Consider the following 115,343-nt stretch of genomic DNA (forward strand, 5'->3'; position numbering starts at 1 on the left):
CAATGATCACTATTAATCCGAGACAAACGCCTATGATTTCACCTGGATAGAAGTAGCTATCGTAACTGTTATAACCCATAAGAAATGGTATTAAGGCTAGTCCAGCCAGAACCGCTAAATATAGTACGATAAAGCCAATCCCTTTCAGTCTGTAGCTCCGCTCGATTAGAATCACTGTGAACAAGACGATCAAGCCAATAATGCCCAGTCCATAGTATAGTACAAACTCAGAAAAGTAGGGCGGAACCAGAACTTTAAGCACAGTAGGATACTTCAAAAAATCAAATACCGAGATGTTCCGATATATTTCAGCAGGAAGAATCGACTGTGCTATCAAACGCTCCAGTGGAACAAGGATAATTTGCAGGGCAACAAGTCCAAATGCGAATAACAAGATCGTAACCAGCTTGGCAAAATACAAATTCGCCCGATTGGATGGCAACGTGAGCAGGCGATATACTACCGTATTTTTACCTCTCCAGTCACGGTACCAGATGAAGCAGCTATATATTAGCAACACTGTGATGCTCAAAAATATGGGTCCGAAATATAGAAGTCCATTATAGCGAGCATACATCATACTGTTTAGCTGAATATATCCAGTCACATTGTGATATTGCTCCAGGGTCCATTGATTCACTCTCATTGCCTCATTCGCAGAATCCAGCCAATGATTAGCACCGAGGGTGACTGCTACAAGTTGCAAGGCGACTGTCAGCACCAGGAGTCCAAAATATATTTTGGCAAATCGGTTCAATTCAAAATTCAATAGCTTCACAAAGGCTCTCATTTCTTGTACACCTCTCTCATTACGTCCGTAATGGACTTACCTTCCTGCTCACGTACTTCTTCACAGTAGAATTCACGTTCTACCTTCCCATGCTGTAACAAGACCGCTTTATCAATTAAATGCTCAATATCGTTAATTTCATGAGTTGTAATAATTACACCACGATCCTCGATCAATTCACTCGTGAACACATCAGTAATTTGCTCGCGGCTGAACATATCAATCCCCGAGAACGGTTCGTCCATTAGGATGTAATCACAATCCAAGGCAAGTCCGAGCAACAAATTTAACTTTGCAGCCATCCCCTTCGACAATGAAGACACGCGATCTTTAGAGCTCAACTGGAAGAACTTAAGCAATTCCTCTGCACGTTCAGCGTTCCAATTCCGATAAAAGTCAGCCATAAAGCTGAAGCAATCAGCAATTCGCATATTGGAGGGCATCGTTAACGAATCTGGAATAAAAGTCATTTTCTCATACATCGCAGGTGTTAGTGATGCATTATCGATTAAGACTTCACCTTTGTATGGTGTCAGTCCCATGATGGACTTCAGCACCGTTGACTTTCCGGCACCATTGATTCCGATCAGGCAGGTGATCTCTCCCTTGGCAGCAGTGAAGCTAACGCCATTTAGTACCTTCTTGAATCCGTAATTCTTCACCATCTGATTCACTTGGATCATCTTGTGTCACCACCCTCTGGAGATCGCTCCGATGTATATTTTGTCTTTATGATGTCTACCAGTTCTTCAACTGGAATTTGAATATTCCGAATGGAACCGATGAATATATCCACTGCACTTTCGATTAATTCAGCACGAATCGAGCTTAGTATTTGCTGATCCTGTGTAATTCGACTTGGGGAATTTCCTTCTGTTACGATCAAACCCTGTTCCTCCATTTCCTTATATGCCTTCTGTGCCGTGTTCGCATTAATCTTCATTACTGATGCCAGCTCACGCCGTGAAGGAATCTTGTCTCCTGCTCCGATTTGCCCTGTAGCAATCTGTTCTTTAAAGTAACGGACAACTTGAATATATACCGGTTCTCGAATATTAAAGCTGACACCTGATTTTTGTTCTTCTGTCATACAACCAACTCCATATACTAAGTGTGTGTACTAAGTGGTTCATACATCTTATTTATGTACTATACGTGTAATACACTTTTGTGTCAATAGTTCGGATTTGAGCTTAGACTTGGCATACACATACAAGGGTTATGGGTTTATTTGCAGTAAATCTCATAAATATATTGACGTTATTAAGTAAAAAGCACGAGGATATACATAAAATAAAGGCGAATTCTTACTCGAAATGGAGTGAGAATTCGCCTTTATCTAATTGTTATTCAGCAACCTTTTTATCGAGCTCATGCTTCTAATTTTAAAAAACGATAGTTATTTCTTATGTAGTTAAATCCTGAATAGATAGTTATGACTAGTGAAATATAGATTAGGATTTGATCGATAGGTATATTCGTAAAAAGGGTGAATGGATGGTTTGTAAACATAACTGCAGTAATAGCTACAACTTGCGATACCATTTTAATTTTTCCGTATCGATCAGCTTGCAACACTATTTTTTGAGTGACAGCAACAAGTCTAATCCTTGTAATGATCACTTCCCTCGCTACAATAACTAAAGCAACCCATGCGTATAACATCTGCTGACTTACCAGTAGAATCAACGCAGCAGAAATGAGCAACTTATCCGCTAATGGATCAAGTAACTTTCCAAGGTTCGTAACCTGATTATACTTCCTAGCAATATAACCATCTAGTTTGTCAGTGGCTGAAGCGAGTAAAAAAACAATAGCTGCATAATAAATCCCCTCTGGCCAATCAGGATATTTTGAGAAAAGTACTATAAAGATGGGGATTAATAATATTCTGGCGATTGTTACTTTATTTGCAAGATTCATAATTTCCTCCTGAATTCATTTTCAAGAATATAACCTTCATTGGAATTTTTTATAATAATATCAAAGTTTCGATGAAAAGGATGCATAAATAACTCATATTGAATTCTACGGTCTTCATGAGATTTCCTTAAATATTTGATGTCCGTTCCTCTTTCAGAGACATCACGTATACTCCTTCTCATCAATTCAGTGTCTCCATCCGTATATAAGTACACCTTCAGATCAAACAAATTCGGGTCTGCAAAAGCAACGCTCATGCCCTCTACAATATTCACTCTGTTTTGTGAAGCTATCAATGTACTCTTTAAATAATTGGTGTCTATTGTATAAAATTCTAAACCATCTCGCATCATTCGGATGTCTCTCTCTAGAGCAGATATATTATGAGCAGAAGGATGACAAGCTGTCATTTTATTACGATGACGTTCATTGTTATAATCATAATCGATTACAGTGTACTTTCTAAGATGAGAGCCGATAATATAGGGATCAGTATTCATATAATTCACTTTCTCATGACCCAGAAGCTTTAAAAGATTATGGGCAAATGTTGTCTTTCCAGATGCACCATGACCCGAAATCCCAATAGTAACTCTTTTTTCCTTACTGCTTATCAAATTGGCTATTTCATTTAATATTTTATCCATAGTTTCGTCCATCTTGTCGTTATATGTATGCCCCTCCATTCTAGAGACTTGTTATACCAAAAATAATCTTAAACGCGTTATAACTTTTCTTACTTTTTTTAAAACCTTGCTTTAAGTCTAGGATTACTACAGTTTTACTAATCCAAATCCTGATATATAGAGAATGGAACCTTACCGGTTTCACAATTCCTTTTTCTTCAAATTCACTTCCATCCTCTAACTCCGTTTCGGTTCTAATAAACCATGTATTGCCTAGACCAAATTCAATATATTTCATATATCTAGCACACTTTCCTCCCAAGAGATTAGATAAGCCCATTCATATTATCATACTAATTAGGATTAATCTGGTAAACAACAAATATGTTAAACTACCTTAACTGATAAAAGAACAGGCTACCGAATATTTGCGGCAGCCTGTTGTGATTATGTTATGATTTTATTTCCCTTAGATAAAACTCATATAATTGATCAATCGATGAACTTGAAAAGATAGGCGTAGCTTGTTCAATTTTCTCACGTTTCCAATCAAACCAACGCATTTCCTTTAACTTTTCGATTTCACGATCTGTAAATCGTTTTCTAATCTCTTTAGCAGGATTGCCACCTACTATTGTATATGGTGGAACGTCTTTTACAACAACCGAGCCTGCCGCAACAATAGCACCTTCACCTATTTTCACACCTGGCATAATCATTGCATTCATCCCAATCCAAGCATCACTTTCTATGATCGTATCACCTTTAGGTTCGTAAGAGGTTTCAATCTGGTCCACAAAAGGATACACGGTAATCCATTCAGGATGATGATTGTGATTTCCACCCATTAAAATAATTACACCACTTGCAATACAAACATAATTTCCTATAATCAATTTATCTAAATGCCACCCAAAATCTTCGATCGGGTTAAATAACTTTCTTGACGGTTCGTCTCCCCAAAGATATCTGACGCACCCGTCTTCAAAATGATGACTATCGTAATAACCAGAGTAGTACGAGTAATCCCCTACCTCAATCATTGGGTTGGTGACAATATCCTTTAAATACTTCGTTTCTGACCAGTGGTTAAACAACTGTTGTTTCATTCTTTTCCCTCGCTTCTAAGTAATTTATAGCATTTATACTTAGAAGCTTGATACAGTAGCGACATTCTTAAACCGTTTCAAACGACGAACCATCGTCCTCATCCTTTTCCTAATTGATGGGGTCATTGTAACAAATGAATGATTTGTTCGTCAAATCAACCTTACGGTTTCCTTCTACCATACTGATAATCTTGTTCTGAAGTCATTCTCATTCGTAATGTACTGAACATCATCATATCCATTTGAAATTGCGTTATGACACAGTGCTTCAAGCATCCCCTGGTCTTTACAATAAACCGTAGCATATTCACAATCGACGACTAAAAGTACAAGCTGGCAATCACTATTTAAGAACTCCTCATAGGTCTGAACATCTATTACGTCCTTCTCTTGTGGAAAAGCCTTGAAGTTCGCAAAGATGATATAGTATTCGTTATTCTCCAACAGTTCTTTCAGGACTCAACAAAAAACCTATGAATGAAATCCATAGGCTTTCTTGAAGAAAATCTCTGTCAATTATCATACTTTCGAGCGATTGATCATTGCTTAACTATGCACTCGCTCTTTTCCACCTAGACCCAATGTAGTTGCCGTTAATGTGTGCACTTCATGCAAAAGCTCTGGATTTTCCAGTAGTGACAGGCCATAAGAAGGAATCATTTCTTTAATTTTCGGTTCCCACTCTTTTATATGCTGAGGGAAACATTTATTAAGTACTTCAAGCATCACGTGAACAGCTGTAGAAGCACCTGGGGAAGCCCCAAGCAATGCTGCAATCGAACCATCTGCGGCGCTAATTACCTCTGTACCGAATTGAAGGATACCTTTGCCATCCTCTGTATCTTTGATTACCTGTACGCGTTGGCCTGCTACAACTAGATCCCAATCCTCTATTTTGGCATTCGGGATAAACTCTCGTAATTCCTCCATGCGTTTTTCTTTCGATAACAACACTTGCTCGATCAGGTATTTGGTCAAAGACATGTTCTTTGCACCTGCCGACAGCATCGTTAGGAGATTATCCGGTTTTACGGAAGTGATCAAATCAAACATTGATCCAGTTTTTAAAAATTTTGGTGAGAAGCCAGCAAACGGTCCAAATAACAACGATTTTTTGTTGTCAATAAATCTAGTATCCAGATGCGGAACAGACATTGGAGGCGCTCCAACCTTAGCTTTACCGTATACTTTTGCATGATGCTGGGCTATAACTTCTGGTTTATTACACACCATAAATATTCCACTTACCGGGAATCCGCCAATATGTTTCCCTTCAGGAATACCGGATTTTTGCAGGATATGCAAGCTTCCTCCCCCGCCACCAACAAAGACAAATTTTGCAGTATGGTGTTCAATAATACCGCTGTCGTTCTTCACTCTCAAGTCCCACGACCCATCGCTAGTACGTTTGATTCCATCTACACTATGTTTATAATGGAGATCTACATTCTTACTCTTTAAGTGATCAAATAACATACGCGTTAAAGCGCCAAAGTTAACATCTGTGCCTGAATCGATTTTTGTTGCTGCTATAGGTTCATTCGATGGACGATTTTGTATAATAAGCGGTATCCATTCCATTAATTTGCTAGAGTCATCGGAAAATTCCATTCCTCGGAACAAAGGATTTTTTGACAGCGCTTCAAATCTTCTCTTCAAAAAAGCTACATTCTTCTCCCCTAGTACCAAACTCATATGGGGCAAGGGCATGATAAAATCCTGAGGATTATGTATCAACTTACGATTTACCAAATAAGACCAAAATTGCATTGAAAGTTGAAACTGTTCATTAATTTGGATGGCTTTACTTATATCTACAGTTCCGTCGGATTTTTCGACAGTGTAGTTAAGCTCACAGAGCGCCGCATGTCCAGTTCCTGCATTATTCCATTCATTAGAGCTTTCCTCACCTGCATTTTCGAGCTTTTCAAACACTTTAATCTTCCAATCCGGCACTAATTCTTTTAAAAGTGTTCCTAAAGTCGCACTCATGATTCCAGCACCAATTAAAATGACGTCTGTTTCAGTTGCACTTTTGCCCATTATTACCATCCTTATCCCCTGAATTTTGCAGAAAGGATGTGGGCGCTCCTTCTTAGGCGTCACACCTTTTCTGTCTCAATTATACCCTTATCCGAGTGTATTACAATTATTTATAAATTTAATATCTACTATTATATGAAAAAAATAAATTATTTAAAAGCTTGCAAAAAAGAGAGAAATAAGTCCTCCAGGTTAAGGAACTTATGCTACAGCCATAAACCCGCTTCTTGCAAGGATTAATAACAGTTAAGCATTATAAATAAAATAAATGAACATACTGCCCGCAGCAGCAAGATCAACAATTGCCCATAAGAAGCTTTTTCGAATTAGCATGAGTAAAGCAGCAATTACACTAACAAAACAAGCAATGAGCATAATAAAAAAGGTGGTGAATAATCCACCAGAAAGAAACATCAGTACGTATAATATGACAAAGATAAAAACAATGGTCTGCACAATGGAAATTAGCTTGGTGTTCGTTCTAATGTTCAGTAGTATTTTCTCCATATTGTATGCACCCTCCAGATATCTTGCTGTTAATAACCTATACTTACTTTAGATTATTCCACTAAGGAGAATTAATCAAATCCATCTTCCTCTGCAAGTCGTAGTCTTCTTAGTGTTTAACCAAATGCGGGAAGTCCCTAAACACGAAAAAGCTGCCTCATTCGTAGATAAATCTACATATGGAACAGCCTTCGCTATATTTATGACTTATTTGTTCCTCTGCGATGAGCTATAAATACGCTTCACCAGTTCCAGCGCCTTTATCCCCTCAGGACCATCCAGCCAAAACTTTGATCCACTGAAAATATGGTCATAGAAGTCCTCAATTAGTCTCTTATGCCCAGTCCCCCAATACGATTTGCCTTCCGCAGGACTGAAAATAGGCTCACAAACTAAGGTTTCCTTCCCATCTTTCCAAAGATATAAGTGCTCTCGACGGAGGTTAAGCGTCCCCTCTTCAAAAACTAGCTCCAACTCCACCGGAGAGTTCTCAAGATAGGTATTCGTGCCATAAAACAGCCCGCGAACATTATTGGCAAAGTCGATACAAGCATGGGCAGTATCTTCTACTTCAATGACGCCATCAAGCACATCCGTGGTAATACTGCCTTTCACGGATTTAATCTCACCCCCATACCACTGTAGTAAATCCAAGGTATGAATGGTCTGATTAATTAGAACACCTCCGCCTTCCGTGGACCACCTTCCTCTCCAATTGCTATCTTTGTAGTAACTTTCGTTTCGATGCCAGGTTACGACACCTTTCATACAAAGCAGTTTCCCTAAATCACCAGAATCTATAGTCTTCTTAATATAAACGGAAGCATCATTATAACGATTCTGGAACACCACACCAAGCTGGCCGGAGCTCTCTTGCGCTGCTTCCAGCATGCGCATGGCTGAAGGAAGGTCAACGGCGATTGGCTTTTCAGTTAACACATGCTTCCCCGCACGTAATAGCTCTTCAGCCATTTCTGCATGAAGATGATGAGGTGTACAGAGATGAACAACATCAATACGATTATCATTTAATATTTCTCTATAATCATCAGTGGCATCGCAGGCATATTCTATTCCCTCTCGTGTAGCTTTATCAGCATCAATATCTGCAACTAGAAGTAGATTCACATCTTTTATTGCTGATATTGCTTTAGCATGGAGAGGAAATATCGCCCCGCAGCCAATAATCGCTACTCCAAGTTTGTTCATCTTTACCACCTCCATTCATTATTCCATTCGCTATTTTAGTTGATTAGGAGTTAGATTCATCGCTTGGGCTTGAGCCTTCAAACATAGTTCAGCAGCTTTGAAGACATGTGCTTGAGTCATGGACAGCTCCGTCCGGTTCAGACAATCGAGGATAAGTTCACCAAAGAACGGAAATCCAACCTTTCCAGCTACATGTTCGTAATGCTCCCCTTCCCCGTTCACCCAGTACACATGATCCGGTGTATTTGAACGCCCGATATCGCTGTATTTGCGCAGTTCAATGTACCCTTCAGTTCCCATGATCATTGTACGTCCATCTCCCCAGGTTCCGAGTCCGTCTGGCGTAAACCAATCTACACGAAAGTATTGGGTTGCCCCATTGTCCCCAACAAGCGTCGCATCACCGAAGTCCTCTAATTCAGGGTAAGACGAATGATTATAATTAGCTACCTTACTGTGAACAACTGAAGCATCCTGACAATCTGTATAATACAAAAATTGTTCAATTTGGTGGCTGCCAATATCGCATAGAATTCCGCCATATTTCTCCCGCTCAAAAAACCATTCTGGACGGCTAGATGCATTTAAACGATGCGGCCCTAATCCAATGACTTGAAGAACACGACCAATAGCCCCCTGACGGATCAACTGTCCCGCATAGATTGCGCTTTCAACATGAAGACGCTCACTATAGTAAACCATATACTTCTGATTGGTTGCTGCGACCATAGCTCTAGCATCATCCAGTTGTTCAAGTGTTGTAAAAGGGGTTTTATCTGTAAAATAATCCTTCCCGTGAGCCATAACCTTATTTCCTAAGGGGCCTCGTTCTGAAGGAATAGCTGCCGCTGCAACTAAGCGAACTTCTGGATCTTCCAATATTTCATCCATAGACTCAGCAGCCCTAACTCCAGGATATTTGGCTATGAATGCTCTAACTTTCTCTTCATCCGGATCATATACCCATTTCAGTTCTGCACCAGCCTCAACCAGCCCATTACACATCCCGTAAATATGACCGTGATCGAGTGCAATAGCTGCGATGATGAATTCACCTGGCTTCACTACAGGTTTAGCTTCATATGTGGGTGCATAGGTCATCCCATCTATTCTATTCATCAGAATCCTCCTAATGGTTTCTTATCGATTCTATAATAAGCTAATGAGATAGCGCAGGCTCATCTCTAAGCTCTCAAAAGGATCACGTCTACAAACATCCTGCTCCACTACGTACCATTCAACACCCGTCTCACGACAAGTAGCAATGATCTCCGCATAGTTCATGTTTCCTTCGCCTATTTCAGCAAAAACCTGTTTTCTATCAACTATCGCCATATCCTTTAAATGCACAACCTGCATTCTGCCTTCAACTTTACATATCCATTCTTCCGGACTCGCGCCACCTGCCTGCACCCAATATAAATCAAGTATGAAACCAACTGATGGATCAGTCTCATTGAGCAGTACTTCCATTCCAGTAGTACCTTCAAAGCGTTCAAATTCAAAATCATGATTATGATAAACAAATTGCAGACCGTGTTGTTCTTTTAATATTATTGCAATTTCAGATATCAATTTCGCAAAGTTCCGGTAGCTTTCAAGTCCCGTACGAAATTCTTCTGGTAAACTTCCAAGTCCAATATATTTGCAATTCCACAGCTTATGCTCTGCGGCAAGCGCATCCAGATCATTCACTAACCGATCCCAGGACACATGGGTCGCACATATAGCCAGCCCCGCTTCATCCGCATATTCTTTAACGAGAATCGGATTAATCGGTCCAATGGATGAAATCTGAATGCTCTCATAACCCATTGCCGATACCTTTTGAAAAGTTGATCTTAAATCCTCCGCAGTTTGAGTATAATCACGTAACGTGTACATTTGAGCCGCAATCATCGAACATTTCATAGGATTCAACCTCTCTCTTTCGATTTAATGAGTTCCTTTAACATTCAATGTTTTAGATTCTGAGGTTTCCTTTTGGAAAGTCGAGTTTTTTACTTTTTCCATCAGCTTATCGTAGAATAAATCCGAATCTATCGGAAGCTCCACCCAATTGTCCGTCCAAGCCGATAAATACATGGCATTTGAAAGGGTTAGCCCCTTAATCCCTTCCTCCCCGGGAGCAAGTAATGCCTCATCATGCAAAATGGCATTCGTAAAGTTCCGTAGAATTCCTTTATGCTGCTCCCCTCCGCCATCTTGTACAGGTATCTCACATTTCCAACATTCCGGACTACCGAAACCTCCCGTAAACTCTGCGTTGAACTGCGGCTCTGGTGTACGTAAACGCCAAAAGGTTAGCTTCCCGTCTTCCACTACGATTTTTCCATTATCGCCATTGATTTCAAAACGATTAGTTCCCGGTGCCTCTCCAGTTGTAGTAATAAACAGACCTGTAGCGCCATTCTCGTATTCCACATAAGCGGTTACATCATCTTCAACCTCAATGTTACGATATTTTCCAAAGTGGCAAAATGCTCTTATCCGCTTCGGCATCATGCCTGTCGTCCATTGCCATAAATCTAGCTGATGAGGATCTTGATTAAGCAATACCCCGCCACCTTCACCCGCCCATGTCGCCCGCCAGCCACCAGAATTATAGTAGTTCTGCGATCTATACCAGTCGGTAATAATCCAATTCGTCCGGCGGATCTCACCTAACTCACCAGACTGAATAAGATCTCTCAGCTTCTGATACAAAGGATTTGTACGCTGATTGTACATGATTCCAAATTTGCGGTCAGACTGTGCTGCAGCATCGTTCATCTGTTGAACAGCTTTCGTATAAACACCTGCCGGCTTCTCCACTAGTACATGATAACCATGCTGAAAAGCTTCGATTGCAAGTGTAGGGTGATCATAATGCGGAGTACAGATTAATACCGCATCCATGATACGTGACTCGAATAATTCCTTCGGCGTAGAATATTTCCTAACATTCTCAGGTAACTGCTCTTCAGCCCATTTCAAACGCTCTTCTCTTATATCACATACGGCTGTAAGCTCAGCCCCCTTAATCTCACTCAGCAGACTTTGCGCATGTGCGGTTCCCATATTTCCAATACCAATAATCCCATAACGAACTGTACCCATCTCTGATCACTTCCTTATTAATGGTTATGGTTAGAGGATATACTTTATTTAAGGACATGAACATGATCGAAATTAAGAACTATTTGTATTTGAGTAAGATGTTTTAGTTAAATGAAACCGTTATAATGAGGATACAAAAGCTTTAAAGGAGTTAAATGATGAACAATTCAGGGAACTTATCAGGACGTCTCCTGCAGAATCTCAAGGTTACTGTGACCCATGCCCAACTTAGTAATAGATATCCCGGATGGAACCGCACGCTGGAAACCCCCGCTTTTAATCGGCTTTATTTTATTGATGGGGGTGAGGGGAAAGTAATTATAAACGGGATTACCTACTACCCGAAGCCAGGTCAGCTAATGATCATGCCTGCGGGGAGCACACAAACTACCGTAACTTCTATCGATGATCCCTATATCCGTTATTACTGCCACTTTGATGCTGACATTGGAGAATGGCCCTTATTCCATGCGGAGAAAAAATTATACATCTGTGATTCGCCTAATCCAGATTCAATAAGGGCAATTTTCGTGGAGATGATCGAACAATTTCAAAAAGACGATGTCTTATCTATCCTTCGCACACAGGCTTGTTTGCTTAATCTCATTGCCACTTGTCTTGAATCGAGCGACAGTAGTCATACAGATTTTATGACGCAATTCATACACACCGGAGACCATGGTAAGCTGGCTCATGTGCTCCATTACATCGATAATTGTCTAAATAAGCCCATAGAGATTGATGAACTAGCAGAGCTTGTCCACCTGCACCCGAACTATTTTATACCTTATTTCAAAAGATTCATGGGGGTGACTCCAATGGCCTATGTTCAATTGAAACGTATGGAGCACGCTAAAAGACAGCTTTCTTACACAGATTACAGCATTTCAGATATTGCGGAACAAGTCGGCATGGAATTGGCTCATTTCTCTAAATATTTCAAAAAGACGATGGGTCTATCCCCATCCACTTATCGAAATAGTACGAAGTAATTCACATAGAGATGTTCCTCTGAATGAAATGAAATATAAAAAACAGCATGAAACAACATTTTTTTAAGGTGGCGGATGATCATACATATTAGGATAGCTACATTTAGCGACACACAAGATATTGCAAAACTATCCAGTGAGCTCGGATATCCTTTAAATATCGAACAGCTAGCAGATAGACTTCAAGATATCAGAAATCGTAAAGATCATGCTATTTATGTAGCAGAGTCGGATAGCCAATTCATCGGATGGATTCACGCCAATGTGCGAATGTTAATTGAATCTCCGCCCTTTGTTGAAATTTGTGGTCTGGTGGTCGATGGGCAGTATCGCGGAGAAGGGATCGGCAGACAACTTGTTGAAACCTGTGAACGCTGGGCAGCACAAATTGGAGTGAACAAATTAAGAGTGCGCACCAACCAAACTAGAGAAGATGCGGTACGTTTCTATACACGTATTGGATTTTCGCAGAAGAAAGCTCAGTTCGTGCTTGATAAGGAACTTTAAATACATTCGAGACTTTTAGTGAGGGAATTCTATGATTGTGGATACATTACGGGTTTTCGTTACAGTTGCTGAGCAAAGTCATTTCTCTAAAGCAGGAGAATTACTGAATCTATCTCAACCCGGTGTCAGTCTACATATCCGGAATCTTGAGAATGAACTAGGCGCAAAGCTTCTACACCGATCTCCGAAACAAGTAAAATTAACCGAAGCAGGTACAATACTTTATAATCACGCCAAACAAATATTGGCCCACTTCGAAGAAGCTCATCAGGAAATACAAATGCTACAGGATGAGGTTACTGGCAGTATACATATTGGTGCGAGCTTTACGATTGGAGAGTATATATTACCTTCAAGACTTGCGGAATTTGCAAATCAATACCCACAAGTCAAGCTTCAGGTGACGATCGGTAATACTGAAGAAATTATTGCTGGGGTAAGAGCCAATGAAATGGATATTGGGTTTATCGAAGGAGAAGCCCATGAGAATGATCTGATCGTTACACCTTACATGAAGGACGAGATGATTATGGTCTCCCCGGCCAACCACCCTTTGTCAACAATAGTCTCTGTGGAGCAAGGGATGCTACAAAATCAGGTTTGGGTTCTGCGAGAGCTTGGCTCTGGAACGCGTGCTTTCAGTGATCATTTCATTCAAGAAGAAGAGATTTCTGTCAAAAGATCCTATGTCTTCAACAGTAGTCAAGGAGTTAAGGAAGCCGTTGCCTCCGGTTTGGGAATCGCGATGCTCTCCAGATGGATTGTGCGCAAAGAATTAGCAAGTGGTGAAATCTGTGAGCTTCCCATCCGACATCATCATCTTGAAAGACAATTCTCCATCATTCGCCATAAAGAAAGCTCCTCCTCCATGGCTACCCATGTCTTTATTCAAAAACTACTTGTCTCTAGAAAAGATAAGTAGTCAGGTAAATCCAATAACTATGCCGGTCAATCTCCTAAAGATTGTCCGGCATTTTGTTATTTATTCATCTCTATTATCATGTAATAAAATATAACATTAATATTATATTTCACTTTAATAATAATATAATAAAATTCATAGTATACACTAGAAATCAATAGATATCCTTTATTAATAGTGTATTTAAGCGTTTTATTAATATGTTAGCAAACTTGTCATTATAATATATTCATAGATATAATCCAATCACGAATCACGTTTATGTAACATAAAATAACATAAACGTGAGAATACATAATCAAATGGGAGGTTACATCTATGAATGGATTACAATCAATGCTCGCCAAAACTACTGTTGCCGCAGGACTCTCTTTCACTCTACTCTTCTCTGCTACAACAATGCTTCCCGTTTCTACCACTTACGCCGCTGAGGTTACCCAAACGATTGAAGGAACGGTTAAGCTTCCAAAGGTCCAAGTCATAGCAACCGGTGGTACTATTGCCGGTAAATCTGTGGATGAGACCAGCTTCCAGAACTATAAAGCCGGGACTTTGTTAATGGAAGATATGGTTAAAGCACTGCCTAACCTTAAAAAGTTCGCCGATGTAACTAGCTATCAATTTGGGAATGCAGGCTCTGGCTCGTACACCATGCAACAACTATATGATCTCTCCTTAAAAGTAGATAAAGCACTAGAAACCCAAGATGGCATCGTTGTTACTACAGGTACCGATACGATGGAGGAAATTGCATATTTCCTTGATCTTACAGTGCGTAGCTCCAAACCTGTCGTAGTAACTGGCTCTATGCGTCCATGGACAGTTATCGGAAGTGACGCTCAGGCCAATCTATTTAACGCTATTAAACTAGCAGCTAGCGGAAAGACGAAGTATTACGGTACTGTGCTCATGCTAAATGACGAGATTCATACGGCTAGAGAGGTTACCAAGACGAATGCCTATCGTACAGACACTTTTGAATCTCCACAACTAGGAATCCTCGGATATATCGATGAGAATAATATCAGAATTTATCGGGCGAATTCCAGAGCACTATTGACCGCTGACAAATGGGCAACTCCGTTCGACCTAACGAAGATTAAGAGCAGTGATATGCCTAAGGTAGAAATTGCTTATGCTTATCAAGATGCCGGTTCTGGGGCAATTACAGGTTTTGTTCAAGATGGAGCAAAAGGTATTGTAACTTCAGGAACAGGGGCTGGCGGCGTATCTAAAGCTATGGGAGAAGCCCGTACGAAAGCTATTAAGGAAAACGGAGTTATCTTCGTGTCTACCACGCGTACGGGTTCCGGTTCCAACTATGCTTCAAGTGACGGCATAATTGCCGGAGATAATCTGAACGCAGCCCATGCCCGAATTCTATTAGAGCTGGCACTGTCATTCAGCAGTGATTTCAACACGATTAAAGGCTGGTTTGACACATATGGCTCAGGCCAAGTCACCATAGCTGACAAATAAGAACAAACTATTGTTCACACACAAAAAAACGATTCATGCCATAAATAGCATGAATCGTTTTTTTACTAAATTTTGCTTAACTCATGTTCAACCAAATGACCATCTTCCAGATGCAGCACTCGATCACACCATTCGAGCATCCGTTCATCATGAGTGACCATTACGGCAGCTTTACCCTCATTCTTTACTTCGTCAGCAATCATTTGCACAACTTCTCTACCTCGTTTGAAATCTAAGCTTGCTGTTGGTTCATCTGCAAACAAGATTGCAGGTTTATTCATCCAAGCTCTTGCGATAGCTACACGTTGCTTCTCCCCACCTGATAGTTGCTCAGGGTAATGGTTTCGACGTTTCCAGATATCCAGACGCTTCATCAAATCAGCTGCCCGTTCCTTAGCTTCTTTAGAACTCATCTTCCCCTGTTTAGCTACAAAGAGAAGCTGCTCTTCTACCTTCAAGTAGGGCAATAGCTGTGCGCTTTGGAACATAAAGCCTATCTTCTCTAATCGTAGCTCAGTCAGCTCACTTTTACTTTTATCTGTAAGAGATTCTCCGTCTATAAAAATTTCACCACTGGTTGGCGTAAGAAGCGCCCCCGCTGCTGATAGGAATGTACTCTTCCCTGTTCCAGATGGTCCAAGGACAGCAACGAATTCCCCTTCATTGACTATAAGATTCAAATTGTTCAGAACAGATACCGTTGTATCGCCGTCTCCGTAAGTCTTGGTTACTTGCTTCATCAATAATTTAGCACTCATGCTCCAGCCCTCCCAATTGCTTCTAATGCATCTACTTTTGCCACTTTAGCGACAGAAATAAGTGATCCTAAAAGAGACATCCCCACGAACAAGCCGCTGGTTAATAGAATCGTAGAAGGTTCCAGTTGGAACGGCATAGTGTCTGGTAGTACCTGATTCATTCCAAAGGTTAGCAGCAAGCTAATGCTTAGACTTGCAATAGCCAATATCATGACCTGCCCTACAACGCTCCAAGCCAAGTAAGACATTTTTGTACCCATGGCTTTCAGAATGCCAAACTGGCTTGTTTTCTGAATTGTAATGACATAGAAGAATACAGCCAGAACAAAACCAGCGATTACGAACAGGAAGGCAATCATCATAAGCAGTGAACCTTGTTCTGATGAATAACCCGGAATATTAGAGATCGCTTCTTTTTGCGTAATAACTTCCACATTTTTCGTACTAGCAGAGATCTTATCCACTTGCCCTGCGTTTGCATTAAGCGCAATTACATTAAAAGGCGCTCCAGATGTAGCCTCACTACCTTGATTAACACCTTGTCTCATTTCCTGCCAATCTTTATTGTTAATATAGACTACTGGGGTATGGCTGTATGAGCTATTCTCAACATATCCTGTAACTTTAAATTCCTTTCCAGTTGCCTGATCTTGGATCGTGCTACCAATCTTAATGCCCGACTGTTCCAAGTCACGATCAACGATGACACTTCCCTGCGTATCATTCGTAATCTTATCACCTTCAATCACTTTTGGAGCCAGTAAACCGTTCATATCCACTGCGAAAAAAGTTACGTCTGCTTTAGTATCCGTATCGTTCGTAGTCACTGTACTCATCTGTAGAGCGAGTGAAGAGGCATTATTATCTCCTACTACTGCTCGAACACTATTAAGCTCCGTATCCGTTAACTGAGAACGTCTAAACGTCTGATCCGCATCCTTCTGCACCACGTAATAGTTTGCCGGCATATTCTCTATTGCTGAGATATTAGCATACGCTAATCCTCTGGCCAGCCCCGTTACGAAAAGTACAAGAAAGGAAACCAATAACATGATTACCATTATTAACAGGTATCTGGCTTTAGAATGTCGCATTTCTCTTAAGGCTAGAAACATATTACCACTCCTTCTAATCTGTATAGTCACAGTTTAGAAGATGAAAATGAACGGAGTATGAATAACGAGTTACAAAAGCGGAAGAGTTACAGTAAAGGTCGTGCCTTTGCCAACTGTACTGGATACTTCTATGGTTCCGTTATGTGTCTCTACAATTTTTTGCGTAATCGCCAGCCCAAGACCGCTACTATGCGTTTCTCGTGTACGTGCCCGGTCGACTTTATAAAAACGGTCAAAGATGAGTGGTAATTCCTCAGCAGGAATACCATCCCCAGTATCCGAAAAGGTTACTACACAGTTCCCTTCGTCAAGCTTTGCGGAAATCATAATAGATCCCTCAGCGGGTGTATATTTGATAGCATTAGTAATGAGGTTCATCCACACCTGATACAATAGATTGGAATCGCCATGTACGCTAATGTCCGCAAGACTTAAACGAACCGCTAATTGCTTCTCTGTTAATCTCCACTCCATGATTTGTACAACCTGCCGAAGCTGTGCACGCAAATCTATAGGTTTCTTCTGCAAGGAATTCGGATCATAATCGAGGGAAGATAACGTTAGCAGCTGTTTACTAAGCATCGATAGACGATGGCTTTCTTGATCAATAATATTGAGGTACTCTATACGTTCATCCTCTGGTAATGTAGGATCTTTAAGGGTTTGGGCAAATCCTTGAATAGAAGTTAATGGCGATTCGATTTCATGAGACACATTCGCAACAAACTCTTGACGCGCACGATTGGTCCGTTCCAGCTCACGACTCATAATCATAAAGTGTGAGGCTAACTGGCCAATCTCATCCCGGCGCCAAGTATTTAATTTAATATCATATCTACCTTTTGAAATCCGTTTAGTTGCCGTTGTCAAACGTGTAATGGGTCTGACCACATGCAGTACGCTGATCATGACGAATCCTAGACTGAATAACACGGTAAAACCGATGATGACAGCAAAAAACACGCGCAGTTCACCGAACTGAACCTCTGCATCCGGCCGCATGAATAACGCAAAAGTCTCATTATTGACTTCAATAGGTACGCCTATCGTATTGCGTAATTGATTGTCAAAAAAACCTGTAATAAATGCGCTGTCAGGAAACTCAGCAACACCGTGATACACTTGTCCATTCAGGACCTTCTCTAATTGTTGCGGATCTAAGTCCTCTTTCCGAAATGGCTTGCCGTAAAATCGGGATTGACCCTCTACATTGGTTAAATAGATCTTATATCCCAGTACAGCTACACTTCGCAGGTAATCCTCCATAGATTCCGGGTGAGATTCTGCAAACTGCTGGATATCAATGGCCATCCCCGTAAGCTTCGCATCGTTCTGCGATTTAATCTGAGCTTGATAATAAATATTAGATACCAAGAAGCCGAGAAGGCTGCTCACCACAATGGCCGAGCAAAAGAGAATGCACATTCTCACATACAAAGACTTCACGAGCTCACCATCTCCAATTTATATCCAATTCCCCGTACCGTCCGAATCACAAAGTCATTCTGATAATCCAAAAATCGTTGACGCAATCGCTTGATATGTACATCCACCGTACGTTCATCACCTTCATAATCCATTCCCCATACTAGTTCAATCAGCTCACTGCGTGAATACAGTCTTCCTGGATATTGTGCCAGTTGCGCGAGCAGTTCAAATTCCTTTACCGGTAACAGTAGTACTTCATCACCATCAGTGATCTCATAATTTTTACGATCAATAACTAGTGAATTTAAACGAATCCGATCATCCGAAGCGATGGAATAACGCCGAAATAAAGCTTTGATCCGAAACAACAATTCTTCCGGCTCAAAAGGTTTCGTTACATAATCATCTGTCCCCCGCAGATAGCCTTGTTCTTTATCACTTAGCTGTTGCCGGGCTGTTAACAAAATGATCGGTATATCATACGTTTCTCTTATATGCTGGCATAGCTCCAACCCATCCACATGCGGCATCATCACATCCACAACGGCTAAGTCCGCAATGCTTTCTTTCAGTTTATGTATCGCGTCCCGGCCATCGCTTGCCTCCATTACTTGGTAACCTTCTCTGGTCAATACATGCTTTAATAATGTACGAATATTACTATCGTCATCTGCTACTAAAATCTTTTTCATCGTTTACACTCCCTGAATAACGGATGAACCCATAGTATCAACTTTAAAGGGTTAGAACAACTAAAGAACCGAAAGAGACCATTTTGGGCATTCGTACATATACTACTCTAATAATAACGAACGAATCAGGAGGTAATAAGAACTATGAATTGGACTCCTTTATCTCAGAATAGATCTGATTTCAAACCTATCTGGGCAACCTCTCTTCCTCAAGCATTAAATTTAATCAAAGAAGCTGTGCAAGGTGAACGAAATGATGAGCTTTTCTATGATGAACTTATCAAACTGGCCCCAAATTCCGAGCAAGCCTCCATCATCACCTCAATACGAGATGACGAACGGGGTCACAACTCCATGTTCCGCGGGATGTTCAAAGAAATTACGGGTCAAGATATCACTGGAAGTAGTAGTGAACAATATCAACGGATCAGTTCCTATGAAGAAGGTTTAGAAAAAGCACTCCAAGGTGAACTGGCTGCAGTCGAAAAGTATCGCAAAATATGGTTTGGTCTGCCTGTTGGAGTATACCGCGATACTGTTTATGGGATTATATTAGATGAATTAAAACATGCCAGTAAATATAATTATTTACTTACTTTAGATCGAACCACTATATAGTTGAATTAGTCAGAGTCATTATTTAAACCTGAAGGAAAGTGATTATACTTTCCTTCAAAGAGGTAACAGGCCGTCCCATTAGTCTCTCCATATCTTTTGAAGTAGAAGCTGTATCTATCTTCCCGAGGAATGAATAAATCCAGTGCTGAATGCTTGAATCCTGCCGATGAACGATTCTTTTTCCTGTCAGCTCGGATAATACCTCCGTTAGTTCGCTGAAGTCCCAAGAGCGCGGTGCGGTTAATTCATAAATCTGATTAATATGACCAGTAGTTGTAAGCACGACCGCCGTAGCTAAAGCGAGATCCTTTCGTGTCACCGAATTAAATAGCCAGTTCCCAGGATAGGTGATTAACTCACCGCTTTGGATCGCCTCTTTCAGCCCTAGTACATCTACAAAATCCATATACAAAGCGTTGCGTAGAAATGTATAGTCAATACCTGATTTAAGAATCATCTGCTCTGTAAGTAAGTGAACATGATTAGCTGGAATTTGTCCTTTAGGTGGAAATGCGAAGCTTGTATACAGCAAATGCTTCACCCCTGCCTTTGATGCTGCATGAATAACCTCAGAATGTTGAGTTAATCTGACGGTATCATCGGGATGTGAACTAGAGATGAATAATAGCTCTGCTACACCTGTAAAAGCTTGAATTAGAGTATCAGGCTGATCATAATCGCCACAGCGAATCTCAACCCCTTTTTCCAAAAGATCATTTGCTTTCTCCGGATCACGAACACATGTGATAATCTCACCTGCCGGCACAAACTGAAGAAGATTGTCTATAATTAAACTTCCTAATTGACCAGTAGCCCCAGTAACCATAATTGACATAACACCCCAGCCTTTCTGTTCCATGTTTTCAAGACCACAACATTATTTTATATTTAGCCATAGCTAAGCTTTTCTAATAAAACGATGAGTTGCCGAAGCTCTTGTTCATCCAGACCCTGCATACGTTCAGCGACCGCTTGACGATTTCCGGGAAGATGCTCCAAAAGTAATCGTTGTCCTTCACCCGTAATTGTAATAACGCTTTTTCTACCATCCTGAGTATGGTTCGAGCGGGTAATCCAACCATCTTTCTCTAGGGGTATCAGCAACAGACTAATATTAGCTTTGGTAACCCCAATATTGTGAGCCAATGTAGAAGGTAAAATCGTTCCGCCCTGTTTAGATATTTCTACTAGGATACGAATTCTTGCGCCATTTAATCCTTTCGACTGCCAATATTTATCAGAGACAGAAACTAAGCTTGCAGTAGTATCAACTAAAGTGAAAAATGCCTGAGTATGTAGCGGCTGATTCAATACCAACGGTTGTAAATGATCCATCTTAGATTTTTCAACTCCAATTTAGTTAAGTGCTTAACTATTTTAAACCATACTACAAGCTCTACTAATTGTCAAAAAAAAGAAGCTGCCTCAGCTCGCAGAAAAATTCTACGGATTCGGGCAGCCTCATATCATTAAAGATTTCTTTTAGATTAACACCGTCTTTGTAGACACGGCTTCTTCACTGTATTGTTTAGTCCCTTCTAACACCACTTCAAGCTTAATGATCTCCGAACGGCTGGCTAAACGGATTGGAGGTCCCCAGGTCCCATATCCAGAGGAAACAACGACATGCAATTTATCCTTGCGGAGGTAGCCCCAGTCTAGTTCGAACAACCGCTTGGTGATCCAGTGATTAGGAGCAATCTGTCCACGGTGCGTATGACCTGAGAGTAGAATATCTACGCCTTCTTGGGCAGCGACATCAAATCCGGTAGGCTGATGATCCATCATGATCACAGGACGCGTCAGATCGAGGCCATTCAATAAGGAGTTTACGCTTAATCTACCTCCGGCTTCCATCGTCTCGGCAGTCTTATCTTTTCGACCTACAATATAAGTTCCCGCCACTTCTTCAACCTCATCCTGTAGGACTTTAATGCCTATGCTACTCATTAAATCGGTATATTCCTTAATCGAACCACCGTAATATTCGTGATTGCCCAGTACCGCGTAGACCCCATGGCGTGCTTTTAGCTGCTTTAGCTGTTCACTCATACTATTGCGAATAAAAGGCTCAATACTATCGTCAAGTACATCCCCAGCCAGCAAAATCACATCAGGCTTCATAGCATTCATTTGAGCAACCATTTTTTTGAGATGCCGATTGCCGACGATATTTCCTAAATGCAGATCGGATGCAACCGCGATGGTAAGTGGCGTACTAGTTCCGATAGATTTATCAATGGGAATAGGATGGGTACGAACTACTGTACTCCAAGCGTTGATCGAACCCCAGACTAGAAAAACAACCAGTAATATTAGCAATGTACCACCCGCTTCTGAGACGTAGTGCGTTCGATCGACACCCATCCAGCCCAGTAGCACATATAACAGATCAGCTAATGGCAACATGATAATAGCGAATTCCATGCAAGCTAGATAATACGACCCAATCACCTTAAAGAATCTGGCTAACGGCTTCACTATTGTAGGCCACGGTATCATTCCAACGACATACGCAAAGGCAACAAGCAGGAATAATGTCCAGAACAGAACAGAGGAAGCACCTGAGAACCATTCATGGACAAGCAGCCAACCGTGATACCCAATGTAAAAATTAACAAGGCCCAGAATAAGCAGCATTGCAAACCCTGAAGCTAACATTCGTAATGTTTTCATCGTTCCACTCCCCTTTACCATACTAACTCTATACGTCTTATCTCAAATCATAACACAAACCGTTAACCCAGTATAAATTACGATGCTGTCTTCGGAAAATGGATCAAATAACGTACTATAATTCTTTATCACATTCCCCGTCAAAAAAAAGAAAATGCCCGTCGGCATCTTCGTTGGAGGTCTTCAATTATACTGCTCTATCCCGCGTGGCCATACATTCGCCAATTAGCTTATCGCATTTATTAATGTGATTCAGAAGCCAATCGGTTAACGTACGGTTAAGCTTAATCGTCGAGAGAACGGAGACTCCCTTGGTTTTAATCGTTTCTTCTAATTCAAGAACGGCTTTCACAAAATTAGCGTGCGTCTTGCGATGTTCCGCCAATTCAGGAAAATCGATCTCTTCCATCAATTGCTCTTCATTGCTAAAATGCTCGATGGTATATTCCTTCAAGAATTTGAGCGTTTCTTCGATCTTCTCTTTCCCCTGCTGCTTACTGCAAGCATCAAAAAATTCATTCAATTTCGCCAGCAACTGTCTGTGCTGACAGTCTATTTTCTCAACACCGATATCATAAGAATCCTTCCATTCAATCACGAAATCACCATTCCATTTCCTGAAATTAACATATCGATAAATACAACTAATTCTCCACCTTTCCGCACAAAAGATCTATTAACAACATCACAGGAAAAATCCCATATCCATCCAAGGGAAAGTCACAATTCATTGTCCGTTTCTACTTCATTACAGGTTCTATGTGGACAAGCACATTTGAAACTTGGTGCCGATCTTTCAATTGTTCTTCGATTTCTTCCGTAATATCATGGCTCTGCACCACACTAAGCTCGGAATCTACTAATACAGTTGTATCTACTAGTACGTTATTTCCGTGGATGCGAGCTTTAATATCTTTAATGGATTGCACACCGTCAATTTCAGCAACGGTTTCTTTCATGAGTTCAAGCTCTTCCGCATCAAAACCATCCGTTAAATCATGTGTAGCTTTACTAAAGATATCCCATGCCGTCTTGCAGATAATCAGGCCGACAATAATCGCTGTAAGCGGATCAAGCCATGGAATTCCAAATCCAGAAGCCACAATTCCGACAAAAGCACCTATGCTAACTAAAGCATCTGATCGATTATCTAGTGCTACTGCTCGCATAGCGTTACTATTAATAGAGCGGGCCAGTCTAATGTTATACATATATACGCCCATCATTATCACAGCACAAAAAACTGCCGTCCAGGCTGCTATAAGATCTGGACTTTCCAGTTCGGGTTGAATAAATTTGTTCACGCCCTGGTACAGCACTTGAAGCCCTACAACGATCATAATAAATGAAGCAATTAAGGATGCCACGGTCTCTGCTCTGAAATGCCCGTAGCTATGATTGGAATCCGGCGGTCTCCTGGAGATCTTAAGACCGATTAGTATGGCGATAGAAGCGATAATATCAGTACTGTTGTTCAGGCCATCTGCAAGCAGCGCTTGAGATCCCGCGACCGTACCAATAAACAGTTTGATGGCGGACAGGAATATGTAGGCAACTATGCTTAGCCATGCTCCTTTTTCACCTTGTTTGATGTCGTTGTAATTTTCCAAAAAAAAGAACCCCCAAAGAATAGTATTGTTCTATACTACACTCCGAGATTCGGGTGGGTCTAGAGAAACAGTGTTGCTAAGAGGCGTAATAGTTCCCTCCGTCAAATAGAGTTGCTAGGTCATAACTGTTTTGCGGAGCGTAACATAGTTTGCCTTAGTTCAACTTTAAGTATTATATTTCTCGCTTAAACGCTTACCGTCCTTAAAAAAAGCCGTAGGCGTTTATGCTTGTTCTACAGAAGTAGTAACTTTTTGCCATTTATAATGTCTAATTATAGTAATAACTATTTTTGAGGAGCGTGAAACGATGATTCAGTCTTTGTACAAGACAATGATTAAAGTTTTAGCTGTTACATGCATTGCATCCCCAATAGCTTACAACGGATCGTTATCCGACATTTCCGCGGAACAAGCAGTTATAAGTACAAGCAATCCCTATTACAATGAAGTCAAAGCACCTATTCTTGTACCTGTATGGTCATCACCGCTTGCCATCTTAAAAGAAGATAGAATCACTGGGCAGAACGTTACAGCCCTTGCCGAGAATGGGAAAGTCTTTGCCTTGCAGCGGAATGAAAAACTAGTCGCATTGAATGCTACAACAGGTAAAAAAATGTGGGAATTCGGAAGTGCATTAGCCCCGTTGTTCACGTACAGTAATGGATTTATCTATGGTTTGACTAAGAGTGGCTCTCTGTATGCCGTTAATGAAGCAGGTAAAAAAGCGTGGTCAGCTTCATTATCACTACCTAAAGCCACCAGTATACAACGGTTAGGCTCCACCATCTATGTAACACAAGATAGTCAACTGGCCGCTGTCGATGCGGTCAGCGGGAACATCAAATGGAAGGCTGCGGAGGAGAGCAATAACTTTACAGGCTTATCGGAACTTATGGAAACGGATGGGGTTGTTATTCGAAGTTATCTCTCACAGGGAGCATTAACAACTGGCGCACTTGCTGCTTATGACAGCCTGACAGGAAAAAAACTATGGGACCATACCCGTCAATGGTGGCCACTAGCAGTAAAGGACGGCCTCCTCTACTCCATTACCAATACGTTAATGATGGATGATGACGCTGTGAATCGTAATGTTAAAATTTCTGTATTCAACGTTAAAACGGGTGAACTTAAAGGAGAACGTTTATATAAATGGACAGATACCGAGAATAAAGATGGAGCATTCACATTTGGTGGTGTAAATGGGACCGCATTCTTGGATGGAAATGACTTCTATATTTTTCAGGGCAAAAAGCTTGTGAAATATGATTTTTGGAATTACTCAGCGGAAGGTAAGCCAGTTCAAACCTGGACTTCTATGGCAAAAGAGAAAGATTATCCTCTAAACCAAGTCCATCAGCAAAGAATGTTATATTCCAATTATGATACAGGTACGTTATCCGCACTCAAACTTGGAAATGGTCAGGCGGTAGTCCTCAATAATGGTGAGAATCCTGTAGTTCAGACGGATCTTTTTGGAAATGTGGTTTATAGCGGACAATCAGATGGCCTATTTCACGCTTATGACATGTTGACGTTGAAGCCTATTTTTACCGTGAAGACAGGATCTCGTAACTTTGCCCCTTCTCTTAAAACTGGAGGCATGCTGATCATCCGAACGGATAATAAGCTGCTGGCTATTAAACTGCCTTCATCAATTAAATAAAAAAAGCCTGATTTCTCAGGCTTCTGATCTTAAGTAACTTTACTTACTCAGCAGGAGCTGTAAAAGTACGTGTAGCAAATTCAGCATCCAGCATGTAGAAGGCGTTGCTATCTTTATCAATTCGTTTCAGTTTACTAATGATGTTGCTAAAGAGCGCTTCCTCTTCTACTTGCTCGTCAATAAACCATTTCAAGAAATAGATCGTTGCATGTTCACGCTCATCCAGCGCCAAGTCAGCTAAATGATAGAAGCGTTTCGTGTTTTGTTGCTCATGCGCGAATGCATGTTCAAAAGCATCCAGCATCGAAGAGTATTCGTTCTTTGGCTCTGGTAGAGCTTCAAGTGTCGCCCGATTATCGCGATCATTAAGGAACTTATAGATTTTCATGGCATGGAATCGTTCTTCTTCTGCTTGAATTAAGAAAAAGTTTGCGAATCCATCGAGACTTTCACCGGAACAATAGGCTGCCATAGCTAGATAAACATGAGCGGAATAAAACTCGAAATTCATCTGTTCATTAAGTGCGTTTACTAATCCATCTTTCATTTGACCGTCACCTCATAATTCAATTTTAATATGTAAAGATTTAAGTTCATCTTATCACCGTGTATCTAAGTCAGCAAGGATTCATCCTTCTGACATCTAAATAAGCAACGAAGGGACGACTATTCTAATGACCAGATTTACACGCAACATCCTTAAACCTACATCCTCTGCTAGCTTTTTAATGGCTTCTGCTATGGTATCTATGCTTCTGTTAACTAGCTGTTCCAATAGCAGTAACAGTTCCCAAGCTGCCGCTACAAATCCGCCGACTGCAGAATCCACATCTTCACCTGTTACGAGTTCCACAGCAGCTCCCTCCTCAGAGAGTGATCCAATTGCTGTTCAGGTTTCAAGTATGAGCCTTGAAGAGAAAATTGGACAAATGCTCCTTGTTGGCATCGACGGAACCGTTCTGGATGATCAAGCAAAAAGGATGATTGCCGAAGACAAAGTCGGTGGAATCATCCTTTATAAGAACAATATTCAAGATCTGAAGAGTATGGTCAGCCTTGTTAATTCCATGAAAGAGAGCAACAGCGGCAACCCTGCCCCTTTATTTATGAGTATCGATCAGGAGGGCGGAAAAGTCAGCCGGATGCCTAAGGAGTATGCTTCCTTCCCTTCTAATGGAAAGGTCGGTACCCGTAAGGATGCCAACGCTACCGAAATGATGGGCAAGCTGCTCGCTAGAGAAGTATTGTCAGCAGGATTTAATATGAACTTCGCTCCCGTCCTTGATATCAATAGCAATCCAGATAATCCTGTAATTGGAGATCGTTCCTTCGGTAGCTCCGCTGAACTAGTCAGTACGCTAGGGATTGCCGAAATGAAAGGTATAGAGAGCGAAGGTGTTGTTCCTGTTGTCAAACATTTCCCTGGTCACGGAGATACTTCCGTCGACTCTCACCTTGAGCTGCCGATTGTGAATAAGAGCACTGAAGAACTGGCTAAATTAGAATGGCTCCCTTTTCAAGCTGCAATAAAAGAAGGAACCGATGCCGTAATGGTCGCTCATATTTTGTTCCCGAAACTTGATCCTGATAAACCCGCATCTTTATCAAGTAAAATCATTGGTGAGCTACTTCGCGGTGACATGAAATATCAAGGACTCGTAATCACAGACGACCTAACTATGGGTGCTATCATGAAGAATTACGACCTTACCAATGCAGCGGTAGATACTATAAATGCAGGCAGTGATATCTTACTTATCGCTCACGGTTATGATAATGAGAAACGGGTATTAGAATCGCTTCTGGACCATGTAAAAAAAGGTAAGATACAGGAATCACGGATTGATGAGAGCGTCTATCGGATTTTAGCATTGAAAGCTAAATATAATCTATCCGACGAGCCAATTCCGGTTCCTGACCTTACCGAGCTAAATAAAGATATTAAATCTTGGCGACTCACGATTGAGAAATAAGCTTAGGTCTATTTCAATCTATTGAAGCACAACAACATCTCCAACCTTTAACCCTGAGACGGCCTCTGTTTTGTCTGCCGTCTCCATGCCCACTTTGATATCTCTTCGTTCATATTCCCCATTGCCTTTATCCACCATCACGTAGGAGAGATCTCCTTCATGCATTACTGCGATGCTGGATACAACGATGGCATTTTCCTTGCGAACCGTCTCGATTTCTCCGCTCAAGCTTAGTCCACCAATTAAGCGCTCGTTAGGTTGCAGTGAGATTACCACTTCAAATTGTGGAACCGAAGTAGCAGTAGTATTTTGACCCGAAGCAGTCTTAGCAAATTTAGATACCTTAGTCACTTCTCCAGACAGCTTTAAATCTTTTAAAGCTGTCATTTTAACATCGACCTTCATTCCCGTCTTAATACGGAAGACATCTTGTTCACCTACAAGAGCTATGAATTCAAGCTTATTCATATCTACAATTTTGCCGATGTATTGATTATCTGTTACCGTTTGCGGAATTTCACTCGCACTGTCAAATAGAAAAACACCTGTTGCAGGAGCATGGTAGAGGGCTGTATTTAGCTTAGCCTTCTTTTCTTTTAATTCACGAGCCTGTATTTCAGCATTTACTTGGTTAAGCTCATCCCCTATTCTTGCTGATTCTTGGGCTGTAAGTGCTTTTATACGTTCGGCTTCTGTTGCACCAAGGGCTGCGTTCTCCTGGTCCTGCTGACTAACAAATTCATTTAATTCCGCTTCTAGCTGTGCCTTTCGAATGGTTGCCTCTTGTGTAGCAATTTCATTCTTTAAGGCTTCCTGATCGAGGGTAAACAGCAAATCCCCCTTCTTAACTTGCCCACCATTCTCAACCTTCCACTTGGTTACCTTTGAAGCATATGGTGCATATACAAGCGTTTCCTGCTCATAATGTGAATTCCCTTTGACCTGAACAGAGTTGGTGATGGTTTCCTGTGTCACTTCAAAAGTTATCGCCTGTGGTGGTTCAACAGGTTCTAGCTGTGCCTCAGGTTTATACATCTTGTTGTATACAAAATAACCCGCTGTAATAATAATCAATACCAATACAATCCACTTGATTCTCCTCTTCATCACTTCTGCTTCCTTTCAACTTAAAAATAGCTAATCCCGTTTTATCGCCGTGAGCGCATTCGTTCTGGACGCGCTTATCGCAGGATAAATTCCCGATAGTACGCCTGTCATTACCGCAAATGCGATCCCTATTGGAAGGGTCATCAGAGGAATAGTGATTACTAAGGGCTCACCCATCCCCATTCCTCCTGTGGAACCAATCAGCTTATTTATGCCAAACACAATCAAGTATGAAAAGCCTATACCGAGCAACCCACCAAGCATCCCGAGCAATGCCGCCTCTGTAATGAACATATTTCGGATTTGCCCCATATTGGCGCCTAGCACCTTCATAATACCGATCTGGCGACGACGCTGATGGGTGGACATGGTCATCGCAACGATGATCGAAATCGAAGCAATAATTAGAATAAATATACCAATACCAAGCGCTGCTTTCTTGAACATACTGAATGTAGAAGCCATCGCCTCTTTTTGATACAAATTCGTACTAGTATTTAGTGTAAGTTTCTGGATAAGCTTCTCCACTTGTACGATGTTGTCCGTACTGTCAACTTTTACAATGGCTGAGTTGTAGACATCCTTTTGCCCAGCAGTTCCATTCATTAGTTTCAGTTGTTCAACCAGACGCTCCCCAGTCTCTAGCGAAACATAAATCTTCTTGTCGTACATCGCCATATCAGGGTTCCCAGTACTATCCAATATCCCAACAATTTGAATGGGTGAGCTGATTAGAGACTGTCCAGTTTGAGAAGCAGGGTCATATGATTGTAATTGAACCTGTTGTTTGAACATATCCGACGGAAGCATGCTTAAACTGTTGTACTGTTCCATTATTTTATTATTATAAGGATCAGTACTCAGTTGTTCAAAAAGACGTTGCCGAGTCTCGACATCAATCAATCCTATAGTTGCTCCATAGTTTAGTACTGCCATACCAACCGAATCAGAAGGACCACCCTGCTTAAATTTATTGTCATATTTCGTTAGTAGTCGAAGATCCGTTCCGATTAACTGTACGTCCGTAATTTTATTATCGATAGTAGTCATTTGTATGTAGCCAAGCTCTTGAAAAGGTGCTGCTGCGGTAACATGCCGCAGGCCTTGAACAATTTTCAGCTTCTGGCCCGTTAGCCTGCCGGGGTCGAGCTTTGCATCAGAGGCAGAGGCTTCTTTTCCTTCTCCGCCCCCTTGTGAAGGGATGCCGCTGTTCGGTGTCACCGTAATTTCATCCATTTTGAAATTCCGGTTAATTTCCCGCTCCGTATAGCTTTGCGCGGAATCTCCTATACTTAAAGCAACAATAATAGCAGCACAGCCAATCGATATACCTGCCATACAAAGACCTGTGACAACTTTCCGTCGTTTGACTTGCTCCCAAGCCAAACGTGAAATATCACTAATCCTCAATGAGTTTACCCCCTTCGAGTTCTGTATCCGAAGAAGTTTGTTTCTCAGTAATCATATATCCGTCCTGAAGCGTGAAAATCCGTTGCATTTGTTCTGCTACTTTGAGCTCGTGTGTTACAACGATGAAGGTGGTCTTCATCTTCTTGTTCAGGTTAAGCAGGATATTGATAATTTCCTCTTCTGTCTTCGAGTCCAGATTTCCGGTCGGTTCATCTGCGAAAATAACGGACGGTTCTGTGATCAAGGAACGTGCAATACTGACCCGCTGCTGCTGTCCGCCAGACAACTGTGAAGGGAACAGGTCGGCTTTATCCGGAATGCCGACCCCTTCCAGCAAGGCCAGAGCTTTTTGCTTACGTATTGATGGTGAAACGGATTGGAACACAAGCGGCAACTCAACATTTTCACGGACAGTCAAGCTAGTAATCAGTTCATAAGCTTGAAAGATAAACCCGATATGCTTCCTACGAAATTCAGATAGCTTGTTTTCGCTCATCTTCACAATATCTTGGTCAGCAATGTAAATGTGGCCTTCCGTAGGCTTCATCAGACCTGCCATCAGGTTGAGCATGGTTGACTTACCGGAACCCGAGCTCCCCAGTAATGCAACCATCTCCCCCTTTTTCACAGAAAAATCTATTTGATGAAGGACTGCCGTCGTTTCATTACCATTCTTAAAAGAATGCGTTACATTTTCCACTCGCAACATTGGAGCTGCTCCTTCTCGTACATTAATAGATATGAATTCCTACTTCTCAGTTACTGTTCTATCAATCTTTATGCTATATGCCTGGCTGGCCAGCTCGATCCGTTCTCCTTGGAACTCATCATACAGTGTGATTCTGTAGGCGCCACCTGACAAGTTTTTATACATATTATTGGTAAATGTTGCAGTATAGGAGTTGTAATTCCCTTCAAGAAGTTCAGTACCGATGTTCAAGCTTCGTTCCTGTGATAGACCATATGGATCTGTCATTTTGAGCACCAGCTTATGAGTGAAGGTTCCCATGTCATAGGTACTGTCACGAAGTAAGTTGTAATTCATTACGATATCTATAGTGGTACTACCTTGCATCGATCGCCCTTCCGAACTCAGAACAGACATCGTGTACGGATATAGCGCAACCTTCGTCAAGTTATTCTCCGGTGGAGTAGAAACTGGATTTAGACTCAATGAAGCAATGTTAATGAATCCTGTTGGTTCCTGACCAGGCTCAGACAGCTTATTCCCAGTAATTCCTGGACCTAGATACATACTTACGTCTGATGGAATAACGGATTTAGGCAATTTTGCCCAGTACGTTATTAATTGCTTACCACCAGGTGTAGCTGAAGTATCTGGCTGATTCACTGTAGCTTCGAATAGCTGGCCATCTCCTGTTTTAAAGTAACCCTGAAGGCGAGCCATTTTGCTTTGTCTTTTTTCCTCACTGCTAAGCAGTAGCTCTGTGTATACGATATTAGAATTGAGACCTTCATAAATAATTGTTTTGTTCTCTTGGACACTAGCGTTCTTGCCTTTACCGGTGATTGCATAACTTCCCCCACGTTCAATAGTCGCTACAGCATTCATCGTACTGTTCGTGCTAAGCGACAGGAACGAGCTCTTCTCTTCTTTTACCGTTGTAAAGAGGTTCACTTTTAATTTATCGAACTCTTGTGTGTAAGGGATTTTGGAAAATACATAGATTTCCGCATTTTTTCCTGGTGCAATCGTCGAGGTTTCCTTGTCCATAAACAGTTCTGTAGAGGAAGACACATCATCATTGTCTACTTGCACAGATCCTTTTAATTCTGGAAGTGTTAATGCCACCGATTGCGAATTCTTAATATTTATTCTAGCAACAACGATGTCATCATCTTTCCAAGGAAAGCGCTGTAAAGACAGCAAGTTATAAGTGAAAGAACCATATTCATTGGATGCACTATACTCCACACCTTTTTGAATCTCAGGACGTAATGTATAGGAAATTGTGTAGTAAGCAACAGGTACTGTCAGCTTGGCTGTATTGCCCGTACTTACATTATTCCCTTCAGATCCTGTTCCCTCGCCTGTACTGCTCGTATCTGGATTAGCTGGAGCTGAAACAGCCTCTATCATTTGCAATTGCAGCGAACTCTGCTCAACCTCAAGCGGAATTTGTGCGGTAAGTGGAATGATTTTTTCTTCCAAAGGTTTTATGGTTAAGCCGCTCAATCCCTTCGCATTGATCGGAAAGGTTGTCCCTGTTGAAGATTTGACGGCAAGCTCATACGTTGGCAACGTAACGGCCGTCTTCCCAACATTTTTCACTCGAAGCTGGAAGGTCCAAATCCCTTTATTATTCTCAGCGTATACGTTTGCGTTGTTTAACTGAGTTTCTATCGGATTATTATTAATGGTGATTTTCTTGGTCACACCTTTACCTACCACCAAATTAGGTGTTGTAGCTGCCGGTAGCTTGTACGAGGATTTAGCGATCTCAAGCTTCAGTGCTTCATCTTTTTGCGTAAATTGCAGCTTCATATTATCCGTCTTCATATAAGGAGGAATCTCGGTAAGATAATAGATAGTCTTCTTCTCCTGCGGCTGAATCTTGTAACTGATCTGAGAACGATCAAGTGCTAATTCATACGAACTGCCACCTGCAGAAAGTAAATAAGCCGCATAACCAGGATCACTGAGTACCTTACTGCCCTTATTGGTCAGGCTTATACCCACCTTGGCATAAACTTTCCCATTATATTTATAGAGCTCTAAGGACTCACTTTGGGCGATGATAGGAATGTCATTCATTGTGGTGCTAACATTTTTTCCATTTACAGCAGTTGGGGAATAATTAGCTGGCACAGTAAAACTTCCTGCATGCTTTAAATAACCTTTGGTTTTGGAATCCCATACATACATGGGAATCTTAATCCCTTTTAACGAATTGGTCTTGCCTATGTTGACGTAATATGTAACCCGCAAGCTTTCTTTAGCACCAATCTTCTTCTTAGTCGCGTCAGCGCTCAGTGGGTTACCCGGAATAACAGAACCCCCTGGCGTCGTCACTCTCGAAAAATAATACATTAGGTTTGCGTTTTTACTGCTCCCATTTGAATAATTCAGGGTATAGGTTAAAATATTCCCACCAGGTTGTGACCAAATATTGACATCTTCTAATGTAGCTTTGATATTTGCTCCTAAAGAAACGGAACCCAGATTGCTGGGGGGTGTTACTGTCGCCGCAGCTACAGCTGGATTGGTACGAACAGCATTAGCGGATGCCGCTGAAGCGGTATGGCCAGTCAGTTGACTGATGACAAAGGTACTTAATAGTAAAACAACATATGTACTGCTATGCTTTCTCATTTACTTCCCTCCACGAGTATTTTGCTAGAATTATTATAGTGGTAAGTACAAAACCAATTGTATCCATGTTGTAACACTTTTGAAGTGTTTGTAACCTATTTGTTCCTATTTGCATGAATTTGAAGAATATTCTATTCTATAATTTCAATTCATCTTTCAATGCAGCCACATCATTAGCAGAAGGATTTTCTTCTCCATATCTAACTTTTTCATATAATTCAATCAATGAATTCGACGTATTAACCGTATGTTCTTCGCCCTTATGTTTAACCTTGTTAAGAGCAGTCCATTTAATAATATCGTCTTCTGTTTCCTTCGGCGTAAGATAACTCTTAACTTCATAACCATGATCGTGCTTCAAATGAAGCCAACGCCGATATAACCAGCGAACACGCTCCGTTTCACTATTCATCTGCTCCCAGCGGTCTTTTCGATGTCTTGGCGTTAGGCGAGTACTCCAGAAATCCTTTAGACCTTGAAGCGTTTGCTCCCATGTAAATACACTTTTTTCCTCATCAAGATAAGTTCTATTGTCCTTTGGCGTATGTTCCCTGCGCAGCATGGATAGCAAGGCATCCATGGCTCTCTTTAATTTCCCACCGGCATTTCTATACAACCACCGAAGTCCATAATAAGCTGCAACGCCCAATAACACAGCTCCAGCAACATATAAAGCAACATCTAATATAGCAGCTAGTAGACCAGGCTCTTCATCTCCAACAAAAGGTAGTTCAGGACTCGCTTGAGGCTGTTCTACTGGCGGGGGTAGCGGCTCACTTGACCCAGAGAATAAATTACTAATCCATCCAAAGAACGAGCGTACCATATTCCATAGCAGTGTCCCTATAGCTTTTCCGACTCCTGCCGCTAATACGGCCGCAACAATTCCTATTCCAATGACATAAATACGGTTATTCCTTTGTAATCCTTTTGGCAAAGCTTTGCCCTCTTGAGAAAGCGAACTATACTGTAAATAGCTACTATTAGAAATAAATAGTGTGAGCAATAGACACAAACTACCGCACCAGGTCAGTAGTGTAACACTTCCCTCCAAATCGGGAATTCTACCAAATGCAATGGTCGCAACAAAATAGATTACAATACCTATCCAATACTTCTTACTGGACTGATCTCGAGAGTCAGCAGTCATTCCGAGAAAAGCGCATATAAAACCTGCGACACCTAAAGGCAGACTCTCGATAGACAGACTTCCTGCTGACAAAGCCCCAACCACCATCCCAAGGATTAGAGCAGCCAGCAGTTGCTTCCATCTAACACTACACTGTTTTCGTAACAGAATACCTACTAATGATATTAGTGGTATGGCAGTCAGCCACATAGGTTCAACTTGCTTGGGCAGTACATAAACCTGAAACAGAATCCATACAGGTAAAACTAATAATAGTTCTAAGATAGAGTATATCCAGAGTTTGACCGTATTCCATACGTAACCAGATAACGGAAGTTTCATGCGCTCTCTCCTCCCTGTTCCGGAATATCCAGCCATTCTATACCATTGCCCAACACCAATAGGAGGTCAGCAGCCTCTTGTAATTCTGCTCCTCTATGACAGCTAATGATCAGAAAGTCTGTATCACTTATTCCGCTCTCGGCCTGCAGGGCTAGCAATCGACTCATAGGAAGCGTTCTGTCTAGCTCCAGCTTTGCTAACAGCTCTAGCAAGTCTTCCAGCTCAGCCATAGGTTTTGCTTCAACAGGATCTCTTTCGCCCCCGTTATCCAATCTGCCGTTACAGATAAATCCCGTCTCAATTCCATGGCGCATGGCGTATTCGGCGATAGTGGCTGCATACCTTATCCCTTGCTCGATACGTTCCACATCCGTTACCGCTCTCCACATGGAATCACTGTCCTCTATATTCAAGCAAATGACGAGTCTAGAATCCGCAGTGTAGTCTTTCTTATGTACCTGCATAGTCCCTGTGCGCGCTGTAGCCTTCCAGTTTATAAGTCCCATAGAATCTCCTGAGCTATACTCGCGAATACCTGCAGTCAGGAAAGGATCTTCTACGATCCATCTTTTCACTGGAAGTTCACCCAGCCAGCTATGTATCGGTAGCGGAAGATCGTCTAGATTCAGCAAATTAGGATAGACTAATAACTCTAATTGGAGAGGATACGTTTTATTTTTCCGGATCAATCCAAAGGGATCTCCAGTGGTCACGGTGACTGACTCCAAACGGTATATCCCACGCCGTTCGCAAGTTACTTGATGACGCCGTTTAATATGACGGTAAGATTTAAGAAAGAACAAGCTGATATGATTCTGGTAGATTTCACCCGTGCTAATACCGAGATTATCTTGACTTCCAAATTCCAAGCCTCTTGCAATACTAGATTCCAGTCGAAGCCATGGTAATGGCAGAAGTTTCGTGTTAACGATCTCCTCGATCATCTCAAGGTTATCCCCTTCATAAGCGACCTTCGTTGAAAAATACCGAGTATAACTAAGCGCTTTCAGACCATTCCGTTCATAGATAACGGCAAGAAGGAACAGGAGAGCTATTGTAATGAAAATGAACCAAGGCAAAGCCATAGCTCATTCCACCTTTCCGCCTCTTAAGGATGCAACGAGTTCTGTCGGCACCTCTACCTCACGAAGCACTTGTAACACAATTTCCGCGGCCTGTCCCTCTTTTGAACCCAATCCACGATGAAGAAGTAGACGATGGGCAAGCACCGGAATAGCTACGGCTTTAATATCATCTGGTGTAACGAAAGATCTGCCTTGGATTAGAGCATATCCTTGAGATGATCTGAGCAATGCTCCACTCGCACGTGGACTCGCCCCTAGTTTTACTGCCGCAGATTTGCGAGTAGCTTCCGTAATCCGAACGATATAGGCTAGCAAATCATCACTTATACTCACGGAAGCAGCCAAACGCTGCGCAGCTTGTATATCTTGAGCGGCAGCCACAGCAAAAGTCTCTTCAAGTGGATTATTCTCACGGAAACGCTGCAAAATATGAATCCCCTCGTCAAATGAAGGATACCCCGTAGTAATCCGCATTAGAAATCTATCTAATTGAGCTTCAGGCAACGGAAAAGTGCCTTGGTTATCAATCGGATTCTGAGTAGCAATAACGAGAAAAGGTGCTTCTAGGCCATGAGTCACACCATCGATCGTGATTTGCCGCTCCTCCATACATTCCAGCAGACTGGATTGAGTTCTTGGTGTTGCACGGTTAATTTCATCAGCCAACAAAATATTCGCAAATACTGGACCTGGTCTAAACTGAAATTCACCTGACTTTTGATTATAAAAATTAATGCCGCTTAAATCAGAAGGCAGCAAGTCTGGTGTAAATTGAATACGTTTAAATGTACAATCTAAAGACTTTGCAAGGACTTTGGCTAACAAGGTTTTACCTGTACCCGGAACATCCTCCAGTAGAACATGACCATTGGCAAGTAATGCGGTTAATAGCAGGTCTACTCCATCTTCTTTACCTACAATGACTTTAGCTAGATTGGTTCTAATAGATTTGATGAGTTCAGTAACTTCTTGAAGATTCATGTAAATACACCATCCAATCTGAGGAAATTATTGTAATAAGTCCTTTAATCATAACAGAAAGTGTACCCAATATATAATTCACAAGAAAAGGCCCTGCCTATTAAAAAGGCAGAACCTAAATTTCCCCTCCTGTTTTCATTTACTTCGCAGTTTTATACCGATATCGAAAGAAAGCCGTGATGGCATAATAGATCGGTATGCTTTCAACGATTAGCCAAATGACAACAATAGCATAACTATTATAGTGTTTATAATAACTGCCTATGTGTCGTGAATATAAAAAAGCTATCGTTATTGAAGCTATTGTTAAAAAGGGAATGTACATTTTTCTAGCTTTTGTATTAAACAAGCCGGATACACATCTAGAGGCTACATAGATAAGAAAAGAGCTGTGAATGAACATAGAAGACGACCATATTCCAATTAAGAGCGGATCCGAATTACCTAGCAGATTATCTTGTTTGGCGCTGCGCACCAATTCAAGGAAAGGATATTGCAGTTCCTGACCCAAATGTGGACCAAAACTCATCATCGTCAGTGACCAACCAATTAAGACAGTTACTAAGACAAATATCCCCGTAAGAACTAATCTTTTCAGCATCTTCGCTTCAAGCTTCAGATCGGGCACAACAAACAAGAGGACAATCCATTCCCCAAACCATGACATGACTACAATAGAGTCCTTCAGGGCAATCCCGGGATCATGATAATGAATGAAGGCTGGCAGCATATTGAAGTCCGCATTTGGGAGAAATAAATTAAATAAAATGATCATCGTGATGAAAAAAATAAGAAAAAGTCCATCCGCCATATACGCAATCGTTGTAAAGCCTAAACTTGCAGTATACATAATCACTAGCCCAATCACACATTGAATAAACAGAGGTGGAGTTCCCCTCAAATAATTAGAACCAAAGAATAGCACAAAGTTCTCAATATCAAAGGATGCATAATAAACACACCAGCATAAAAGCATAAGAAGCATGAACTTGTGTGGCCATTTACCTATGATATCTTTTCCAAAGCTAACCCACGCTTGATTTGGCCGCAGCATACCGACGTGAAAAGTAAACCACAATAATATTAACCCTAATAAAGATCCCACTATTAAACCAATCCAGCCTTGATAGGATGAAGTAGCAATTAGAGTCGGAATCAAAAAAATAGTGGTTTGGGAGCTGAAGAAAATAATAAAAAAACGGAACAGCTGCCATTTCGATGTTTGCATAACTTCTCCCTCTAAACGTCTTATTTTGCTGTTCCAAAATCCACAATGCTAAAATCTGTCTTCACTTTAATATCAGCCTCTTGAGCATAATAATTATCCCACCGCTCTCTAAGCTGCTTCCATTGCTTTGGATCGTTCCATTCCAGTAACAATCCGAGTTGCAGAACATCGGCACCTGCTTTTTGGGTATTACGAATAGCTTCGTTAAGATTATCAGAGACTTTCTCTTTAAGCTTCGCAATGATAATTTGGCCGAGTTCCTCTGCATCCCTATTCTTAGGATCCCTTAAATAAATTACACTAGCTTTCCCCTTTAAATTCACTGTGAACACAGGACCCTTATCCGTTTTATTTAACTTCTTTGATGATTTTGTGCTTACAAATACAACACTTGCGGCGCTTTTTCCCTCATCCCAATCGACGGAGTAAACTGCCAGCTTAAGACTGCCTGCCGCCCAAGCTAATGCCCTTCCCTCTTTAAGCTTAAGAACTCCTTTCATCTTATCTTTTTGAAACAGCATTGCCCCTTGGATTCCTGCCCAGAATTCCGGTTTTCCATCTTTAGATGTTTCTTCTTTTTTACCAAATGAAAGATTGTTTATAGCAAATCCAACACCGGATGCCTCTGCATACAGGCAATCCTTAATCGTAGTAGAAAACAAATATCTCTCTGATCCAAAGTTCCTTAGTACATCCGAGGGTATTTGCTCGTAAATAGGTGTTAAAGTATTCATCTCTTTTGCACTTCCCGGACTAGCCATAACAAAAGCACCCAGAGGAAGACTGGGTTCTCTTTCAATCCATAATAGTAGTTCGCTGATTCCTTGTTCAGCAAAGGTCTTCCCTAAGACAATTACTTTTAATTGAGCAAGACTAAGCTGACGTGTTAAGTCTTTTTGAATTAACAGCATGGCATCTGCAATCGTTTCTGCGGTCTTAGAGACGGTAGAATAAGTATTACCGTCTCCTCCACCGCCATTTGAAGGTTGTCCAGCTGCGTTAAGACGATTGGGCAAGGGTGAGTTAATCGTAATTTCAACAGTATTTGGTTCTTTGCCTTCATCGATAAACATTCCATATACAAATGTTAGTTCATCCAACTCAACCTTCGACGACCAACAACCTGTTATAATTAGGAGCAGGATTACAATAACTCCTATCTTCAGGATTCTCATTTCTCTTTCTGTCTCCTTTTATTCCTATCAGTATAGAGATTGCTGCGTTTCGTCATAAAGTTCGAGGGAAAACGAGTTAATGTATCCTTCCAGTCCCGTAACACAAGTGGGGCAACGGGTTGCAAATATGGAGCACCTAACGGTCTTAAATTAGCTAAATGACCGTAAATCAAAAAAGCTGTAATATATACCCCGAGCAGCCCCATTGTTCCACCCATAACGAGTAACGGGAAACGAAGTAGTCGGAAAGTCAGACCTAGCTCATAATGAGGAATGATGTAGGTGGCAATTCCAGTAATAGAAACAACAATAACCATTGGAGCAGATACAATTCCTGCTTGGACCGCAGCCTGACCAATAACGATACCCCCAATAATTGAAACCGTCTGTCCTACAGGTTTCGGAATTCTAGTCCCGGCTTCTCTAAGCGCTTCAAAGGTAAGCTCCATAATTAAAGCCTCGGTAAGCGCTGAGAAAGGAATGTTCTCTCTCGCAGAAGCAATTGTAATTAACAGGTTTGGTGGAATGATTTGAGGATGAAAGGTTGTAATCGCTACATAAAGTGATGGAAGAATCATGGATATGATTGAGAACAGAAATCTAACAACACGAATCCAGCTTGCTGCATAAAAGCTTTGGTAATAATCCTCAGAGGATTGCAGCATGGTGAAAAAAGATGTTGGAGCGAGCATTGCAGTAGGTGTGCCATCTTGTAAGATTCCGATTCGGCCTTCCATTAAAGAAGCAGCCACCGAATCAGGACGTTCTGTATATTGAAATAACGGAAATGGCGTGAGGTTACCATCCCTTAAATATTCTGATATATAACTAATCCCTAGTATCCCGTCGATATCTATTTCATTTAGTTTCTGTTTTATCTCTTCAAGAACTTCTTTTTTGTAAAGTCCTTCAATGTAGACCACATACACATCAGTTTTTGTATATTTACCAATCGAATAATGAATGGTTTTTAGATCCGGATGTTTAATTTTATGTCGAATCAAAGAGAGATTCGTTTCAATATCTTCAATGAAAGCCTCTTGGGGACCAATCACAACAAGTTCGTTTTGTGATTCGGTCACTGATCTTTTTTGATATTGGGTAATTTCAAAATAATAAACATAAGGAAGATCCTCTATATAAAGCACTACTTTTCCAGCAACGATCATATCTACGATCTTCTGTAAGTCAAATGCCTTGAGATATTGGATAGGAAAAACAATTCCTTGATCTAACCGTTCTAAAAAATTCGCCCATTCGAGCTTTGCTTCTGCTTCTGTTTTTAGCGGTAAAGCAATACTTTCATGAAGTGTCTTAGAATCGATGATGGAAGGGATATAGATCAAAAGACATGTGTGCCCATGAACAGAAATGGACTGATACACCGCATCACTGCATCCCTCTAGTTGATCTTTAATGGTTTCTAGAATTCCTGACATAGGCTGTATACCTCCTTGGTTGTGACTTGCGAATCTGGCTTAGTTTGCCAATTGTTTACGAGGTTTATACTTCGTACTCCATTCAGCTGTATACGAAAAAAAGAACCGATGGAAAAATCGGTTCTTTCTTGCTTTTGGGTATGAGCTTTGTAGAACATCAACTTTGGATTAAAGGCTTTAGTACTTTCAAAGATGCTTGCAATTGCTCTGAGCATTGTTCGTACATTTTTTTAGCTTTTTCATTTTCTGTCGACAGACTGAACATTTCCAGATCCGCTTCACATTTTTTTAGCAAAGCATATAATTGTGGTTTATCTTGTGGCTGTGGAACTTTAAAGTTGTCGGCATACAAATCGACTGTCAGCTCTCCATAAGAATCAACTTGAGCGAGAAATACATTCTCGACGGTTAGCCCCATTTTCTCTAGCGCTCCATCAAGCCAGCTGCGAGTCAGATTTAAGGTATCTAACGGTTTATCTAATACTTTCCCATCCATAATGACGGCTTGTGACTCTTTCTGTGGGGCAACCTTCACACCCAGGTCTTTTGCCGATAGAGGGAGATACTCCTTCTTAAGCAGAACATTAATCGCTCCATCAGACTCCATAATCGCAAATTCCACTTCAGATATATTGAATACATCCTTTTTACGTAGCTCTTCCAATAATTCATCTGTTGTTAAACGTTCCTTTTTCATATGATCTTCAAGTATTTTCCCGTCTTTTATAAGAACGGTGGACTTAAAGTCAATGAAGTCTCTTGCTTTTTTACTCTTCATCTGAAGCCATTCAATTCCTAAAGAACAAGCGACCCATACAATCAGTGCAATGAGTCCTAAATGCCAATACTTATCCGTATCCAAAGAAATATAGGCGGCTAAGCTGCCGACGGTTATCCCCGTAATATACTCGAAGAACGAAAGCTGCGATACTTGTCTCTTCCCCAGTAATTTAGTTAAAAAGAAAAGCACAACCACAGCAAAGAGTGTTCGTACTACAACCTCCAACCACTCCGGCATCACAATTTTCCTCCTTTTTAAATCAACACTTGTTTATTAACACTCATTATTTGTCAAAAAAGGTCCATTCAATCCTGAATTAGACTACTTATTTATGGAAATCGGTTAACGTGTAAAACTTCTATTTTTTTCCTGCATAACTAAAGTAACGGTTGAGGACAATAGGAAACGTCATGCTAGAAACTTAAAACAGAGGAGAGAAACCTAATGACAGTAGCCTCACAAGTTAAAACATGTTTATCTTCTTTAAAAGGTGCTCAAGCGAGCTTGGAGCAATTTGCACTTGAAACACAAAACGAAAGTGCAAAAACTTTATTTACAAATGCAGCTGAGCAAACGCAACAAATCGTTACACAGGTTGAAAATCGGGTAACCGAATTAGAGTCAGAAGAACCTCAATACAAAGGTTTCTAACGATCACTTGAACAATCAAAGGGGTCATTAAGCTAGCGATAACTAGCTTAATGACCCCTTCTCTACATCATCACTGCAATACCGCTTACTTTCTTTTTTTGGCAGGAATCAGGATCTGAACTGATGTTCCAATTCCCACACGACTAAAAATACTTACGCCATACTCAGGTCCATATTGCAGCTTAATCCGTTGATCCACATTACGGACGCCATAACCTGTATTTGTGTGTCCCTTCGAATCGAAAATTTGATCAATACGCTCTTGTCTGATGCCAATACCATCGTCAATAATACGGAAGAGAATATTATCGCCTTCCTTACGTCCTACAATCCGTAAATGAATGTGATCGCCGCACCAAGCATGCTTCAGGACGTTCTCGATAAAGGGTTGTAGAATCAGTTTAATGGTCTCATAAGGCCAGATCTCAGTATCAAAATCAAACAGAACCTCTAAGCGGTCACCGTATTTAATTTTCTGGATTTCTAAATAGGCGTTTGCTTGCTCAATTTCAGTTGGAACCGGGATCATCGTACGGCCCTCATTAAGCGTTAAGCGGTAAAACTTCGCTAATTCCATCACCATCTTCTGCAGCTTCTCATTTTGACCAAATTTGGCTAATTGAATAATAGACGACAAAGTATTGTACAGAAAATGTGGGTTGATTTGCGATTGTAGGATTTCAAGCTCCGCTTCCTTCTTCTGGAGCTGCGTCAGATATACCTCTTTAATCAACATATCAATATTCTCACCCATATCATTCAGTGCGGTTGCTATCTGAGAGAATTCATCCTTCCCTCGATATTTAATACGCTTGTGAAGATCACCTTCCCGATAGGCATTAAGCACATATACGAACTTATTAATACGAATCGAAAAATAACGGGATATAAATATACCTACAAAGCTAAAAACCACACAGCATATGAGACACATTAAAATAATAAACAAACGTACCTTCATTGCATCCTTTTCAAGGATTGTAATCGGAACAAGCGCGATTAATTGCCATGCTTGGTTAGCAACCATAATCGTTTCTTTAATCGTCAGGTAATCCTTATTTAGCTCGGCTTCATTAGTATAGTTCTCCGGTAGTTCACCCGATTGATACATCGTTCTTCCAAACTCATTCTTTATAATTAAATTACTTCCTTTTCCTATCTTCGTATAATTGACACTGTCAAATAGATCTGGAATCCTTACATTAATCCGCAGGAATCCTATCTCTTTAGGCTTAAGAGGCTCGTATGTATCAATTAGTCTACGGAGCAACGAGATGCGATTATTCTCTACATCACTCTCGATCTGCCACCATTTCATAGTTTCAGCGTATTTTTCAGTTGGAAAATCATAATACCAGGACTTACCTTCAATCCGTTTCATGTGGTAGAGATGATAAAAGCTACTATTATCCAAATAGCCCTCAAGTGAATTCGAATAGATCTCAGGGATCGATTCATTCTTTAAGAATAGCGACATCCCTATCTTCACACCAGTAGATTGAATAGCTACGTCAAGTTTTGGCAGCACCTTCTTAGACATCCGATCGTAATTTTCCCAGCCTTCCTCATAGCTCCGAAGATTCCGATAAAAATCAAAATCACTGTATAATTGCGTTGATATTCGAGTAACTTCGTCCATTTTATAATCAATATTGTCACGTATCTGCAATAACGTTCCTTTAATATTCGTATTGATATGTTCGCGTAATGAATCATTATACATGGAATGAGAGACGAACCCTATCAAGGATATAGGAATAATTATAAAAAACATATACGTCAGCATTAACTTATACCCAATCGGCACATACTTATGTCTTCTTCGTAATTTCATAGAACATCATCCCCCATCACTTGTCGCGCTTACGATACTCCATAGGTGTCATACCATAAGCCTCTTTGAACTGTCTGCTGAAATAAGGGAGATACCGATAGCCTACCTTGCTAGCGATTTCATAGATTTTGCAGGTCGGATCTTTTAAAAGCTTGCCTGCTTGATCCATTCGAAGCTGTGTAAGTACTTCACTGAACGTTTTCCCAGTTTCCTCTTTGAATAGATAGCCCAAATAGTTAGGGGAGAAAGAGAACTGCTGCGCAATATCTTTAAGCGTAAAGTTATCGCTCATTCTGTCCTGCATCGTTTGGATGATTTCTCTAATCAATTTATGGTTCACTGAATCTGATTTACTACGCAGGTACTCAGAGATCTCAAACGTTTTGAGTACGAGCCACGAGCGAATATCACTGATCGTATCGAATTGGTGTAAAACATCTAAACTATGTATCTCCATACCTAAAATTTCAAATAAATCCTCACTAACATCCTTTAACTGCTGATCCAGCTTCCAAATGATATACATTGCCAGATTATGAATAGTGAATTTGGATCTCAAACTACTTACAGAGCGGAATAACTTGTCGATCTCATCATAAATAAGAACTAGCTCATACTCTTTCACCGCTTTAAACAGCGTATCCATACGGGTATCTAACATACGAGCATCGATCATCCCTGGTTCACTGCTAACGGTCTCATACATTATAAGATTGCCTTTGCCAATAAACATTTTTCCGTCCACAGCTTCCATAGCTTGTCGATAGGAGATATGAATCTGTTCCATAGAAAATGTTGGTTTGCCTACACCTACAGTCATTGTGACTGGAAACTTCGCACGAATCGAGGCGTAAATATCCTCAGTGAACTTTTCCATTTCCTGCTCGTTAATCAATAATGCAATCCGATAGGACGATACCTTGTAGCAATGTGGCATTCCGTGCTTCTGACCTATTCTATTCACTTCATAAAGGAAGTCCTTAGCCATTTGATGTTTAGATAGATTATCCTGTCCTTGAAGCCAGTTGAAGTAGTCAAGCTCCAAGACAGCTACACGAACAGGCCAATTCAGCTTATCCAGACCGTATGACTTCACAAGCGACAACATTCCGGCCTGGCTACCCTCTTCCCCTTCCCATTCCCCTTCGAATAAGCGTATCAACAAATCATTTTTGGCCATTGGAATCATATGCTGATAGGCTTCTTCAACATCACGTCGTTTACGTTCATCGTCTAAATCCTGCCTTACTTTCTGAAGTGCAGCAATGAGTTCGCTATCATCCATTGGCTTAAGGACGTAGCTATACGCCTTTAGTGACAGTGCTTGCTTAACATAGCTAAAATCTTGGTAACCGCTTACAAATATCACGCGTATATCCTTTTTTTTCTCTATAGCAATTCGAGCCAGCTCAAGGCCCGACATATTCGGCATATTCACATCGCTTACGATAATATCAATAACATGCTGATCTAAAATATCGCACGCGGTAAACGCGTTATTTGCTGCCTCTACAACTTCCATACCAAGCTCATTCCAAGGAATAAATTGTCTCATACCTTCTAGATCCAGCATCTCATCGTCTACTAATAATACGTTGTACATCAACAAGTCCCCCTTTGAAATGCATAAATCTGTCCCTGTAAATTCTACCATTACTCTTTCCCAGTATACCATTCATAAATTTGTCTACCAGCCTATAAACAATGAGTCATCGGAATACAACGTAAAAACGAAGGCTTGCCTAGTAGCAAACCTTCGTATTACTAATTATTATTTTCCTAAAGCTTTCTTGTTTTCTGTCCATACTTTTGTAACATAATCAAGGAATTTCTCATAACCAACCTTCATGGAATCATCATGTGCTTTGTCAAGAATGGCTAATGCTTCTGCATCGGTCTTCGCATACATTGATTTCGCTCTAGCAGTTAGCCAGATATCTCTAACGCTTTGTCTGATAATACCTTCTTCACTGTCTGGAGCCGGATCCCAGTTTAGGAACTCCGTAAAGTCGCCTTGTGAAGCCCACGTTACTTCCATCTGCCAACGGTTACTAAAGTCGATCTTATCAGCTGGAAGGGTTTGCAACATCATTTTCTTCGTATTATCCAAGAAAACCGTGTTTCCTACCCAAACCAAGTCACCAGCCTTACCGCTGATTTCAGACAATGCTTCTGGCTCATTTAGATATTTATCTTTATTAAATTTAGGAGTAAGTCCATCTGCTTCAAAGCCATCCCAGTAAGCGTCTGGTCCTGGAGGGCCCCAGTTCAGAACCATAGAACCTTCTGCACCTGTCATCCAATCAAGCATTGCGAATACAGCTTCTGGATTTTTAGCGTTTTTAGTGATTGTAGCCACGTTCCAGCCTAACTGATTGTACGTTCCCGGAGTGATTTTACTTTGATCTAAGCCCGGTTTGTAGATTGGTTTAATAAACATATAACCATCTTCCGGATTTTTCTTCTTCATCTCTTCATCAGCAGTAGCGAGCAACTTCATCGGATCGAATGTCGCAATCACAGCGAACTTGCCGTTCATCGCTTTCTCTCTGATTTGGTCTTCTGTTTGGGTATTCGCATCCTGTGTCATAAGCTTCTCACGCATTAATTTAGCACCAAAGACAACGGACTCACGGAACCCTTCATCTTTGTAAATGGAAGCCATTTTGTCGCCATCAGGTACAGCATATATTCTAGTATACGAAAGGTTATTCTCTTTAAAAGAGGAGAACAACTGGTCAATACCGTTACCATCTTTCGCTAAGCCAGTCTCAAACGGAATAACATCTGGGAACTTCGCTTTAACAGCATTTAAGTAAGCATACAAATCATCCGTAGTCTCTAGCTTAGGAGAACCGAGTTCTTTGTAAATTTTCTTATTGATCGCATATCCGGCATTACCGTTTGGCTGTGTTGTATAATAATTCGGCAGCTGATAGATTTTACCATCAGGAGAACGAAGCAATTCCAAATGTCCAGCTGTTAAGTACTTTTTAAAGTTTGGATATTTATCAATGTATTCATCCAAAGGAACTAGCATATCTGCTTGACGAAGACGCTCTACGTCAGCACCTTTCTCAGTCCATACAATATCCGGTAGCTCATTACCAACGATCATCGTTTGCAGCTTCTGAGCATTATTACCACCAGAGCTAATTCCAGTGACATTGATTTTCAAATTATCTAAAATCCATTTAGAAGCAGCATCTTTGCCCCATTTCGGCATTTGATACCAGCCGTAGTTTCCGTAGAATGATACTTCAAGCGGTTCTTTCCCTAACTCATACAAATCAGCCGCTGGAGCTTCAGTTGCTGTGTTAACCGCTGTTCCTCCTTCTTTCACTGGTTCAGCAGTTGCAGCTGGAGCGCTTGAATTGTTGCCACCACAACCCGCCACCACAGTCGACAATAGCAAGGTAGACAACGTTCCGAGAAGCATCTTTCTCTTAGTCTTCAATGTATTTTCCCCTTTCAATTTGTAATCTATGTTCAAAGCAATATGCTCTAAACCCCATCTCATTCTATCATCCTACTCTTTCAATGATCCGACCAAGACACCTTTAACGAAAAATCTTTGTAGGAATGGGTATACACATACAATCGGAATGGTTGCAACCATGATCGTAGCCATCGTTAATGACTTCGACGTTATTTTCTTGGCTGAGTTAATATGAGCAATGGAACTTGCATCTACATTAGACAGCTGTTCTGAAGCAATATTAGAGAACAATATCTGTCTCAAGATGGTCTGAATCGGCATTAACTCCTCTTTCGTAATGTAAATACTCGCTACGAACCACTCATTCCAGTGATTGACTGCTGTGAACAATGATAATGTTGCGATGACAGGCCCTGACAAGGGAAGTACGATTCGGAGAAAAGTTCCCCAGTATCCGCAGCCATCAATTTTTGCTGACTCCTCTAAACCTTGCGGAAGACCTTGGAAGAAGGTCCGGAATATGATCATATTCCATACGCTGACAAGTGCAGGAATAATAAACACCCAAAATGAGTTGAAGAGGCCTAAACTTCTGATAAGCATGTATGACGGAATGAGTCCCCCACCGAAATACATTGTAATGATACACATAATCATGTAGTATTTGCGACCCATTAGTTCGCGCTTCGACATCCCATAAGCAAATATCGAAGTGGCCAATATCGCTGTTACTGTACCAATTACCGTCCGCAATGTTGCAATGACGAATCCACCCATTAAACGAGAATCTTCAAATACGATCTTATAATTCTCAAGCGTGAACTCACGGACCCAGAAAGTAATTCCGCCTTTGGAAGTATCCATCCCCTCATTAAAAGAAATCACAAGTGAATTCCAAAATGGATAAAACGCGGAGAATGCCAGTAAGGTCAAGAATACATATATGAATCCAATAAACAATCGGTCTCCTATGTTAGTACGTTTCATAATTCAGTCCCCCTATATTGAGTAATTCATTACCACAAGCTGTTTCCCGCTCTTCTGGCAATGAAATTTGCAAAGGTAAGTAATGTCACACTGATAACGGCCTTGAACAATCCGATAGCAGTCGCATAGGAGTACCTGAAGTTATCTATACCGACACGTACAACATATACATCAACTGAATCTGATACCTCTCGTAGAGCCGGATTGGAAGCAAGGATCAAAATATCTTCAAATCCTGCATTCACCAGATTACCGATCGCCAAAATCATAAAGATGATCACAACTGGCATAATGGAAGGCAACGTAATCAAATATATCTGTTTAAAGCGACTCGCACCATCCATCGAAGCAGCTTCGTATAAGTGCGGATCAATACCAGCAATGGCAGCTAAGTAAACGATTGAGGCAAATCCAATTTCCTTCCACACATTGGTTGTAACTAAAATGCCCCAGAAATATTCGGTCATAGACAGGAAGTTAATCGGTTCATCGATAAATCTCAATTTCTCAAGCAGCATATTTATACTGCCATTATCTACGGATAGCATCGAGGTAACCATCGAGCCGATAACCACCCAAGATAAGAAGTGAGGCAAGTATGTAACGGTCTGAATAACCCGTTTAAAGAACATCTTACGAACTTCGTTCAGCATTAACGCCAAAATAATCGGTGCAGGAAATCCAAAACAGAACTTCAGTAAGCTGATTATGATTGTATTTTTCATAACCACTTCAAATTCAGGAGCATTAAAGAAGTAAATAAAGTGCTTTAATCCAACCCAATCACTGCTAATAAAACTATTACCTAACTTGTAATCTTGAAAAGCGATTAGAATACCGTACATGGGGATATAGGCAAAAATAAAAACTAAAACAAGTGCTGGCAATACCATAAGCTGCAGATCTATTTGCTTAAAAAAGCGTCTTATCCCGCTGGTCCGATGCTTGCCGAGATTCGGTCTTGATGTCTTGTCTGGTGCGACGCTTGCGTTCGCCATATGTAAGTCCTCCTAAACCTAGATTCTTATAAATAAAGCATCTTTCATGGCTTTCTCTCTTTTTGCAGCCTTGGTTCTCCTCTACTCTCCCTCCGTTGATTTGCTATCTTATGAATTAATCTTAATATCTAAGCGCTTTCAAAGGTATATGACAAAACAACTATTATTGATACTTTGACACTTTCTTGAAATAGCTCGTCCAATTAATAAAAGCATAATTAAAAAAAGCCCTATTCAGAGATATCTGCATAGGGCTTTTCCATCAATTCGTTAGAGCATTCAATATGTTATCACTTATCTTATCTGTAATTACCCTTTGGATCTTTCCATCATTTAGATAAACTATGGAAGGTACTGAATCTATTCCCAGCTTGGCAGCAAGTCCGGGTGACTTATATACATCTACCTTTGTGACCCTGATCTCAGTATGGGATTGTTCAAACGCCTCAATGAGTGGTAATAGCTCCCGACAAGAAGGATCAGTTGCATTCCATAAATAAACAACGGATGGTTTTCCTTGATTTAGAATTTGATGCTCATAGGTCTCACATTCAGAGATATACTTCTCTGCACCATACCCTGCAATGGCACCATCGCCAACAGCTGTAGCCACTTGCTTAAGGAACTTATCACATACATCGCCTGCTGCGAACACACCAGGTATATTTGTTTCCATTTTTTCATTGACTAGGACATATCCATTTCGATTCAACTCAACTACACCTGATAAAATTTCTGTGTTCGGGGTATATCCAATAAATAAGAAACATGAATCAACCTTTATGTTTTGCAGTTCATTAGATTTTAAATTTTTCAGGACGACAGAATTTAAGCGTTCTTCACCTTCGAAAGAACTTACCACCGTATTCCACATGAATTCCATCTTAGGGTTTTCCAGTGCTTGCGTTTTAGCAATTTCATTACAATCCATTTTCCCATGATCATGCATAACAGAAACGATTACTTTATCTGCAAACTTGGTCAGAAACATTCCTTCTTCAATAGCTGCATCACCACTGCCAACAACCATAACCGTCTTTCCCGTATTTGCTGCAGCGTCACAGGTTGCACAGAAGGAAATTCCTTTATCATATAAGAACATATCTTCATTTGCTGCCCCGGTAATTCTTGGTTTTCCCCCACTGGCTATAATAATGACCTTGCACTTATAACGAACCCGAAAGGTCTCCACTACCTTAATATCTTCCGCTACCGAAACAGATTTTACATCTGTCATTTTAAAATCCACACCAAATTTCTTAGCTTGTTTATGAAATAGTCCCATAAGGTCTGTACCGGTCGATCCTTCAGGAAAACCAGGATAATTTTCTATTTCATTAGTATAAGTGGCAAGACCACCTACCAGTGATTTTTCCAAGAGGAGAGTCTTTAATTTTGCACGTCCACAATAGATTCCCGCTGTTAAACCAGCAGCCCCGCCACCGATAATGACGACATCATACTGTTCTGTCTTCTTTTCCATTCCTTTTGTCCCTCCTGTGAGTCTGTGCCTTAATAAAATAGGCTGACTCTCGTCAGCGCTACAAGCTCAGACTATTTCACTTTTACATAAAGAATTTGGCTAATAATTTACTGCCTATAAATGCGCCAACCAGCAGGAACAATCCAAATATCCATCCTGAAAGCGATAAGGAAGCTATAGCCGTAAACAATGCACCAATATTACATCCATTAGCCAGTCTAGCTCCGTACCCCATGAGCAATCCGCCAAGTACCGCTGCTACAACCTGCTTTTTGGACTTAATTTTCTTCAGCTTGAATTCGGAAGCAAACAAAGTCGCTGCTAAAGCACCTAATATAATCCCTAGATTTCGAATCGAACCACCATCATTCAAAAATCCGGAAGATAATGTTTTTTGTGCTTTTTCCGAACTAAAATATGCCCATTGATCTACATTTCCGCCTGCTAATCGATACAACCAAGCTCCCCAATCTGCAAAAGCGCTGGTTACTCCCCATCCTTTAGAGAAAACAGCCAGATGTGCTGTAGCGAATACAGCGAGAAGTACAGCTCCAGTTACATAAGTAAACGGTTCTTTGAGCAAGCGCTTGTAAAAGCGGTTAGACGATATCTTCAACCAGAATTCGTTCACCGTTTCCTTCACCGTCCTTTCCTAGTAACCGATCTTATTTTACCTTCTCAATAACAACTTCCCATTCGCCATCATCAACCTCTTCGATTTCCACATTATGTCCCTGTTTTCTCGCCCATTCTGGAACGTTCTTCATTGCGCAGCTATGATCAATAGCTACTACTAGTACATCACCTACATTGAGTTCAGTCATTTTCTTTTCTGTTCTCATTAACGGAACCGGACAAGCTTCTCCCATGCAATCAAGTGTAAATTCAGCCATTTTAAAAACCACCTTTATATTTTTTTGGAATAACAATAGTGAAAATATTCACGTAATAATCTAAACTAATCTGCGCTTCCCATCTTTTTCTCTTGCCATTTAACAGCTGCAATGTATAACAGAAGAATAATCAGGAACTGAACAACCAGTGCTCCAAGCCAACCGAATACATCTGGTAAAAATACAGTTGGTGCATCCTTTATAACGTTAGCTCTCCACCAACCCATATCATGTGATCCCCAAAGTGAACCAATGACAAAAAACACAAGTGAAAGCATCTGCATCGTGAATCCTTCACCTACACGCATCAATGTACCCGAAGCGCATCCACCCGCGATAACCATGCCAATTCCGAATAATACAGCACCAATGATCAAAGCTAAGCTGATCTGACCCACATTGTCCATCCCAGGAATCGGTTTACCTTCCAGGAACGCTGGATACTTAATCGCTGTAAATCCGATAGTTGCAAGGGAAAAAGCAATCAGAACCGCTCTTGTAACTGATGTGCTGCCTGTAATACAGGGATCTCTAAGTGATGCAGTAAAGCAGAAACGTGATCTTTGTAAAATAACGCCAAACGAAATACCGAAAAGCAGGTAGACAACCATTTTATCGTGGGAATGGTCTAGGAAAAAACCAAACCCAATAATGAGAGCTGTGACCAGCAACGCGATGGGCAACTGACTCTTTTTAGGTTTTCTAGGAGCTCTGGTTCGGGTTGATCTCGTTTCGGGACTTACGGTTTGCCCCATAGTCTAACACCTCCATCGTTTTTATGTAATTGACTATGTGAAAATAGTAACATACTTATTTGAGCTGTGGTTATCTGCTTTCTTTATGCTGTATAAGTGTTACTAATGGCACAGATGGAGCGTAATCATATATGCTATAGTGTGCACTAACAGCGGGCAACAGGAGGAATAAGTATGAATATGGAAACGCTTAAATTGTTTTTAGATATAGCTTCGTTAAAAAGTATATCTAAAGCCGCTCAGAAATCTCATATCACCCAATCCGCACTTAGTCAGCAGTTGAAATCATGGGAGAATACCCTAGGTTCTGAACTTTTTGTAAGAAGTAATAAAGGCGCTAGCCTAACCGAAGCAGGGATTATTGCGGAGAAGTACGTGGAGCAAATCTGTAAATTGTATGATGATATGATCACAGAAATCAATCATTTACAGCCAACACAACAAGAGCTGTCTATTTATGCGATTCCGGAGGTCTGTAATTATGCTCTCCCTTGTACCTTGTATGAGGTAAAAAAACATTTTCCCAAATGCCATATCACTTTAAATGAAGGGGCATCGTCCTTAGTAGAAGAACGTTTACTTCTTGAAGAAGGTGATATCGGGTTTATTTCCGGTCCCTCTCCAAAATCCGAATTAAGCTCACATATGGTATTTTCAGATCAAGTTATGTTGGTGGCAAGCAATACGACCGTTTGCCCTGATAAAATCACATTGACTGAGCTCCCCAATTATCCTTTAATCTGGTCCTCACAGCTTCATTGTGTGCAAAGAGCTTTGAATGCCGTGTCAGTGGGCGAGCTTAAATTAAATATACTCTTTAATCTAGACTCTCTTGAGGCGGTAAAGCTTGCTGCCATTAGAGGACATGGTCTCGCCTTTCTCCCTTATATGTCCATAAAAAAAGAGTTGTATAGTAAACAACTCAAGATCATTCCTATTGATCAGTTCCAGGTCAATAACGATGTCTACATGATAAAGAAACAAAATCAGCGCTGTGACAACGATACGAAACAATTAGTTCGATATATTGAAAAGACTTTAATAGATACTTTGTGTTGAGCCTAAACCTCAATCGTAATTTCCCATACTCCATTAATCACTTCTTGAATGGAACATTTTAGATTTGAACCACGACAGTAATCCGTGATAGAAACTTTTGCGCAGCTATGATCAGTAACTAGCATTACCTTTTCACCCTTCTGAATGGCTTTTTGATGTTTTTTTAACATCATTACTGGTACTGGGCAGATTTCACCCAAACAATCAATTTCAATCATGAAGCTGCCTCCATTCCTTAGATCATTAAAGTTCTAATAATGACCCAGCATTATTTTCTTCACAAAAGGGGTTAAAGCAAGGTTGTTTAGTTGTTTGATTTCTATCCACTGTGCCCCGTCAGAGTCTTGTCCGTCTCCATCGGTCTTAAGCTCAAAGTTCACATCTAACAATGAAACATTATATATGATCCCTATATGGTGTAATTCTTCTAACTGGGTATCACTGTATGGATAAATTAACGTATAGGAAATGGAATCATGAAGCAATCCTTTTAAACTTGTAATTCCGGTCTCTTCCCAAAACTCCCTCTTAAGGGCCTCATACGGCTCCTCTCCAAACTCAACAGAACCCCCTGGAAAGTCCCACTTCCCCGTATGAGGGCCTCTTGCTTTCTTAATTAGTAATACTTTATCGTTCTTCACTAAGACTCCATACACTCCAAGCTGAGTATATTTTATCATCTCCATAAATCTACCTCCCCCACAAACACCGCAGTTCCAGAAATAAACACATCCATATCACCGGATTCATTTCGATATACTTCTACGTTCACCTTGCCGTCCCTACCCATTTCCAATCCCTGTTCCACATCAAATTTTATCGAGTCCAAATGCGGATTAATATATTTTAAATAATAAGCCCCCATGACTCCCGATGCTGTACCTGTTACTGGATCTTCAACGGTTCCCGAAAAAGGCGATGAGAAATGTCTGGCATGCATTAAAGCGTGCGGATCAAGCGTTTGGAGTGAAAATGGGTGTACAGATGCTTTTGGAACCTGCGTTAAAATCTCCGGAAACAACGAGTTTGTCGGTTTCATTTTATTAAAGCTATCTATTCTCTTAATCGGGACTAATAGAGTCCATGCGCCAGTACAGCCATAAACAATAGGCAGATCCTCTTCTATCTCGTCAAGGGTTAAACCTATGGCGTGTGCAAGCTTCGCTCTATCGCCGTTAAATTCAATAAACTTCGGTTGATCTTGCTTCATTTTTATTAGTAAGTGATTATTGTTGTCCATACTGAATTGGATGGGTAGCACACCCACGTTTGTTTCGATCTTTACCGAGCTAAACTCTCCAAGGATACCCTTTGTTTTTAAAGCAAATAAAGATGCCATTGTAGCATGTCCACAAAGATTGATCTCATGGCCTGGCGTAAAATACTTAAGCCTTAAATCAGCTACATCTGATGAGATTATAAAAACTGTTTCGTTAAAACCGACTTTATGAGCTATTGATTGCATTTCACTTTCGCTTAAATGATCAGCTTCTAACACTACTCCCGCAGGATTCCCTTTGTTCGGATAAGAAGAAAAAGCATCATAATGAAGCACTTTGATGTTGTTCACTGATAAGTCTCCTTTAAATTTATTTCAGTAACGCCTGATAACTTCACGAAGTGAGAAACTCAGCTGTAAAGATTTCTATTTCTCTTAAAACTTCTTGGCGCTTTGATATCGAATTACATATATAAAAACGTTCTTTATTGTGCTCATGAAACTGTTTAATTACATTAGGCTGCTGATTGAAGAATTCTTTATAAAGAGCTTCACAATCAATTTCAGGATGAGTATCATGAAGTTCCTTGAGTTCAAATACAAGGACATCTTTTTTGCGCTGGATTATTTCACAGACCACATCTTTTGCGTATATACCGTGAGTTAATAAGATTCTTAATGCCGAAAGATCATTGGCTTTTTCCTGTGAAATCTTAATTAATTCTGCTTGTATCTGTAGGATTTGTACCGTATTCCAATGATCAATTAAATCATTAAAAATCCTGTACACCCATTCTTCATCATCACTGTGTTGATTTAGTACATCTTTTACATATGGAATCATCGGATCCCCTATTTCAAGTAAAAAAACAGCTATTTCCCCCGCACCTGGCCAATTTATATCTTGTATCCATTCAAGTAAACCCGACAATATGCTTTTCACACGTGGATATCCTAAACGTATGACTGTTTCAGCCGCTCCATCCCAATAGTCTTTTGATATAGGTTGTACTAATAAATGCAAATCTTCATCCTTTATGTATTGTAGCTTATTAATTGCATCTTTCTTTTCTTCTTCGGATAGATTCCATGATAACTTTTCGATTAAACTCGATATGTTTTCTATTACATCCACCTTCTCATCATCATTTCGTCATCATTGCAAGCTTCATGGATAACCTAATCGGTAGCGTAGCATTTCCCATCTGCTTCAAATCCTCCACCATAAATAAATCTTTAACCGGGTAATAAAAGGCAAGGGACCCTGTCACCCAAAGGCATAACGGATAACTCTATCGCACAGATTTCTTTCGTTTCATTATCCATATTATTAATAACACAATAATTAAAGGCCCTAGTATAGAAATCCAGATCGTTTTACTTTCCAATTGACCATTGGCATATTGACCTTTATTAATAGCTTTGACAAATTCAGCTTCGTGGGTCTTAATGGCAATGATTTCTTTTGGATCGATATTCTTTATTGAATAATATGGCGTGCCCTTAGGGTAAATATTTGAAAAGTTCCCGCTATACGTTCCTTCGTGGTCTGAATATCGTGTTACTTGCCCTATCTTCTTGTCAATGTCATTCGATGGGATGAGCTCGTCGTCGGATATTTCATAAATATCACCTGAGTAAACAACAAAAGAATAAGCCCAGTCCGCATTCATTGAGCGCATTGGCATTAAAGCAACAATGGCTAGAATTACAATAATGAACTTCTTCATTACAACCTCCTCTATCTACGAGATTCTATTGCTTTATACAGTTCATTAAATGCTCCACCTTTATTTAATCCTTCAATAAGTTCTGCTAAGCCAGATTTTCCTACGATCCCAAACCATCTAGTAACTTCTGAATGGGCGATCTCATAATTTTCTTTTACTTGTGAGGGTTCATAAAAAGCATCTCTACTACTTAAGTCATTAATATGATCTAAGCTTAAATTTTCATTTCTTATATATCTATGATCAACTAAGGTTGCTAACCCTTCATCAAACCATACAGGTACCTTGTCCTTATTCTTTAATCTCGTTCTTAATTCACTATGCAGCAGTTCATGAGCTATTACATCTTCATTAAATCCATCAGGACCAATAACGATGTAATGCCCCCAATATGTATAATAAGTCTGTCCCGTTCGATTCTTTTGAGCATACTTCTTCAGGGCTTGAGGAGATTGAACAAATAGCATGGTTGGAGTAGAATGTAATCCGTCAAAGATCTCTGAAATTCTTTCTTTCGATTGTTCGAGATCGTTTATAATCAAATACTCAATATTCTCAGAGATGTCAGGTTCTAGATAAACTTGTTCATCCTGTTCCTCCATACTAGAAAAGTCTACCATCATCGCATGAACGGGTTGAGGATTTAACATATAGCTAGCTATTAGTAACATTATAAAGATGGATAGGAATGCGGCGATGATGAATGTCTTTTTCCTTTTTTTGATCATACCAGTAGCTCCTTTTAGATTATCAAAAATACTCTATAAGAATATTTAACGAACTCTCAATAACCTCAAGATCAGATGAGCCTATAATTTGATCAAGCACTTCCCCTTCAGAATCTATCAAGTACAATGTAGGAAAACCTGGTTCCCCATAATGTTTATAGAAAGCTCCTGTTTCATCTAGAAGTACGGGATAATCAATTTTGTATTTCTTAACATACTGTTCAACTTCTGAAACATCATCACGATAAATTGGATTAATGCCTTAGATGTTCACTTTATCCTTATATTTTTTATACAAAGAAACAATCTTTGGAGCATCTTCATTACAATACGGACACCAAGAGGTGAAAAATACTAATACCGTTGGTTTTTCCGAAAATTTGATTTGTGTTACATCCGAATTTATTAGCTCCTTTAATTCAATGTTCTCTGGACTAACTGTGGGTTTAGTATTATTGTTTACCACGATATAAATGATAGTGCTTAATGCAATACATAATATAAGTGAACTGATTATTGTGATGCTTTTTCTCAAAAGATCCACCCTTTTCATCTTTTTTCGGGACTAGTATACATTCTCTTCCACTAATCCCATCTCCTCCACATAATGCTAATCTAAATTCCTTCTATGTATATGAAAAAAGCCTCTGTTTCAGAGATTTCTTCTCTTAGACAATGGCTTGGTCTGCGGTTATTAATTTGAGCTAATACAATTGAGCTTTTTCCACTTACGAATCTTAGAACGAAAAGTCTTAAACGGTGCTACTGAATTAATATGAATCCATTTGATCATAGGCCATCTCGGATTGTTTCCTGTCCATTTCCGCACGCCTAGCGTAAAAAGTTCTTCATCACTTAAAGAATCAATCCAGCTCTGCCACTGATGTTCTGTCTCTTGAAATAAAGATCTTAACTCGTCTAATGAGTAGGCAGCATATGTATGATAAAACGATTGATATAATCCGCCAAGCTGATTCCATTTATAATCCGGTGAAGGTGTAATAACGGTTATCCCTGCTTTTTCATCCTTATCCCATTTCATCACAAGGTTCAACCAGCCCAATTGATAGGCAAGGATTTCTGCTGGAGTACGATCGACGCCTTCCATACGAGTGTCTTTTTGAGCATTCTCAATGCCCTCAAATTCAAGATCGAGAGATAGATAGGCAGTATGTATAGCATTTTTCAATACCTCTTTAGATGGGTAGTCGTGTGTGGACATCATAACTCTCTCTGACTCCTCTCTTATCAACATAAATCACCTTGAAAACCAATCATCCACCTTTAGCTCTTATAAAGTAATATTCTCACCCACAACAATACACTTACTGTCACTACCATGCCCGATCTCGTCCGTCTTCACGATAGGAATCCCGCTGATTTCCTTCAAGTACGCTTCTACGATTGAAAATTCATTATAGCTCTCAAGCTCAGTAAACGACCCAAGAATCACTCCAGCACATTTATCAAAAGTTCTAGCTTGCTGAAGCTGAGCAAATAAGGAGACGATTTTGTTAGCTCTGCCACTTAAACTCTCTAAGAATAAAATCTTGTTCGAAGGGTCTGGAAAATAACTTGTTCCTGCCAGCTTCATAAAACATCGAATATTGCCGCCAATTACAATCCCACTCATCTGGTTCCCACGGACCCAATGAAAGTCGAAATCGTAAAGATCGTTATGTCCTTCGAAAAATGTTCGATAGAAAGCAGCTTGCTGCTCCGCCCCATCAGAAGATACGAGATTCATCAACTGATAGTGATAGGATTTCGAATTACTTTGTGTATGTAAAGCGTTCAAAATAACGGACAAGTCACTCATTCCGAAAAAAGGCTTCGGATGCAATCGAATATTATCGTAGTCGAGATATTCCAAGATCTGGTTCGCGGAATCCCCACCTGAAATATCAAAAATCGCAAGAATTTCATCATTATTAAATAGACGATTCAACTCCGTTGCTCTTTCCTTAGGATTGCCACTGAAATAACCATCTCTTCTAAACAAGGTGTTAGACATCGCTACCTCTAGACCAACCGAGTTCAGAATTCTAATTAATTCTTCTACTTTAGGCAGGTTCTCCACTCTCACACCATCAGAACAAGCGATAAGTCCTACTTTATTCCCTGGAGTGAGTTTTAAAGCTTTGCTCATCTTAGTTAATCCTTTCATTTCTAATATAACCGATTCTCATAGCTATCCTTTAATCCCTTTGATACATCCTCTTGAGAAATCCCAAGCTCTTTTGCATGTTCTGCAATGATTACTGAGGGTTTAGGCAGCTCTGCTTTCAATGGCCAATACGTATCATCCCATAGATGTGATCTTTTAAAAGCTTTAGCGCAATGCATATAACACTCTTCCACTTCAACGGCAATGCCCAATTTCGGCAGTTTACCTTGAGCCTCCATATGAACCATTATTTCTTGATCTTTGATAATCCTTGCATGTCCATTTATTCTTAAGGTTTCTTCAAGTCCGGGAATAATAAATATCAAACCCACTTTTGAATTTAAAAGGATGTTGCGCAAAGAATCAAACCGTCGATTACCAGGTCGCTCAGGAATCACTAAATGTTTGTCGTCTAACACATATACAAAACCTGCAGCATCCCCACGCGGAGATACATCACAATTGCCAGCTGAATCACTTGTTGCTATAAAGAGTAACGGTGATTTGGATATATAATCTCGGCAATGATGATCGATGAAGGTTATACTCTTGTTGTTTACCAATTCACTGGGATACCCATACATTGACCTTAACTCTTCTTCAGAGTCTATAACTTCTTTGAAAATGTTATGGTTCATCTTTCTCCCTCCTACTTTCGCAGTTTAAAAACCAAAAAATCGCTGCAACGAAAATCCTCTTCAAAAGACGGATACTTCGCAAGCATTTCAGCAGAGGGCTTCGGTTCAATCATTTCTTCGATTTGAAAGCCAGCCCGTACAATCGTATTTACATAACTGGATAACGTCCTATGAAAAATCAGAAACTTTTCCTCTTGATCTATTGGGAAGTTCTGATTATAAGTGCCCTCGTAAAAATAATTATCTACTTTCCAATAAAGCTTCTCTCCAGTATCCGACTTCACCCACCCGCTACCAGGGGTTACAAAGCAAGGATGTGGAATTGAGAATATAAACGTCCCTCCATCGACTAACAACCGATACATTTCATGAATCGCCATCTCATAATCGGATAAATCATGAATCACCATGTTAGAAACAATGAGATCATAACACTCATTCTGGAGAAAGCTGAGATCTTCACAATTGCCATGATGGAAGTTTATCTTTAATTCCTCTGGTGATTTACTCTTGGCTATCGTTATCATGTTCTGCGAGTAATCAACGCCAGTGACTGAGGCACCTGCCTTAGCTAACACTCTGCTTAAATATCCTTCACCACAGCCTGCATCTAGCACCTTCTTATTTTCAACAGAACCCATGAGACTGAATAAAGCTGGATTCAAAAAAATTTCTCGATGGATATCCCCGTTTTCGCCGTACGAAGTTGAGATTAGTTCTGCGTATTTATCCCATCTTTTTATGGCTTCTTTACTGCCCAATTCATCATTCATTTGATCACCTCTAAATTTCTAAAATAATCCATTTTACTGTCGATAAATCCATTGTCAAAGTCAGCTGCACCAATAAGCTCACCTTCACTGAAACATAAAGCAAATAACCAAAGCTGTCTAAGCGCAACGAACATAGGAACAGCACTAATATCATTGTCACTGAGATTTCTTAAACTTTTATATCCATTTAAAAATGCTGCCCATAACCGTTCTACTTCATCTTTATCATGGCCACTATGAATCTCTCTTGCCAATCTAAACTCTGCGATATCATAGGCTCTCCATCCGTAACCACAAATATCGAAATCATAATGAGTTAATTTCCCTTCGTCCGTGAAAGTCACATTCGTATTCCCATGCAAATCGCCATGGCAGATGCCCCAGTCGAGCCCCGCTTCCAGATGTACTTCAATCTGTGCTTTTAATTGTATGGCCAGTTCATACAGGAATTGATAATCCTCTTGTCGATGGTTCATATGCTGTTTGATCGTATGAAGCGGTTTCTCAATTAAATGTTCAAAATCAAGCTTACCTCTTACATGTGCACTCTTAAAGTTGTCCGTAGCTGTGTGAATTTGTGCAACTGACTGACCAAATAAATAGCTGTCTTCTACCGCATGAATAGGCTTTTCATTTCCTACAGCAAAACTAAACATAACGCCATACTTCACACCCTCAGGCACCAAAAATTCATTAAATATGATCCCATCTTTTCGAGGAATAGGAATGGAGACGTTTACACCTTTTTCGTGCAAATCGTTCAACATTTCTAATTCAAAATCAATCTCCGATCTACTCCGTCTATCCGCACGATAAACACGAAAGATGTATTTTTCCAATGCCGTTTCTAAGATGTATGTATCGTTCATGCCTCTAAGAAAATACTGCAGCTGTACTGGTTCTGGAATCTCATAATGCTCTTTAATATGTAATAATAATGCGTCTGTTGCCAACAGTGAGTATGTAATAGGAAAAAAAATCAAGTGTATCCCATCCCTTTAGGTTATTGATAGTAATATTTACACCATACCATATTTAGGGAGTTGAATCATTTTCTTCTTGAAGCTGTGAACCCAATGTATGGTAATATAAGTATAATAATACAGAATCAATTACATGGAGGTGTTCGAATGCGTAAATCACCATTGATCTTGAGTATGATTTTATTATCCCTAACGTTAATTATGGGCTGTAGTTCAGAAGTGGATGATGCCACTAAAGCCGCTGAGAAGTACAAAAATGTTGAATATACCATTAAGGTTTCTGATGATTTATTTTCTGAGGAATCCATTCTAGCCCGAAATGAAGAAATGAAACCGTACTTTACTGAATACTATACCGAAAAAGCTATAGGAAGCCGAATCACAACTATCCCTTTTCAAATCGCTAATAAACAAAAGCTTTCTTTAAAACCAGATAATCTAAAGTTCACCCTTTCCGAACAAAAGAAAAATATTGTTGAGTTAAAATATACTTGTGATCTTGTTTTGTTGGATAAGGATGACAAAGAAAGTAAACGTGTCCCTTTGGAGGGAATACTGACTATGTTTGATGTGGATGGTCAATGGTTAGTGCAAGGAGATCGTTTTGACTCGGAGGCTTTAATGAAATTGATTTATAACTAAACACCCTTCATATACCATATTATTACTGGAACATATTGTCTAACAATAGTAATATTAATTTCCAGTACATAGTAATATGATAAGGAGCTAATGAGTCATGAAACGAACTGCATGGATCATAGTAACATTACTTTTATTATTGGGGAGCATTCCAATTACTGCGTCAGCAAAAGAAGCAACTGCAAAATCATGGAAGACACTTTACTCTGAGTATATCAAGAAAACGTTAATGGATGCTACTAGAGATAGGTCTTATGACGGTGACTTCAATTATTTCACTTTAGTAGATTTGAACTTTGATGGTACTCCTGAACTTATACAGGGGTATTCTTTACGATTCATTCAGCCCATCAACATTGCTCTAACCGTCCAAAATGGAAAAGTCATTCCATTCAATTATCAAGGAAAACTGAAGGATATTTCAGAGGGTATATTTAATGTAGGTATGGGTGGATTTCTACCGCGCGATGAAAATCGTGGCCTGCATCTCTATAAGAACAAAAAAGATGGAACATTACGTTATATCGCTTTTGTAGATGGCAGTGGTTCGTACAATTCTAATTTGCAGGTTTATGAGATTAGTATCCAAGGAACCAAATTTAATGACAAAGAGATATTCTTGGCCGACATTCCAGATCAAGAAAAAACGGATGATTTGCCAAGCTATTATGTAAATCAAAAAGAAGTGAATAAATCCGCCTATGATAAGGCGTATAAGCAATATTTTTCAAACTTGACGTTAGTACCAAGTAAAGTTATCACTGCAAACTATACAGACCTGTTTAATAATGAAGTTAACAAATTCGTTCCAAATGGAATCGCTAATTTTATAAATCGTTATTCTTCATCCAAATAAAGCTTGTTGATTGATCCTCCTTCATTAGATAAAAAAAGCAGACTGCTCACCATAGCAATCTGCTTTTTTGATTAAATTAGCTTTTTACTCATCCGATAATTAACTAACAGTACTCCTTTTCGTTCTACACTTTGTTTCATCATAAGCTGGTATCCCTGTTGTTCAAAAAAGGGTCTAGCTGTAATACTTGCTTCGGTATCCATTTCATGAAGACCAAGCTCTCTCGCCTTCATTTCAAGCTTGTTCACGAGAGCAGAGGCTACGCCTTGGCCTTGGAAATCTTTGTGGACATAAAGACGATCCAAATGTCCTTCCAACGTCATATCCGAAAAGCCAACTATGTACCCGTTAATTTCGGCTACATAAGTAATATTTTGATGTAAAGAAGTGCTCCAAGCATCAAGTTTGAGGGTCTTTTCCTCTTTAGGTGCCCAAGCATTAAGCTGTTCTTGTGAATAGTCTTGTTTGTTTACGAAATGAACTGTCTCATAGAACAATGAGATAAGCTGACTAATATCCGATTCTTGATAAGCTCTAATTTCCATTGTGTGTTCTCCTTGATCGCATTGCTACAACCCCACTACATCTTTAAGCTCCAGAAGAGAAGTAATCATATAGTTAGGCTTGAGGTCTTTAGGAACCTCTATATTCTGGCGATTGTAATAGCAGAAGTCAATGTCAGAATTCACAGCACCATGGTAATCATCTTGTAAAGAATCCCCAACGAACAGCACTTCATGATTGCTTAGCTGTAGATCTATTAAAGACATTTCAAAAATCCTTTTATCAGGTTTTCGGATGCCTACCTCATCAGAGATCATTATGGATTTGAATATTTCATAGATCTTACCGGCTTGCAGTCTTTTTCTTTGTGCCTCACTGATCCCATTGGTGATAATCCCCAGAGCATACTTATCTTTAAATGAAGTTAAGATCTGTTCCGCTCCTTCTTCAAAATAACAGGAATTGCAAAAATAATCCCAATAAGTATCTGACAGTTTGCTATGAAAAAGTTCCTCCTGTTTAAGAGTGTCTCTAAAAGAATACCTCAATACCTCTCCTATAGTCTTCATCTCACCACCACCCACAAAGTTCATCCAATGGCGAAAATTATGACCGGAAAACTCTCCATAAAATAAAGACCACGCCTCAATATCTTCTACGAAGAGATTATGATCGTTACAGGTTCTTTTCATCGCTTCGATTTCACAAGTACTATAATTTATTAATGTATTATCTAGATCAAATATAATGGCTTTGTACATAATATCCTCCCCGAATAATGTTCTTATCTATCATAACATGAACATTAAAGTTTGGATAAAATTAACAAAAGGTTTTGATCACTCTGAGGTACACATGAACTCTACTAGATCAATTTTCTGACCTGTTTTAGCACTTTCCAGCGCTCCAAATACCATTGCCATACTATACCGATTATCTCTACAATTCGTCTCTGCTGAACGCTCTTCTGCTAGGGACAGGAACATTTCCTCCAAACATCCTTGATGGAAGGTTTTGTCCATATCAACAGCTTCTCCATTTACACGCTCAACATCACGAATAAATCTATCACTCTGATCTCCTGCTACGACTACCTCTGCATATGGCATGTCATGACCATCCCAAATCGCAGTTCCTTTTTCCCCATTCAGACGCCAAGCTGCTTCCCAAGAGGTAGAGGCACCTTCTGCACACCAAGACCCCTGATAAGTAAATACAGATCCGTCCGACATCTCAAAGATACACACTGCCGACGCATTCCCCTTATACCATGATCCAGGAGGATTAAACTCCTGACAGTAAACGGAAATCGGATTGGCTCCACTAATAAATCGGGCCTGATCAAAGGTATGAATCGCCATATCCAGCAGCAGAGGACTTTCCATGACATCACGGAACCCTCCGAAATGAGCGCCGAGGAAAAAGCTAGAACTGATGTATCCTACTCTACCAATGGTGTCAGACTCGATTAAGTTGCGTAAAGAACGAATACGCGGATCATATCGGCGATTTTGCATCACAGCATGGGCATTTCCGGTTCTTTCTGAGATCTCAACAATCTTAGTGCACTCTTCCATAGTCTCGGCCAGTGGTTTCTCACTAAACACATTACATCCGAGTGCTAATGCAGTGCTAGAAATGCTGTAATGGCTTCCCGGAACTGTAACGTCAAACACAAGATTAGCTCCAGTCGCCTGAATCGCTTCTTTAATGTCAGTAAACGTTAGACAGGAAATCTCATGCTTTGCCGCCATCGCTTGTGCTGACTCCAATCGTATATCTACAAGAGCAACAATCTGAGTATCTGAACGTGATAAAGCGTATTCAATCCAGGCGTTAGCCATTCCTCCGCAACCTGCAACCGCTACACGGTACTGTGCTGTCATCATTCTCCCCCTCTACGGTTACAGCGGATTAGGTACAAAGCTACCGCCCCGGCATTGTTTTAAATAATTTAAAGCATGTACTTGTCCCATCATTTCCAGCTCATCCCGATAAACAGGATCATGCCAGCCTTCAATATCAATCGTACCTTTATAACCTGCCTGACGCAAAATAGAAATAACATCAGTCCAGTTCGTATCTCCAAAGCCGGGAGTACGGTGCCATACATAAGGATTGGGGCCATGAATTCCATATTCTTTTACGATATCCCAAGCGATGGTGGCATCCTTACCATGTACATGGAAGATCTTATCTGTCCATTTACGAAGCTGCGGAATCGGATCAATCAATTGGACCATCTGATGACATGGCTCCCATTCGAGTCCTATATTATCAGCAGGCACAGCATTGAACATCTTCTCCCAAGCTAATGGATTGTGAGCAATATTCCAGTCACCTGATCCCCAGTCTCCACCCATGGAACAGTTCTCGAAAGCAATTCGCAAACCGCGATCCGCTGCTCTTTTGGACAACTCTCCAAACACCTCGGTGAACTTCGGAATAGATTCATCAATGGATACCCCTGATAACCTTCCTGTAAAACCTGATACCATATCCGTTCCGAACAAATGAGCATGATCAATCAGTCGCTCCCAGCTCGCGATTGCATCGGAATTATCACCAGTATTCGTCAAAGGATTGCCGAAGATCCCAACAGATGAGATCACGAAGTCATGTTCTGCTGCAAGCTCTTGCACACGCTTTCCAGTTTCCACGAGATCTGTTTCCCCTGTTGTTTGCCAGAAGGTTAAGCTAAAAGATTCAAATCCATGTCCTACAATTTGTGGAATCACTCTTACAGCGTCGCCGCCGCCTACTAATGTTCCAATTCGCATTGTATCCTTCATCTTGTGACCACTCCAATATTGGTTTATAGTAAGTGCTACAACCCGAGTATATACTGCTTCTGAGCTTAAAACTCTTATTATCTTGTGTTTATATAGTCGTATCTTGTGGGAGTTGAGTGATTTATGAGTTACCCTAATGATCTTAAAGAATATCCTCAATTAGAAGAAAAAACGTATCCATTCCGATTATTTTTTAATGAATGCAAGAACGCAAAGATCGGTCAGAATATCCTGTATTTACACTGGCACGAGCATTTCGAAATCATCATTATGCAAGAAGGCAGCGCCATTTTTCACATAGACAGCAAGCCCTATGAACTGCATGCCGGAGAGGTATTGTTTGTTCCCTCTGGAGGATTGCATGTTGGGTACAGTCTGCGGGATGATCATGTTCGTTTTATCTCTGTCGTATTCCATAGTTCTTTGTTTAAGGATTGGAAGCAGGATCCTCAGCATGAGCAGTTTGTAATCCCTTATTTAGAGAATCGTTATCAGCTGCCGGTCAAACCTGCAGAGCTTGTTCCGACCTGCTCCACATATTTTTCTCTTCTGGATACCATCGTTGATGAAGTACTGCAGAAGGGACCTGCTTTTCAACTGGTCATCAAGAATCAACTGCATTTACTCTTTGTGCTGCTCTCTCGCACCTTTCTACCTGAACAAGTATCCGGTAGAACGAATGAGCGGCACTCCTTTAATCGCGAACGTTTTAAGCCACTTCTAGAGTACATGGAGAATCATTTCGATGACAAAATGACCGTAGAAAGCGCCGCAAGATCCGTAAATCTAAATCCATATCATTTCTGCAAAACCTTTAAGAAGCTAACAGGTCGAACCTTCATCGATTATGTTAATCTTTGCCGAGTAAATGAAGCAGAGCGATTGCTGCTCGAGACCAATTTTACAGTGACTGAGATTGCAGGTAGAGTCGGCTGCGACAATCCCAATTATTTTACCAAGCTGTACAAGCAGTACAAAGGGATCACCCCTTCAGGGGTTCGAAAATAGGCGATTCTCTCTATTCACGAAAAATAGCACCGTTTGCCTCTCCCAAACGGTGCTGGCTATTGGATTATTCCGTAGCATTAAGCTGTAACCTCCGCACACTTGCAAGCGCGGGAAAAGATTCATCCACCATACCGGTACTCCATAGCTCAACCTGCTGGCCAACCTTCAAATCCTTAAAGCTAATCGATTCTCCAGCTTCATTAAACAATGTTGACTTCTGATTGAATGAGAACCAGTAAGAGGGATCTTCCATGCCAGGTTCAAGGATGAGAATCCGCTTCGCCTGTTTGGTATCGATATCTACGATTTGACCTATTACATGTGGTTCGCCTAGCTCTGAAATGTCGTAGGTCAACATATCCGGAGCGATCCATTTTTCTATCTCAAGTATGGCCGTGTCAGCATAATCAGATGGAATTGTGATCGTTACTTTATTACCAATCGTGTCCACACCGGAACCGTATAGATTAAGCTTCTGATAGAGTTCTTGTTTATGCAAAAGCTCTTGTGCAGCTAATAACTCTTGCATCGAATATTTAACATCATGGAGCTCATAAGTACCTGCCGCGAAAGTCTGAGCAAACCGCTGCTCAATCTGCGAGTTCAAACCCACTATATTGATATGAATCTTATTATCCTGTAGATAGATATCTCCGTTAGGAATCTTCTGAGCGGATAGGAAAGCTTTAATCGCTTCAGGATCACTGGAGTAAAGTACTTTTTCAGCTTTAGGATCTTCTATTCCAGCGCTCGCAGTAGGCAAGATATCTGGAGTTGCAGTAATTGCAGCAGCTGGAGCCGGCTCCTTATTCGATTGTTGATCTTCTGAACAACCAATTATGAAAAGAATAACAACTGAAATCCATATCCAGCCACCAAGCCTCTTACGCATCCTTGTCACTCCCTCACTCTTTATCTTCTCAAACGGAGATTGGAAGTGATAGGTTGCAGATTCAGAATGAATTCTCTAATCTAATGTGTAAGGAGCGAGTCCAATCGGAAGAGCTTCAGGACGGGTGCAGGTACTCTTCATTTCGTAGAATGAATGAGCATCTGAAGAATCATGGAATGCCCACATCGCTTCTAGTACATGATAAGCCAATTCTCCACTGGCACGGTGCTTTCTTCCCGTCCGAATGGCATAAGCCATATCCGCTGGACCAATCCCCCGTGTGTTCTGATCATATCCAGGTAGTAGCGGCTGTTCCGTCCAGTCATTCTCACCCATTAGGCGGTACTTCACTGGACCTCCAAAGTTATTTGGATCTGGAACCTGTATCGTTCCAAGTGTTCCATAGATTTCTATATGCGGCAGATTACTTCCGCCAAAGATATCAAAGCTTGTAATCAACGTTGCAATGGCACCCTTCTCAAATCTTAATGTTCCGGCAACGTGAGTTGGAATTTGAACAGGAATTTTATTACCCGATTTCTTCTCACTTGTAATCGTACGTTCTTCTAGTGCTTTTCCAGTCATCCCGCTAACCGTACGAATTGGACCCAATAACTGCACCAATGCAGTCAAATAGTATGGTCCCATATCGAACATTGGACCTCCTCCAGCAGCATAGTAGAATTCAGGATCTGGATGCCAATGTTCATGTCCACGACCCATCATAAACGAGGTGGCTGCAACGGGCTGACCAATTACACCTTCATCGATCAGGTTCAATACGGTTTGGATGCCCGATCCAAAGAATGTTTCCGGTGCGCTGCCTACTAGTACGCCCTTTTCTCGAGCCGCTGACAGAACTTGGCGTCCTTCTTCTCTCGTCACAGCAAGTGGCTTCTCAACATACACATGTTTACCCGCTTCGATAGCTTTCAGGCATACATCCGCATGAACAGCTGGAATCGTCAGGTTGATAACGATCTCTATCTCTGGATCATTCAGTAATTGCTCTGTGGTGTAAACGCTTGGAATATTGTATTTATCGGCTTGTTCCTTCGCTCTCTCCAAGTCCAAGTCCGCACATGCAACTAGATCAAGAATCTCGAACTTCTGACAGTTCTCCATATATATGCTACTGATTTTACCGCATCCGATAATTCCTACTTTGACTTTATCCATTCGTTGATCGCTCCCAGAGATTATTGACTGTCTGCCATTCCGCTATAGGTAATACTAACCGCTGAAATTTGGGATTGTGCGCGAACTTTACCTTCGGCAGCCCATAGCAGTCCTCTGCGCATCATTTCCTTTACCTGTGGCATAGCTACAATATCGGCATGATGTCCGAGTGAATTATAATACACTCTGCCATGACCCCACCGCTTGGTCCAGGCTACTGGCATATCCACGGCTTTGTTGAAAGAATGTGGGCCTTCAACAACTGGAAAACGAGTCGTTGCAAGTACTTCTACAGCTGGATCTACATGCAGATAATATTGCTCTGAACAAACGGTGAAGTCTTCTAATCCTTCTACGAGAGGACTTGAGCTTTGGCAAATCTCTACGGTGTAGTTCACACCATCATTGCCGGGATGAGCTACCCATTGCCCCCCGGTCATAAACTGCCAATCCACATTATTTCGGAAAGAATCACACATCCCGCCATGGCAACCCGCAAGTCCCGTTCCGTTCTGAACAGCTGCCGAGACATTATTCACAAGATTCTGTTCGATTGTACCCATCGTCCATACCGGAACGATCAAATCTAGTTCAAGAAGCTTCTCCGCATCGGCAAAAGCCTCAAGTGTATTCGATACCTCAACTTCAAATTGTTCCTCTTGCAGTACCTTAGCGAATATATCAGCTACCTGTTCAGGCTCATGACCATCCCAACCGCCCCATACTATCAATGCTTTTCTCATCTTTCGCACTCCTTCTAATAGAGATTGTTCAAACACGCATTTTTGTTGATTACATCTCAGAGATATCGACCCACCGGCGCTGTTCAATAGAGCGTTCTACCGCTTCTAACACAGCTTGGCATTTCACTCCATCATGGAAATTAGGTACAGGCTGACGTCCTTCTTCAATCGCGTTAGAAAGCTCCAACATTTCGTGAATAAACGTATGTTCAAAACCAATTGTATGACCCGGCGGCCACCAAGCCTCCGCATATTCATGAGCTGGGTCCGTTGCTAGCACACGCCGAAAGCCCTGAACATCCTCTGTATCTGAGGTTAAATAAACCTCGAGTTCATTCATTCGCTCGAAATCAAATTTCACACTGCCAAGGCTTCCGTTGATCTCAAAAGAATTGGTAGAGCGATGACCTGCTGCGAATCTTGTAGCTTCAAAACTACCTAAGGCACCGTTATCAAAACGGGCTAAAAACAATGTGGCATCATCTACAGTTACCTTGCCCTTAGGAGCATCCTTATCCCCTTTGGCACTTAATCCGGTCATTTCAGCAGCAAGTGGACGTTCTTTAATGAAGGTCTCACTCATACCGATTACTTCCTTCACATCACCTACTAAGAAATGTGCCAGATCAATGAGATGCGCACCCAAGTCACCATGTGAGCCTGAACCCGCAATCTCCTTCTGCAATCTCCACACTAACGGGAACTCCGGATCAATAATCCAGTCTTGTAGAAACCAAGCCCGAAAATGATAGATCTTCCCAAGCCGCCCGCTCTCTACTAGCTTCTTAGCAAGTCTAACCGCCGGTGAAAAGCGATAATTAAAACCAACCATATGTGTAACCCCTGCATCTTCAGCGGCTTGCAGCATTTCACGAGAATCCGCTAAGGTCAGTGCGAGTGGTTTTTCACAAAAAATATGTTTACCAGCTTTGGCTGCTGCCAGAGCAATCTCCTTATGTGCATTACTAGGGGCATTTATATCAATAAGATCGACATCCTCACGAGCGATTAGATCTTTCCAATCCGTAACACAATCCGACCATCCTAACTGAGTGCCAGCCTCTGCAAGCGCTTCGGCATTCCGTCCACAAATCACAGACATCTCAGGTTTAAGCGCTTTCGGGAAAAACATTGGCAAACTGCGGTAAGCATTACTGTGCGCCTTACCCATAAATTTATAACCGATCATTCCAATGCGAAGCTGTTTCATCTTATTCCTCCTCAGATTTCTTAGATTTAGATGAAGCTCGTATTACTAGTTCAGTCGGTAAGTTAATCTGGATAACTTGGGAGGGGGTTGATATTTCTGAGCGACTATTCCCGTGCAATTCTAATACCTTAGATACAGCAATTTCTCCTAGCTCATAAAAGGGAACACGCACACTGCTTAAGGCTGGTGTAGTAAGCTCAGCAGCATCTGAATCATTATAACCCACCATGGCTGGGATGCGATCTCTTGGGATGCCTAGTTCCTGTAGACCTTGCTGCAATCCAATGGCCATTCGATCATTGGCCGCTACAATCGCATCAATCTCATTCAGCAGAGGCAACATCTTCTTGGCAGCAATAGCACCGCTTTTACGACTGAAGTTACCTTCGAATAGAAGTGATTCATCTAAAGGAAGGTTAGACTCCTCCAAAGCGCGCAAATAACCAGTTAAACGATCTCGGCTGTTCGAATAAGATGCTGGCCCGTTTAGAAAGGCAATCCTCGTAAAGCCCTGATCCAGTAAGTGCCTGACCGCTTGCCAGCTTCCTTCGACATGATCAGCATCCACCTCGTGAAAAGCCTCTCCTTCAAAATGCTGATTAATCAGGCAAAACGGATGACCTTCCTCCTTCAAACGTCGAAGTGAGGCTAGCTCACCTGGATCCTCTTTGGCACCGAGTACAATACAAGCATCAATCTTCCGCATCTTAAACAATTCGTTATAGTCCACTCTCTCTTCGGCATTTCGAAACAGCATTAACAGATCATAACCCTCTTCTCGCGCCTTACTCCCAATTCCACTTAATATTTCTGAAAAATAATAAGTGGAGAACAAGCGTGCATTTGGCAAATAAGGCATTACTACACCAAGGTGCCCACTTCTTCTACGAGCAAAGCTCTGCGCGAGTGAACTAGGGGTATATCCCAGCTTGAGCGCAGCTGCCAACACACGTTCCTTCGTTTCTTCCTTGAGCGGGCCTACGTTGTTTAACACGCGGGAGACTGTGGCTTCTGAGACTCCGGCAAGCTCGGCAACCTCTTTACGGCTGGCGATAAAAACCCCTCCTACGAAAGCGCATTCAATAAATGTACGCGCGTACATTCTCTCATGAACAAAGTCCCTCGTCAACCCTTATTTTGGATATTCATTCATAATAAAACCCCTGAATTAATCAGGGGTTTTGCTCATTCTAAACGGTGTATTCTTAGGGTTCAGGGATGCCCCATCAACCACGCTTGTACATGCTTTAGGAACTTTTTAGTGGCGGGAGATGCGTATTTCATAGAATGTACAGCGATTCCAAGTGATCTGAAACTACGTTCTTCCAATTCAAGCATCGTTACATTATAATTCTGACGGGTTAATACAAGCTCTGGCAAAATACTAATTCCGAGTCCCTTCTCCACCATGGCCATAATGGCATAATCATCACCTGCTGAGAACTTAATATTCGGTTTGATGCCCGCCTTATCCAGTACACGCCTAACATCATAATCTGAACCTGCCTTCGGGATGATGAAATCCTCTTTAGCAATTTGGGATAAGGAGAGAAAAGGTTCTGCACTAAGCGGATTTTCTTTGGATACGATTCCTAACATCCGGTCCTTTTTTAAGGGAATCACTTCGAACTTCTCACGCGTAGGCAGAGAAATAAAACCACAGTCAACGACTCCAGCCTCGATCCATTGTTCAACCTCTAAATAACCACCTTCCATCAACCTGATTTCGATATAGGGGTATTCACTGCGAAATTGCTTAATCATTCCTGGCAGCCAATGCACGGATACACTGGTGAATGTACCGATGGTAATGGTCCCGACCTCTAGCCCATGTATATCTGCTACTTCCTGCTTCAATTTTTCATTCCACTTCAGAATTTCACGGATAGGCTGTAGTACTTGCTCCCCGTTTACCGTCAATTTAACGCCAGATCTATTTCTAATTAATAACGTGAAACCAAACTCCATCTCCAAGCTACTAATCGTGTGGCTAATTCCAGATTGCGTAAAGCCCAGTACATCTGCTGCTTTTGTTAAACTACCTAGCTCTACAACTTTTAGAAAAATCTCATACTTATTGATGCTCAACCTCTATCCCTCACCTTTTTAATTTACATAAGTTTTACTCATGTATCCTATGATAAACATTCAGTTACCTTATGTATAGAGCCGTATTATACTAAATTGAGTTGAAAATGAAGAAGGATGGATGACGAGATGAAACCGCTCAAAGCTGAGCTGATGCTGTTAGTTGTAACATTATTTTGGGGTTCCTCCTACATATTTATGAAAATGGGGTTAGGCACGTTAGGCGAATTCAATCTGATTGCACTCCGCTTCGGACTTGCTTTTATATTAGCCACAGTGATCTTCCACAAACGTTTACGAAAAGTTGACATCAAAACATTGAAATATGGTGCTCTACTCGGATTCTTACTCCTCGGCGTGTTCACATGTATAACGTTCGGACTGAAGACTACGACAACCTCCAACGCTGGATTTTTAGTAGCCTTGACGGTCATATTTGTACCGATAATAGATCGTATACTTTTCAAAAAAAGAGTTGCACCTCCGCAAGTCTTTGGCTCCGTACTCGCTATAGCTGGCATTGGACTTCTTACATTAAATGCTACCTTAAAAATTGGACCAGGTGACTTCCTCTGTATTCTTTCGGCGGTGTTTTATGCGGTACAGATCTTATTTACAGGCAAGGCTGTAAAAGAGTGTGATTCACTGAATATTGGAATCTTACAGTTGGGTTTTGCCGGAGGGTTTGCTCTAGTGTTATCTGCGCTATTCGAGACACCTTCGCTTCCTTCGACCTTACCAGCATGGATTGCGATCCTCGCACTTGGGATTCTCTGTAGTGCCTGTGGCTTCATCCTACAACCCATTGCTCAAAAATATACTTCACCTACACGCACCGGACTGATCTTCTCCCTTGAGCCGGTATTCGCCGCGTTGTTTGGCTATTGGTTCGCCGCTGAAAAGCTATCGATACAAGGATATGCTGGTGCAGCTCTTGTTCTACTAGGCATTGTAGCATCGGAGCTACTCGGTAAAGTTACATTCAGCCCTAGGTGGGCTCAGAAGAAACCAGAACATCTATAGGATGATTTTCTCATACAAAAAAGGCGTCGTTAGCTATACAAGCTGAACGACGCCTTTTTTTATTATCTAAGATTATCGTATAAATTAATGTCCCATCATCATTGCTGCATCTGCTTTCTGACTCTCTTCGGAGGAGGAATCATTCGAGGAAAGCTTTGGTTTGCGCAGGATAATACTCATAAGTACACCGACTACAGCTATACAACCAGATAGAAAAAATACATCATCAAAACCTAGAACTGCTGCTGATAAAGGATTACTTCCTGCTTTCAATGCTCCCATATGCACAGTAATTTGACTTGTCAGATAACCCGTCAAGCCTGCTACGGCAAAGGCCACAACCACCTGCTGTGCCGCTGCTGTAAGCGATGTGACCCGGCTCACCAATTCACGCGGTGCGGCATTTAGAACATGTGTATTGAGTGGCATCATCGCTATACCCATCCCAAATCCTAATAAAGCAAGATACATCATAATGGTGTTTAGACTTGTAGTCATCGAAATCCCAGACAGTAGGAATAGGGTAACTGTAATGATGCTCAGACCCACAAAAGCCAGCGGTCGTGCCCCTATCTTATCAAACAATTTACCACCAAGCGGCATGCCGATTACACAAGCTAAAGCTTGCGGAAGCAGAATCAGCCCCGTCTCTAGTGGTGTATAAGCCCGAATCTGCTGTAAGTATAGCGGCACGAACAGCATGGAACCAAACAATGCGGCTTGCATGACCCATGTTAAAATAATGCCGCGGGTGAAATCTGAGGAGCGAAAGACGCGCAGATCCAGCAAAGGCTGTTTATGCCGCAGCTCAACGATTATAAATAGAATCAGTGCAACGCCCCCAACAGATAATCCAAGGATTGCTGGAGTCGATGACCAACTATTCGACCCACCTTCATTTACTCCATAAGCTAGCATGGAAAACGCAATCGGTGCCAGTATAATGCCAAGTATGTCGAGGTTGCCTTTACCGATCTTCTCCGTCTTGGGCAAATACTTAACACCAAGAATAATACCAACAATCCCAATCGGCACGTTAATCAGGAAGATCCAATGCCAGCTAACATATTCAACAAGCCATCCGGACAATATCGGGCCAAGTGCAGGTGCAAGCAGCATGGGAATCCCAAGCATGCCCATAATCGATCCTCTTCGTTCTGCTGGAGCTAACTTAAACACCATAGCCATCCCAATAGGAGCTACCATCCCCCCACCAAGTCCTTGGATCACACGAAAAATAACAAGCTGCGAAGAAGTTTGAGCCACAGAACATAACATGGAGCCGAGAATGAACAACGTGAGCGTCACCAGAAACACTTGTTTAGAACCGAAGCGATCTGTCATCCAGCCTGCGAGCGGTATTACAGCAGCTAAAGCTAACGTGTAGCCTGTAATCGCCCACTGAATCGTTTTTAAATCTGAAGAAAAATAGTCCACCAGTTTGGGTATAGCCACATTCACGACGGTTCCATCCAGAATAACCATAATCATTCCGACGATAATAGCAAGAAGCGGGGGAAGGATCGCTCTTAGCGAGAAGGGCCGTTCTTCTGTCGGGCTACTCTGAGTAATTGATTTTGTCATCCAGTACTCCACTCTTTTCTCTAATTTAGTTAAATGCTTTAACAATTATTTCAAATTTTAATTTACCTTCGATGAATGTGAAAGTCAACAAATAAAACCCTTTTTTACAATAAAAATACATTGCAATCTCAGTATGTTTATTGAAACACAAAAAAGGCTATGCATGGCTCCAAGAAGAAATCTCTTCTTAAGGGACGCACACATAGCCTGTTGTTCTAAACCTAAATCTTTATTATTCTCAAGATTAAATGGAAGGAAGGTTTCCTTTTAATTCAACAATCTTACCAGACTTATTGAGAACAAACTCAAGGGACGCATCGGTTACAGCAAAGCCAAGTACACATTGTATTGAGATTTGATCTTCTTTTTGAATACTTTCAGTAGACTTTATCCCATGGTAAGTACCAGCTCGTGCAGTAAAATCAGCCCAATATTTCTGTAAACCCGTAGTGGAAAGCGAACGCTTCATTTCATCACTAAAGAATCGATTCTCTAACTCTTGAAATTGTCCAGTGCTCAGCAGTCCCGCTATCACACTTGCTGTAACCTCGGGCGCATAAACTTCCACTAGATTAGCTTCAGCATTATAAGAGGTTACCAGTCCAGCACTAGTGAAAAAAGAGAGCGGAACATATAAGTGTTCCTTCCTAAACACAACATTATCCTTAAAGTCTCTTTTCTCTTTATCATTAATGGTAATATAGTCGTTTCCTACTTTATATTCAATCTTTTGTTTGACTCCGCTTACTGTAATGGTGTCCGTACTTTTTTGATAAGTGGTTTGATATTTCAAGACGCTTGATGCCTCTCTAAGGGGTAGCATGACCGTAGAACCGTTAGGATACGCTGAATATTGATCTGATTTCAGAACCTGACCATTCAAAACCACCTTTACTTCACTAGCATCTGCCCAAGCCGTAGAAGAGGTATTTCCTCCAAATCCATTTACCAATAACAGTACACTTAACACTACAACAACCGCGATTTTGTTCATCCGTTCGAAACCTCCCTTTTTTTGACTATTAGTATTATGTGCGTTTCCAGCATCTGCTAATCCTAATGGTAGTAAAGCTCAACAAAAAAAGTGAATCGCTTCTTACATGGACATTCAAGTTCTAGGTTATTCCACCTTGAAGTCAAAATATTGTTTAGGATAAGGTTCCTTGATCAACGTAAAATGCCACCATTCTTTGCTGTAAGGTTTAAATCCCTGTTTTACCATCGCCTCTTTGAGGATCGCCCGATTTGCTTTCTGAGTCTTGTTGATTAAGGGCGTATCGTAATAGGAAATGTCTCCGAAAAAATCAAACGGGCTGCCCATATCTACTTCAGCTCCCGTTTCTTTATTTACAATCGTTAAATCGACGGTGCTACCTCTGGAATGGCCTGATTTTTTAGCTATAAAACCAAGTTTAAATAGATTACGTTTATCCAGTCGCGGATAATATTGCTGTTTCATTTTAGTATCTACGGCATTCTGTGACCATCTTACAAAATGATTCACCGCCGTCTGCGGACGATAAGCATCATAAATTTTAAGAATATACCCTTTGTCCGCTAAATCCTCACTTACAGCCTTCAAAGCTGTTGCCGCTGTCCGCGAGAATATCGCTAAAGGCGCCTTGTAGCCATCAATCCGCTTCCCCACAAAATTATTATCTCCGTAATATCGAATCTCATATTGTGCCGTTGGAATCACTTCATCCAGATAGACAAAACCTTGCGGTAAATGGTTCTTCTTCACCATTTGCATTTGCTGCAGGACAGAGTCTGTTGAAGAGCCGACATAAGCAGCTTCAGCGCTACCTATAAACATACTGTTTGTCCACAACAACAGCACAACTGCGAAAACTGCGATTCTTATTCCTTTTGATCCTATTCTCAATTAATCCAGCCTCTTCTCAGATGTTGTCTTTACATACTCTAATAATTACGAGTTTACGGTTTCAACTAGAAATTTTTCTATTACAGGAGTGAATTTATTATTCGTAGAATTAAGTAATTGTAGTAGCTTTTCTAAAATCGAAAGAATTCTAGTATCAACTTTGCTATTTTTTAGTGCATTCTCATACGCCTTTTTTACTTCTGGTTTGATAACTTGCTCATCATAGTCATATGCAGGTGTATTACTTGTTCCATACAATAAGCGGGACGTTGCAATGAGAAGTTCTTTTTGAAGAGCGGTTGAACGGTTAGAAGCAGGATATTTCGTCACAAAATCCTCTATTGCAAGCGCTCTATTCGTTAACTCGGTCCAACTGATTACAATCGCTGCATCAGATACACTCGGTTGATTAGATTCGGTGGCCATGATGTCAATATAAGCTGCGATGTCCTTCGTAATATACGGCTTAAAGATCTTAAATCCCTCATAATGCATCACCGGATAGTACATGCCCTCACTGGTCTCCAGCTTATATCCCTTATCCCGGCCTTCAATTAACACATTGCGTACATTGGCATCTTTGATCGTATTAAGGAGTGAGGTATAGGTTAGATTTTTGCTTTTGGAAAAAGCACTGTTTATCTCTTTCTGCATCTTGTCCGGAAAAACCTTTTCTGAGTATACAGATAAATGTGCCTTCTGTGCATTCTCGAGCTGAAGTGTCATCTGAGTCGCTGTCCAGGTATCCACTTCTTTGATATGGTTAATTAAATAATTACGTGCGTTAGCAAGAGATGTCGGCTTCTGTACATACTGCTGGAATTGATTATAAACGCCTGCAGATTCCGTTGCCGTTGCGGCAGATACTGGCTCTATACCCAAAGTACTGAATCCTGTCACTGAACCAAGGGCTATAGCAATACTTAACAAGCCGGATTTTTTCCAGTTCAATAGATGACCTCCCTTTTGCCATATATGTAATTGTACTTAATATTTAGACATACGGGAATAACCTGAAACTAATTGGTTCATAGTACCCATTCCAAACAATCCTCAAGGAACAAGTGATTTATGATTTCGATAAAGTTACCTGTATCAAAATAATATATATTGACACAATATATATCTAACCGATATATTATAAGCGTGATATACAAATATTTCTAAACAACAAGGAGGTTCTATTTTGAACAGTCAGGATGTTATTTTAGGCATGCTTATGAAAGAATCGAAGACTGGTTACGAAATAAAACAGTTATTGGAGGATGTATTCTCTAATTTCTATAGTTCTAGTTATGGAACGATTTATCCCACACTTGCTCGCATGGAAAAGGAGGGTTTGATAACTAAGGAAAATGTGCAGCAGGAAGGTAAGCCTAATAAGAATCTTTTAAACATCACGGATAAAGGAAGAGATAGTTTTAACGCCTATTTACTAGCCCCACTAGAGGCTGACAGTATTAAGAAATCTGATTTTATGATGAGACTATATTTTGGTGAATTTGTTGGGTATGACAAGGTGATTCTTTGGTTGAAGCAGGTACAGGAGGAATCACAACATAAGTTAGATCAGTTACTTGCGCAGTATTCATTTTATAAAGATGAAATGCATCCAGCACAGATCATCTGTATCCAGATTGGCATTGAAGAATATAAAGCAAAACTCAAAATCATTGCCGAAGGGTTGTCAAACATGGAGCAGTTAGTGCTTACGAAGTAAGTTTTGTACGTACCAAGTGAAGATGTAATGCTAAGAAAACTTTTAGGAGGAATTGTTAATGAAAACAATTTTTATAACGGGTGCTTCGTCTGGCATTGGGAGAACTACAGCAAAACATTTTGCTGAAAGAGGATGGAACGTCGTAGCCACGATGCGTTCACCTGAACAAGAAAGTGAACTTATTACACTTGATAATGTATTGGTTTTACAGCTTGATGTTGAGAAATCAGACACAATTCAACCTGCGTTAGCGGAAGCGATTAAGCGGTTCGGTAAAATTGACGTTCTTCTCAATAATGCTGGTTATGGAACAATGGGTCTTATTGAAGTAGCTACGGATGAGCAGATCAGAAGACAGTTTGAAGTGAACGTGTTTGGTCTTATCAGTATGACTAAAGCCATATTGCCACATTTTAGATCTAATCAAGATGGTTTGCTAATCAATATCTCTTCTATGGGAGGGAAAGTAACCTTTCCTACGATGTCTCTGTATCATTCAACGAAATTTGCGGTAGAAGGTTTTTCTGAATCCGTATCTTATGAATTAGCATCACAAAACATCAAAGTAAAGTTAATTGAACCTGGTGCCATTCAGACGGACTTTGGTGGAAGATCGATGGAGTTCTTTTTTAATGAAGAATTAACGGACTATAAACCCTTTACAACTGCATTTTTGGGTAAATTGGGTGAGATGGAAAAACAACCTACCTATGCTTCGCCTTCAGAAATTGTTGCGGAAACAATATATCAAGCCGCCACTGATGGGACAAGTCAGTTCCGGTACATTGTTGGAGAAGATGCAAAAATGCTCATTCATATGAAAGAAAATACAGATGAAGCAGAGTATCTGACTAATATAGCCCAGCATTTTTCTTAAAAAGAAGTTAGGTGGCGGACGCTTCTCGGTATTCTACCGGGGAGAGGTCCCTCTTTCTTGTTATGATTAAAAAAATCCCCTCCGATTAACAGTGGTATGTTCATACGTACATGAACCTTCTCCACTATCTACCGTAAGGGGATTTTACAAATTTAATGATTAATGCATTGGTGTATTCATTTTATGATTAACAACTACTCTTTTCACGAAGAACGCAAGGATTAGACCTACAATCGCCATACTCATTCCAAAAATAAATGCATTTTGTACACCTTGCGTGAATGCAGGCAACATATTAGCTGGATCGGCAGGATCGGCCACAGTCTTCAAATAACTCTTAGAACCTGCGGACATAATGCTGACAGCTAATGCAGTACCGATCGCACCAGCAACCTGCTGCAAAGTATTCATGATCGCTGTACCATCTGGATATAATTCTAACGGCAGCTGGTTAATTCCGTTGGTTTGTGCAGGCATAAATACCATCGACACACCAATCATAAGCGTACTGTGAAGTACGATTACGAATACAACCGTAGAAGCAACAGTAATACTGGAGAAGAACCACAAAGCAGTAGCTGCAATAATTAGACCCGGAATAACGAGCCATTTGGGACCGTATTTGTCGAACAGACGACCCATGATTGGGGACATCAATCCGTTAATAATCCCCCCTGGAAGTAGCAGCAAGCCTGCCTTGAACGCTGTATACCCTTGACCCTGTTGAAGATACATTGGAAGAATCAACATGGATGACAGGATAACCATCATACAAATAAATACCATAGCCACACCAATAGAGAACATTGGATATTTAAAAGCTCGCAGATTAATCATAGGCTGCTTCATCTTCATTTGGCGCAAACCAAACAATAAGAGTGATACCACACCTACTACGATAGCAATGATTACTTTTGGACTTCCCCAACCAGCTTCTTCACCGGCGCTACTGAAACCAAACACGATTCCACCAAACCCGATTGATGATAACACTATGGAGAGGATGTCGATCTTCGGCTTCGTAACCTTCGTTACATTCTGCATGAAGAGGATCCCGAATATCAATGCGATCACCAGGAATGGCAGTGACAGCCAGAAGATCCAGTGCCAGCTAAGGCTTTCAATTAGAAGACCGGCAATAGTAGGACCGATCGCGGGTGCTACCATGATAACCAATCCTATCATCCCCATCGCGGCACCACGTTTTTCAGGAGCAATGATAATAAGGATCGTATTGAACATAAGTGGTAAAAGAAGCGCTGTACCCATTGCTTGTACCACACGCGCTGTTAATAGGAACTCAAAACTAGGTGATACTGCAGCTAAAAACGTTCCAAGTATTGAAAAACATAAAGCAGCAACAAACAACTGTCTAGTCGAGAACCACTGAAGCAGCATACCCGAAATCGGTACTAGAATTCCCAGTGTAAGCAGATACGCCGTCGTCAACCATTGTGCTGTTGCTGGAGTAATTTGAAGGACATTCATAAGATCACTTAAAGCTACATTCAGTGCGGTTTCACTGAACATTCCGATAAATCCTGCAAGTAGTAAAGAGACTAGAATCGGAATGGTTTTAAACTTCTTTACTTCCTTTTGTTGCTTTCCTTGCATAGTTGCTTCCACTCTTAATCCCCCTGATGTTCTTATCTATTGTCTATCTCTAACCAAGTATCGCTGGGATAATCTTCGCCGCCGCGAGAAGCGGCTGTTCATCCCGTAAAGTCAGCGTCTGAAGAAGCGCTCCTTCAAATAATGAGACTATTACTGAAGCCTTATCGGCTGCAGTGTTGCTCTCCACACCTTCTTCCAGAAGGCGTTTCTTGATCACATCCTGCAAGTCCATAAACACAGATTTACATGCAGTCCGCAGCTCCTCACTAATACAAGAGGTCTCCGCCGCTAACCAAAAACTAAATGGAACAATCCCCTCAAATGAAGATTCCACTGCATCCATAGCCATGCCTAGAATAAAATCCTCCATTGCTTCAGCTGCACTATTGCAGCTCTCCATATGACAGTTCAGTTTCTGAGCGACTGTTAGACTAGTCCGGTTAATGCATGTTAAAGCCAGCTCTTCTTTACCGTGAGGGAAGTAATAATAAAGAGATCCCTTCGGTGAATCGCTGTCTTTAATAATCTGATTTAGTCCTGTTGCATGATATCCCTGAGAAAAAAATAATTTCGAAGCGGTGTCCAGAATCGCCTCACGCGTATTCGGCTTGTTCGACAAGCTGACACTTCCTTTGCATTATAACAATTGGTCTACATAATAAAACCATATTTTTAAGAGATATGTCAACATATAAATTACTTAAATTCAAAGTAATCTACTTCCCATTCCCTCAACCTCAGCGTATACTATAATTATTCCAATGAGAAAGGTGTGAATAAAATGCAAGACGTGCCCAAAGGAATTCCACGACCATTAGTAAAGACTAATCAGGCGTTTATCGTCATTTCTGTAATATTGACATGGCTAACAGGACAGCACTGGATTCTTGCGCTGCCCTTGTTTGCCGGATTGCTCGGACTCTTGTTCGGCTATAATCCCATTATTAAACTGGCTGCTAAGTTTCTGACAAAAGAACGTTCGCACTATGTACTCGAAGACTGGTCACAGCAACAGTTTAACCAAACGATTGCTGTCTTCTGCCTCACAGGTGGTCTGATCAGCTTCATCGCGGGGTGGACGATTGCTGCCTATATTTTCACAGCGCTAGTTGCAGTGGCAGCCACTGTTGCGATACTTGGATTTTGCATCGGATGTTTTATCCATTATCAGTGGAGAATGTACAATTACAGACGTAAACAGAGCAGCACACATTAAATCTTAATCTTTCTCTTCTCCAACAACATCCCAGCGATGGCGAAATTTTAGTAGCCTTGGATGAAGTGATGAAGGTGCAGATGGCAGCAATAAGCGGATCTTTACAATCCATTCTTCAAAAGAGGAGTAAGACGCAAACTGATTCGCCACCTCAGGTGTTAAATACAAAAAAATCGGCGAAGGATAGATTTCTGCAAGATGTCTAAGCGCAGAATCAAGCGGAGTATATTTCTTTCGCTTTCCCTCCAAACTCTCTACCGTGATGAAGCTAAGTCCTTGCTCCCTCTTCCATTCATGCAGCCGGTCCTCACGCTTATAATAAGCGCTCACCGGCTCTTTGGTCATCCGTCTCACCGTTTCTTCATGAAGCGGATATAGCACTAGCTTAGTGAAACGCCGATCGGTGGCCGTTTTTGCCGCGATTACAAGTTCCTGATCTGTTATATGTTCAAAAGAATCGTAAAACACTAACGTCCCTTTACGTTGTTCAACCGGTGGCTCATAGCCGTAGGGAACATGCTGAATGTCTCTTTTCATTGAAATCCCTCCTGCTTGTTCTATTTATAAATCATATCATGTGACAATAGCAGGGCTATCATTCTTATCTTACAGCTTAAGCAGTTCTCATTTCCCACCTACCTCAAACAATTCCTGCTCTATCCCAAGCTAATTTAAATTCCGCCACACTCTGATACCGCTGCTCACGCTCCAGGCTAACCGCCCGTAAAGCAACCTCGTAGTGAGCTTCGCTCGCTTCCCATTTTGCAAACGACCGGTCGGAGGCTCCTCCTAAAAGAACAAATGAAGTTGCGCCCATATTGAATACATTGGTAACTTCATCAATCGGTGCACCCAAGATAAACTCTTCCGGTGACTTGAATCTGGATGAGCCCCAGAAGTTCTCTCCCAGATCATTTACAGTTGGCTTAGGTCTATAAAAATCAATATCACAAATCCTTGTTTCATCGTTCACGAAATTATAAAGAATACTTCCATCATAAAAATCGACAGCGACATAACCCTGCAATTCAACATGTTCATGAAACGCAAAGATTACATCTAAGGACGCTAAACGTTTTTCAATAGATAGTTGCTTATAGCGGTAAAAAGGCGATTCCGGATGGTTCAACTTAGCTTCTCCCGCAAACAGCCAATGCGAATGCAAACATTCACCTTCAAACCATTCAAACACTGCTGCATATCCCACTCCAACTTCAAAATGTGACACCAGATAGATCAGCACTTCAGATTCAAGCTCTTTATATACCGGAATAGCTTTAATCAAATTATCAACAGCATCCGAGGGGTTTCCATCGTAAGTCAAAGGCTTTGCACCAGCAAATTTCACAAAATACCTCTGACCTTCCTTCTCCACACCAAAAGAAAGATTGCCCGAATCCTGCTGATCGAACACTTTGAACACCCTGCCAAGTTTAGATAACCAAGCAAAATCACAAGGCTCTTGCAATTGAAAAGTTACTGCATCGATTTCGTATGTAAAATATTTTTCGCTCAAATGTACCTCCGCATTTACTAACCTAAGTTAGCTCTATTCTCATAAAGATTCCGGCGATGATTGTTTCATGAGGACCTGTTCTTTTAACAATTTCATACGGCTTAAACCCTAATCTGGAGTATAATAACATCCCTTTAGTATTCACATTATGACAAACTAGATGTAACTCTTGAAGCTGTAAGTCCTCTTTAGCAGCAGCAAGCATGGTACGAATCAAATACTCCTCGGCTCCCTTACCTCTATAATCGGGTGAAACAATAACATTTCATAGCCAGTACAAATCTTGTTCTTGTCATATTGCGGCATAATCCGTAGATGCGGCTTTTCGATAACTGTACGTCATTCCGTTTCCTACCTTCTTAACTTCAATCATGATCTTGCTCGATATTTAAGCACTAGAATAATAACCAGCAACACAACACATAAGGACATCGTATTCGTAATCAAAAAAGCTAAACCTACTCCCGTAACCGCCAAACTTATCGCGTATGCTTCCATTAGACTAATCCCGAGCAGCATAAGTAAATACGACTTCAAATTTAAATCGGCTACGGATTTTGATTTGAGAATTTGAATAATTTGAGGAATCCATCCCAAAGACAGGATCACCCCACCTATTAATTGCATGATTGCAAACATATGAGCACCTCCACGGATTTTACTACTGTTGTATTCCGGGCGGCTCCATCTGGTTCCAGTTCATACTAATTTAACAATTATTTTTAGCTATTCTGCTTCTTTAAGCTTACTATATGCATAAGAGGCCGCACCAATAGTTCCAGCCCGACTCCCTAGCGAAGCTTGAACAATTTCACACTTACTGCCAGATAGCTTCAACGCATGCTGACTTACAGTTTCTCTTACAGGTTGGAGCAACTTATCACCCGCTGCTGCCATCCCCCCACCTACAATAATAAGATCAGGGTTGAGCATATTCACTACATTCGCTAATCCAAAGCCAAGTATAGTCCCCGTCTCCTGCATGACCTCCATAGAGATAGCGTCTCCGAGTTCGTAGGCTTCAGAAATCATTAGCGCGGTAATTTGCTCTTCTTGATCATTAGTCCAGGTCTGAATCATGCTGGTTCGGCCTTCCTTCAGCTTCTCTTTAAAAGTGTTCACCATGCCAAGCGCGGAGACATATCGTCCTAAGCAGCCCGAGCTCCCACATTTACAAGGTCGTCCGTTCCTGTACATATTCATGTGCCCAATTTCACCAGCGCTATAAGACGTGCCGTAGATTACTTTCCCGTTGTTCACAATACCCGATCCTAAACCCGTTCCCAAAGTAATCAGAACTAGATTGTTATAACCTCTGCCTGCACCTTGCTGCCATTCTCCATACAGATTAACCCTTACATCGTTATCAATGAAAATAGGGAAATCATAAAACTTCTTCATCACGTCAACAACATGTACTTGCTCCCACCCCGGAAAATTAGGCGAGAAAAAAGAAATGCCCGCTACCGGATCAAGTAATCCGGGCACTCCGATTCCCATACCTTCTACTAAATCTAACGAAATATCCGCTTCAACCGTAATCAAACGTACAGCTTCTCTAATCCGTTCCAGCACATGTAACGGGCCTTTGGCTGCCTCTGTAGGTGTAGATATTTCTTTTACAGCTATAAAATCGAAATCGTAAATTCCTGCTTTGATATTCGTTCCACCGAGATCAATTCCTATAATGTAGCGTTTCATAAGAACCTCCAGAATTAGAAATAACTTCACCTTTTATTATGAATGTCTGAAGGCTGAAACTATAGAGGGAACATACAAGTTATATGATAAAGTTCCAACATTTCTATTACAAATGACTACTACTAACTGTCGCTTCTGCTTCGGCTAACATCAGTCTGTTCACACCCATCTTAATCTGATTCTCAGTAAGATTAGAATAGCCTAGTAGAAACACAGGTCCCTTAGGTTTACTCTCCAGAAAATAAGAAGATGCAGGATATACACGAACTCCGTAATGGAGCGCCACTTCAGCTATACGATTCTCTTCGGCATCCGACTCCAGCTCAATCAGTAAGTGCAGCCCCGCTTCCTCGCCATAATATCGCACACGACTCCCAAATTCAGTATTCAAGCTATTTACGAGACAGGCTCTACGTGAAGCATACAGCTTACCCATCTGTGTAATATGCCTTGCATAGTGACCATTCTGTATAAATTCAGCTAACGCTTCCTGATCCAAAGCAGAAGACATGCGATCTGTAATCCATTTAACGGCCAAAAAAGGTTGAAGCAAAGCCGGAGGCAATACAACATAACCTATCCGCAGAGAAGGAAATAATACTTTACTAAAGCTGCCTACATAAATGACTCGACCCTCAACATCTAGACCAGCAAGCGCGGATAATTTCGGACCCTCGTACCTATATTCACTGTCATAATCGTCTTCAATAATAAAAGCATGATTAGCTTTCGCCCAATCCAACAGCTGAACTCTTCGTTTCAAGGACAGTGTCGTCCCAAAAGGGAACTGGTGAGAAGGCGTAACATAGACTAGCTTTGGCGATTTTTTAAGATTACCTTCTTTATCGTTATCACTGTTTGTCTGGATCTCTTCCACACAGATGCCATCTTGATCTACTTTAACAGGTATGACCTCTACCCCAGCAAAAGAAAATATTTCACGCACAACGCTATGTGATGGATCTTCAACAATGACTTGATCACCTTTAAATAAGAAAATCCTCGATAAAATATCAAGAGCTTGCGTAGCTCCAGAAGTAATCACGATTTGTTCTGGAACAACGGGCATAGACCGCGTGGAACGTAATAAACGAGCAATTTCTCTGCGTAGTCCCAGTGAACCCTCCGCAGGGCCATAGCCTAAAGTATCCGGTGAAGCGCGGCGGCAAGCATTCATTAGAGCTTTTTGCCATTGATCCATAGGAAACGCATCCCAAGCAGGTACACCATGTCGAAAATCGCAAAATACCGGGTTCAAATGATCAACTTCTCTAGTAGCAGGAGGATTAAGCGTAAGGATATCAGGTCCCTTCGTTATAAAATTGTAAGGGCTCTCATAATCTTTTGTAATTTTCTCCTCTAACGTCAACTCCGCAATAAACGTTCCCGCCCCTTTTCTCATCTCCAGATACCCTTCTGCCTGTAGTAGCTCATAGGATTGAAGGACCACGCTTCTGGATACTCCAAGCTGATTGGCCAAAGTTCTAGACGGAGGCAGGGGGTCCCCCCCGCTTAAAGCTCCTGAATGGATAGCATTTCGAACTTGCTCGTAAATTTGACGGCTAAATGGTATCTGTCGTTCTTTATCGAGTGTGATCAGCAAATCATGCTTCATAAGAGGTCCTCCCCTTCTGTTCCGACTTTTGATTTAAAAATATAGGGTTAGCATTTTTACGAGTATTGCTGCGGAAACAGAGCCTAGAATCACGAAGAGCAGCGGAATTTTTCTAATTAATACCAGTATAACAGCGACAGTCCCTGATGCGATACCCACAAGATTAACATCTGGGTCTACCTGAATGATTCCAGGTACCGTTAACGCACTAAGTACCGCTATGGGCAAATACTCCAGTAGCGCTTGGACTTTGGAAGAACCATTCGTATGGTTCGTAAGCAGTAAAGGCACAAAACGAAATAAAAATGTAATAACAGCCATACCTATGATGATTAATATAGTCATATGGATACCCCCTTCTCCGCTTTGACTTGCCCTTTAATTAAGGAACCCACTGCCATGCCGATCAACATAGCTATAAGAATCGATGAGTTTCCCAGCAAAGGGTTCAGTAGCCAAGATGATCCTGCAGCTGATATACATATAGCCATATTCCGTAAGCTGCCTTTCAATTGAGGTACAACAAGTGCAATTAGTAAGGCATATAATGACGTGTTTAGCGCCGGTAAATATAAAGCTGGGATATAGGAGGCAAGGGTGATCCCCGAAGCTGTTGCTATCAGGTTAGCGACATAGGGAGTAATTTGTAGGCCTAGCAGATAAGGAAGTCCTAAGGGCTGGTTCATTTTTTCATTCTCCGTTTTACGATTTACTCCTTCTCGAGGGATCATACTAACGGCATATACCTCTTCTGTTAAACTGAAGCCAATCCAAGTTCTCGCTAGTACACTGATGTTACGATTTAACTGCCCTCCAAAGGATAAGCTGATAAACAAATATCTTAAGTTAATGATCAGAGTAAGCAGTAAAATCACTGGAGCGGCTGCTCCTGCGGCAAGCATTTTTACACCGATAAATTGACTAGCCCCCGCAAATACGAGCGCTGACAATAAGAATACTTCCAGACTTTCTAGACCTAACCCCTTACCGACCAATCCAAACGTAAAGCAAGCTGGGATAAATCCTGCAACAATTGCGATAGAATCTTTTAGCCCTGTTCTAAACATTACTTTTTGATCATTCATAAGCTTCTCTCCCTTATCGTTGTTACTAGAGAGAGCATACTTGGATACAGTTCCAGTGGAAATAACCACATTGGTGCGTATGTACCATACCAATTTCTTTTCTCACAAAAAAAGACCGCCCTCTAGAGAGCGATCTTAAATGTAGGTTTAAACCTCCAGTGGACTTTCAACAATCTCGTTGATTTCCTCTAAAATCTGCGATTTAATCTGGTCTACACGATCAAAATTCAGGGTAGAAGTATAGATTTGCTTTAATGCAACTAGGAATACTTTTGCGTCTGTAAGATGTTGTGTGGATTGCTTCATGGTACTCGAATATCGCTCTTTAATGCCGGCAATAGCTTCGGAATATTCTTCATCTGTACCAGGCAGTATACAGCGGGAATACATATCGACGATCTCGTCGGTTGCCCGATCTGGGTAGTACTCGTGTGGAGCCGTACTATCAAAAATAGCAAAGCCAAGCTCACGCACAATAATCATATCAAGGCTATTTGGATCGAAGCCACAGTGGTAAAATTCAACATCGAAACCACGTTTGATGCCTTCAGCCGCTATTTTCTTCAACAATGTAGATTTTCCGGAGCCCGCACGTCCTTTAACCAGATATCTTTTTAGTCCTGAGGTTAGATTAGGAACAAAATCCACAGCCCCCTTAGGCGTCGCCGCACCTAAAAAACGATGATCTACCCGGCTGGATTTATCAGATTTCTGATCACCATACAAAAGCTTAATATACTCCTGTGTCAGCTCATCAGCTGCTTGAAAATCCATTTTCGCGATATAAATTGCTTCCCATTCGTCATGAATGCGAAGAGCTTCAGCAAAGCCAGCATAAGCCAATTCATGTTCTTGTTTAATGGCTCCGACTAAATTATCGATTTCCAACTTCTGCTGACACAACTGGAACTGATCAGCGGCCTGCTCCAAATCTACGAATACGATGGACTCTTCAGGCAGTTCAGGGTTTATTACTCGCGGAGCTGTTCCATCCACAATTCCTATATTTAATTTGGGAATAATCACACCGTCGAATGAATCGTTATCTGATGCAGTGTGGATGAACCAGATCTCATAACCTTGTTGATTCAACTGCTCTCCAATTTCTCTAATCAGTTTGGTCTGCCCCGTACCTGGGCCTCCTTTTAAAACATATAGACGCGTTAAACTTTGCAATGACGACTCATAGAGGCTGTAAAAGCCGTGAGCCGTATTCCCGCCAGCAAAGAAATTGAGGATTGTTCCGTTCATAATCGCACACCTTTCCGGGCTAATGTCATGGTTCATATTTCATCGTATTATGGTTCCCTGGGAAAGGTGACACTTTAAGTGAGATGTGGTCTTACTTCATAAAATGATCCATAAATCTCTTAATGACTGGAACATCAGGAGGTGATAACTCGCTAGGCAATTCTCCATAATTAAAAAAACGGACTTCTTGCACTTCAATTCCATCTTCTTTATGCGCACCGTCAAATTCTGTACATAGATAAGCGGCTACAACATTATATACTTCATCACCGTTTGGATATTTGTAATAAAGCTCTTGTCCAGAAAACATGTCGAACAATTCAAGTCCTCTGGCTTGTAAACCTGTCTCCTCAAAAAGTTCCCTTTTAGCAACCTCTTCCAAAGTCTCCCCAAGCTCCATCGAGCCACCTGGCAACCCCCAGCAACCGTTGTCCGTTCTACGTTGTAATAGTAATTGCTGCTCGCTACACAACAAAACACAGGCTCCTGCCATAATAAGCGGCATGGTACCTACTTGTTTTCTTAGCTCCATAATATAATTGCTCATTACACAGCATCCTTTTCCTTAATGACTTGTATTTTTTTGTTCATCCCCAAATATAATCATAGGAATCATACCACAATATTACATTTATAACATTCGAAAGCAAATAAAAAAGCTACCTCATGGTAGCTCTATAAATCCTGATTACTAGATAATCATTTCGTTTTTGGAACATGAAAACCATTGTTTTGCGCGTAATTTTCAATACTCCAGATGCCGATTCCCTGCTCTCTTGCTTTATCCTGAATAGCTCTAAATTGATCTACGTATTTCGTATTAGGTGCAAATACATATGCCACACGTGCATAACCCTGCTCTAGCAGAAGCTCATTAAACATTTTGCCATCAATATAGAGATAACAGAGTAGACGACCATATTTATCTCGTTCTGATACATCTAGTTCAATTTGCACATCTTTATTGGTAAGCATCTTTTTGGCATAATCAGAGGCTTCTATCGAAAATGGCTGTGGCTCAGGAACGTTCGGATTAACGGATTCAGGGGTATCGACTAGTAGCAAGCGTACTGTTTCTTTTTTACCGTCGATAGTCAGCTTCATGGTGTCACCATCAACTACCCGTGTTACCTTAGCATCTAATAAACGTCTGTTATCCTCTTGTGTATTCTTTGCCGTAGCATCAGATTTAGGGCTAGGACTTGTTGTTATAGATGGAGCTTGATCTGGAGTAGACTGCTCGGCGAAAGTGCAAGCGGTAGCTGTTCCGAGTATGAGGGTGATGGCTAAGCAGATTTTTAATAGATACGTTTTACTCATGGTTAAACCTCTTTCTTATACATATGTAATAGCTTCATGGGGTCTAATTAAAATAAATCAAAATAGTAAAAAACACAAGTTTGTAATATTTAATATAGAAAACAACGACAGCTATGTACCAGAAAAATAAGATACATGGCTGTCGCCGTTTTAATAAATTCATAATCTCCGTTAATCACCCAGCTTAGCTTCTGCTACGTTTAAGTTGGAAATTTTTATTTTGATTATGATCGATAAGAAAGCAAACAGGGAAAACATAATTCCGATCCAGATGAGTTGATGTATTCCTGCATGAGAAATAAACCAACCACCGATAGCAGTCCCTATAGTAATTCCAAGATTGGAAAATGAAATAAACAAGCTGTTACCGAATTCGGGAGCTTCTTTCGCCTCGGTCGTTAACCATGCTTGACTGACAATGAGTCCGCCGGAATGCCCTGCCCCCCAAATGATTATGATAATAACCATCGGAATGAAATAAGATCCTAGATAATAAACGAAGAGGTAAGTTACCGCATATAGCAGAGGAAACATGATGACGGTCTTTGAAATGCTTTTATGCAAAAGGCCCCCAAATAAAAAATTCCCAAAAATCATGACTATACCAAAGGCCATCAACATGATACTAATCCATGATCCATTCATATGTGTTACTTGTCCAAGATACTCAGCGAAGTAACTATATACAGAAAACATAGCTGCAAAAATAAAAATAACAGTCACAATATTTAACCATAATAGGGGTTTGCGTAGTATACCAAGCTGCTTGCCATAAGACATTTTTTCTTTAACAGGCATGGAAGGAAGCCAAGCGAGTATCCCTAAAAAGGCAATTATACTTACAACAGCACCAAACAGGAAAGCAACTTCTAATGATATTTTGTCCGCAAGATAAGAAGTCAAAGGCACACCAAAAGCAAACCCGACTGTGATTCCGGCGAAAACCTTTGCAACTGCTTTAGTACTCTTTTCTGGTGGGACAAGTTGAGCAGCGGTCACAAGAGCAACTGAAAAAAAGACAGGATGAAAAATAGCAGGGATAATACGAAAAATCAGCATTACTTCAAACATAGTTGTATAAGCGTACACAACATTTGAAATTGCAAAAATAAGTACAGCCGTTAATAGAATAACTTTACGATTGATACCAGAAGCCAGTAATGTTAGAAATGGACCAGAAATGGCAACGACTAAAGCAAATATACTTACAAGCCATCCAGTCTGTGAAGTCGATATATTAAATTTTTGAGTTATCTGCGGTAGAACACCTATAATCCCCATTTCCGTAGTGATAATACCAAATACACCTAAAGCCAAAATAATAATAAGCAACGGGTTAATCTTTTTCATTTTTAAAATAATCCTCCATTTATATTTACATATACAGAATTGTAGATATGTATTATCAAAAAAAAGTCTTCCCTCCTCTCATTTATAGTTTCTGTTTAATATACTCGGAAAATTCCTGAATTGTCTTCTCGTTCCGACGATAGTACGTCCACTTCCCAATTCGCTCAGATTCCAACAAACCAGCTTTTTGCATTGTCAACAAATAACTCGAGATAACAGACTGTGCAAGTCCCGCTTTAGCTTGAATATCTCCCACGCATATTCCAGTTCGAAAACTTAGGCCTTGTTGTAAATAAGGCTTCTCATCAAAGAATTCCTCCGGAGTTTTTAACCACATCATAATCTGACTACGTGTCTCGTTAGACAAAGCTTTAAATATCACTAAAGGTTCCATGCATTTCATTATATCTACTTTTATAGATTTGTAAATGTAAAATTAATTTAGTGCATGAGATATTTCCAAATTAACCAGCAAATCAGTACGGATACCCACGAAATGAAACCGAAAATCATCACGATTTTATTTTCGCTCCATCCGTATTTTAAACTGAAATGGTAATGAATCGGAGCCATTCGGAACAGCCGCAGCTTAGTTCGTTTATAGTACCAAACTTGTAATATGACCGACAACTGCTCCGCAAAATAGACGAAAAACAAAATCGGAATCAAAAGCTCGACCTTCTCAATGACAGCTAAAATGGAAAGGGAACCACCAATCGCTAGTGAACCTGTATCGCCCATAAACGCTCTTGCCGGATAAATATTGTAAAGGAACAGCCCCAGCAGACAGCCAATCATGACAAGGGAAAATGTCTGCACTTCAGGTTTGTCCGAAATCATAAAAAAGAAAAAATACGTTGGAATGGCTACATTGATCAGTAGCCCATCAAGACCGTCCGTAAAATTGATGGCATTTGCGGAGCCCACCACAAACAGCAAAATGATTCCGACATAAAGGTACAAAGGCAATTGCAAATAGTGCCCTTGAAATAACACAATATCGCTCGTCAGACCGAACGATTGGAACAACATATACAAAATGATTCCAGTAAAAATAAATTGTAACACTAGTTTTGAGCGACCGGTGATGCCGGACGGATTTTGCCAAAAAGCCTTTTTGAAATCATCGAGAAATCCGACTGAGCTGAACAACAAAAACGTGACGCATAAGAGTAACATTAGAGGTCCGGGATGAAACTGTAACGAGATCGCTATCCCGATAAGCAGGACCAACCCTGCCATAAGCGGTGTACCACGTTTGGCCTGATGATCCGCTGGTAACTCGGAGCGAATTGGCAGCGTTAGCCTCAGCCTGTGCAGTGTCCAGATCAACAACGGCGTAAATATCGCCACTAGAAGAAAAGACAGGCCGGAAATAGCCATAATTCCAAACATATAACAAACTGCCCCCTCTTTGAAAAACAATATTTTAATATTTCCACTCCAAATACTCTACTCTGGAACCTAACTCACACTCACGAAATTGATTTGAGAGTTATTAAGATCGCTTGAATTATGTAAAGTTTTATCCCTCTCACTTGTATCTTTAGTAAAATGATATATGTAAATAAAACTTTGATAAAGAGAAAGTATTCTGTTTTTATTTCCTATCTTCGCTCCTCATTAAGAAATACTTCCGATCAATAAATAAAGGACTGCCTATCGGCAGCCCTTCATTTATTTCGCATCCCCCTTTGTTTCAAAATCGATAATTACCTAAGAGTCTAGCTCTGCTAACTCCTGAAGGATTTTCTCAATATCACCATCAGGATTTAACGCTTTAATCATCTCTTTCGTAATAGCTGCACCCTCATAAACTTGTGCAACAACCTCTAAGGGGAGTGTGAGTTCAAAATAACCTTCGGCAAATTCCACAAAATCCTCAGCTGTGCGGAAAATAGTTCCTAGCAAAAAGTCCGAACCATCTTCTGTCCCCGCTGGAATCTCTACCTTCCCCTTTTGCCACGTCAAGTCATTATTTTCACGCCAAAAACAAAAAGTAACATCATCCTTTGTTATCGCCTCATCTTCCAGTAAAGACAATAGTGAGGTCGGGACTTCTTCATAGATTCCTGGCCAAACTTCATGTTCGTCGCGCGCATATGGACTTACTTCTGACTCATGATCAAATCCTTTAATTATCGTTCCTTGAGGTGAAAAAATAATAAACAAATGATCACCTGATCCATTGTCAATCGATGCTAAGGAAACATTCTTATCGAATTCAGAAACAAAACTATGATAGCGAAGCCATTCCTCTGGACATAGGACAATATTTAGAGAAGCAAGTATTTTCATGAGTTTTTTTAAGTTTTCGGGTGATGGTAAAATATTTAACACATTCATTTATGATTCCTCCCCATTGTAGTTATTAATGATTTTAGCATATTCATGAATTAGGAGTGAAAAAAAAGACTACCCGAAGGTAGCCTTTCCAACTTAAGAAGACACTAACTTAGCTTAAGATCCCGCGCCCTTATATCTTCTAACCCCATAACTCCAAGCTAACAGACCAATCCCAAGGAATATCGCACCTACAACAGGTGTCATCAGCGCCAGGCTCGTCATTTCTTCACGCTGCAGGAAGAGCGCTGCTGGATAAACTCCGACGAATGCAAACGGGATAATCCAAGTTAGAAGTACCTGAATAGCACGATTGTAAATCGTTACCGGATAACGGCCATAGGTCTGAATATTGTACATTAGAGGAAGAATACCCGTTGGTGCATCGGAATAGAAAGACAATGAAGTCAATGTTGTATAAATCCCAGTATAGATGGCGACGGCACTTAATGTAAGAATGATCAGAGCCGGTATCGTCCACCATTCAAAGGGAAGACCCAGATTACTACCACTGATGGCCATAATAATAATACCTATGAATGAGCCCATTAGTGCTGGTGGATCAACATTTTCCAAGAAGATCTGGAACAGATTATGCGCCGGACGTGTCAAAATACGGTCCATCTCACCTTTGACGATATAACGCTCACTAAATCCCCATAGATTCACAAAACAACTAAACACCCCAAAAGGCACCATAAAGAACCCATAGACGAACACTACTTCGTTCTGATTCCAGCCGCCAAGGCTATCCGTATGCATGAAAATTACTAGTATAAAGATAAAGTTTGTAGCCTGAAAGAGCAAATCTGATATGACCTCTACCCAAAAATCGGCGCGATAGGTGAGCCGGGACTTCATATAGTTTTTAATGTATTCAATTAATAATCCAAGGTAATACACGTTTCCTCAACCTCCCTGCACGAAGAGACGCTGCCGCGCCGCATGATATAACCAGACAATTGGAATCAGTAATGCCAGGAACCAAACGATCTGTATCCCTAGTACATTCCAAATCCCAACCCCTTGCACCCGTCCTGTAAATACAGAACCTGGCAAGTAAGTAATCGCCTGAAACGGCAGCACCTTAAGTATAGAAGATAGCCAGTCAGGAAACAGACTGATCGGCACGATCAGACCAGAGAACAGATCAACAATTACCCGCTTCATACGCATCATGCCCTCATTATTCTCAACAAAGAAAGCCGAGAGCCCAGTAATAATATTGATCTGTGAATTAATCAAAAAGCTGAAAAAGAGCATTACAAGAAAACCCGCCCAAGCAGATGGTGCTGTCGGTAATTGAACCGGGAACAACAACATCGCTATAGCCATACCCGGAATCATAAACAAGAGGAAGCGGAACATTCCCTCTCCGAGTCCTTGCATCATTTTGACTAAGACATAGTTATAAGGCCTTATAAACTGGATAGCGATACTTCCGTCTCGTATATCCGTAGAGATCTCGCGATCTAGATTATTAAAATAAAACGCACGAGCCATCCAAGAAACAGCGACATAAGACGTCATTTGCGTTGCGGTAAAGCCACCAAGTGAATCCCCATTACCATAGATGGCCATCCATGTGAAATAGTTAACCCCGATATTCAGTGAATAGATAAGAATACCTGAGTAGTAGTTAATCCGATAAGCAAGCATGGTAAGGAACCGGATCCGTATAAAATCTAAGTACGCCCCAAATAGTAATCTACGACTATTCTCTGGAGGACCACCTGAAGACGAACCTCCTGAGGACGAAGACATAGCTGTTGCAGCATTAAGCTTATCAGACATGTAAAGCCTCTCTTTCATCCTTCAGAGCGGCAGCTTGTTTCTCTGGTTTATCCGCAGACCCGGATTGATAAATACTGCGAACAATATCGTCCGTATTCGTCTCAATGATTTTGATATCAGTAATGTCGGCTTTCCCTACTACCCGTCCCAAAACATCGGATACATTTATATCCAGCGGTATCCAAACCGATGCTCCAAGATCGTTGTCTGCAGACCAAGTAACCGGCATCCCTTCAGTCCAAAGCTCAAGCAATTGCCGTTTCGTTGCATTTCCGAATTGAAATTGAACTTCACGTCCGGTTCCCCAGCGCTGTTTCAGATCTTCTAGGCCGCCGTCATAAATAATTCGACCATCGTCAAGCATAATCACCCGCGAGCAAAGGGCTTCAATATCTTGCAGATCATGTGTAGTCAACAGTATGGTTGTTCCATGCTCACGGTTCATATCTTTAAGGAATTCACGGATCTCTGACTTCACCACAATATCTAAACCAATGGTTGGCTCGTCCAGAAATACAATCGAAGGGTTATGAAGTAATGCTGCGACTAATTCACAACGCATCCGCTGACCGAGACTGAGCTTACGAACAGGACGATTCAGTAGTTCTTGCAACTGCAATCGTTCGACTAATTCATCCAGCCGTTTCTTGAAGTCTTGTTCAGATACCCGGTATACCTTGCGCAGCAGCTGGAAGGATTCAATGACCCCAATGTCCCACCATAGCTGGCTGCGTTGCCCGAACACCACACCTATATTTTTCACAAATTTCTCGCGCTCCAAATAAGGAACATAACCACCCACCGTAAGATTTCCTGAAGTTGGTACGAGAATACCCGTGAGCATTTTGATCGTGGTTGATTTCCCAGCACCGTTCTCGCCGATGTAACCACAAATCTCACCTTCGGGAATGGAAAAGGAAATATCCTTCACGGCAGTTACTTCCGTATACTCCCTTTTAAACAAATCAGCGAAGGCCCCTTTGAGACCTTCGCGGTTTTTTTGTACTTTGAATGTTTTGCGTAAGTCTTGTACTTGAATAGCAGTCATATTGTACCTCACTAAGCTTAAAGTTGGGTTCCAGTAACCCATTATAATTGAAGAAGTGCAAAAGCACTACCTCAATTTTTACTTAGCCAGTCTTCCTACAATTGGATTCCCTTCTTTCACTGCCTCTAAATGTCCTGAACGAGCCACTTTGGTGCGTAAGTATTTCTCGTTAAAAGAAGATACATCTCCCCACAGCGCTACTCTTTTCACAGCATTCATACCTGCAGTCTTGAGAGCTTCCAGTTTCTTCGGATTGTTAGTAATTAACGTGACTGGTTTTTGACGTAGCTGTTGTAGAACGCTGATCGCTTCTTCATAATTTCTTGAATCATCAGAAAAACCCAGTTCTAAATTAGCCTCAACTGTATCGTATCCTTCTTCTTGTAAAAGATACGCTAAAGATTTGCTAAACAGTCCAATGCCTCTACCCTCATGGTTAGCAAGATAGAATAACGCACCTGAACCGTGTTCGACAATCATTTTCATGGACTGATGCAGTTGGAAGCCACAATCACAACGTTTGCTGCCAAAAATATCGCCGGTATGACAAATGCTGTGCATCCGAATCAATGCTTCATCTGAGCCTTCGAAATCACCATATACTAAAACACTGGATTGCTGACCATCTGCGAGGCTCATGGATGGTAACTTTGAAATCAAAGCGGCTGTTGCTTCACTATTATCACCAAGAAGCTCTGCATCCGTAGTGTTCAGCCAGTTGTACCATTTAAAAGTAACAGTCTCTCCGTCTAAATTCACGGGTAAAGTAATCGGTCCAACTAATATATTTGTACTGTTTTCTAAAGGAATCCGAGTAATTTTATTTTGTAGGATAGAAATAATATCTGGTTTTGTCATGTGTAACACCTTCCTCAATTTCATCTGGTATAGCTATAGCTATACATAAGGATCGAATATTAGTTAAAATATAAGTAACTATTTGTAAGTAAGTTTATCATTGTAATATAACTTCGTCAAGTTATAATATATCTTTAAATATTTATAATTACTTTATGTAAGTTTATGATATAATGAATGTCGAGGTGATATTATGAATGATTTCAACATGTGTCCTCGCTTTGAAAAAGCGGTAGACTTGCTAAGTAAACGTTGGGTCGCGCTGATCGTTTTCGTGCTTATGCCAGGTCCACGTCGTTTTGGCGAAATAGAAAGCTGTCTGTCCAATCTAAGTGGTAAAGTGTTATCTGACCGATTAAAAGAAATGGAAATCGAAGGTATTATTGAGCGAACCGTATATCCAGAAATGCCAGTACGCATTGAGTACTCCCTTACTCCAAAAGGAACCGCGTTGGCTCCTATACTTGGTGAAATTGGAAATTGGTCTACAGACTGGATTGAGCTTGGTGTTACAAATTAATCCGACTTATACTAACTTGAAGAGCCCTTTTTGTTCCGTAAATCCGGCAACAAAAAGGGCATTTTAAGTTCTTCGATATATTGTTAAACTGCTATAGATCCTTCCGTTGAAAACGATACAATCCGATTAAGAACGCGATTAGTGTATAGAAGATCGCATAGACGATAAATGAATTAGATGGGACTGAGGTGAAGTTATCTAACCCAAACAGACTATTGGAAGCGTTAAACATTCCGTTCATTTCGTTAATACTAAACAGTTCAGCAGTCATTCTGCGCTGTAACCCATCTACAGGCATAAGTAAGGACATTATACCCGTCATATTATTTAGAGTGCTGAGTGCTTCGGGCTTAGATAATAAAGAACTACTTACCTTGTCAATCATTCCTCCTAGCCATCCTGCTCCATAAAGCATCGTCATAAAGACTCCATTCCCAAGGGCTGAGAAGAATCCTGAACCCAGCATAGAAACAGTTATTAGCAACGGTACGATGGAAGAAAAGAGCAAAAATGATTTAAATAACGCTAATCCATCTCTTGGAATTGCGGTATGGGCTTGCGTAATTAGCAATATAGAAACAAATAAAATAAGTGCATAACCTATTCCTAGTGTTACATAACCAAGCCAGCGACCTGCGTACCATTTCCAGCGTGGAATTGGTCTTGGAAGCAAGGCTTGCATCACTCCCTGCTCTGCCTCACCTGAAATGGCGGAAAACGAACTAAAAATTGCTAAAAAAGCAATTACAAATGCTCCGAAGAAAAATCCAAACGATAAAATAAATAAACCATTTGTAAAACGAATAAGGAGTTCTTCTCCGCTAGGAAAACTCGATCCGTGAGACATAGAACTTTGCCCGATCGTACCCGCAATAAACCAAAACCCAATAAGAAAGACCACGGTCATAATTAATGTCAGCACCATTACTCTTTTGCGCATCAGTTCTTTCCAGGTCATACCCATTATAATTCTCATTCGTGTTCACCTCTGTGGCTTAGTCCTGATACAGCATTCATAAACCACTCTTCCAGACGTTCTTGCTGATGTGAAACTTCATATAAGGTCATCCCTTGTTCTATAATCAGTGTATTCAGCCAACCCACCTGCTCTTCACTTTCCAGCTCCGCTTCCAACCAAACCCTACTACTGTCTATGGATTCTTCGGTATGGGAAGACACCCGGATCTGCAAGCCTGTCTGATCTTTTAGCCACGACAATAAAATAGGCGCAAAGCCGCCTACTTTAAATCGCCAGCTCATACGCTTGTTTAACACCTCGGACACTTTACCATGCCGGAGAATAACTCCGTTATTAAGTAGCGCCATTCGGTCGCAAAGTACTTCAACATCCTCTAACAGATGAGAGTTTAGAAATATCGTAACCCCTTTTTCTTTTAGATTCTGTAATATACGCCTGACTTCCTGACGTCCGATTGGATCTAGTGCCGATGAGGGCTCATCCAAAAATACGATAGCCGGCTCATTAACAAGTGCACAAGCTAAACCCAGTCTTTGCTGCATTCCCTTAGAGTAATGCTTCACTCGGTCACGTCCGCGCTTACCAATTCCAACCTCATCAAGAAGTTGTGGAATTCTCTTATCTGCCACAGACCGCTGCATTCCGCATAGTCTTGCATGCAGCCTCACTACCTCCTCACCCGTTAGCCATTCCTGATAACGATACAATTCGGGTAAATAACCGATTAGTGATTTAGCTTCTAGCGAACCAATCTTATGCCCGAACAGAGTTCCACTGCCACTTGATGGATGAATAAGACCTACAAGCATTTTTACAAAGGTGCTTTTACCTGCACCGTTAGGGCCGAGGAAGCCAAAGGCTTCCCCTTTCCCTACAGTAATACTTACATTTCGACAACCGCGTCCGTTATCATATTCTTTAGTTAGGGACTTGGCTTCAATTGCTGCAGTACTCATGATTCAATCAGCTCCTGAACCTTGGTGATAAGCTTCTCTTTACTCGAATAGAGCTCACCTGACAAATTGAATAGCTGTCCATCCTGAATCCATGTGGCTTGATATACAGGACCGCGGCTGTATTCATAATTGTCAACTATAACTAAAGTGTCACCCACAGTTATTTGCTCCGTATTTTCACCAGCGATTAACGGCATTGGGATTTCTCCGGATAAGACCCTGCTTTGCATTAAGCTAGTCTTCAAGTAATCTGGGAGCAGTGGGAAATTCATTACAGCTTCCAAAGCCTCTTCCACTTTAATAGAAGGATCAACGTTAAGTACAGGTGCATTCATCTGCGACAGACTTGCCCAGTGTGTTTCGTCAGATGAGAGATTGTAATTCACAAATTCCGGGATATGAAGTGTAATTGGTTTACCGTCAATCGATTCGGGCAGCAGATGTTCTGCTCCAATTTTCTTCAGGGCTTTGTTCACTTCGTCCACTTTCAGATTAAGCGTGATATCTTGTGAAGCACCCACCGTAACTGAATTATGCCCTTCCACTAAAGCAGCGGTTTTCGCTGGATAGCCTAGGGTAGCCTTCAGTTGATCCGCAGGCAACTCACCAATGTAAGCCCCGCTAGCGTTTGTAAACTCACCGAATTGATTAATTGATCGATTAAGTTCACCGTCTTCAGCCACCTGTGTGAAAATATTACGCAGATCACTCTCATGAACAACCGTAACCTGTTCCATCCTGAACTGATTCAGAATGGATGCCATTGCTGTGTTTCCTATTGGGGTCGCGAGTATGACTGCAAAAACAGCTACACTCGCAGCTACAACTCCTAGCTTCCGACGACGGTTCATACGCAGCCGACGCGGACGTTGTACTTTCTTATCATGGGTAGTTACAAGTATGTCCTGTACTACCGTTGGTGTTGACTCTGATTCAAGGTTCTCAAGATTTTCTGGCTGACTTAAGTTAACAGAATCCTCAACTTGGGCTTCCGTATTTTTTCTCCATTTTGTCCATTGAGGATTATAAGGCTCATTCTCTAACTTACTCTGTAGCTTGGCCCAGGCTTCGTCTGTACTTTGCTTATCTTTATCTTGCTTTCCTGAATAGTTATTCATTATTGTACCTCCTGATTTTAAAGATTACTTCTTAACTTCTCCTCAAAAGAAGTCTACTTCGTCTGGGGTATCGCCTTCGTTGCATTTTGTCTTAGTTTCTCTGTCGCTCGGTGAAGCAGGGTCCCTACTACTGGAGGCCTTACTCCAAGCTCTCCCGCGATTTCCACATAACTGTACCCCGAGTAGCGAAGAAGAAGCGCTTGTCTGTCTCTTTCAGGCAATTCATTCAGCCAGATGTGTACATCTTCCTGATCTAGCTTACTAATAATAACTTCTTCACCTGAAGGGGGAGATTCACTAGCATCATAAAGCTGCTCTTGTTTATTCTGCAGTCGCCGTTCCCTTGCTTTTTTGTCCAAATAATCATATCCAATACGAGTAAGGACTCTATGAAGCCAGGCACCCAGCGCTGCTGGATCATCTGGTGGATTACGGTACAATCTCAGAAAAACTTCTTGAGCTAAATCATCAGCCGCCGATTCATCACGTACCAAAGCGGTAAGCTTACGGCGGACAACAGGGTAATGTTCATAAAATATTGTTTTAAAAATTTCAGATTCCGGAATTTCCATCGTGTAAATCCTCCTTATCAGCTGCAGCTATAAGTAAGACGACTGTCAGTACATTTTTGTATCAGAATTCTTCATAATTATCATAATCCATTATAAAACATACAAAAAGACAGCCCCTAATTAATAAGGTAACTGTCTTCATTATTGGTCTTACCTATCTATTTTGATCCCAATTATCGAATTCGAATATATCGGTTAAGAATCTTCTTGGACAAAATACTCCGCTCCAGCTTAAGCTCCAGCAGTTGTTCTTTCCAATGTAACACTTCATCTGATTCTTCATTCTTACGCAGCTTCTCAAACAACTTCATGATCAATATGTTAACGGAATCAAACCGTGACCATAATTCTATCACACTTTCTTCTTGAACCTGAGGTTCTTCCGATACTGTGTTAAGATTCTTTAAGCTCTCTATGATGTCAGCCTGCCACTGTCCATCGTTAATTGCTTTGGCATAATTTAAAAGGTCCAGATAATCGTCGACTGACATATGTACCGACTCCTTTGTATGGTTATACCAAGTATTATACTAGGTATTATGTATATTGCAACACTTTATCCCTGTAAGTATACAAAAAAACAAGGGCTAGTATGCGGACTAGCCCTTGCTAATAAATTTAAACGGAGTACGTTAAGTTATAGTAACTTCTCGATTTCCTCTTTGTATTGCTCCGATTTCGGACCAAATACGATTTGTACAGCACCTTGACCAAGTCTCATCACACCGGAAGCACCGAGTTGTTTCAGTGCGGAATCTTTAACGGCTTTTTCGTCTTTAACAATCAGACGTAGGCGTGTAATACAAGCGTCGATATTTTCGATGTTTGAAGGTCCGCCGATATGCTCAAGAATTTGAGCAGCCTTGGAAGAAGCAGCTGAACCTGTTGTGTTACCTCCAGTTGTTGCTACAAGCGCATCATCATCATCATCTTCACGACCAGGGGTCTTAAGCTTGAACTTCGTGATGATAAAGCGAAACAACACGTAGTACAGTACGAAGAAGCACAGACCTACAGGGATAAGAATCCATGCATTGGTGGATAGCTTCATGTTTATTAGGTAGTCAATCAAACCAGCGGAGAAGCCGAAACCAAGCTTAACATCTAGAATGTACATTAACGCCATAGAGAAACCAGTAAGTAAAGCATGCACTAAGTACAGCACTGGTGCCAAGAACATAAAGGAGAACTCAAGTGGTTCTGTGATCCCTGTTAAGAAAGAAGCGATGGCAGAACCGATGAAGATGGAAGCAACCATTTTACGTTTTTCCGGCTTAGCGGTATGAATAAATGCAAGTGCTGCACCTGGAAGCGCAAACATCATGATTGGGAAGAAGCCAGTCATAAACATCCCAGCCGTTTTGTCTCCAGCGAAGAAACGATACAAATCACCGTGTACCAATTCACCAGCAGCATTCGTAAAGTCACCAATTTGGAACCAAGCAATCGTATTAAGTACGTGGTGAAGTCCAATCGGAATCAATAAGCGGTTAGCTGTACCAAAGATGAAAGCTCCAACTGCACCAAGGGATACAACCCAGTTTCCGAAATCACTAATTACATCTTGAACTGGGCTCCAGATCATCCCAATTAATACTGCAAGGACCATCGTGGAAGCTGCGGTAATGATTGGAACAAAACGTTTACCTGCAAAGAATCCAAGCCAATCTGGCATCTTTATATTGTGATATTTCTTATATAGGAATGCTGCCCAAGCACCGGCAAATATACCTCCAAGCACACCCATGTTCAACACTACATCATCATTGATGAAGGAGAATTGAAGGGGTACGACAGCTAGTATCTTAGTCAGTACCAAATATGCAATTACTGCTGACAAGGCTGCTACGGCGTCCTTGGCAAATCCAATGGCAACCCCAACTGCGAAGATCAAGGCAAGATTTCCAAAGATAGCACCCGCACCGGCGTTTAGAAATGGAGCAAAATATTGGTTCAGGAATCCCCCAACTGCTGATCCTAGATGTAAATCTTTTTCATAGTCAAGCAATCCAAACCCTTGAAGAATAGCTGCCGCTGGCATGGTTGCGACCGGAAGCATTAGCGACTTACCTAATTTTTGTAGAAAAGCCAACATAACAATATCATCCTTTCGATTCAATAGTAGTAATGCTGTATTAGCTTATTACTTTGAAGCCACGGTAAGAATCAGATCCTGTCCTGCTGTAACCTGACCATAATGTCCGTTCACTTGAGGTGGTGTTTCCTCCGTACTAGTCACGATTACAGGTGAAATTGTGTCACAGCCTGCTGCGCGAATAACATCCAGATCAAATTCGATTAAGGTTTGACCTGCCTTCACTTGATCTCCAGAGGCAATATGACTAACAAATCCGTTGCCCTTAAGACTGACAGTATCGATTCCGATATGTAACAGCAATTGCACACCGGAGGAATGTTCCAGAATAACTGCATGACTCGATTTCACGATATGAGCAACCGTGCCATCAAAAGGAGCCTTTAGGATCCCCTCGGAAGGTCTGATTGCAACTCCGCTACCCATATGACCACCAGCAAAGGTTTCATCCGGAACCTCTGTTAATGAAACTGCCTCTCCACTGATTGGTGCCATGATTTCGATTGTATGTCCAGTATGTTTCTCTTCTTTTTTTGATTTCCATTTGGAAAACATATGCTCCACTCCTCTAAAGATGTTAGTTTTGTTTCACTAAAGTCTGAAATAATCGGTGTAAGTGCATCGCCAGGAAACACAGCTCTTCCTCCGGGATATCTACACCAAGAGATTTTTGCATCACTTTACCGAGCTTTTGAGATAACTTGTATTCCTCTTTGTATTCCTTCTTAATATGTTTCACAAAAGGATTATCTATTAGTGATCCTTTTAAAATACGTTCCAGCGAAAACCGCAAGTGGATCATTAATCGAATATGATTCATACTGCCATGCTCAAAAGTTATATTCCGTTCTTGCTGAATCATGTCTAGAAGTTCACTCACGATATTAGATGCTTTTACTAACTGACCCACCGATACATTGTTAACTGCGGAGTACACATGATAAGTTAGAAATCCAACCTCGTCTTCGGGAATTTGCACCTGAAATTCAGCATTGATCTTCTCTGATGCCTTGTAAGCGATATCAAATTCCTTCGGAAAAGACATCTTAGTTTCTTGTAAAAAAGGATTAATAATATCCATTCCGTTGCGCAGACGGTAAATGGTGAACTGAATGTGGCTCGGGAGTGCCAAATAAATCTTGTCGTTTAATTTGTCAGGAAATTGACTTTGGATATCAGCAATTATTTCATCAGTTATTCTCATCACTTTGGGATCTATGTCTTCCAGCAATATTTGATACTGACTCCAGGATTCGCGGTCTTCTAGACGAAACAATTTCTCAATACGAGGATCGTTTCCTTCAATCACACCTGAACCTTTCACAGCAAAACCAATGCCTTTACCGATAATGACATATTCCTTGCCGTTCTTGCTTCCCTGAACCATTACAACGTTGTTCCCAATCACACGCTGTACTTGAAATTGCTCGATCTCCCGCGACAAGCTCATCACTCCTTTCCCATATTATCGTCAATTAGGAACAAAAAAAGCCAAGAAATGTCTCATCGAGATGAAGACAATCCTTGGCTCATGCCCTTAACGGTAACACGCCACTAAAATATAAATGATCATTTATGAACATATCATAAATCATGAACTGCTAACTCGTCAATGGTAAATTTATAAATGTCAAGCGCAGCTCCTGAAACTCAAAAATTCACGAGTTATAAATAGCTTTCAATTTGGGGAAGCTTTTCTTTAAGCTGACGGACATTGGTCTCCAGTTTTAAAATGACCTCTTCTAATTCCTTTGGGTCGATGCCTCTAAGTACTGGGACCTGAATAACCTCTGTGGCTTTGGTTTCTGATTTTAATTCTCGCATCTCCAGCTGCTGTTCTTGCCATTTATCCATCAGATCAGCAATTGTCGCATAAAAACGCTCATAATCCTTGATTACGCTATCTAAAAATGTGTCCACTTCCTCCGCATCGTAACCACGAAGCTTCATACTGAATTCTTTTTCATGTATGGTTAGAGCATCTAGAGTGATGCCAAGTTGGCTGAATAGCTTACGTTGTTTGTCCAATCGACGTTTCATATGTTCATCCATCATTTGTTACCTCCAAGTATATACTGCAATTATCCGGCAGTAACCATTATAACAGGGTGAGAGCATCCTGAAAATATAACTATAGTTCCAGTTCTAGAAGTTATCCGCAACCGCCTTGTTCAAAATACCTAAGCAGCGATCAAGATCCGTCTTCACCTGCTTCTTATATAGCTTCGCTTTCTCTTCTCCATCAGTTGTGAAATGGTATAAGACGATTTCTTGAAAATCCACCTTCGGGTCATTCCCTTTTAGCTGTTTAGTACGATATAAAATCCCTTGCTGTACCAGCTCATGCAGCGCGCGATAAATTTCGCTCTGTGGAGGGGAATATCCATGTGCCTTGAAATCTCGACGTAAATCCTCAAGCATTTGGTATCCATACCCGCGATGTTGTTCTACCATTGTTATAAGATACACCTTGATAAAAGCCCGTTGAGCAATCATAAACGCCATATAAACCCTCCTCATGTTGTGTTTTTTTTGGTTAATCTTACCTTCTATAACTCTAGTATAAGCACTATTTTCCAACTTTCACAACCTGAAATGTGGTAGTGGGTTCACTTTTTCCGATTTGTATAGAAATTTAATAGGGATAGATGATGAATTTATTGAAAGTAACTAGATAGAGTTGTTTATTTTGTGATTTTCTATTGTGAATTTTTCATATGATGAAAGTTGGTTTTCTCGAGTAATAAATAACGGCCATTGAGAACTTAACCATAAAGTTCTCGATGGCCGTTGAATAATGAGTGAACAATCCCTTAGCGTTTATTGGCCTCATGCCATTTAGCGAGTAATTCCTCTCGGTTCGCAGCAGCGATATCGAATCGATACGTAATCATTAATTTTTCCAGCTTAACAGAAGACAAAAGCGGATGGATCTTAATATTCGGCATCACAGGTAAGGAAAATGCGGAATTCATATAATCTGTCTGAGCATCTGTTGACAGTACAAAATCTACCAGCTGCTTAGCAGCAGTCACGTTGTTCCCACCTTTCAAGATCGACACTGCACCTATCTCCCATCCAGCTTGTGGAGGAATAGAAGATTGTATAGCATATCCCGAATTCTTAAATCGAAGCTGGTCGCCCATAAAGCTGATAACAGCAGCAACTTCACCTACTGCAAGCCGCTGGGCAGAACTAATTCCTGAGAATGTAGTTGATGAACTCTGCTTCTTAAGAGCACTCACCAATGCTAGAGCTTGCTCCTCCCCACGTTCTTGTGCAAGAGAGGCTAGCAATGTGTATCCTGTACCTGAGGTTTCTGGGTCCGGAATTTCAATTTCCCCCTTGAGCTCGGGACGTAATAAGTCTTCGTAGCGTTCCGGAAGAGGTAAAGCTACAAGCTGAGGATCTTGATTCCAGACCTGCTCATTTATACCAATAGCCAATGCACCCATGTATATACCTGTCCAATAGCCCATTTTATCTTTATAGATGTCGGGGATCTCATCAGCAACATGTGATGAATAGCGAATTAATTTCCCTTTGTTCTTGAGCTGCTCATGAAGATCAGCAGGCCCACCGAGAACAACATCAATGCCTGTCTTATTGATCGACATCAAATGGTAGCTTGCCTCACCGCCAGACATGCGAATAAGCTCATAAGACTGTCCCGTCTTCTTCTTATATTTCTCCAACAGAATACGCGCTTCATCCTCTTGAAAAATTACATATACTTTGAGAGGCTGATTGCTTTTCTGGCCAGGATAGAAATATATTAGAAGAAGTATTGTTACCGCAACCAATGACAGGATAATTACCTTTGTTCTCAATTAGAACGTCTCCTCCCGCTAAACTAGCCTATAGCCGCCGTTCTATAAAAAAACGATACGCCAAAAAAGGAAAACGACTGTTTTCCTTTTTTGGAACATCTACTTCAGTTTACGGACTAACCTTTTTAATAATATGAATTTTGTCTATTGCCGCACTCATCCGAACTTGACCATCGAAAGTCTTTTGACCAATATCATAAGCATCGACAATCCATTCTTTGCCCCATTGATCTGCAAGGAAATATCTTTCCTTTTCTCCTAGAAACATCGAGGATTGGACTACTCCCATGATGTTAAATCCGCTAATGTCCGGATGATTTAGTCGCAATGATTCGGGGCGAACACTCAGAAGAACTTCCTCACCCTCTGTCAGCTTTTCATCTGTAGTAATAGTAACATTATCCCCTCCAAAGCCGTAGCTAACTGTTGCCGTACCCTCTTTACTTTGCATGACTACTGCCTCAATAAAATTGGTAGAACCAATAAAATCAGCTACATATTGTGTACGAGGTTTATAATATATTTCATGCGGCGTACCGTACTGATCAATAGCTCCTTTATTAAAAACAACGATCTGATCTGACATCGACAAAGCTTCCAATTGATCATGCGTTACATATATTACGGTTAGTCCAAGTTCCTGTTGAATTGTTCGCAGCTCAACGCGTACCTCTTCACGTAATTTAGCATCTAGATTACTTAGTGGCTCATCCAGGAGAATAATCGGCGAATTCATCACTAAGGCACGAGCCATAGCTACACGTTGCTGTTGTCCACCAGACATTTCATGGGGATATCGCTCTTCAAGTCCGGATAATTTGACCTGAGCCATAACAGCCATTACCCGTTCCTGTACTTCTGCTTCAGGTCTTTTCTTAATATCTAGTCCATAAGCAATATTATCAAATACCGTCATATGCGGGAACAAGGCATATTCCTGGAACACCATTGGAGTGCCCCTTTTATATGGAGGTAATTCATTAACCAAATTCCCGTCAATCCACACCTCACCATCATCGATGGTATAGAAACCCGCGATGGAACGTAATAAAGTCGTCTTCCCACAACCACTCGGACCAAGGAAGGTGATGAACTTCCCTCGTTCAATCTTTAAGTTGATATTTTTCAAGACATGGTTATTGCCGAACACTTTATTCACATTTTTCAAATCTAGTAGTATGTTGGATTCCATCGTACCCACTCCCTTCAAAATCATTAGAAATCAAATATTTTCACTTTGGAACGGAAGATCAACTTGATCACTCCCAGTGTTCCAAGCGTTGCACCCATCAAACCCACTGCCACAGCGGCTGCCCAATAATAGGTTCCCGTTTCGGCATAGTTAAAGATCGATACTGCTGCAACAACCCATTTAGGGGTAATTAGGAAGATTATCGTACTCAAAGTATTCATATTTTTCATAAACGCATAGACAAAGTTCGCTACGACGGTTTTTTGCAACATTGGAAATACAATCGTTGTTAGCGTCTTACGGCTACTCGCACCCAGATTGGTGGCTGCTTCTTCGATCGATTTATCCACTTGTTTAAAAGACGCAGTCAAGCCCCGATAACCTACAGGCATCTGTTTAAGTAACATCGCAATGACAATCAATGCTGCAGATCCCTGCAAAACAATCGGACCTTTACTAAACGCAACAATCAGTGCAAGACCAACGAATGTTCCTGGAAGCGCAATTGGAAGAACCGCGCTGAAATCTAGTAATTTTTTTCCTGGAAAAGGTTTGCGAACTACTATATAGGCGAGCACTAATGCAAGAGCCACCGCCAGCAACGCACTAATTAGCGATAACACTAAGCTGTTCAAAACGGCTGGACTAGATGAACTAAAGACAACTTTCATTATATGATCCAGTGTGAACGTATTATCTCGACCAAAGTTTTTCGTAAAGGCGAAAAGAATGGTGATCGCAAACATCGAAATAATGAACAATGAGATTAAACTGTTAAAAGAGAAAAGTAATGCATCTGTCTTCTTAGACGTAGTGATCCGTTTCAAACCAGATACCGGCTTACCAGTTATCGTTGAGTAGGAGCCTTTAGATAAAATCTTATTCTGAACCCAGAATACAATCAGTGCAGGAATTACTAAGATAATCCCCATGACCGAAGCTAGTCCTGCCTCGTTATTAATGATTTCTCCGTAAATTTCAACTGCTAAAAGTGAATAGTTACCACCAATTAGCTTTGGATTTCCGAAGTCAGCGAAGCAGTTAATCGCTACCAGCAAGAATGCGTTAATAACACCTGGAAGTGCAAGTTTCAGCGTAATCGTCCTGAATAATTTGAATCCTCTAGCTCCAAGATTCTGTGCTGCTATCTCCAGATTCGGTGATATAGCGCGGAGCACACCCGTTATAGTCATGTAGGCAAGTGGAAAATAGGATATCGTTTGAACAATCCACAACCCCGGTAATCCATACAAATCAAGCTCAAAATTAAAGTTGGTATTTAACCATTGTGAGATCATTCCCCCACGTCCAAAAAGCAATAGGAATGCTAAACCACTCATAACCGAAGGAGCTAATAATGGAATAAAGGCTATAAATCGAAAGAACTTCTTTCCTCTGATGTTACTGTAGTGAATTGCATACGCGTATATAAATCCAAACACTGTTGCTGTAAAAGCGGATAATGATGAGCTAACTACCGTATTTAATAGCGCTTTTCCATAACGGGGTTTACTAAAAAACGTTGCCCAATTATCAAATCCAGATGTAAACACAACGATTACCAGCGGATAAATAACAAATAGAATGAGAAATGCAAAGCTAGTCAGTACAAGTACGAGTGACGACGGATCTTTAAAGAGCCTGTTGATCGACTCCCCAATGCCTTTTTTTTCTTTCATAGGGGGCGACTCCCACCTTTCTGCCATCCAATTTGAGGGGCATTACAGTCATCATATATGGTACAGCCCTGCAATACCCCTATTGGCTCTTTTATTTCAAATCTTTTAATGCATTTTGCAACTCTTTACGCTGCGATGCTGCTTTTAACAAATCATAAGCATCGTTGTATTTCGTTGTTTTAATATCAATGCCACCTTTAGGAATCGGTACTGATGCTTTAACGGATACTGCGTATGCAGATTGCGTATACAACTCACCCGGTTCATTGGTAAGCATATAGTCCATAAGCTTCTTCGCAGCCTCTGTATTAGGCCCACCCTTAACAATGGATAAGGCTCCAACTTCATAACCTGCTGCTTCTGGAACAACACTAACAATTGGGTTGCCTTGGTATTTAATCTTCAATTGATCGCCTAGGAAAGTCACGCCAATTGTATACTCCCCTTTAGCAGCTTTCTGAATGGGCTCAATGCCAGACTTAGGTCTTTCCTTAAGGTTAGGCAGCAACTGTTTGATATAGTTCAACATCTCATCATCACCCCATACTTGGGCTAAAGAAGCTACTGCTGTATATGCTGTACCCGATGTTGCTGGATCGGACATACCAATTTCACCTTTGAATTTAGGATCAAGCAAATCCTTAAAAGTTTCAGGGTATGGATCACTACCATATTTCTCTTTCCAACGTTCTTCATTAATACCTATAGCGATTGGATTTAGATAAAACCCTGTCCAGAAGCCATCTTTGTCTTTCATATTGTCAGCGATGTCAGAAGCATTCGGAGAATCATAAGCTTCCAATGAACCTGCCTCTTTCAGTACTTGGTGCGAATCCGCTGGCCCTCCCATCAGAAAGTCGGCTTGTGGATTCGACATTTCATTCTGTACACGGGATACCGCTTCTCCACTTGGTAAACGTAGGATGTCATAGTCAATTCCAGTTTCAGCTTTGAATTTATCCAGAATTTTACGAGCCTCTTCCTCTTGAAAAATGGAATATACGGTGATTTTTTTCATTTCTTTACCGCCAAATACTCCTGATTTATACATGAAGAACCCCGCTACCAACACAACTACTATGACTGACAATAAAATGACTGACTTACTGTTTTTTTTCTTTCTCGCCATAGACTAAACCATCCCTTCAAGATCAGTATGAGGCATTATTTAGTTTGAAATAGACTCTTTGATTGGTCTCATCCAGAAGGTCATAGACCACGAAGTAAGCGCCGTTATAACGATCCACATGGATCCAGTGCTTTTTCACTCGATAATCATTCGTGAGCTGAATGACAAAGTGAGCATCGGGTGTACGTTGTAAGTCATCAAAATGGCTGAAATCGATAATACGCTCTGCTGCACGAATCTGCGATATCAACGCCTTCCTCTCAACCTGAGTGAGAGCTGTAAGTACTCCCTGCTGTAGTGTGAACACATCATTAATCTTGTTTTCCACAGCAGATCCAATACTCGACGTTGTTAACATCTTATCGATGAGTGTACTTTGCAGCTTGCGGATAGTTGCACTTACATTAAGCGAATTAACTAACTCTGCACCGAAGTGAAACGCATTCGTTTCCACTTGAAAAGGAATATCTTCTTGATCCAGATAGGCCATCGTTCCCGTCAACAGAAGTCTCGGAACTAACTGTTGTGGACGCTGCATTCCTGATGATAACAACCCGGAAAAAGTAGATCTCAATTTCAGCAATTCCTTCGGATCCTCAATGGATATCGTCCCTAGGCCTGGATACGTAATATCCACGCGCATCGGAACGCCAGCAATCCGGTCAAGTTGATCCTCCTGTCGAGGTACAACATGTACTTCATCAAGAGGTATTCGAAAAGTGTAAGCGCACATGCCGATTAGCAGACTGCCTATGATGACTTGTAACAAGATGAGGCGAAACCATGAAAGCCCTTTCTTATCCTCTGGCACTTACTTTAACCTCCTCATATATCAGAAAAATTTTAAATTTGTATCAGTTTTGTAACAGCGCTTACATTTGTTATGTTAAGAGGAATCTCAGCTGAATCTCTGTCCCCTTCTTCTCCGAGCTAGTAATGACGATACTCCCTCCTTGAAGTTCCATAAACTGTTTACATAGAGGTAATCCTAACCCATGTGATTCGTTTGAAATAATACGATCCTGTTTCTCTGCCGAGGGTAGAAATAATATACTTTGCAATTGTTGTGATATCCCTCTCCCGTTATCTATGATACGAACCAGCCCACAGTCCCCATGCTCCGTTAACTCGATATAGAGATTTGTACATTCACTATGCTTAATAGCGTTATCAATCACGTTAAATAGAACTTGCTGAGTTCTCTTGGGATCTAAATTCACTTCACAAGATGAGATCTTTAGCGTGGTAACAATCGCGGATTTTTGAAGGGTCGGCTCTAAGATACGTAGACTATCCATAATGACAGCCCCTAAATCAGTACACTCCAGCTTGATACGCCAAGCCTCATCACCAATCAGTGAGGTCTGTAACAAATCCTCAACCATATTTAACAACCGAGTACTCTCTTTACGGATATAGGTATTACATTCCTGTATATCATCCTTCTTATTCATTCTTTCAATTAAATC

Annotated in this window: 124 protein-coding genes and 1 pseudogene (2 of these 125 running past the window's edge); 17 read left to right on the forward strand and 108 right to left on the reverse strand. The window is 40.9% G+C overall.

Annotated features, from left to right (window positions below; all coding sequences use genetic code 11):
* The 14 genes from ACFWMP_RS00925 to ACFWMP_RS00990 all read right to left on the reverse strand — a co-directional run.
* Nucleotides 1-790 carry the 5' portion of a hypothetical protein gene (locus tag ACFWMP_RS00925; RefSeq protein WP_379421699.1) on the reverse strand. Its footprint begins 56 nt before the window's first position, so only the first 790 of its 846 coding nucleotides appear in the window; its start codon is at nt 788-790; its stop codon lies beyond the left edge, outside the window.
* Complete coding sequence (locus ACFWMP_RS00930) at nt 787-1,473, reverse strand: ATP-binding cassette domain-containing protein (RefSeq protein WP_042187925.1); 687 nt, start codon at nt 1,471-1,473, stop codon at nt 787-789. The genes ACFWMP_RS00925 and ACFWMP_RS00930 overlap by 4 nt, the downstream gene beginning before the upstream one ends.
* The gene (locus ACFWMP_RS00935) at nt 1,470-1,880 is read right to left on the reverse strand and encodes a GntR family transcriptional regulator (protein ID WP_042187923.1); all 411 of its coding nucleotides are present in this window, start codon (nt 1,878-1,880) and stop codon (nt 1,470-1,472) included. Before ACFWMP_RS00935 ends, ACFWMP_RS00930 begins: the two co-directional genes overlap by 4 nt.
* A 281-nt stretch (nt 1,881-2,161) precedes the next feature.
* Nucleotides 2,162-2,713: a CDP-diacylglycerol--glycerol-3-phosphate 3-phosphatidyltransferase gene (pgsA, locus tag ACFWMP_RS00940; RefSeq protein WP_379421700.1), complete on the reverse strand. Its 552-nt coding sequence runs from the start codon at nt 2,711-2,713 to the stop codon at nt 2,162-2,164.
* Complete coding sequence (locus ACFWMP_RS00945; RefSeq protein ID WP_339248567.1) at nt 2,710-3,360, reverse strand: uridine kinase family protein; 651 nt, start codon at nt 3,358-3,360, stop codon at nt 2,710-2,712. The genes pgsA and ACFWMP_RS00945 overlap by 4 nt, the downstream gene beginning before the upstream one ends.
* Before the next feature lie 40 nt (nt 3,361-3,400).
* Complete coding sequence (locus tag ACFWMP_RS00950) at nt 3,401-3,637, reverse strand: DUF3977 family protein (protein WP_042187917.1); 237 nt, start codon at nt 3,635-3,637, stop codon at nt 3,401-3,403.
* Between the two features lie 154 nt (nt 3,638-3,791).
* Nucleotides 3,792-4,448: a CatB-related O-acetyltransferase gene (locus ACFWMP_RS00955; protein ID WP_149644407.1), complete on the reverse strand. Its 657-nt coding sequence runs from the start codon at nt 4,446-4,448 to the stop codon at nt 3,792-3,794.
* 174 nt (nt 4,449-4,622) lie between these two features.
* Complete coding sequence (locus ACFWMP_RS00960; protein WP_341125297.1) at nt 4,623-4,892, reverse strand: DUF2691 family protein; 270 nt, start codon at nt 4,890-4,892, stop codon at nt 4,623-4,625.
* 102 nt (nt 4,893-4,994) lie between these two features.
* A complete protein-coding gene (locus ACFWMP_RS00965) occupies nt 4,995-6,491 on the reverse strand; it encodes a malate:quinone oxidoreductase (protein WP_379421701.1) in 1,497 nt (498 codons plus the stop codon).
* Between the two features lie 246 nt (nt 6,492-6,737).
* Complete coding sequence (locus ACFWMP_RS00970; protein ID WP_341145161.1) at nt 6,738-6,998, reverse strand: hypothetical protein; 261 nt, start codon at nt 6,996-6,998, stop codon at nt 6,738-6,740.
* 207 nt (nt 6,999-7,205) lie between these two features.
* Nucleotides 7,206-8,207, reverse strand: a complete 1,002-nt coding sequence (locus tag ACFWMP_RS00975) for a Gfo/Idh/MocA family protein (protein ID WP_379421702.1) — start codon at nt 8,205-8,207, stop codon at nt 7,206-7,208.
* A gap of 30 nt (nt 8,208-8,237) precedes the next feature.
* Nucleotides 8,238-9,326: a Gfo/Idh/MocA family protein gene (locus ACFWMP_RS00980; RefSeq protein ID WP_379421703.1), complete on the reverse strand. Its 1,089-nt coding sequence runs from the start codon at nt 9,324-9,326 to the stop codon at nt 8,238-8,240.
* A 30-nt stretch (nt 9,327-9,356) separates the two neighbouring features.
* Nucleotides 9,357-10,118: a sugar phosphate isomerase/epimerase family protein gene (locus ACFWMP_RS00985; RefSeq protein ID WP_379421704.1), complete on the reverse strand. Its 762-nt coding sequence runs from the start codon at nt 10,116-10,118 to the stop codon at nt 9,357-9,359.
* A 24-nt stretch (nt 10,119-10,142) separates the two neighbouring features.
* Nucleotides 10,143-11,306 (reverse strand): Gfo/Idh/MocA family protein, encoded by a 1,164-nt coding sequence (locus ACFWMP_RS00990; protein ID WP_379421705.1) that lies wholly within the window; start codon nt 11,304-11,306, stop codon nt 10,143-10,145.
* Nucleotides 11,307-11,461: 155 nt separating this feature from the next.
* On the opposite strand from ACFWMP_RS00990, the gene ACFWMP_RS00995 reads away from it, so the two are divergent.
* From ACFWMP_RS00995 to ACFWMP_RS01010, 4 genes are all read left to right on the forward strand, one after another.
* Nucleotides 11,462-12,298: a helix-turn-helix domain-containing protein gene (locus tag ACFWMP_RS00995; RefSeq protein ID WP_379421706.1), complete on the forward strand. Its 837-nt coding sequence runs from the start codon at nt 11,462-11,464 to the stop codon at nt 12,296-12,298.
* Between the two features lie 75 nt (nt 12,299-12,373).
* Nucleotides 12,374-12,805: a GNAT family N-acetyltransferase gene (locus tag ACFWMP_RS01000; RefSeq protein WP_379421707.1), complete on the forward strand. Its 432-nt coding sequence runs from the start codon at nt 12,374-12,376 to the stop codon at nt 12,803-12,805.
* Between the two features lie 31 nt (nt 12,806-12,836).
* Nucleotides 12,837-13,727 carry a LysR family transcriptional regulator gene (locus ACFWMP_RS01005; protein ID WP_042187896.1) on the forward strand — a complete coding sequence of 297 codons (891 nt, stop codon included), beginning with the start codon at nt 12,837-12,839 and terminating at the stop codon, nt 13,725-13,727.
* A gap of 318 nt (nt 13,728-14,045) precedes the next feature.
* A complete protein-coding gene (locus tag ACFWMP_RS01010; RefSeq protein WP_076286350.1) occupies nt 14,046-15,206 on the forward strand; it encodes an asparaginase in 1,161 nt (386 codons plus the stop codon).
* Nucleotides 15,207-15,271: 65 nt separating this feature from the next.
* On the opposite strand, the gene ACFWMP_RS01015 is transcribed toward ACFWMP_RS01010, so the two are convergent.
* The 4 genes from ACFWMP_RS01015 to ACFWMP_RS01030 form a co-directional block, all read right to left on the reverse strand.
* A complete protein-coding gene (locus tag ACFWMP_RS01015; RefSeq protein WP_042187892.1) occupies nt 15,272-15,964 on the reverse strand; it encodes an ABC transporter ATP-binding protein in 693 nt (230 codons plus the stop codon).
* On the reverse strand, nt 15,961-17,079 hold the full coding sequence (locus ACFWMP_RS01020; protein ID WP_042187890.1) for an ABC transporter permease: 1,119 nt from the start codon (nt 17,077-17,079) through the stop codon (nt 15,961-15,963). The genes ACFWMP_RS01015 and ACFWMP_RS01020 overlap by 4 nt, the downstream gene beginning before the upstream one ends.
* Before the next feature lie 69 nt (nt 17,080-17,148).
* Nucleotides 17,149-18,525 carry a sensor histidine kinase gene (locus ACFWMP_RS01025; protein WP_339247871.1) on the reverse strand — a complete coding sequence of 459 codons (1,377 nt, stop codon included), beginning with the start codon at nt 18,523-18,525 and terminating at the stop codon, nt 17,149-17,151.
* The gene (locus tag ACFWMP_RS01030) at nt 18,522-19,199 is read right to left on the reverse strand and encodes a response regulator transcription factor (RefSeq protein ID WP_042187886.1); all 678 of its coding nucleotides are present in this window, start codon (nt 19,197-19,199) and stop codon (nt 18,522-18,524) included. Before ACFWMP_RS01030 ends, ACFWMP_RS01025 begins: the two co-directional genes overlap by 4 nt.
* 144 nt (nt 19,200-19,343) lie before the next feature.
* Between ACFWMP_RS01030 and ACFWMP_RS01035 the strand changes: the two genes are divergently transcribed.
* On the forward strand, nt 19,344-19,817 hold the full coding sequence (locus tag ACFWMP_RS01035; RefSeq protein WP_379421708.1) for a ferritin family protein: 474 nt from the start codon (nt 19,344-19,346) through the stop codon (nt 19,815-19,817).
* Between the two features lie 22 nt (nt 19,818-19,839).
* On the opposite strand, the gene ACFWMP_RS01040 is transcribed toward ACFWMP_RS01035, so the two are convergent.
* The 5 genes from ACFWMP_RS01040 to ACFWMP_RS01060 all read right to left on the reverse strand — a co-directional run bounded on the left by ACFWMP_RS01040 (nt 19,840) and on the right by ACFWMP_RS01060 (nt 24,103).
* Nucleotides 19,840-20,676, reverse strand: coding sequence for an SDR family oxidoreductase (locus tag ACFWMP_RS01040; RefSeq protein WP_379421709.1), 837 nt, complete (start codon nt 20,674-20,676; stop codon nt 19,840-19,842).
* A 29-nt stretch (nt 20,677-20,705) separates the two neighbouring features.
* On the reverse strand, nt 20,706-21,152 hold the full coding sequence (locus tag ACFWMP_RS01045; protein WP_076298940.1) for a MarR family winged helix-turn-helix transcriptional regulator: 447 nt from the start codon (nt 21,150-21,152) through the stop codon (nt 20,706-20,708).
* 147 nt (nt 21,153-21,299) lie between these two features.
* The gene (locus ACFWMP_RS01050; RefSeq protein ID WP_042187883.1) at nt 21,300-22,493 is read right to left on the reverse strand and encodes a metallophosphoesterase; all 1,194 of its coding nucleotides are present in this window, start codon (nt 22,491-22,493) and stop codon (nt 21,300-21,302) included.
* A gap of 187 nt (nt 22,494-22,680) precedes the next feature.
* A complete protein-coding gene (locus tag ACFWMP_RS01055) occupies nt 22,681-23,091 on the reverse strand; it encodes a bacteriohemerythrin (protein ID WP_081382799.1) in 411 nt (136 codons plus the stop codon).
* A gap of 142 nt (nt 23,092-23,233) precedes the next feature.
* On the reverse strand, nt 23,234-24,103 hold the full coding sequence (locus ACFWMP_RS01060) for a cation diffusion facilitator family transporter (protein WP_042187882.1): 870 nt from the start codon (nt 24,101-24,103) through the stop codon (nt 23,234-23,236).
* A 307-nt stretch (nt 24,104-24,410) separates the two neighbouring features.
* Between ACFWMP_RS01060 and ACFWMP_RS01065 the strand changes: the two genes are divergently transcribed.
* Nucleotides 24,411-25,769, forward strand: a complete 1,359-nt coding sequence (locus ACFWMP_RS01065; protein ID WP_379421710.1) for an outer membrane protein assembly factor BamB family protein — start codon at nt 24,411-24,413, stop codon at nt 25,767-25,769.
* Nucleotides 25,770-25,812: 43 nt separating this feature from the next.
* On the opposite strand, the gene ACFWMP_RS01070 is transcribed toward ACFWMP_RS01065, so the two are convergent.
* Complete coding sequence (locus ACFWMP_RS01070) at nt 25,813-26,316, reverse strand: ferritin (protein ID WP_042187878.1); 504 nt, start codon at nt 26,314-26,316, stop codon at nt 25,813-25,815.
* Nucleotides 26,317-26,412: 96 nt separating this feature from the next.
* Nucleotides 26,413-26,622: a hypothetical protein gene (locus ACFWMP_RS01075; protein WP_231573442.1), complete on the reverse strand. Its 210-nt coding sequence runs from the start codon at nt 26,620-26,622 to the stop codon at nt 26,413-26,415.
* 49 nt (nt 26,623-26,671) lie between these two features.
* Between ACFWMP_RS01075 and nagZ the strand changes: the two genes are divergently transcribed.
* The gene (gene nagZ, locus ACFWMP_RS01080) at nt 26,672-27,742 is read left to right on the forward strand and encodes a beta-N-acetylhexosaminidase (protein ID WP_379421711.1); all 1,071 of its coding nucleotides are present in this window, start codon (nt 26,672-26,674) and stop codon (nt 27,740-27,742) included.
* An 18-nt stretch (nt 27,743-27,760) separates the two neighbouring features.
* Here nagZ and ACFWMP_RS01085 read toward each other — a convergent pair whose 3' ends face one another.
* The 11 genes from ACFWMP_RS01085 to ACFWMP_RS01135 all read right to left on the reverse strand — a co-directional run bounded on the left by ACFWMP_RS01085 (nt 27,761) and on the right by ACFWMP_RS01135 (nt 41,990).
* Nucleotides 27,761-28,849 (reverse strand): efflux RND transporter periplasmic adaptor subunit, encoded by a 1,089-nt coding sequence (locus ACFWMP_RS01085; RefSeq protein ID WP_379421712.1) that lies wholly within the window; start codon nt 28,847-28,849, stop codon nt 27,761-27,763.
* Nucleotides 28,850-28,879: 30 nt separating this feature from the next.
* Nucleotides 28,880-30,259 carry an ABC transporter permease gene (locus ACFWMP_RS01090; RefSeq protein ID WP_379421713.1) on the reverse strand — a complete coding sequence of 460 codons (1,380 nt, stop codon included), beginning with the start codon at nt 30,257-30,259 and terminating at the stop codon, nt 28,880-28,882.
* A complete protein-coding gene (locus ACFWMP_RS01095) occupies nt 30,249-30,968 on the reverse strand; it encodes an ABC transporter ATP-binding protein (protein WP_042187870.1) in 720 nt (239 codons plus the stop codon). The genes ACFWMP_RS01090 and ACFWMP_RS01095 overlap by 11 nt, the downstream gene beginning before the upstream one ends.
* Before the next feature lie 39 nt (nt 30,969-31,007).
* On the reverse strand, nt 31,008-33,593 hold the full coding sequence (locus tag ACFWMP_RS01100) for a hypothetical protein (RefSeq protein WP_379421714.1): 2,586 nt from the start codon (nt 33,591-33,593) through the stop codon (nt 31,008-31,010).
* Between the two features lie 136 nt (nt 33,594-33,729).
* Complete coding sequence (locus ACFWMP_RS01105) at nt 33,730-35,064, reverse strand: hypothetical protein (protein ID WP_379421715.1); 1,335 nt, start codon at nt 35,062-35,064, stop codon at nt 33,730-33,732.
* Nucleotides 35,061-36,149 (reverse strand): DUF58 domain-containing protein, encoded by a 1,089-nt coding sequence (locus ACFWMP_RS01110; RefSeq protein WP_379421716.1) that lies wholly within the window; start codon nt 36,147-36,149, stop codon nt 35,061-35,063. Before ACFWMP_RS01110 ends, ACFWMP_RS01105 begins: the two co-directional genes overlap by 4 nt.
* Before the next feature lie 3 nt (nt 36,150-36,152).
* Nucleotides 36,153-37,130 (reverse strand): AAA family ATPase, encoded by a 978-nt coding sequence (locus ACFWMP_RS01115; RefSeq protein WP_379421717.1) that lies wholly within the window; start codon nt 37,128-37,130, stop codon nt 36,153-36,155.
* A gap of 139 nt (nt 37,131-37,269) precedes the next feature.
* Nucleotides 37,270-38,358 carry a GerAB/ArcD/ProY family transporter gene (locus tag ACFWMP_RS01120; RefSeq protein WP_339247842.1) on the reverse strand — a complete coding sequence of 363 codons (1,089 nt, stop codon included), beginning with the start codon at nt 38,356-38,358 and terminating at the stop codon, nt 37,270-37,272.
* 20 nt (nt 38,359-38,378) lie between these two features.
* The gene (locus ACFWMP_RS01125; RefSeq protein ID WP_379421718.1) at nt 38,379-39,533 is read right to left on the reverse strand and encodes a Ger(x)C family spore germination protein; all 1,155 of its coding nucleotides are present in this window, start codon (nt 39,531-39,533) and stop codon (nt 38,379-38,381) included.
* Entirely contained in the window at nt 39,530-40,972 is a 1,443-nt protein-coding gene (locus ACFWMP_RS01130; RefSeq protein ID WP_379421719.1) for a spore germination protein, read from the reverse strand. The genes ACFWMP_RS01125 and ACFWMP_RS01130 overlap by 4 nt, the downstream gene beginning before the upstream one ends.
* A 157-nt stretch (nt 40,973-41,129) precedes the next feature.
* The gene (locus tag ACFWMP_RS01135) at nt 41,130-41,990 is read right to left on the reverse strand and encodes a DUF421 domain-containing protein (protein WP_042187856.1); all 861 of its coding nucleotides are present in this window, start codon (nt 41,988-41,990) and stop codon (nt 41,130-41,132) included.
* Nucleotides 41,991-42,197: 207 nt separating this feature from the next.
* Between ACFWMP_RS01135 and ACFWMP_RS01140 the strand changes: the two genes are divergently transcribed.
* Entirely contained in the window at nt 42,198-42,404 is a 207-nt protein-coding gene (locus ACFWMP_RS01140; protein WP_036678243.1) for a DUF1657 domain-containing protein, read from the forward strand.
* A gap of 85 nt (nt 42,405-42,489) precedes the next feature.
* Here ACFWMP_RS01140 and ACFWMP_RS01145 read toward each other — a convergent pair whose 3' ends face one another.
* From ACFWMP_RS01145 to ACFWMP_RS01185, 9 genes are all read right to left on the reverse strand, one after another.
* Complete coding sequence (locus ACFWMP_RS01145; protein ID WP_339803505.1) at nt 42,490-44,238, reverse strand: sensor histidine kinase; 1,749 nt, start codon at nt 44,236-44,238, stop codon at nt 42,490-42,492.
* A gap of 16 nt (nt 44,239-44,254) precedes the next feature.
* Complete coding sequence (locus tag ACFWMP_RS01150; RefSeq protein WP_042187852.1) at nt 44,255-45,841, reverse strand: response regulator transcription factor; 1,587 nt, start codon at nt 45,839-45,841, stop codon at nt 44,255-44,257.
* 168 nt (nt 45,842-46,009) lie between these two features.
* Nucleotides 46,010-47,695, reverse strand: a complete 1,686-nt coding sequence (locus ACFWMP_RS01155) for an extracellular solute-binding protein (protein ID WP_052404491.1) — start codon at nt 47,693-47,695, stop codon at nt 46,010-46,012.
* Between the two features lie 72 nt (nt 47,696-47,767).
* On the reverse strand, nt 47,768-48,664 hold the full coding sequence (locus ACFWMP_RS01160; protein WP_042127373.1) for a carbohydrate ABC transporter permease: 897 nt from the start codon (nt 48,662-48,664) through the stop codon (nt 47,768-47,770).
* A gap of 29 nt (nt 48,665-48,693) precedes the next feature.
* Entirely contained in the window at nt 48,694-49,662 is a 969-nt protein-coding gene (locus tag ACFWMP_RS01165) for an ABC transporter permease (RefSeq protein WP_042127372.1), read from the reverse strand.
* A 262-nt stretch (nt 49,663-49,924) separates the two neighbouring features.
* Complete coding sequence (locus ACFWMP_RS01170) at nt 49,925-51,145, reverse strand: FAD-dependent oxidoreductase (protein ID WP_379421720.1); 1,221 nt, start codon at nt 51,143-51,145, stop codon at nt 49,925-49,927.
* 82 nt (nt 51,146-51,227) lie between these two features.
* Complete coding sequence (locus ACFWMP_RS01175) at nt 51,228-51,776, reverse strand: YeeE/YedE thiosulfate transporter family protein (protein WP_179085850.1); 549 nt, start codon at nt 51,774-51,776, stop codon at nt 51,228-51,230.
* Nucleotides 51,777-51,810: 34 nt separating this feature from the next.
* Nucleotides 51,811-52,038, reverse strand: a complete 228-nt coding sequence (locus ACFWMP_RS01180) for a sulfurtransferase TusA family protein (RefSeq protein ID WP_036678256.1) — start codon at nt 52,036-52,038, stop codon at nt 51,811-51,813.
* 65 nt (nt 52,039-52,103) lie between these two features.
* Nucleotides 52,104-52,793, reverse strand: a complete 690-nt coding sequence (locus tag ACFWMP_RS01185) for a YeeE/YedE thiosulfate transporter family protein (RefSeq protein ID WP_042187846.1) — start codon at nt 52,791-52,793, stop codon at nt 52,104-52,106.
* A gap of 174 nt (nt 52,794-52,967) precedes the next feature.
* Between ACFWMP_RS01185 and ACFWMP_RS01190 the strand changes: the two genes are divergently transcribed.
* Nucleotides 52,968-53,852, forward strand: a complete 885-nt coding sequence (locus ACFWMP_RS01190; protein ID WP_379421721.1) for a LysR family transcriptional regulator — start codon at nt 52,968-52,970, stop codon at nt 53,850-53,852.
* 2 nt (nt 53,853-53,854) lie between these two features.
* Here the strand turns inward: ACFWMP_RS01190 and ACFWMP_RS01195 are convergent, their stop codons facing one another.
* The 12 genes and pseudogenes from ACFWMP_RS01195 to ACFWMP_RS01250 form a co-directional block, all read right to left on the reverse strand.
* Complete coding sequence (locus ACFWMP_RS01195; protein ID WP_042187842.1) at nt 53,855-54,070, reverse strand: sulfurtransferase TusA family protein; 216 nt, start codon at nt 54,068-54,070, stop codon at nt 53,855-53,857.
* Nucleotides 54,071-54,103: 33 nt separating this feature from the next.
* Complete coding sequence (locus ACFWMP_RS01200; RefSeq protein WP_339271008.1) at nt 54,104-54,538, reverse strand: NUDIX hydrolase; 435 nt, start codon at nt 54,536-54,538, stop codon at nt 54,104-54,106.
* Nucleotides 54,529-55,422 carry a PhzF family phenazine biosynthesis isomerase gene (locus ACFWMP_RS01205; RefSeq protein ID WP_379421722.1) on the reverse strand — a complete coding sequence of 298 codons (894 nt, stop codon included), beginning with the start codon at nt 55,420-55,422 and terminating at the stop codon, nt 54,529-54,531. The genes ACFWMP_RS01200 and ACFWMP_RS01205 overlap by 10 nt, the downstream gene beginning before the upstream one ends.
* Before the next feature lie 43 nt (nt 55,423-55,465).
* Nucleotides 55,466-56,206 (reverse strand): DUF5071 domain-containing protein, encoded by a 741-nt coding sequence (locus ACFWMP_RS01210; protein ID WP_379421723.1) that lies wholly within the window; start codon nt 56,204-56,206, stop codon nt 55,466-55,468.
* Between the two features lie 157 nt (nt 56,207-56,363).
* Nucleotides 56,364-56,801: a hypothetical protein gene (locus ACFWMP_RS01215; protein ID WP_379421724.1), complete on the reverse strand. Its 438-nt coding sequence runs from the start codon at nt 56,799-56,801 to the stop codon at nt 56,364-56,366.
* Nucleotides 56,802-56,812: 11 nt separating this feature from the next.
* Entirely contained in the window at nt 56,813-57,529 is a 717-nt protein-coding gene (locus ACFWMP_RS01220; protein ID WP_076286373.1) for a hypothetical protein, read from the reverse strand.
* 22 nt (nt 57,530-57,551) lie between these two features.
* Nucleotides 57,552-58,082: pseudogene (locus ACFWMP_RS01225) on the reverse strand (TlpA family protein disulfide reductase).
* Between the two features lie 141 nt (nt 58,083-58,223).
* Nucleotides 58,224-58,751: a ClbS/DfsB family four-helix bundle protein gene (locus ACFWMP_RS01230; protein WP_379423462.1), complete on the reverse strand. Its 528-nt coding sequence runs from the start codon at nt 58,749-58,751 to the stop codon at nt 58,224-58,226.
* Nucleotides 58,752-58,820: 69 nt separating this feature from the next.
* Nucleotides 58,821-59,678: a S66 family peptidase gene (locus ACFWMP_RS01235; RefSeq protein ID WP_339247809.1), complete on the reverse strand. Its 858-nt coding sequence runs from the start codon at nt 59,676-59,678 to the stop codon at nt 58,821-58,823.
* A gap of 20 nt (nt 59,679-59,698) precedes the next feature.
* Complete coding sequence (locus ACFWMP_RS01240; RefSeq protein WP_042187839.1) at nt 59,699-60,334, reverse strand: pyridoxamine 5'-phosphate oxidase family protein; 636 nt, start codon at nt 60,332-60,334, stop codon at nt 59,699-59,701.
* A gap of 11 nt (nt 60,335-60,345) precedes the next feature.
* Nucleotides 60,346-61,107 carry a class I SAM-dependent methyltransferase gene (locus ACFWMP_RS01245; protein ID WP_379421725.1) on the reverse strand — a complete coding sequence of 254 codons (762 nt, stop codon included), beginning with the start codon at nt 61,105-61,107 and terminating at the stop codon, nt 60,346-60,348.
* The gene (locus ACFWMP_RS01250; RefSeq protein WP_379421726.1) at nt 61,104-62,060 is read right to left on the reverse strand and encodes a phosphotransferase; all 957 of its coding nucleotides are present in this window, start codon (nt 62,058-62,060) and stop codon (nt 61,104-61,106) included. The genes ACFWMP_RS01245 and ACFWMP_RS01250 overlap by 4 nt, the downstream gene beginning before the upstream one ends.
* A 177-nt stretch (nt 62,061-62,237) precedes the next feature.
* On the opposite strand from ACFWMP_RS01250, the gene ACFWMP_RS01255 reads away from it, so the two are divergent.
* A complete protein-coding gene (locus tag ACFWMP_RS01255; protein ID WP_341125325.1) occupies nt 62,238-62,732 on the forward strand; it encodes a hypothetical protein in 495 nt (164 codons plus the stop codon).
* Between the two features lie 97 nt (nt 62,733-62,829).
* Complete coding sequence (locus ACFWMP_RS01260) at nt 62,830-63,588, forward strand: hypothetical protein (RefSeq protein WP_341125326.1); 759 nt, start codon at nt 62,830-62,832, stop codon at nt 63,586-63,588.
* 71 nt (nt 63,589-63,659) lie between these two features.
* On the opposite strand, the gene ACFWMP_RS01265 is transcribed toward ACFWMP_RS01260, so the two are convergent.
* From ACFWMP_RS01265 to ACFWMP_RS01280, 4 genes are all read right to left on the reverse strand, one after another.
* A complete protein-coding gene (locus ACFWMP_RS01265; RefSeq protein WP_341125327.1) occupies nt 63,660-64,133 on the reverse strand; it encodes a GNAT family N-acetyltransferase in 474 nt (157 codons plus the stop codon).
* Between the two features lie 24 nt (nt 64,134-64,157).
* Complete coding sequence (locus ACFWMP_RS01270; RefSeq protein ID WP_339247792.1) at nt 64,158-64,853, reverse strand: HAD family hydrolase; 696 nt, start codon at nt 64,851-64,853, stop codon at nt 64,158-64,160.
* Nucleotides 64,854-64,931: 78 nt separating this feature from the next.
* Nucleotides 64,932-65,978, reverse strand: a complete 1,047-nt coding sequence (locus ACFWMP_RS01275; protein ID WP_339248557.1) for a Gfo/Idh/MocA family protein — start codon at nt 65,976-65,978, stop codon at nt 64,932-64,934.
* Nucleotides 65,979-65,996: 18 nt separating this feature from the next.
* Nucleotides 65,997-66,884 (reverse strand): sugar phosphate isomerase/epimerase family protein, encoded by an 888-nt coding sequence (locus tag ACFWMP_RS01280; protein ID WP_379421727.1) that lies wholly within the window; start codon nt 66,882-66,884, stop codon nt 65,997-65,999.
* Between the two features lie 123 nt (nt 66,885-67,007).
* Between ACFWMP_RS01280 and ACFWMP_RS01285 the strand changes: the two genes are divergently transcribed.
* Nucleotides 67,008-67,892 carry a helix-turn-helix domain-containing protein gene (locus tag ACFWMP_RS01285; protein ID WP_042187825.1) on the forward strand — a complete coding sequence of 295 codons (885 nt, stop codon included), beginning with the start codon at nt 67,008-67,010 and terminating at the stop codon, nt 67,890-67,892.
* Between the two features lie 64 nt (nt 67,893-67,956).
* Here the strand turns inward: ACFWMP_RS01285 and ACFWMP_RS01290 are convergent, their stop codons facing one another.
* The 6 genes from ACFWMP_RS01290 to ACFWMP_RS01315 all read right to left on the reverse strand — a co-directional run bounded on the left by ACFWMP_RS01290 (nt 67,957) and on the right by ACFWMP_RS01315 (nt 74,004).
* Nucleotides 67,957-68,784: a hypothetical protein gene (locus ACFWMP_RS01290; protein WP_339247789.1), complete on the reverse strand. Its 828-nt coding sequence runs from the start codon at nt 68,782-68,784 to the stop codon at nt 67,957-67,959.
* Nucleotides 68,785-68,859: 75 nt separating this feature from the next.
* Nucleotides 68,860-69,963, reverse strand: a complete 1,104-nt coding sequence (locus ACFWMP_RS01295; protein WP_339247787.1) for a Gfo/Idh/MocA family protein — start codon at nt 69,961-69,963, stop codon at nt 68,860-68,862.
* Between the two features lie 20 nt (nt 69,964-69,983).
* Entirely contained in the window at nt 69,984-70,706 is a 723-nt protein-coding gene (locus tag ACFWMP_RS01300; protein ID WP_339247784.1) for a ThuA domain-containing protein, read from the reverse strand.
* A 49-nt stretch (nt 70,707-70,755) separates the two neighbouring features.
* Entirely contained in the window at nt 70,756-71,916 is a 1,161-nt protein-coding gene (locus ACFWMP_RS01305) for a Gfo/Idh/MocA family protein (protein ID WP_339247782.1), read from the reverse strand.
* Nucleotide 71,917: 1 nt separating this feature from the next.
* Complete coding sequence (locus ACFWMP_RS01310; RefSeq protein WP_379421728.1) at nt 71,918-73,018, reverse strand: LacI family DNA-binding transcriptional regulator; 1,101 nt, start codon at nt 73,016-73,018, stop codon at nt 71,918-71,920.
* 110 nt (nt 73,019-73,128) lie between these two features.
* Nucleotides 73,129-74,004, reverse strand: coding sequence for a LysR family transcriptional regulator (locus ACFWMP_RS01315; protein ID WP_042187813.1), 876 nt, complete (start codon nt 74,002-74,004; stop codon nt 73,129-73,131).
* Nucleotides 74,005-74,133: 129 nt separating this feature from the next.
* Here ACFWMP_RS01315 and ACFWMP_RS01320 point away from each other — a divergent pair, with 129 nt between their 5' ends.
* Nucleotides 74,134-75,027 carry a DMT family transporter gene (locus ACFWMP_RS01320; protein ID WP_042187811.1) on the forward strand — a complete coding sequence of 298 codons (894 nt, stop codon included), beginning with the start codon at nt 74,134-74,136 and terminating at the stop codon, nt 75,025-75,027.
* 84 nt (nt 75,028-75,111) lie between these two features.
* On the opposite strand, the gene ACFWMP_RS01325 is transcribed toward ACFWMP_RS01320, so the two are convergent.
* The 4 genes from ACFWMP_RS01325 to ACFWMP_RS01340 form a co-directional block, all read right to left on the reverse strand.
* The gene (locus ACFWMP_RS01325) at nt 75,112-76,611 is read right to left on the reverse strand and encodes a DHA2 family efflux MFS transporter permease subunit (RefSeq protein ID WP_042187809.1); all 1,500 of its coding nucleotides are present in this window, start codon (nt 76,609-76,611) and stop codon (nt 75,112-75,114) included.
* 244 nt (nt 76,612-76,855) lie between these two features.
* Nucleotides 76,856-77,605 carry a stalk domain-containing protein gene (locus ACFWMP_RS01330; protein WP_339247775.1) on the reverse strand — a complete coding sequence of 250 codons (750 nt, stop codon included), beginning with the start codon at nt 77,603-77,605 and terminating at the stop codon, nt 76,856-76,858.
* Between the two features lie 126 nt (nt 77,606-77,731).
* Entirely contained in the window at nt 77,732-78,496 is a 765-nt protein-coding gene (locus ACFWMP_RS01335) for a M15 family metallopeptidase (RefSeq protein ID WP_379421729.1), read from the reverse strand.
* Between the two features lie 45 nt (nt 78,497-78,541).
* The gene (locus ACFWMP_RS01340; protein ID WP_379421730.1) at nt 78,542-79,447 is read right to left on the reverse strand and encodes a hypothetical protein; all 906 of its coding nucleotides are present in this window, start codon (nt 79,445-79,447) and stop codon (nt 78,542-78,544) included.
* Between the two features lie 235 nt (nt 79,448-79,682).
* On the opposite strand from ACFWMP_RS01340, the gene ACFWMP_RS01345 reads away from it, so the two are divergent.
* Nucleotides 79,683-80,216, forward strand: a complete 534-nt coding sequence (locus tag ACFWMP_RS01345) for a PadR family transcriptional regulator (RefSeq protein WP_379421731.1) — start codon at nt 79,683-79,685, stop codon at nt 80,214-80,216.
* Nucleotides 80,217-80,274: 58 nt separating this feature from the next.
* Nucleotides 80,275-81,093, forward strand: a complete 819-nt coding sequence (locus ACFWMP_RS01350) for an SDR family oxidoreductase (RefSeq protein WP_339247765.1) — start codon at nt 80,275-80,277, stop codon at nt 81,091-81,093.
* A 159-nt stretch (nt 81,094-81,252) separates the two neighbouring features.
* On the opposite strand, the gene ACFWMP_RS01355 is transcribed toward ACFWMP_RS01350, so the two are convergent.
* Nucleotides 81,253-82,707 (reverse strand): DHA2 family efflux MFS transporter permease subunit, encoded by a 1,455-nt coding sequence (locus tag ACFWMP_RS01355; protein ID WP_042193817.1) that lies wholly within the window; start codon nt 82,705-82,707, stop codon nt 81,253-81,255.
* A gap of 49 nt (nt 82,708-82,756) precedes the next feature.
* Nucleotides 82,757-83,326, reverse strand: coding sequence for a TetR/AcrR family transcriptional regulator (locus ACFWMP_RS01360; RefSeq protein ID WP_379421732.1), 570 nt, complete (start codon nt 83,324-83,326; stop codon nt 82,757-82,759).
* Between the two features lie 162 nt (nt 83,327-83,488).
* Between ACFWMP_RS01360 and ACFWMP_RS01365 the strand changes: the two genes are divergently transcribed.
* Nucleotides 83,489-83,923 carry a DUF4395 domain-containing protein gene (locus ACFWMP_RS01365; protein ID WP_076298904.1) on the forward strand — a complete coding sequence of 145 codons (435 nt, stop codon included), beginning with the start codon at nt 83,489-83,491 and terminating at the stop codon, nt 83,921-83,923.
* 3 nt (nt 83,924-83,926) lie between these two features.
* On the opposite strand, the gene ACFWMP_RS01370 is transcribed toward ACFWMP_RS01365, so the two are convergent.
* The 19 genes from ACFWMP_RS01370 to ACFWMP_RS01460 form a co-directional block, all read right to left on the reverse strand.
* Nucleotides 83,927-84,460 (reverse strand): hypothetical protein, encoded by a 534-nt coding sequence (locus ACFWMP_RS01370; RefSeq protein WP_042187799.1) that lies wholly within the window; start codon nt 84,458-84,460, stop codon nt 83,927-83,929.
* Nucleotides 84,461-84,563: 103 nt separating this feature from the next.
* Nucleotides 84,564-85,439 (reverse strand): serine/threonine protein kinase, encoded by an 876-nt coding sequence (locus ACFWMP_RS01375; RefSeq protein ID WP_379421733.1) that lies wholly within the window; start codon nt 85,437-85,439, stop codon nt 84,564-84,566.
* 22 nt (nt 85,440-85,461) lie between these two features.
* A complete protein-coding gene (locus tag ACFWMP_RS01380) occupies nt 85,462-85,698 on the reverse strand; it encodes a GNAT family N-acetyltransferase (RefSeq protein ID WP_379423465.1) in 237 nt (78 codons plus the stop codon).
* Nucleotides 85,699-85,808: 110 nt separating this feature from the next.
* Nucleotides 85,809-86,078 carry a PQ-loop domain-containing transporter gene (locus tag ACFWMP_RS01385; protein ID WP_076286400.1) on the reverse strand — a complete coding sequence of 90 codons (270 nt, stop codon included), beginning with the start codon at nt 86,076-86,078 and terminating at the stop codon, nt 85,809-85,811.
* 87 nt (nt 86,079-86,165) lie between these two features.
* Complete coding sequence (locus ACFWMP_RS01390; RefSeq protein WP_379421734.1) at nt 86,166-87,140, reverse strand: ROK family protein; 975 nt, start codon at nt 87,138-87,140, stop codon at nt 86,166-86,168.
* Between the two features lie 106 nt (nt 87,141-87,246).
* Complete coding sequence (gene pdxR / locus ACFWMP_RS01395; protein WP_042187790.1) at nt 87,247-88,755, reverse strand: MocR-like pyridoxine biosynthesis transcription factor PdxR; 1,509 nt, start codon at nt 88,753-88,755, stop codon at nt 87,247-87,249.
* A gap of 33 nt (nt 88,756-88,788) precedes the next feature.
* A complete protein-coding gene (locus ACFWMP_RS01400; protein ID WP_042187788.1) occupies nt 88,789-89,100 on the reverse strand; it encodes an AzlD domain-containing protein in 312 nt (103 codons plus the stop codon).
* The gene (locus ACFWMP_RS01405) at nt 89,097-89,840 is read right to left on the reverse strand and encodes an AzlC family ABC transporter permease (protein ID WP_379421735.1); all 744 of its coding nucleotides are present in this window, start codon (nt 89,838-89,840) and stop codon (nt 89,097-89,099) included. Before ACFWMP_RS01405 ends, ACFWMP_RS01400 begins: the two co-directional genes overlap by 4 nt.
* Nucleotides 89,841-89,987: 147 nt before the next feature.
* On the reverse strand, nt 89,988-91,091 hold the full coding sequence (locus ACFWMP_RS01410) for a PRK06851 family protein (RefSeq protein WP_379421736.1): 1,104 nt from the start codon (nt 91,089-91,091) through the stop codon (nt 89,988-89,990).
* 91 nt (nt 91,092-91,182) lie between these two features.
* The gene (locus ACFWMP_RS01415) at nt 91,183-91,638 is read right to left on the reverse strand and encodes an NUDIX hydrolase (RefSeq protein ID WP_379421737.1); all 456 of its coding nucleotides are present in this window, start codon (nt 91,636-91,638) and stop codon (nt 91,183-91,185) included.
* 152 nt (nt 91,639-91,790) lie between these two features.
* A complete protein-coding gene (locus ACFWMP_RS01420) occupies nt 91,791-92,411 on the reverse strand; it encodes a thermonuclease family protein (RefSeq protein WP_379421738.1) in 621 nt (206 codons plus the stop codon).
* Between the two features lie 171 nt (nt 92,412-92,582).
* A complete protein-coding gene (locus tag ACFWMP_RS01425; protein WP_379421739.1) occupies nt 92,583-93,761 on the reverse strand; it encodes an MFS transporter in 1,179 nt (392 codons plus the stop codon).
* 82 nt (nt 93,762-93,843) lie between these two features.
* Nucleotides 93,844-94,155, reverse strand: a complete 312-nt coding sequence (locus ACFWMP_RS01430; RefSeq protein ID WP_060624147.1) for an ArsR/SmtB family transcription factor — start codon at nt 94,153-94,155, stop codon at nt 93,844-93,846.
* Between the two features lie 47 nt (nt 94,156-94,202).
* Nucleotides 94,203-95,156 carry a phospho-N-acetylmuramoyl-pentapeptide-transferase gene (gene mraY / locus ACFWMP_RS01435; RefSeq protein ID WP_379421740.1) on the reverse strand — a complete coding sequence of 318 codons (954 nt, stop codon included), beginning with the start codon at nt 95,154-95,156 and terminating at the stop codon, nt 94,203-94,205.
* Between the two features lie 321 nt (nt 95,157-95,477).
* Nucleotides 95,478-96,107, reverse strand: a complete 630-nt coding sequence (locus ACFWMP_RS01440) for a hypothetical protein (RefSeq protein ID WP_379421741.1) — start codon at nt 96,105-96,107, stop codon at nt 95,478-95,480.
* Between the two features lie 114 nt (nt 96,108-96,221).
* Nucleotides 96,222-96,965 (reverse strand): ABC transporter permease, encoded by a 744-nt coding sequence (locus ACFWMP_RS01445; RefSeq protein WP_179085851.1) that lies wholly within the window; start codon nt 96,963-96,965, stop codon nt 96,222-96,224.
* Nucleotides 96,966-97,013: 48 nt separating this feature from the next.
* Entirely contained in the window at nt 97,014-97,763 is a 750-nt protein-coding gene (locus tag ACFWMP_RS01450; RefSeq protein ID WP_042193809.1) for an ABC transporter permease, read from the reverse strand.
* 127 nt (nt 97,764-97,890) lie between these two features.
* Nucleotides 97,891-98,946 carry an ABC transporter ATP-binding protein gene (locus ACFWMP_RS01455; protein WP_042187774.1) on the reverse strand — a complete coding sequence of 352 codons (1,056 nt, stop codon included), beginning with the start codon at nt 98,944-98,946 and terminating at the stop codon, nt 97,891-97,893.
* A gap of 78 nt (nt 98,947-99,024) precedes the next feature.
* On the reverse strand, nt 99,025-99,804 hold the full coding sequence (locus ACFWMP_RS01460; RefSeq protein ID WP_042187772.1) for a GTP cyclohydrolase II: 780 nt from the start codon (nt 99,802-99,804) through the stop codon (nt 99,025-99,027).
* A 193-nt stretch (nt 99,805-99,997) separates the two neighbouring features.
* On the opposite strand from ACFWMP_RS01460, the gene catR reads away from it, so the two are divergent.
* The gene (gene catR, locus ACFWMP_RS01465) at nt 99,998-100,324 is read left to right on the forward strand and encodes a catDE operon transcriptional regulator CatR (RefSeq protein WP_042127276.1); all 327 of its coding nucleotides are present in this window, start codon (nt 99,998-100,000) and stop codon (nt 100,322-100,324) included.
* 91 nt (nt 100,325-100,415) lie between these two features.
* Here the strand turns inward: catR and ACFWMP_RS01470 are convergent, their stop codons facing one another.
* The 16 genes from ACFWMP_RS01470 to ACFWMP_RS01545 all read right to left on the reverse strand — a co-directional run.
* Complete coding sequence (locus tag ACFWMP_RS01470; protein WP_042187770.1) at nt 100,416-101,300, reverse strand: ABC transporter permease subunit; 885 nt, start codon at nt 101,298-101,300, stop codon at nt 100,416-100,418.
* The gene (locus ACFWMP_RS01475) at nt 101,297-102,259 is read right to left on the reverse strand and encodes an ABC transporter ATP-binding protein (protein WP_042187768.1); all 963 of its coding nucleotides are present in this window, start codon (nt 102,257-102,259) and stop codon (nt 101,297-101,299) included. The genes ACFWMP_RS01470 and ACFWMP_RS01475 overlap by 4 nt, the downstream gene beginning before the upstream one ends.
* A complete protein-coding gene (locus tag ACFWMP_RS01480; RefSeq protein ID WP_379421742.1) occupies nt 102,256-103,377 on the reverse strand; it encodes a hypothetical protein in 1,122 nt (373 codons plus the stop codon). Before ACFWMP_RS01480 ends, ACFWMP_RS01475 begins: the two co-directional genes overlap by 4 nt.
* Nucleotides 103,378-103,430: 53 nt before the next feature.
* Entirely contained in the window at nt 103,431-103,949 is a 519-nt protein-coding gene (locus tag ACFWMP_RS01485; protein ID WP_379421743.1) for a sigma-70 family RNA polymerase sigma factor, read from the reverse strand.
* 173 nt (nt 103,950-104,122) lie between these two features.
* Nucleotides 104,123-104,440 (reverse strand): hypothetical protein, encoded by a 318-nt coding sequence (locus tag ACFWMP_RS01490; protein ID WP_042187762.1) that lies wholly within the window; start codon nt 104,438-104,440, stop codon nt 104,123-104,125.
* A gap of 146 nt (nt 104,441-104,586) precedes the next feature.
* Nucleotides 104,587-106,044: an N-acetylglucosamine-specific PTS transporter subunit IIBC gene (gene nagE, locus ACFWMP_RS01495; protein ID WP_379423468.1), complete on the reverse strand. Its 1,458-nt coding sequence runs from the start codon at nt 106,042-106,044 to the stop codon at nt 104,587-104,589.
* 48 nt (nt 106,045-106,092) lie between these two features.
* Nucleotides 106,093-106,599, reverse strand: a complete 507-nt coding sequence (locus tag ACFWMP_RS01500; RefSeq protein ID WP_042187759.1) for a PTS sugar transporter subunit IIA — start codon at nt 106,597-106,599, stop codon at nt 106,093-106,095.
* A gap of 22 nt (nt 106,600-106,621) precedes the next feature.
* Nucleotides 106,622-107,494 carry a PRD domain-containing protein gene (locus ACFWMP_RS01505; protein ID WP_042187757.1) on the reverse strand — a complete coding sequence of 291 codons (873 nt, stop codon included), beginning with the start codon at nt 107,492-107,494 and terminating at the stop codon, nt 106,622-106,624.
* A gap of 215 nt (nt 107,495-107,709) precedes the next feature.
* Nucleotides 107,710-108,096, reverse strand: a complete 387-nt coding sequence (locus ACFWMP_RS01510) for a DivIVA domain-containing protein (protein ID WP_042187755.1) — start codon at nt 108,094-108,096, stop codon at nt 107,710-107,712.
* Nucleotides 108,097-108,189: 93 nt separating this feature from the next.
* Entirely contained in the window at nt 108,190-108,549 is a 360-nt protein-coding gene (locus ACFWMP_RS01515) for a replication termination protein (RefSeq protein WP_042187753.1), read from the reverse strand.
* A 308-nt stretch (nt 108,550-108,857) separates the two neighbouring features.
* Nucleotides 108,858-109,874, reverse strand: a complete 1,017-nt coding sequence (locus tag ACFWMP_RS01520) for an extracellular solute-binding protein (protein WP_379421744.1) — start codon at nt 109,872-109,874, stop codon at nt 108,858-108,860.
* Nucleotides 109,875-109,983: 109 nt separating this feature from the next.
* The gene (locus ACFWMP_RS01525; protein WP_042187748.1) at nt 109,984-111,066 is read right to left on the reverse strand and encodes an ABC transporter ATP-binding protein; all 1,083 of its coding nucleotides are present in this window, start codon (nt 111,064-111,066) and stop codon (nt 109,984-109,986) included.
* 23 nt (nt 111,067-111,089) lie between these two features.
* Nucleotides 111,090-112,745, reverse strand: a complete 1,656-nt coding sequence (locus ACFWMP_RS01530; RefSeq protein ID WP_042187746.1) for an ABC transporter permease — start codon at nt 112,743-112,745, stop codon at nt 111,090-111,092.
* 91 nt (nt 112,746-112,836) lie between these two features.
* On the reverse strand, nt 112,837-113,874 hold the full coding sequence (locus ACFWMP_RS01535) for an ABC transporter substrate-binding protein (RefSeq protein WP_042187745.1): 1,038 nt from the start codon (nt 113,872-113,874) through the stop codon (nt 112,837-112,839).
* Between the two features lie 22 nt (nt 113,875-113,896).
* Nucleotides 113,897-114,685, reverse strand: coding sequence for a DUF3919 family protein (locus tag ACFWMP_RS01540; RefSeq protein ID WP_379421745.1), 789 nt, complete (start codon nt 114,683-114,685; stop codon nt 113,897-113,899).
* A gap of 70 nt (nt 114,686-114,755) precedes the next feature.
* Nucleotides 114,756-115,343, reverse strand: partial view of a sensor histidine kinase gene (locus tag ACFWMP_RS01545; RefSeq protein ID WP_042187741.1) — the 3' portion only. It continues 819 nt past the right edge of the window; 588 of the gene's 1,407 nt are visible here — the last part of the coding sequence; the start codon falls outside the window, past its right edge — the gene reads right to left on this strand; its stop codon occupies nt 114,756-114,758.

It is taken from the genome of Paenibacillus sp. NPDC058367 (assembly GCF_042723305.1).
Classification (GTDB): Bacteria; Bacillota; Bacilli; order Paenibacillales; family Paenibacillaceae; genus Paenibacillus_AQ.

What these genes read in the sequence shown, in the direction of transcription:
- ACFWMP_RS00930 (WP_042187925.1), bottom strand. Translation starts at nt 1,473, where the DNA reads ATGATCCAAGTGAATCAGATGGTGAAGAATTACGGATTCAAGAAGGTA.
- ACFWMP_RS00935 (WP_042187923.1), bottom strand. Translation starts at nt 1,880, where the DNA reads ATGACAGAAGAACAAAAATCAGGTGTCAGCTTTAATATTCGAGAACCG.
- pgsA (WP_379421700.1), bottom strand. Translation starts at nt 2,713, where the DNA reads ATGAATCTTGCAAATAAAGTAACAATCGCCAGAATATTATTAATCCCC.
- ACFWMP_RS00945 (WP_339248567.1), bottom strand. Translation starts at nt 3,360, where the DNA reads ATGGATAAAATATTAAATGAAATAGCCAATTTGATAAGCAGTAAGGAA.
- ACFWMP_RS00950 (WP_042187917.1), bottom strand. Translation starts at nt 3,637, where the DNA reads ATGAAATATATTGAATTTGGTCTAGGCAATACATGGTTTATTAGAACC.
- ACFWMP_RS00955 (WP_149644407.1), bottom strand. Translation starts at nt 4,448, where the DNA reads ATGAAACAACAGTTGTTTAACCACTGGTCAGAAACGAAGTATTTAAAG.
- ACFWMP_RS00965 (WP_379421701.1), bottom strand. Translation starts at nt 6,491, where the DNA reads ATGGGCAAAAGTGCAACTGAAACAGACGTCATTTTAATTGGTGCTGGA.
- ACFWMP_RS00970 (WP_341145161.1), bottom strand. Translation starts at nt 6,998, where the DNA reads ATGGAGAAAATACTACTGAACATTAGAACGAACACCAAGCTAATTTCC.
- ACFWMP_RS00975 (WP_379421702.1), bottom strand. Translation starts at nt 8,207, where the DNA reads ATGAACAAACTTGGAGTAGCGATTATTGGCTGCGGGGCGATATTTCCT.
- ACFWMP_RS00980 (WP_379421703.1), bottom strand. Translation starts at nt 9,326, where the DNA reads ATGAATAGAATAGATGGGATGACCTATGCACCCACATATGAAGCTAAA.
- ACFWMP_RS00985 (WP_379421704.1), bottom strand. Translation starts at nt 10,118, where the DNA reads ATGAAATGTTCGATGATTGCGGCTCAAATGTACACGTTACGTGATTAT.
- ACFWMP_RS00990 (WP_379421705.1), bottom strand. Translation starts at nt 11,306, where the DNA reads ATGGGTACAGTTCGTTATGGGATTATTGGTATTGGAAATATGGGAACC.
- ACFWMP_RS00995 (WP_379421706.1), top strand. Translation starts at nt 11,462, where the DNA reads ATGATGAACAATTCAGGGAACTTATCAGGACGTCTCCTGCAGAATCTC.
- ACFWMP_RS01000 (WP_379421707.1), top strand. Translation starts at nt 12,374, where the DNA reads ATGATCATACATATTAGGATAGCTACATTTAGCGACACACAAGATATT.
- ACFWMP_RS01005 (WP_042187896.1), top strand. Translation starts at nt 12,837, where the DNA reads ATGATTGTGGATACATTACGGGTTTTCGTTACAGTTGCTGAGCAAAGT.
- ACFWMP_RS01010 (WP_076286350.1), top strand. Translation starts at nt 14,046, where the DNA reads ATGAATGGATTACAATCAATGCTCGCCAAAACTACTGTTGCCGCAGGA.
- ACFWMP_RS01015 (WP_042187892.1), bottom strand. Translation starts at nt 15,964, where the DNA reads ATGAGTGCTAAATTATTGATGAAGCAAGTAACCAAGACTTACGGAGAC.
- ACFWMP_RS01020 (WP_042187890.1), bottom strand. Translation starts at nt 17,079, where the DNA reads ATGTTTCTAGCCTTAAGAGAAATGCGACATTCTAAAGCCAGATACCTG.
- ACFWMP_RS01030 (WP_042187886.1), bottom strand. Translation starts at nt 19,199, where the DNA reads ATGAAAAAGATTTTAGTAGCAGATGACGATAGTAATATTCGTACATTA.
- ACFWMP_RS01035 (WP_379421708.1), top strand. Translation starts at nt 19,344, where the DNA reads ATGAATTGGACTCCTTTATCTCAGAATAGATCTGATTTCAAACCTATC.
- ACFWMP_RS01040 (WP_379421709.1), bottom strand. Translation starts at nt 20,676, where the DNA reads ATGGAACAGAAAGGCTGGGGTGTTATGTCAATTATGGTTACTGGGGCT.
- ACFWMP_RS01045 (WP_076298940.1), bottom strand. Translation starts at nt 21,152, where the DNA reads ATGGATCATTTACAACCGTTGGTATTGAATCAGCCGCTACATACTCAG.
- ACFWMP_RS01050 (WP_042187883.1), bottom strand. Translation starts at nt 22,493, where the DNA reads ATGAAAACATTACGAATGTTAGCTTCAGGGTTTGCAATGCTGCTTATT.
- ACFWMP_RS01065 (WP_379421710.1), top strand. Translation starts at nt 24,411, where the DNA reads ATGATTCAGTCTTTGTACAAGACAATGATTAAAGTTTTAGCTGTTACA.
- ACFWMP_RS01070 (WP_042187878.1), bottom strand. Translation starts at nt 26,316, where the DNA reads ATGAAAGATGGATTAGTAAACGCACTTAATGAACAGATGAATTTCGAG.
- nagZ (WP_379421711.1), top strand. Translation starts at nt 26,672, where the DNA reads ATGAGCCTTGAAGAGAAAATTGGACAAATGCTCCTTGTTGGCATCGAC.
- ACFWMP_RS01085 (WP_379421712.1), bottom strand. Translation starts at nt 28,849, where the DNA reads ATGAAGAGGAGAATCAAGTGGATTGTATTGGTATTGATTATTATTACA.
- ACFWMP_RS01095 (WP_042187870.1), bottom strand. Translation starts at nt 30,968, where the DNA reads ATGTTGCGAGTGGAAAATGTAACGCATTCTTTTAAGAATGGTAATGAA.
- ACFWMP_RS01100 (WP_379421714.1), bottom strand. Translation starts at nt 33,593, where the DNA reads ATGAGAAAGCATAGCAGTACATATGTTGTTTTACTATTAAGTACCTTT.
- ACFWMP_RS01105 (WP_379421715.1), bottom strand. Translation starts at nt 35,064, where the DNA reads ATGAAACTTCCGTTATCTGGTTACGTATGGAATACGGTCAAACTCTGG.
- ACFWMP_RS01110 (WP_379421716.1), bottom strand. Translation starts at nt 36,149, where the DNA reads ATGGCTTTGCCTTGGTTCATTTTCATTACAATAGCTCTCCTGTTCCTT.
- ACFWMP_RS01115 (WP_379421717.1), bottom strand. Translation starts at nt 37,130, where the DNA reads ATGAATCTTCAAGAAGTTACTGAACTCATCAAATCTATTAGAACCAAT.
- ACFWMP_RS01120 (WP_339247842.1), bottom strand. Translation starts at nt 38,358, where the DNA reads ATGCAAACATCGAAATGGCAGCTGTTCCGTTTTTTTATTATTTTCTTC.
- ACFWMP_RS01125 (WP_379421718.1), bottom strand. Translation starts at nt 39,533, where the DNA reads ATGAGAATCCTGAAGATAGGAGTTATTGTAATCCTGCTCCTAATTATA.
- ACFWMP_RS01130 (WP_379421719.1), bottom strand. Translation starts at nt 40,972, where the DNA reads ATGTCAGGAATTCTAGAAACCATTAAAGATCAACTAGAGGGATGCAGT.
- ACFWMP_RS01135 (WP_042187856.1), bottom strand. Translation starts at nt 41,990, where the DNA reads ATGCCGGAGTGGTTGGAGGTTGTAGTACGAACACTCTTTGCTGTGGTT.
- ACFWMP_RS01140 (WP_036678243.1), top strand. Translation starts at nt 42,198, where the DNA reads ATGACAGTAGCCTCACAAGTTAAAACATGTTTATCTTCTTTAAAAGGT.
- ACFWMP_RS01145 (WP_339803505.1), bottom strand. Translation starts at nt 44,238, where the DNA reads ATGAAATTACGAAGAAGACATAAGTATGTGCCGATTGGGTATAAGTTA.
- ACFWMP_RS01150 (WP_042187852.1), bottom strand. Translation starts at nt 45,841, where the DNA reads ATGTACAACGTATTATTAGTAGACGATGAGATGCTGGATCTAGAAGGT.
- ACFWMP_RS01160 (WP_042127373.1), bottom strand. Translation starts at nt 48,664, where the DNA reads ATGAAACGTACTAACATAGGAGACCGATTGTTTATTGGATTCATATAT.
- ACFWMP_RS01165 (WP_042127372.1), bottom strand. Translation starts at nt 49,662, where the DNA reads ATGGCGAACGCAAGCGTCGCACCAGACAAGACATCAAGACCGAATCTC.
- ACFWMP_RS01170 (WP_379421720.1), bottom strand. Translation starts at nt 51,145, where the DNA reads ATGGAAAAGAAGACAGAACAGTATGATGTCGTCATTATCGGTGGCGGG.
- ACFWMP_RS01180 (WP_036678256.1), bottom strand. Translation starts at nt 52,038, where the DNA reads ATGGCTGAATTTACACTTGATTGCATGGGAGAAGCTTGTCCGGTTCCG.
- ACFWMP_RS01185 (WP_042187846.1), bottom strand. Translation starts at nt 52,793, where the DNA reads ATGGGGCAAACCGTAAGTCCCGAAACGAGATCAACCCGAACCAGAGCT.
- ACFWMP_RS01190 (WP_379421721.1), top strand. Translation starts at nt 52,968, where the DNA reads ATGAATATGGAAACGCTTAAATTGTTTTTAGATATAGCTTCGTTAAAA.
- ACFWMP_RS01195 (WP_042187842.1), bottom strand. Translation starts at nt 54,070, where the DNA reads ATGATTGAAATTGATTGTTTGGGTGAAATCTGCCCAGTACCAGTAATG.
- ACFWMP_RS01200 (WP_339271008.1), bottom strand. Translation starts at nt 54,538, where the DNA reads ATGGAGATGATAAAATATACTCAGCTTGGAGTGTATGGAGTCTTAGTG.
- ACFWMP_RS01215 (WP_379421724.1), bottom strand. Translation starts at nt 56,801, where the DNA reads ATGAAGAAGTTCATTATTGTAATTCTAGCCATTGTTGCTTTAATGCCA.
- ACFWMP_RS01220 (WP_076286373.1), bottom strand. Translation starts at nt 57,529, where the DNA reads ATGATCAAAAAAAGGAAAAAGACATTCATCATCGCCGCATTCCTATCC.
- ACFWMP_RS01230 (WP_379423462.1), bottom strand. Translation starts at nt 58,751, where the DNA reads ATGTCCACACACGACTACCCATCTAAAGAGGTATTGAAAAATGCTATA.
- ACFWMP_RS01235 (WP_339247809.1), bottom strand. Translation starts at nt 59,678, where the DNA reads ATGAGCAAAGCTTTAAAACTCACTCCAGGGAATAAAGTAGGACTTATC.
- ACFWMP_RS01240 (WP_042187839.1), bottom strand. Translation starts at nt 60,334, where the DNA reads ATGAACCATAACATTTTCAAAGAAGTTATAGACTCTGAAGAAGAGTTA.
- ACFWMP_RS01245 (WP_379421725.1), bottom strand. Translation starts at nt 61,107, where the DNA reads ATGAATGATGAATTGGGCAGTAAAGAAGCCATAAAAAGATGGGATAAA.
- ACFWMP_RS01255 (WP_341125325.1), top strand. Translation starts at nt 62,238, where the DNA reads ATGCGTAAATCACCATTGATCTTGAGTATGATTTTATTATCCCTAACG.
- ACFWMP_RS01260 (WP_341125326.1), top strand. Translation starts at nt 62,830, where the DNA reads ATGAAACGAACTGCATGGATCATAGTAACATTACTTTTATTATTGGGG.
- ACFWMP_RS01265 (WP_341125327.1), bottom strand. Translation starts at nt 64,133, where the DNA reads ATGGAAATTAGAGCTTATCAAGAATCGGATATTAGTCAGCTTATCTCA.
- ACFWMP_RS01270 (WP_339247792.1), bottom strand. Translation starts at nt 64,853, where the DNA reads ATGTACAAAGCCATTATATTTGATCTAGATAATACATTAATAAATTAT.
- ACFWMP_RS01275 (WP_339248557.1), bottom strand. Translation starts at nt 65,978, where the DNA reads ATGACAGCACAGTACCGTGTAGCGGTTGCAGGTTGCGGAGGAATGGCT.
- ACFWMP_RS01280 (WP_379421727.1), bottom strand. Translation starts at nt 66,884, where the DNA reads ATGAAGGATACAATGCGAATTGGAACATTAGTAGGCGGCGGCGACGCT.
- ACFWMP_RS01285 (WP_042187825.1), top strand. Translation starts at nt 67,008, where the DNA reads ATGAGTTACCCTAATGATCTTAAAGAATATCCTCAATTAGAAGAAAAA.
- ACFWMP_RS01290 (WP_339247789.1), bottom strand. Translation starts at nt 68,784, where the DNA reads ATGCGTAAGAGGCTTGGTGGCTGGATATGGATTTCAGTTGTTATTCTT.
- ACFWMP_RS01295 (WP_339247787.1), bottom strand. Translation starts at nt 69,963, where the DNA reads ATGGATAAAGTCAAAGTAGGAATTATCGGATGCGGTAAAATCAGTAGC.
- ACFWMP_RS01300 (WP_339247784.1), bottom strand. Translation starts at nt 70,706, where the DNA reads ATGAGAAAAGCATTGATAGTATGGGGCGGTTGGGATGGTCATGAGCCT.
- ACFWMP_RS01305 (WP_339247782.1), bottom strand. Translation starts at nt 71,916, where the DNA reads ATGAAACAGCTTCGCATTGGAATGATCGGTTATAAATTTATGGGTAAG.
- ACFWMP_RS01310 (WP_379421728.1), bottom strand. Translation starts at nt 73,018, where the DNA reads ATGTACGCGCGTACATTTATTGAATGCGCTTTCGTAGGAGGGGTTTTT.
- ACFWMP_RS01320 (WP_042187811.1), top strand. Translation starts at nt 74,134, where the DNA reads ATGAAACCGCTCAAAGCTGAGCTGATGCTGTTAGTTGTAACATTATTT.
- ACFWMP_RS01325 (WP_042187809.1), bottom strand. Translation starts at nt 76,611, where the DNA reads ATGACAAAATCAATTACTCAGAGTAGCCCGACAGAAGAACGGCCCTTC.
- ACFWMP_RS01330 (WP_339247775.1), bottom strand. Translation starts at nt 77,605, where the DNA reads ATGAACAAAATCGCGGTTGTTGTAGTGTTAAGTGTACTGTTATTGGTA.
- ACFWMP_RS01350 (WP_339247765.1), top strand. Translation starts at nt 80,275, where the DNA reads ATGAAAACAATTTTTATAACGGGTGCTTCGTCTGGCATTGGGAGAACT.
- ACFWMP_RS01355 (WP_042193817.1), bottom strand. Translation starts at nt 82,707, where the DNA reads ATGCAAGGAAAGCAACAAAAGGAAGTAAAGAAGTTTAAAACCATTCCG.
- ACFWMP_RS01365 (WP_076298904.1), top strand. Translation starts at nt 83,489, where the DNA reads ATGCAAGACGTGCCCAAAGGAATTCCACGACCATTAGTAAAGACTAAT.
- ACFWMP_RS01370 (WP_042187799.1), bottom strand. Translation starts at nt 84,460, where the DNA reads ATGAAAAGAGACATTCAGCATGTTCCCTACGGCTATGAGCCACCGGTT.
- ACFWMP_RS01385 (WP_076286400.1), bottom strand. Translation starts at nt 86,078, where the DNA reads ATGTTTGCAATCATGCAATTAATAGGTGGGGTGATCCTGTCTTTGGGA.
- ACFWMP_RS01390 (WP_379421734.1), bottom strand. Translation starts at nt 87,140, where the DNA reads ATGAAACGCTACATTATAGGAATTGATCTCGGTGGAACGAATATCAAA.
- pdxR (WP_042187790.1), bottom strand. Translation starts at nt 88,755, where the DNA reads ATGAAGCATGATTTGCTGATCACACTCGATAAAGAACGACAGATACCA.
- ACFWMP_RS01400 (WP_042187788.1), bottom strand. Translation starts at nt 89,100, where the DNA reads ATGACTATATTAATCATCATAGGTATGGCTGTTATTACATTTTTATTT.
- ACFWMP_RS01405 (WP_379421735.1), bottom strand. Translation starts at nt 89,840, where the DNA reads ATGAATGATCAAAAAGTAATGTTTAGAACAGGGCTAAAAGATTCTATC.
- ACFWMP_RS01410 (WP_379421736.1), bottom strand. Translation starts at nt 91,091, where the DNA reads ATGAACGGAACAATCCTCAATTTCTTTGCTGGCGGGAATACGGCTCAC.
- ACFWMP_RS01415 (WP_379421737.1), bottom strand. Translation starts at nt 91,638, where the DNA reads ATGAGCAATTATATTATGGAGCTAAGAAAACAAGTAGGTACCATGCCG.
- ACFWMP_RS01420 (WP_379421738.1), bottom strand. Translation starts at nt 92,411, where the DNA reads ATGAGTAAAACGTATCTATTAAAAATCTGCTTAGCCATCACCCTCATA.
- ACFWMP_RS01425 (WP_379421739.1), bottom strand. Translation starts at nt 93,761, where the DNA reads ATGAAAAAGATTAACCCGTTGCTTATTATTATTTTGGCTTTAGGTGTA.
- ACFWMP_RS01430 (WP_060624147.1), bottom strand. Translation starts at nt 94,155, where the DNA reads ATGGAACCTTTAGTGATATTTAAAGCTTTGTCTAACGAGACACGTAGT.
- mraY (WP_379421740.1), bottom strand. Translation starts at nt 95,156, where the DNA reads ATGTTTGGAATTATGGCTATTTCCGGCCTGTCTTTTCTTCTAGTGGCG.
- ACFWMP_RS01440 (WP_379421741.1), bottom strand. Translation starts at nt 96,107, where the DNA reads ATGAATGTGTTAAATATTTTACCATCACCCGAAAACTTAAAAAAACTC.
- ACFWMP_RS01445 (WP_179085851.1), bottom strand. Translation starts at nt 96,965, where the DNA reads ATGAAGTCCCGGCTCACCTATCGCGCCGATTTTTGGGTAGAGGTCATA.
- ACFWMP_RS01450 (WP_042193809.1), bottom strand. Translation starts at nt 97,763, where the DNA reads ATGCTTGCTTATCGGATTAACTACTACTCAGGTATTCTTATCTATTCA.
- ACFWMP_RS01455 (WP_042187774.1), bottom strand. Translation starts at nt 98,946, where the DNA reads ATGACTGCTATTCAAGTACAAGACTTACGCAAAACATTCAAAGTACAA.
- ACFWMP_RS01460 (WP_042187772.1), bottom strand. Translation starts at nt 99,804, where the DNA reads ATGACAAAACCAGATATTATTTCTATCCTACAAAATAAAATTACTCGG.
- catR (WP_042127276.1), top strand. Translation starts at nt 99,998, where the DNA reads ATGAATGATTTCAACATGTGTCCTCGCTTTGAAAAAGCGGTAGACTTG.
- ACFWMP_RS01470 (WP_042187770.1), bottom strand. Translation starts at nt 101,300, where the DNA reads ATGAGAATTATAATGGGTATGACCTGGAAAGAACTGATGCGCAAAAGA.
- ACFWMP_RS01475 (WP_042187768.1), bottom strand. Translation starts at nt 102,259, where the DNA reads ATGAGTACTGCAGCAATTGAAGCCAAGTCCCTAACTAAAGAATATGAT.
- ACFWMP_RS01480 (WP_379421742.1), bottom strand. Translation starts at nt 103,377, where the DNA reads ATGAATAACTATTCAGGAAAGCAAGATAAAGATAAGCAAAGTACAGAC.
- ACFWMP_RS01485 (WP_379421743.1), bottom strand. Translation starts at nt 103,949, where the DNA reads ATGGAAATTCCGGAATCTGAAATTTTTAAAACAATATTTTATGAACAT.
- ACFWMP_RS01490 (WP_042187762.1), bottom strand. Translation starts at nt 104,440, where the DNA reads ATGTCAGTCGACGATTATCTGGACCTTTTAAATTATGCCAAAGCAATT.
- nagE (WP_379423468.1), bottom strand. Translation starts at nt 106,044, where the DNA reads ATGTTGGCTTTTCTACAAAAATTAGGTAAGTCGCTAATGCTTCCGGTC.
- ACFWMP_RS01500 (WP_042187759.1), bottom strand. Translation starts at nt 106,599, where the DNA reads ATGTTTTCCAAATGGAAATCAAAAAAAGAAGAGAAACATACTGGACAT.
- ACFWMP_RS01505 (WP_042187757.1), bottom strand. Translation starts at nt 107,494, where the DNA reads ATGAGCTTGTCGCGGGAGATCGAGCAATTTCAAGTACAGCGTGTGATT.
- ACFWMP_RS01510 (WP_042187755.1), bottom strand. Translation starts at nt 108,096, where the DNA reads ATGGATGAACATATGAAACGTCGATTGGACAAACAACGTAAGCTATTC.
- ACFWMP_RS01515 (WP_042187753.1), bottom strand. Translation starts at nt 108,549, where the DNA reads ATGGCGTTTATGATTGCTCAACGGGCTTTTATCAAGGTGTATCTTATA.
- ACFWMP_RS01525 (WP_042187748.1), bottom strand. Translation starts at nt 111,066, where the DNA reads ATGGAATCCAACATACTACTAGATTTGAAAAATGTGAATAAAGTGTTC.
- ACFWMP_RS01530 (WP_042187746.1), bottom strand. Translation starts at nt 112,745, where the DNA reads ATGAAAGAAAAAAAAGGCATTGGGGAGTCGATCAACAGGCTCTTTAAA.
- ACFWMP_RS01535 (WP_042187745.1), bottom strand. Translation starts at nt 113,874, where the DNA reads ATGGCGAGAAAGAAAAAAAACAGTAAGTCAGTCATTTTATTGTCAGTC.